Consider the following 115,343-nt stretch of genomic DNA (forward strand, 5'->3'; position numbering starts at 1 on the left):
AGCAACAAAGCTGCAGACGGATATCTATATCGTACTTCCTTTAATGAGAAATATTATCGGAACATCTACTGTGCTCGCGGCAACGAGTATGCTTCAAAAGCTGGATATTATTATGATGACCACAAGCGGCGGACCGGGAAATAAGACCATGAACATGCCTATGTATCTTTATAAGACAGTATTTACGAATAATAATTATGGTCTTGCCAATGCCCAAGGCGTGCTTCTGATTTTGTTAGGGGCAGTAGTCCTGGTATTCATTCGAAAGATGTACAAAATGGATAAGGAGGATTAGAGCATGAAGAAAATAGTAAGTAAGCTTTTGACTGCAATTTTTCTTATTGTGATAGCAGGTATTTCTTTGGTGCCGATCATCTGGGTAGTGTCTTCTTCTTTCAAAAGCAACAGCGAGATTTTATCTGCAGTATCAGGATTTCAAACCGGACTTCACCTGGACAACTATACGAATGCTTTCAAACTGGCACCAATCACGATTTTTTATAAAAACAGTATCTTTATAGCAATCGTTGCAACTATTTTGAATCTTATTATCTGTACTATGGCAGCATATGTAGTTGTAAGATGCCGCTTCAAAGCAAAACCGTTGATCACCATGTTATTTTCTTTGGGTCTGATCATTCCGGGAGCGGCACTTATTCAGCCTTTGTATACTACCTTTACGGCGACACATTTATATAACACATTGACAGGCTTGATTCTTGTATATACAGCGCTTGGTATGCCGACCACTTTTTATGTCATGGTCAGTTATATAAAGACAATCCCCTATTCGCTTGAAGAGGCAGCCTATATTGATGGGTGCGGATTCTTCAGAACATTTGTACAGATTGTTCTTCCAATCACAAGACCTGCTTTTGCAACGGCTGGTGTGATTCAGTTTCTGTTAGCATGGAATGAATTCCAGTTTGCACTTACACTGACCGGTCAGACAGAGAAACGTACCTTGCCGATCGCCCTGTATTACTTCAAGAGCGCGTTCGCAAGCGATTACGGTGCAATGTTTGCAGCAACCGTCGTAGTAATTGCGCCGACGATTATCATCTTTATAATTATGCAGAAACAGGTTGTCGCAGGACTGGCAGCAGGATCTGTAAAGGGCTAGAAAAGGAATGGGCATATTTATGAGAGAATTAGACGCAAAGTGGAACCTGATAGAGCAATCCTATGATTCAGACTTAAGTAAGCATTACGAGGGCTTGTTTACGCAGGGAAATGGATATATTCATGTACGAGGCTCCTATGAGGAAGGCTTAATTGATTCAAAACAGGATAGAGAATATGACAGAAAACCGGCGAATGTCACTCTGGAAAAGCATGAGAAAGAGAAGACAAAATGGGGTACCTATATTCCCGGCGTTGTTGGAAAACATCCGTTACTCATGACGGAAATGATCAATTTGCCCTATATTTTTGAACTGAAATTTGTGATAAATGGGCAGAGGCTTGACATGGATGAAAGCGACATTACAAGTTATACCAGATGGTTAAGCCTGAAGGACGGCGTGCTGTATCGGGAAATGGAATATGCCGGGAGTGATGCGGTGCGGCTGGCATTTTGCTATTCCCGTTTTGTGAGCAAGAGCAGCAAGCATATAGCGATTCAACGTGTCGAGATAAAATGTCTGGCCGGCGAAGCTTCAATCGAAGTAGAAGGAGGCATGAATTCGGGCGTCAGGACGAACGGGTTTGAACACTATTTGGGAAGAGGGCTGGAGGCTGATGCAAATAAGGCTTTTGCGGAGATCAAAACAAATGGTGGAAATACAGTGAGTATGCTGTCACGGCTCTCTATAGTTAAAGGAGCCGCAGAAGTAAGCAGCGCGCTTACAGGGGCTGCAAACTCAAGTCGTGCTTACCAGAAGGGAACCGTAAATCTTGCTTGTGGAGAAGGCGTTGTGGTAGAAAAGCGAATTGCTTTTGCGACGGACAGGGACTTAAATGAGACAGGCAATCCTGCGGCAAGAGGTGAGCAGTATTTAGAAGAAGCCTGCAAAAAGAGCTATGAGCAGTTATACGCGGAGCATGAAGCAGCATGGAGCCAGGAGTGGCAGGCTGCGGATATCAAGGTAGAAGGAGATGAAAAGGTTCAGCAGGCGTCTCGCATGTCTATCTATCATTTACTTCGCTGCAAGCCGGCAGACGATTATCGAATTGCAATTTGTGCCAAGGGATATGCCGGAGAAGCATATTTCGGAAGATATTTCTGGGATACGGAAATGAGCATGCTGCCATTCTTTTTGCACACGGATGCAAAAGCAGCGAAAAACCTGATTCGTTTCCGCTACGAGACCTTGGATGGAGCCAGAAGAAACGCCGTAAATTATGGTTATACAGGAGCCAGATATCCATGGGAATCCTCCGTGGATGGCGAGGAAGAATGTGCAAATTGGCAGTATGCAGACCATGAGATTCATGTGACGGCGGATGTGGTATATGCAATGATGCATTATGTGAAAGCGACCGGAGATCTGGACTTTTTAAAGGACTTTGGCGCTGAGATCATGGTAGAGACCGCCAGATACTGGTGTCAGAGAGTGGATTGGGATAAAGATGGCGTTTGCCATCTGCTGGGAGTTATGGGACCGGACGAATATCTGCCGATGACGCGGGATAATACGTACACTAACAATATGGTGATATACAGTTTAAAAGAAACATTGCATACTCTGGATTGGATGAAAAACAGCCATAAAGAAAGCTATGATGCATTGGTTCAAAAGGTTTCCCTGAAGGATTCAGAGATGGCTGAATTTGTAAGAGTGGCAGGAGCGCTGATTAAAGGCTATGATGAAAAATCAGAAGTGATTTTACAGTCACAGGATTTTATGTCTTATGCAGATATTGATCTTAATGAAATATGGACTGACCGGAGCAAATATTTTGGACAACTTATTTCTCAAGAGAAGAATTATCGTTCCAAAGCACTAAAACAGGCGGATTTACTGGAACTTATTCTGTTGTTCCGTGATTCCTTCAGTGATAGGCAGCTGGAGGCAAATTACGACTATTACGAACCGATTACGACCCACGATTCCTCTCTGTCTGCGGCGGTACACGGTATCTTGTGCTCATGGATGGGCAGAGATGCTGCCGCTATGGAATTTTTAGACCGCGTGATCTCTATTGATATGGCACCGGAGAAAAAGGGGGCAGAGGCAGGAATTCACATAGCAAACTGTGGGGGGATCTGGCAGATGCTCATATATGGATTTGCCGGTCTAAAAAGCGCTATGTCTTCGGAAGAGCTGGCATTAGAACCACATCTTCCAAAAGAAATCAAAAGTATGGAGTTCCCACTAACCTGGCGTGGGAACGCGTACCGCATATTCGTAGACCACAGCGGATATGACATCAAAAAAATGTAAAGGAGGAGTGCGAAAGAGTTTGTGGCAAGGTATTGCACGCAAATTTGTGCGTGCACACATGGTTTTTGAAAAACTAAGAAAGGAAAGGTAGCCTAGATATGAAGAAATGGATTATGTTGGCCTTTACTCTGGTTCTGACATTGGCGGCGCTGCCAGCGTATCATGCGAAAGCAGCGGTTACCGGGCAGTACACGAACCCGTTAATGAATGGGGCCGATCCGACTATCGTCCGCGGAGATGACGGTTATTTCTACTCCGGATTCGGTACAGATAATAATATTTACATTAAAAGAAGCGAGACGCTTCTTGGACTTTCCACGGCAGATAGTCACCTTGTCTGGAAGAACCCGAGGTCGGGAGATCCGGACAATAATAAGAATTATTATGTATGGGGACCATATATTTACCGTATTGATGGTGCATGGTATATTTATTTTTCATCCAGTACGGAAAATGATTTTGGATATGGACATCCATCTTGCTATGTATTAGAGAATACATCATCAGATCCTTTTGAGGGAACATGGGAATTAAAAGGCGAGAATAGTAATGTAGATGACTTTGACGGCAATGAAAGCAAAAAGGCAGGACTTATGAATACGGAAAGCTATGGTCTTGCCTGTGGTATTGTAACGATTGCAGGAGAGAAATACTTTACTTATACCAAATATGAGTATTACAAAAACGAGCCTGGAAATACCAAATTCAATGAGTGCCCGACCATTGTCAAAATGGAAAACCCCTGGACTCTGACAGGTGAAGAGTGTACCGTAGCCCGGCCAGGCTATGATTGGGAGCTTCATGGAGATAATGTCGATGAGGGAGCAGCGGTAGTGGAACATGACGGAAAAGTCTATTTCGCATACTCTGCCAGCTCATTTACGAACGATAACTACTGTGTTGGTCTGTCTGTATGTGATTTAAATGCATGCGATGAAAATACTAAATTATCTGACTATGTAATGAATGAAGATAATTGGAAGAAATCAACCACACCGATTTTATCCAGGTCTGATGAGAACAGTTCATTTGGACCAGGTTCTCCACTGTTTGTAAAGTCGCCGGATGGAACGGAAGACTGGCTCATTTATCACGCCGGACCGATCGGAGGTCAGACATCTACTGACCGTCGTGTGCGTGCGCAGAAAATCAACTGGACGGATGACGGACAGATTAACCTGGGAATTCCGTCGAACCCGAATACCGTACTTGACCTTCCCTCCGGAGAAGTAAAGACAGATGTGTACGAAGCGGAAAATGCGGACTATGAGAATGTAACAAAGAAGCTTTTCAATAACACGGCAAAGGCGTCTGGTTCCGGATACATGAAATATGATCAGGGCAACGGTTATGTAGAATTTAACGTTAACATGAGCGAGGACGGGACTTATGCGCTTGCCTTCCGTTATAATAACATGGGAGAGAACGTAAAAGGTAAGGTCAGTGTAAACGGAAAAGATGCAGGAACTTTAGCATTTGGGAAAAATGGTAAGTACGACGTAGATTTGGATAGCTGCAAGCTCTACAATGTGTCCCTGAAGAAGGGCGATAATACCATACGTCTTACAGTAGATGAGAAGACGGAATTAGCTCTGGACGCAATGGTCGTAACGAAAACAGTCCTGTATGATGCAAAGGAAGCAGAACTTTCCAATGGGGCAAAACAGGAAGGCGATTATGTCGGAGGCATGTATGGGGATGATGCAACCATAACCTTTACTGTAGATGTTCCCGACAACGGATACTATGCAGTTGATCTGTGCTATGCGGATAATCACGCGCCAGAGTTGAAAAAATATGCAACCATTTACGTCAATGGGGAGAAAGCAGCCACATCTGCATTATTCCCGACAGGAGGCTGGGATGTAAGTGGAAATCGTATTGATAACCTTTATCTGAAAAAAGGAAAAAATACGATCGCATATGTAAATCACAAAGAAAATGGTGAAAATACGGCAGATGTAAATTATTACTCCATCGCGATTAGCGAGGCAGTGACCAATACATACTGTCCGGAAAAGGATTCCACTTTCACTGTAAATGCAGAGTCTGAGGCTATTTACGATGTAACCTTTACTTATGATAGCGAAAAAGCAGGAAGTGCAAATGTAATTGTAAATGGAGGAGATGGTAAAAAAGTATCTATCGCTTCCGGAGACAATCAGACCGCGACTGTAGCAGTAAAACTGAATGCAGGAGAAAATACATTAAAATTTGATGGAGCAACAGCTACCTCCATTTATTTGTCAAGAAGAACGCCCTGGAGTTATCAGGCAGAGAATGCAGAATTAAAGGGTGTACAACAGGTAAATGATCATCTTTACTACGATGGAACAGGATTCGTAGGCGGTTTTGAGTCGGCCGGCAATTCTGTGAAATTTACTACAAATGTAGCCTACAGCGGCACGCACACCGTAAATTTAAGGTACTCCAGCGTGGCGGATGAAGACAGAACCATCAGCTTATATATCAATGGGCAGAAGGTAAAACAGATTACACTTGAACCAACTGAAAGCTGGGATGAGTGGAAGGAAAACAAAGAAGAAGTATATTTAAGAGCTGGGAAAAATACGGTAGAATATCGCGTTGACGAAGAAGATACCGGGCGCTTAAATATAGATGAGATTATTGTAGATAAGTATGCGACCGGAGCAACTACAGCAGAGGTGGCAAAATTAATCTCCGGAGAGGTTTATGTGATCAAGGATAAGAATTCTTCCCTTTCCGCAGATATCGATGCGTACTCTCCGGATGCAGGACGTGAAATTCACTTATGGTATTACCTTGGAAACAATAACCAGAAATGGAAATTGGTAGATCTTGGAAATGGTTACTGGGCGTTCCAGGGAACTTACGGAAGCAAACGTTTCTCTGTAAAAGCGGATCAAATTGACGGTGAGGACTGCTACACGGCCGTAACTGCTGAAGTGGACGAGAAAGATCATGCACAGCAGTGGAAATTGGAACGTGTCGGAAATTACTACAAGTTCATCAACCGTAAGGCTTCTGAGGAGGCAGATCAGGAGATCGTACTTTCCGTATATAAAGACTCTAAAACGGCAGGCGCAAAATTATATTTAGCACCGTATGATAGTAAGGACAGCCAGTTGTTCAGCGTAGATGGCGGAACAAGATTAGAGAACACAGAAGTACAGGAAATTGAAAATGAGCAGTCAGCAGATGACTATGCTTCAAATGGCAGTCAGTATGAATTAGGTGATCCTATCATTCCGGAAGAATATGACCCGTCCGAGCCAGTTAAAGATGGAAATGCTCTCCGCTACGAAGCAGAAAATGCAGCATTGGAAAATGGAGCTGCAAAGGCAACCAATCATACTGGTTACTCAGGTGACGCATTCGTTGAAGGCATGTGGAACGGTGATGCATCTGTTACTTTCAAGATTAACGTTGAAACAGCAGGAAACTATACGTTAGCCTTAGGTTATTCCAACGGATATGCGGAAAATGAGAGCAATCGCGCAGCAGCGACTTATCTGAATGGAAACCTGGTAACTCCTACGCCGCTTCCGTCTACCGGATTTAATAACTGGGATTCCTGGGGAGAAAGCGAGTTCCAGCTTGACCTTCAGGCAGGCGTGAACACCATCGTATTCCGCAACCGCAAAGAAGACGCAGACGGTCTGCAGGGCGATGTAAACTACGATTATCTTGATGTAAGCAAGTATCCCAACACTGTAGCGGCTGATGAAACAGAATATGTGCCGCTTGAGGACAAGGCCGGGAAACGATATGAGGCAGAAAATGCGGAATTATCAGGTTCCGGCGTTGAATCAGAGCATAAAGGGTTCTCGGGTGACGGATACGTTGGTAAGATGTACAACGGCAACGCTAAGATCAGTTTCCAGGTGGCAGTTGAGGAAGCAGGAGAGTACACTGTACAATTACGCTATGCAAATGGTCATGGAGACGATGTAGAAGACAAATATGCAGCGGTATTTGTAAATGGAAAATATGTGGAAGCCCTTGAATTACCTAAGACTGGAAGCTGGGGTGAATGGAAAACAACGGAACCTATGAAACTGAAGCTGAATGCAGGCGTAAGTACCATCGCATTTGTAAATAGTTCCTATAATACCGGACATGCTGCAGACGTCAACTATGATTATATGGATTTGATCCTCAAGCAGGAAGCAGAGCCAGTAGAATATAAGGTGACAATTCAGAATGGTACAGCAACGCCGGATACGGCGCCGGAAGGAACAGAAGTTACGATTCAGGCGAATGAAGCGGAAGAGGGAATGATGTTTGATAAGTGGATCGTTGAGAGCGGCGAAGTAACGCTTGAAGATCCGGCAAGTGCAGAAACAACATTCGTAATGGGAACAAGCGATGTGGTTGTAAGTGCAACGTACAAAGAAATTCCTTCCTACGAAATTATTGAGGGAGAAAATCTTTCAGTAGTTATAGGCGAACCGGTAGTTTTCGTCTCCAATGCAGACTTTGGTAACTTCAAAGAAGTACAGATAGACGGCGAAACGCTTGAGGCTGATCAGTATGATGTTGAGGCATATGCAGTAGAAGACCGGACAGATTTAACAAAAGTCACATTAAAAGAAAGTTATGTTGAAGGTTTAAGTCTGGGAAATCATACGATCACGATTGTTTCTGAGGATGGTTTTGCATCAACAGACTTTACGATTAAAGGAAATACTTCCTATGAGATTATCGACGGAGAAAACCTGTCAGTAGCTAAAGGTGAAGCAGCGGTCTTTGTCTCTAATGCAGACATTAGTATCTTCAAGGAAGTGCAGGTAGACGGCGAAACGGTTGAGGCTGATCAGTATGACGTCGAAGATCAGGAAGGTTCAACAAAAGTCACATTAAAAGAAAGTTATGTTGAAGGTTTAGGTCTTGGAAAACATACGATCACGATTGTTTCTGAGGACGGCTTTGCATCAGCAGAATTTGAAGTATTACGGGCAGAAGTCGAGGCAACCATTAAAGTCAGTCCGGAAGCTGCAGAAGTAGAAAAAGGCGGTACATTCCAGTTCAATGCCGAGGTGACGGAATTAGATGATGAAAGTGTAACTTGGAGTATTGAAGGTGCGAAATCTGAAAATACAGTGATTTCAAGTGAAGGCTTACTGACTATCGGTGAGGATGAAACAGCAACAGAACTTACCGTGACGGCAACTGCAAATGGAGATAACACATTATCTGCCGCAGCAAAAGTTACGATTAAAGAAGCAGCCGAACCGGAAGAGCCTTCTGAACCAAGCGAACCGGAAGAACCTTCTGAGCCGACAAAACCGGGAGATGAGACTAAGCCGGGAGAACCTTCTGAACCAACCAAACCAGGAGATAACACTAAGCCAGAAAAGCCTTCTGAACCAGGCAAACCAACAGATTATAACAAGCCGCAAACACCTTCTGGGTCAGGCAATACAACAAATAGTGTTCCTAAGACCGGAGATTCTAATGGTAATCTATGGGTGTATGTAATGATGATAGTAGCATCTGTCGGGGTTTTTGGTACAGTAGTGTACAAAAGAAGAAAAGAAAATGTACGGTTTTAAGTTCGTTAAATAGTCTCTTGTCTTAGAATAAGTTAGAAAGGGTGTCGCATTTGAGCGATGCCCTTTTTTCGTTGCCAAGCATACAAAAACCAATTCAGCCAAATTAATTGATTGTATACGTTGTATTAGTTATTCATGGTATGTGTCCGGAAAAAAATTTAGCAGGATTTTAAAAAAGGGTATTGCGAAATCTTCCTTATTATGTTATATTATCAAATAGTTTTAATATCAAAATATTTTAAAATAAAATAATAAGAAATTAAAATAAAATGCAGAACAAAGGCTGCACCAGGAGAAGAATATGGTAGGAAGAATATGCGGCACGGGTTCCTACGTGCCGGAACATTATTACGATAACAATGACATTGCGGCGATGGTGGAGACGAGTGACAAGTGGATCCGTGAGCGCACCGGGATCGCCCGCAGACATATTATTGAAGAAGATACGACGGTGAGCATGGCGGTGGAGGCGGCGAAGGCTGCCCTGGAAAATGGGAAGGTTTCCCCGAAGGAGCTGGATCTGATCCTGGTATCCACGATCACTTCTAACGTGATCATTCCCTGTACGGCATGTCAGGTGCAGAAGGAGCTTAGGGCATCAGGGGCTACCTGCTTTGACATCAGCGCGGCCTGTAGCGGGTTCGTATTTGCCTATCTGACGGCTCAGGCCTATATCGCAGCGGGGCTGTATCGGACGGTACTGGTCATCGGCAGTGAAAGTCTTTCCAATATCATCAACTGGAAGGATAGAGGAAGCTGCATTTTATTCGGAGACGGCGCCGGGGCGGCAGTGGTGCGCTCAGAGGAAGGAAGTTTTCCGGTAACTGTCACTTATTCAGACGGAGAAAAAGGGGAGGTCTTAGCCTGCGAAAGCCGCCATCAAAAGCATTGGCGGGAAAAAGAACTGTCGGGCGAGACCTACGTCTCTATGGACGGCAAGGGCGTTTTCAAATTTGCGGTCAAAAAAGTACCGGAAATGATCGACGAATTATTGGAAAAAAACGGCTGCCCAAAGGAAGAGGTGGACTGGTTCATTCTCCACCAGGCAAACCAGCGGATTCTGGAATCGGTGGCAAGGCGCATGAAGGTGGACATCAGTAAATTTCCAATGAATATAGAGGAGTTTGGAAATACCTCTTCGGCGAGTATCCCGATCCTGTTAGACGAGATGAACCGAAGTGGAAGATTAAGGCACGGCCAGAAGGTAGTCCTTGCCGGATTTGGGGCAGGTCTCTCCTGGGGAGCGGTTCTGCTGGAGTGGTAATTACCACTTTAAGCGTTAGAAAGCCTGGCAGAACATACAGAGAGTATGCCGTAAGGATACCGGCGCTAAAAAGTGGATTACATAAATAAAATTGAACGATGGAAGGAGATCACAATCATGGTAGAGAAGGTAAAAGCAATCGTAGCAGAGGGATTAGGAATCACAGTAGAGAATATGACAGAGGAAACGACGTTTGAGTCTTTGGGAGCAGATTCCCTGGATCTTATGGATATGGTCATGTCCTTTGAAGATGAATTCCAAGTGGAAATCGATACGGAAGCGATCGGGGATCTTAAGACGATCGGCGACGTAGTACGTTATATTGAAGGACTTCAGAAATAGACAGGAAGAAAGAGGTTGTGACATGAAGACAGAAGTGACCAGGTTACTGGGAATTGAATATCCAATTATCCAGGGAGGAATGGCATGGGTCGCGGAGTATCATCTTGCGGCCGGCGTAGCCAGCGCCGGAGGGCTGGGGCTCATCGGAGCCGCGAGTGCCCCGGCAGGCTGGGTCCGCGAGCAGATTCGGGAGGCAAAGAAACTGACGGATAAGCCGTTCGGTGTGAATATCATGCTGATGAGTCCCTATGCGGACGAGGTAGCCAGGGTAATTGTGGAGGAAGGCGTGAAGGTCGTCACGACCGGAGCCGGAAATCCGGAGAAATACATGCAGATGTGGAAAGAGGCCGGCGTCAAGGTGATTCCGGTGGTGGCGTCGGTGGCGCTGGCGCGGAGAATGGAGCGCTGCGGTGCAGACGCACTTGTGGCGGAGGGCTGCGAGTCCGGCGGCCATATTGGAGAGAATACGACGATGGTCCTGGTCCCGCAGATCGTGGACGCAGTGAAGATCCCGGTCATTGCGGCAGGTGGGATTGCAGACGGGCGCGGCGTGGCGGCGGCATTTATGCTGGGCGCAAAAGCGGTGCAGATGGGAACGCATTTCGTGGCAACGAAAGAATCCATGGTCCATGAAAATTATAAGCAGGCCATTTTAAAAGCACGCGATATTGATTCCCGTGTGACCGGAAGAAGCACAGGACACCCGGTGCGCGCACTTCGCAATCAGATGACCAGGGAGTATTTGAAGCTGGAGCAGGAAGGAGCCTCCTTTGAGGAACTGGAGCATCTGACCCTGGGCGGACTTAGAAAAGCAGTGGTAGACGGCGACGTGACGCATGGAAGTGTGATGGCTGGACAGTGCGCCGCTATGGTGAAGGAAGAATTAAGCTGTAAGGAATTGATGGAGAGATTAGTAACACAGGCAAGCGCACTTTTGAAAGGAACGAGTAGCTATGAACCATAAGATCGCATTTATTTACCCCGGTCAGGGAGCACAGAAAACCGGAATGGGAAAAGACTTCTATGAGCGAAGTGATAAAGCCCGGGAAGTATTTGATGGAGCTTCCCGCATTTTAGGGCTGGATATGAAAGCGTTGTGTTTTGAGGAAAATGACAAACTGGACCTGACCGAGTACACCCAGGCGGCTCTGGTGACTACCTGCATTGCCATGACAAGAGTGGCTAAGGAAAAAGGACTGCGGCCGGACGTGACCGCGGGGCTTAGTCTGGGAGAATACTGCGCCATCTGGGCAGCAGGCGGTATGACCGGGGAAGATGCGATCCGCACCGTTCGCCTTCGCGGCATTCTGATGCAGAATACCGTCCCGGTGGGAGAAGGCGCCATGGCGGCGGTGCTTGGCATGGAAGCGGACAAAATCGATCAGGTCATTGCCGATATGGAAGGTGTGACGGTGGCAAATTATAACTGCCCCGGCCAGATCGTGATCACGGGAAAGACGAAGGCGGTGGAGCAGGCCGCCGATGCGCTTAAGTCATCTGGTGCAAGAAGGATCGCTATGCTGAACGTCAGCGGTCCGTTCCACTCTCCGTTGCTAAAAAAAGCGGGGGAGAAGCTGGCAGAGGAATTGGAACATGTAGAGCTTCATACCCTGCGGATTCCTTATGTGACCAACGTGACCGCTGATTATGTGCGGGAAATCGGGCAGACGAAGGAGCTGCTGGCGCGTCAGGTATCGTCTCCGGTGCGCTGGCAGGAGAGCATGGAACGCCTGATCGCGGACGGGGTAGATGCCTTTGTGGAGATCGGCCCGGGCCGGACGTTGGCGGGATTCCTAAAAAAGATAAACCGTGACGTGAAGGTGTATAATATCGGGACCTGGGAAGAGGTAGATAAGGTGGTAGAAGAATTATGTTAAATGGGAAAATTGCTGTAGTGACGGGCGCCTCCCGGGGAATCGGGAAAGCAATCGCCGAAAAACTGGCGGCTCTTGGCGCTATGGTTATCATAAATTATAACGGCTCTGCCCAAAAAGCAGAGGAAGTGGTAAATGAAATTACTGCGGGAGGAGGTCAGGCGGCGGCAATGCAGTGTAATGTGGCGGATTACGCGGCCTGCGAAGCATTTTTTAAAACAATCACAGAGACCTATGGAAGAATTGATATCCTGGTAAACAATGCAGGAATCACCCGGGACGGGCTTCTCATGCGAATGTCAGAGGAGGAATTTGCACAGGTGATCGACGTGAATTTAAAGGGAACCTTCCATTGTATCCGTTTTGCGTCCCGCCAGATGATGAAGCAAAGAAGCGGACGGATCATCAATATGTCGTCTGTCGTAGGGGTGGCAGGAAATGCAGGGCAGATCAATTACGCCGCTTCCAAGGCAGGCGTGATTGGAATGACCAAATCCGCAGCGAAAGAGTTGGCATCAAGGGGAATTACCGTAAATGCCATCGCTCCCGGATTTATCGAGACAGATATGACAAGCGCCCTGCCCGATAAGGTGAAGGAGGAGAGCAGGAGACAGATCCCGCTTGGAAGAATGGGAAAAGCGGAGGAGATCGCAGAGGCCGCGGCATTTCTTGCGTCCGATGCGGCAGGGTACATCACCGGGCAGGTACTCCACGTGGACGGCGGCATGGTGATGTAGAGGTAAATAGTTGCGGAACAAGAAACTGGATTGGAGTGTATACAATATGAAACGAAGAGTAGTAATAACAGGGCTTGGCGCCGTGACGCCTGTCGGAAACACGGTAGATGAGTTCTGGGACAGTATCAAGGCCGGAAAGGTCGGAATTGGAGAGATCACCAAATTTGACACGACGGATTATAAAGTGAAAATCGCGGCGGAGGTCAAAGGATTCGCAGCGAAGGAACGAATGGATTTCAAAGCGGCGAAGCGAATGGAGCCGTTTTCCCAGTATGCGGTTGCGGCAGCAAAGGAGGCGTGCGAGGACGCCGGATTTGACATTTCTGCAGAAGACCCTTATCGCTGCGGCGTGATCATTGGTTCCGGTATCGGAAGCCTCCAGCAGATCGAGAAGCAATACACTACGATCCTGGAAAAAGGGCCGGGGAGAGTAAATCCCCTGATGGTGCCGCTGATGATCTCGAATATGGCTGCGGGAAATGTATCGATTCAGCTTGGGCTTAAGGGAAAATGCACCAATGTAGTCACGGCCTGTGCGACCGGAACGAACTGTATCGGGGACGCGTACCGTGCGATTCAGTACGGTGATGCGGAGGTGATGTTTGCAGGCGGAACGGAAAGCTGTATCTGTCCGACGGGAATCGCCGGATTTACGGCACTCACGGCACTGACCACAAGCAATGACCCAGGGCGGGCTTCGATTCCGTTTGATAAGGACCGCGGCGGCTTCGTGTTAGGAGAAGGAGCGGGCGTTGTGGTTCTGGAGGAGCTGGAACATGCGAGACGAAGAGGCGCAAGGATCTATGCGGAGCTTTCCGGGTACGGTTCTACCGGAGATGCCTTTCATATTACTTCGCCGGCGGAAGACGGAAGCGGTGCGGCAAAAGCGATGGAGTACGCCATGAACGAGGCGGGGATCAGTCCCCGGGAAGTGCAATATATCAATGCACACGGAACCGGCACGCATCATAACGATCTGTTTGAGACCTATGCCATTAAGAAGGCCTTCGGCGATGCGGCATACGATGTGGTCATTAATTCGACGAAATCAATGATTGGTCATCTGCTGGGCGCTGCCGGAGCCGTGGAGTGTGTGGCCTGCGTGAAGTCGATCCAGGACGGATTCATTCATCAGACGGTGGGAACGGAAGTGGCAGATGAAGAGTGCGATCTTAATTACGCGATCGGTGCGCCTGTCGAGAAGGAAATCCGGTATGCAATGAGTAATTCGTTGGGATTTGGTGGGCACAATGCGACACTATTACTTAGGAAATATGAAGAATAGAGGGATAGTAAATGGAACTGGAGAATTTAGTAACCTTGATCCAGAAGGTCTCCGAGTCCGAGCTGACCGGATTCCAGTATGAGACAGATGAATTTACACTGAAGATTCAGAAGGAAAAAGCGGCCGCTCCGCTGGTGGGCAGTGCAGTGGTGCAGGCGGAAGGTATTTCACAAAAGATGGAAAATGCTCCGGCGGCTACGGAAAATGCCGGGAACAATCAAAGCGGGAAGAACGGGAATCTCGTAAAATCTCCGCTGGTAGGAACCTTTTATGCGGCACCTTCCGAGGAGGCCGAGCCGTTTGTGGCAGTGGGAGACACTGTGAAGAAAGGGCAGGTCATCGCGATTGTGGAGGCGATGAAGCTGATGAACGACATCGAAAGTGATGTCGACGGTACCGTGACGGAGGTTCTGGTGAAAAATGGCGAAGCGGTGGAGTATGGGCAGCCATTGTTCCGGGTTGAGTAAGTGGGAGTAAGGAAAATATGAAACATTTAGGAATAACAGAGATTAAAGAAATAATCCCTCACCGCCACCCCTTCCTGTTGGTGGATTATATCGAAGATTATGAGCCGGGAGAATATGCGGTAGGGTATAAATGTGTGACATACCGGGAGGATTTTTTTGCGGGGCATTTCCCGCAGGAGCCGGTGATGCCGGGGGTGCTGATCGTGGAGGCGCTTGCGCAGACAGGCGCGGTCGCGGTACTTACGCAGGAAGAATATAAAGGGAAATTGGGATACTTTGGTGGAATCAAGAATTGTAAATTCCGCAGGAAGGTGGTCCCGGGAGATAAATTGCGTCTGGAGACGAAGATTACCCGTCAGAAGGGACCGCTTGTCATCGGAGAGGCAGTCGCGACGGTGGATGGCGAAGTGGCGGTCCGGGCAGAATTATCATTGATGATTGGATAGGTGGAGTGCATGATTAAGAAAGTATTAATTGCCAACCGGGGAGAGATCGCGGTGCGGATTATTCGGGCGTGCAGAGAGATGGGAATTGAGACGGTGGCCGTCTATTCGGAGGCGGACCGTGAGGCGCTTCATACCCAGCTTGCCGATGAAGCGATCTGTATTGGCCCACCGCCCGCGAAAGAAAGTTATCTGGACATGGAACGAATCATCAGCGCGACGATCGTTTCCGGGGCGGACGCCATTCACCCGGGTTTTGGATTTTTGTCGGAGAACAGCAAATTTGCCCGGCTATGCGCCCAGTGCAATATTATTTTTATCGGGCCGGGGGCCGATATCATTCAGGCTCTGGGAAATAAATCGGAGGCAAGGGCGACCATGGAGGCGGCAGGGGTTCCCGTGATTCCGGGAAGCAAAAAGCCGCTGGCAGATGCATTGGAGGGCAGGCGGATCGCGGAAATGGTCGGCTATCCGGTCATCGTAAAAGCGGCCCTCGGGGGCGGCGGAAAGGGAATGCGCGTGGCCGAAGGGCCGGAAGAATTCGAACACGCATTTCAGACGGCGAGTAAGGAGGCTCTGGCGGCATTCGGAGACGGAACCATGTATCTGGAACATTTCGTGCAGCACCCGAAGCATATAGAATTCCAGATTCTGGCGGATAAGTACGGAAATGTAATCCAGCTTGGAGAGAGGGACTGTTCCATTCAGAGGAACCATCAGAAAATGATAGAAGAATCCCCCTGCGCAGTCATTTCCCCGAAGCTGCGCGCCAAGATGGGCGAAGCGGCGGTGAGAGCGGCAAAGGCGGCACATTATGAAAATGCAGGGACGATAGAATTTCTGCTGGAGAAGACGGGGAAGTTCTATTTTATGGAGATGAATACCCGGATACAGGTGGAGCACCCGGTCACAGAGTGGGTGACAGGAATTGATTTGATCAAAGAGCAGATTCGGATCGCGGACGGCCACAGACTGTCATACGCGCAGGAGGACGTGCAGATCAAGGGGCACGCGATCGAGTGTCGGATCAATGCGGAAAATCCGGTGAGGGGATTTCGTCCCTGTCCGGGAACGATCACGGATATATATCTGCCGGGAGGCAAGGGAGTACGGATTGATTCCGCCATTTACAGCGGCTACACGGTACCGCCTTACTATGATAATATGCTGGCGAAGCTGATCGTGTTTGCGAAAAGCCGCGCGGAGGCAATCATGAAGATGCGAAGTGTATTAGGCGAAGTGATTATTGAAGGAATCGATACGAACGTAGATTATCAATATGAGATACTGAACCACCCGGATTATCAGACGGGTGATTTTGATATTGAATTTATCGCAGACAAGGAGCAGGAACTGCTCCACGCGGTAAATGTAGGAGTAGAAAGGTAGGACCTGGATCGGCAGACAGAAGCGGGAGTGAAGAAGAATGAAATTAGCGAATATGTTCAAAAAGACCAACCGTAAAAATTATATTTCTCTGACCGGAGAGCAGGAGACTTATGCGCAGAAGGAAGAGGAAGGAGCCGAGGGCGTGGGGGCGGGAAATGAAATGCTTCCGGAGGTGCCGGAAGGTCTTCTCAGGAAATGTAACGCCTGCAAGGCGGCAATCCTGACGGACGATGTGAAAAAGGGGTATTATATTTGCCCGAAATGCCACAATTATTTTCGGGTCCACGCTATGCGCCGGATCGAGATGGTGGCGGACGCGGGGACTTTTGAGGAGTGGGATACAGGGCTTGCTTCCGGTAATCCGCTGCATTATAAAGGATACGAGGAGAAGCTGCATTCGCTCCGGGAAAAGACCGGGCTTGATGAGGCGGTCGTCACCGGCCAGGCTGAGGTAAGTGGAAATAAGGTCGTGCTTGCCGTGTGCGACGGGCGTTTTATGATGGCGAGCATGGGGTGGGTGGTAGGAGAAAAAATTACCCGCGCCGTGGAAAAAGCTACGGAAAAAAGGCTCCCGGTACTTATTTTTGCCTGCTCCGGCGGCGCCAGAATGCAGGAGGGGATTCATTCCCTGATGCAGATGGCAAAAACGGCGGCGGCTTTAAAACGTCATCACGATGCCGGTTGTCTTTACATCAGTGTGCTGACAGACCCGACGACCGGCGGCGTGACGGCCAGCTTTGCCATGTTAGGAGATGTGATCCTGGCAGAACCGGGGGCGCTGATCGGATTTGCGGGGCCTCGGGTCATTGAGCAGACGATCGGGCAGAAGCTGCCACAGGGATTTCAGAGGGCGGAATTCCTGTTGGAGCACGGTTTTGTGGACCGGATTGTGGAAAGAGAAAAGCTTAAGACGGTATTGTCGGAGATTCTTTGTATGTCGGCTGGGACTAAGGGGCCCAAAAAGGGCGAAAGCCGGGGAGTGAAGTGTTCGCAAGAGAATGACAGGCAGAAGGCAGAAGAAACTCAGGATTATGCGAAACTGAAGGGAGAACAGCTTGTAGCCGGCGGGAAAATGGAGTCTCATGTGGCGGACAGACAAAAGGTAAAGCAGGGCCAAAAGAGCCTGGCGGCGAATATATCTGTGAAAAAAGGAAAGAAGATCAAAGCACAGACACTGACGCTTTCTGCCTGGGAGCGGGTACAGAAATCCCGTCTTAAGGACCGTCCGGTGGGGAAAGACTATATAGAGGCATTATTTTCGGATTTTATCGAATTTCACGGGGACAGATATTTTGGAGATGACAAAGCGATCATAGGCGGAATCGCACGGTTTCACGGGCAGCCGGTGACCGTGATCGCGCAGGCGAAGGGGAAGTGTACCAAAGAGAATATTGAGCGTAACTTTGGAATGCCATCACCGGAAGGCTATCGAAAAGCGCTCAGGCTTATGAAGCAGGCGGAGAAATTTTCCCGCCCGGTCCTTTGTTTTGTGGACACTCCGGGGGCATTTTGCGGAATGGAAGCGGAAGAAAGAGGACAGGGCGAGGCCATTGCAAGAAACCTGTTCGAGATGTCTGCCCTAAAGGTTCCGGTGCTTTCGGTGGTAATTGGAGAAGGGGGAAGCGGCGGAGCGCTCGCCATGGCGGTGGCCGATGAGGTGTGGCTGCTTGAGAATTCTATTTACTCGATTCTGTCGCCGGAAGGATTTGCGAGCATTCTCTGGAAAGACGGAAGCCGTGCCAAAGAGGCGGCGAAGGTGATGAAGCTGACAGCCTCACATTTGAAGGAGGCCGGGATCGTGGAGAGGGTTCTGCCGGAGCCGGAGCATTTTACGGTGGATACCCTCGGCGAGGTGACGGGGCCGATGGAAGAATATATAGAAGGCTTTCTGCAAAAATATCTTGCAATGGACGAAGGGGAGTTGGTGCAGAAACGTTACGAACGTTTTAGGAGCATGTAGCAGTGGAAGGTGAGACAGGGCAAAACGGTGAGGAAAAACCCGGGAAAGGAAGGAAATGCCAGCAAAATTAGGGTCATGGAATATAGGAGAGCTTAGAGTAGAAAAACCGATTATACAGGGAGGAATGGGGATTGGGATCAGCCTGTCTTCTCTGGCGGGGGCGGTCGCAAAAGAAGGCGGCGTGGGGATCATTTCCGCGGCGCAGATTGGATTTCGGGAACCGGATTTTATGGAAAATACGCTGAAGGCAAATCTTCGCGCCATAGGTAAGGAACTTAAAAAAGCGCGGGAAATAGCGCCGGACGGGATTCTTGGTTTTAATATGATGGTGGCGATGCGCCATTATGGAGAATATGTTAAAGAAGCAGTCAAGGCCGGAGCCGATCTGATTATCTCCGGGGCGGGGCTTCCGACAGAGCTTCCGGCGTTTGTGGAGGGGGCGAAAACCAAGATCGCGCCTATCGTATCCTCCGTAAAGTCGGCAAAAACGATTTTGAAATACTGGGACAGAAAATACGGACGCACTGCGGATCTGGTGGTGATCGAGGGACCTAAGGCCGGCGGACATCTGGGCTTTACCAGGGAGCAGCTCACCTTATGGGACCAGGAGGATTATGGGCAGGAAATCCGGGGTATCATGCAGGTCGTCCGGGAATATGCGGAAAAATACGGCAGACAGATACCGGTAGCCCTGGCCGGAGGAATTTACGATGCGAGAGGCGTGGAAGAAGCCACGGAGCTTGGAGCCACGGCGGTTCAGGTTGCAAGCCGGTTCGTCACTACAGAAGAATGTGATGCGGATATCCGCTATAAAGAAGCATATTTGCAGGCCGGCCCGGAGGATATTCTGATCGTAAAAAGTCCGGTGGGAATGCCGGGACGCGCGATTCGCAACCCCTTCATCGAGCGTGTCATGACGGGAGAGCGGAAGGCGCCGGAAAGGTGCGTCAGGTGCTTAAGATCCTGTAATCCCGCCGAAACGCCGTACTGTATTACCGAGGCGCTGATTAATGCAGCTCAGGGAAATGTCGATGAGGCACTTTTGTTCTGTGGAGTCGAGGCGTATCGGGCGAAAAAAATAGAGACAGTGAAAGAAGTGATTGATTCTTTGACGGCCTGCTGTGTATAATAGAAGAAAGGAATCGGAAACGGTTTGGGATTTCTGAAATGTTTCTGCGATTTCACAGGAGATACATCAAAGAGGGAGAACACGCGTGGACAAATACGAAAGCATCAATAATTTATTCGTTCATCTGTTTAATGACATTCTGGAACTGGAGGAGAGGGCAGTCATTACGGAGGAATTCAAGGATCTGACCAATAATGATATGCATATTATAGAAGCAATCGGACTCGGCGAGGGGAATCATATGTCGGCGATAGCCCGGAGGTTGGGGATCACGGTGGGTTCTCTTACCACCTCCATGAACAGTCTGGTAAATAAAAAATATGTGGTTCGTGAGCGCAGCGAGATTGACCGCCGGGTAGTGAATATCCGTTTGAGCAGCAAGGGTGTGAAGGCGTATCACCATCACGCGAATTTTCATAAAGAGATGGTGGAGGCCGTGGTGGCGAGTATGCCGGAGGAGGAGATACCGGTGCTGGAGAAGGCGCTGGACGGGATCTATCGGTTTTTCAAATCTTATAAGAAATAATGGATTGAGGAGCAGACCTGGGTGGCCTGCTCCGTTTTATTTCATAGGAAAGTGCGAGAGCGCATTCTATTTTATACATGAATCTGAGACAGCACTTGTCCGATCGGTTCATGGATCACAAGGTTTGCGCCGACCTCCCGGGCAGCCTCATCTTTATTGATAACGACCAGGTATTTCCCGCGGAAATAGTCGATAAATCCGGCGGCCGGATAAACCACAAGAGAGGTCCCGCCGATGATCAGCATGTCAGCTTCGGCAATCGCGCGGACGCTCTTCTGAATGATCGTGCTATCAAGGCCCTCTTCATATAGGACGACATCCGGGCGCACGGTTCCGCCGCAGCTGCATTTGGGGATACCGTCTGCATGTTTAACATAAGCGGCATCGTAGGTCTCGCCGCAGCGCATACAGTAGTTCCGGTGAATGCTGCCGTGCAGCTCCAGTACATTCTTGCTTCCGGCAGCCTGATGCAGCCCGTCAATATTCTGCGTAATGACGGCCGCAAGCTTGCCTGCTGCTTCCAGCTCGGCCAGCTTCAGGTGGGCCGGATTCGGCTTAGCATCTAAAAACATCATTTTTTCTTTATAGAAATCATAAAATTCATCGGTATGTTTCATGAAAAAAGAATGACTTACAATTTGTTCAGGAGAGAATTTGTAATTTTGGCGGTACAGTCCGTCCGCACTTCGGAAATCCGGGATATTGCTCTCGGTGGAAACGCCGGCCCCGCCAAAGAAAACGATACGGTTGCTTTCATCAATCATTTGCTGTAATTTATCGATTGCATTCATGGGATATCCTCCTTATTATTTGTTACTATTGTTTTAGCATATTGCGGGGGCAAAGGAAAGAGAAAATCGTGAAGTCTGTGAAAAAAATCCTTGTTCTTCCTGCCCTGCGCGAGTATACTAAAATAGGTGAAATTTCTACGGTATGAGAATCATTGAAGGGAGAACAAAGGAAATGAAGGAGTTCAATTTGAAGAACCTGTTTATGGTGCTTTTGGGAAATACTATTTACGCATTAGGGGTAGTCGTATTTATCCTTCCCAGTGGTATGATTACAGGAGGAACGACGGGAATCGCGCTGGCGGTAGAGCATTTTTTCGGCCTTCCGGTCCATACGTTTGTTTTGATATTTAATACCGTCATGTTCGTGCTTGGCGCAGCGGTGCTGGGAAAAAAATTTGCACTTACTACATTGGTCAGCACATTCTATTATCCGATTATTCTTGGCGTGTTCGAGCGTTTTCCGGTACTGGAGACGATTACCAGTGACAGAATGCTCTCCACGATCTGCAGCGGTTTGATGATCGGATTTGCCATCGGGATCGTGATTCGTGCGGGTGCCTCTACCGGTGGTATGGATATTCCGCCGCTGGTGTTGAATAAAAAATTCGGTCTTCCGGTATCGGTTATGCTATATGTGTTTGATTTTACCATTCTGATCGCACAGATGTTGTTTTCCAATACGGAGCAGATCATATATGGTATTCTGCTGGTCATGATCTATACGGTCGTGCTGGATAAGGTTATGCTTCTGGGACTTTCTAAAACGCAGGTGAGCATCGTTTCTGAGAAATATGAGGAATTGAATCATTTGATTCAGGAAAAACTGGATAGAGGTACGACTCTGATCTATACGCAGACGGGGTACTTAAGAGAAGAGCAGAAGATGCTTATGACAGTGGTGAGTAACCGTGAACTGGTAAAGCTGAATCAGTTGGTTCAGGAGGTAGACCCCAATGCATTCATGATTATCGGCCATGTAAATGAGGTGAAAGGACGTGGCTTTACTACACAGAAAGAATACAGAAAAGAAACAGGCAAAAATGAGTAAGAGAAGGCAGAAAGATCATACGGCTTTGGAAGCCGCCGAGCAAGGAGGAGACGGGAAAAAACAGGGGAAGGTTGCGGGAAAATTCCGGAAATGGCGCCGCAGGATCTGTTTCCTTTTGATTCTTGCGCTCATGGGAGGCGGGTATTGGTATTACGCGTTTCAGTACCGTGCTCAGATTGAGCCGGAGACAGAACTTACCAGGACGAATACTGATCCGCTTTATACGATGGAACAGCATTTAAAGACCATGAAACGGAATAAAACGGTGTATAAATATGCGTGTGAGGGACGTGAGAAGGAGAAGGATTACGGGACCTATGTGGTTCCGGGTCTGAAAGCGACCAGGACCCTCCGGGCGAAGGAATCCGGGGAGGCCCAGGTTTGCACTTCCATGACCCCACAGGGCCTTGCCATCACGGAGGATTACGTGCTGATCAGTGCATACTGTAAGACGAAAGCGCACAATTCCGTGATTTATATGCTTGATAAAGAGACGGGCAGGTTCCTGAAGGAGATCGTGCTGAATACCCGGGCCCATGTGGGTGGGCTGGCTTATGATACAATGAATCAAAACCTGTGGGTGACCGGACAGGGCTCTACCTGGGCTCAGGCAAATGCCATCACGCTTGCGCACCTTGAAACATATGATTTTGATGAAGCATGTGAACCCCTGAAATTTGATATGTCTTATAATCTGTACCGCATGAAGCGGGCTTCTTTTATGACATACCATGACGGTGCGCTGTTTGTAGGATTTTTTACCCAGGACGACGCCAGTATCATTGAAAAATATCTGATCAACGCGGACGGGACCCTGTATGAGAAAGCGGATATGAACCTGAAACGTACAGTCGGCGTGACCGACCCGGTGGCCTGTGCCGTCAGTATGCAGGTGATTTCCGGGAAAGTGCAGGGAATGGCATTTTATAATAATAAGATTCTTCTGACCCGGTCATACGGGATCATGCCTTCGGAAGTGCAGGTATTTAACTATTCGCGTTATGGAATCCTGTCCACGTCCGAGGCGTATAAGACTATACGCTTCCCGGAGAGGCTGGAGCAGATCTACCAGAATGGAAATGATATCTATGCTTTGTTTGAGTCGGCGGCGTATTCTTACCAGATGTCGTCGGTGAATCGGATTGACAGGGTGATTAAACTTAATGGGTCGCGGCTGGTGTATTAGGTGAAACCAAAATAAGGTCCACTGGACCTTATTTCAGGTATGCATGGCAACGAAAAGAGAGATGAACGTATGCGAATACGATAGCATCTCTCTTTATTTTGGATATACAACATTCTCATATAAAAAATGTGAACTACAGAGGTTAGCTGCACATTCCACAACCAAGTGAGCAGCCCGTCGGGGTTCCCGCGCAGCCACCCATGGCGGTCTCTCTTAGTTCAAACGGAATACTCTTTCCGACCCGCAGCATTGCGTCGGACATCTCATCAAATGGAATTGGGTGAGTTACCCCTGCGAGAGCCAGCTCCGCGCAGGTGATCGCATTTGCCGCGCCAATCGAGTTACGCGCCTGACAGGGAGCTTCCACAAGTCCGGCGATGGGGTCGCATACCATTCCAAGAAGATTGGAGATGGCGATACTTGCTGCCTGAAGACACATCTGCGGAGTTCCGCCCATCATCTCGACGACCGCACTGGCAGCCATGGCAGAAGCAGCGCCCACCTCGGCCTGGCAGCCGGCCTCCGCTCCGGATACCGAAGCATTGCGCATCAGAAGATAGCCGATAGCCGAAGCATTTAACAAGGCGTCATAGAGCAGCTCGTCCGAATATAATTTCTCTTCCTGGAGGGCCAGAAGCACTCCAGGAATCACACCGGAAGAACCGGCAGTCGGAGCTGCCACGATAAGACCCATGGAAGCATTGACTTCCAGAACTGCCATACTGTAAGAAATCGCTTTATTTAACAAAGAGCCGCAAATGCTTCTTGATGTATTTCCGAAATCAGATACCTTCTTGGCTTCGCCGCCGATCAGTCCGCCGTTGGACTTTTTGGGGTGAGTAAGCGGTTCATTTACGGCAGCCTTCATGATGGAAAGCACCGTTTTTAGTTTCTCCATGATCTCCTTATCGGTCAAAGTACCGCAGGTGATTTCACGCTCTTTCATGACCTGTGAGATCGTCATCTGCTTCTTCTCGCATAATTCCAATAATTCCTGTCCATTTCTAAAATCCACTGCCTTCACCTCCTATACCTGAACCAGCATGATCTCATGCACGTTTGGATTCCTCTTGATCTCGGCAAGAATACTTTCGGGAATCAATTCATCGGATTCCACTACGGTATACGCCGTCGCACCCTTGTCCTCACGGAACAGGCGCATGAATGCGATATTTACATTCTGGTTGCTGAGACACTGACTGATATGCGCAACGATTCCCGGGGTATCGTTCTGCTTGATGATAAGGGTACTGTATTCTCCGGTAAATTCCACGTCGATATTACCGATCCGCACGATCTTGATCTTGCCGCCCCCGATCGATTCTCCCCGCACCGTCAACTCATAGCCGTTCACGCCCGTCATGGCGATGTCCGCGGTATTTGGGTGATCCGTAATCGTTTTTTCGTCGATCACAAACTCGTATTCCACGCCAAATTCTTTTGCCAGTTCAAATGCGTCCCGAATGCGCGCGTCGTCCGTACCAAATCCAAGAATACCGCCCAAAAGAGCCCGGTCCGTACCATGGCCGTGATACGTTTTTGCAAAGGAGCCATAGAGGGTGAATACGACCTTGCAGATCGGCTCCTTACAAAGCCTGCGCGCCATCAGCGCCATGGAGCAGGCTCCGGCCGTGTGGGAACTTGACGGCCCGATCATATTCGGTCCGATGACATCAAAAATACTTAAAAAGTTCATATTTTCTTCCTCCCATTTTTCATACTATAAATATAACATATAAAATACAGGAAAAAAAGGTAGGATAATAAAGTATTTACTATATTTTGCAATCAATTTTATAGTTCATCGGGATTATTTATACCTTGTGAAACGGCCGAATGGCCATACGGGATGCCCTTGGGTATACCTTGTGAAACGGCCGAATGGCCATACGGGATGCCCTTGGGTATAAATTATGGACATCAATATTATTCGGATTCTATATGTTTAAAATAAATCTGTTTTATTTCAGGAGAATCCCCTGATTCTTTGATTAAAATGTAATTCCCGCGCCCATATTCGGATACACTGCCGAATAGAGCATATCCATAAGAAATATACTTGCCAAAAGCACGCCAAGTCCGTGCCTTGTCCACGTCGGCATCTCCCCTATTTTCCTGTCAAGCCAGGGTGCAGCCACATAGACGATAAAACAACCGCCCACGCCAAAAATCAGAAGCCCCGCCAGGCAGACCCGCCCCTGAATCTGGAACATCATATCACTATAATCCCACCAGCTCGCATGAAAAACGGTTTCCAGAAAAACAGCCGTACCATATTCCACCGTTCCACAGAGCAGCATAATCGCACCAAACAACTTGCCGGGCTGCAACTTTAAACGGTTCAGAACCAAAAGAATCAATACCCCGCCGCTCCCATAAATCGGAAGCCACGGCCCAAACATAGTTCCGCGGTTCACAAATGAATGATCCATTACCACATGCAGAAGCACCTCCCAGCTCCAGCCCACAAACGAAAATACAAAAAACTGAAGCAAAAGAGAACACCCCGAATATCCACACCTCAGCACGCCGTCTTCCCGCACCTCGTCACTTTCGTCCACATATCTATTCCAAACATTAATATTCGTCCCATTCTGAATACCCAAAGCCAAAAATCTCATAAGTCCAACCTCCTCGCACAGTATTCCAAACTACAAAGCCAAGACTCCTGATCATAACACCTAACCAAACGCAGCACCAAAAGCCCTTCGCTTTAACTACCCTCATTCTACCCATCAAAACCTAAGAACCCCACCAATACTCCATGAAGATTTTCTAAAGATTCCGGTCAGAATTCTTAAGATTTTTAAGAAACTAACTCCATATCCAGCAGAAAACTAAAAATTCAACCAATACTCAGCAGAAGAGAGGGAGGGGGCGGAGGGGTGGCTGGCAGGGAGGCTCAGACGCTCCGGGCTCTGCGACTAGTGCACGTATATGTAAGTGTCCGGGGTAGTCGGTCATTGGACCTCCTGCCCCGGGCACTAACATATACGGCACGGATTCTCCGAGCCCTCCGCTTAACCTTCGCCTTCCCTGCCAGCCACCCCTCCGCCCCCTCCCTCTCTTCTGCGTCCCCCCTTTTTTTCAAAAAAATCTCTTGCTAATCCCCCAAACATATGCTAAAATAATCATGTTATTCATCAGGAGGTGTAAAAATGGAGATCTTAAAAACAGTATTATTAATTTTATTTGCAATAGATTGTATCGCATTGACAATAATCGTATTACTTCAGGAAGGTAAGTCCGCAGGTCTTGGAACCATCGCTGGCGGAGCCGACAGCTATTGGGGACAGAATAAAGGACGCTCAATGGAAGGTGCGCTTGTAAAGTCCACCAAGTTTCTGGCCGTACTTTTCATCGTATTAGCAGCAGCATTGAATCTGAAAGTATTTGCATAACGCATGATTGTATGAAAATGAGGAACACTCTATATTATATATAGGGTGTTCTTTTTTGCCTTACGCAGTATGTCTGAACGGAGGCTCAGTGAATTTTCATCTTCATTATTAAGCGCACAACTCATTGCTTCCAAAGTATACGGAAGCAGTTAACGGGAGATTAAATATGGACGAACTATTTGAAAAACGTAAAAAAATCATATATGAATTTATCTGTGATTCCTGCTATGTTCCCATGAAGTTCAAAGAACTCGCGATCGTTCTGCAGGTTCCGAGAGAGGAAAAGAACGAACTTCGTAAGATCATGGACGATTTGGAGCGCGAAGGAAAGGTCCACGTCACTCAGAAAGGAAAGTATGTCAAAGGAGAAGCCAGGCAGCTTCGGGGCATTTTCCAGGCCAATGCAAGAGGCTTTGGGTTCGTTACCGTAGAGGGAGAAGCGGAGGATATCTTCATCTCAGAGGAGGACTTAGGCGGAGCCATGCAGGGCGATGAGGTGGAAGTGATCCTCACCGGCTCCCCATCAGGAAGACGACGGGAAGGGAAGATCGCAAGGATACTTACCCGCGGCACCAGGCAGTTGGTGGGATATTATCAGAGCCGGAAGAATTACGGGTTTGTCGTACCTGATAACGCCCGGTTTCTTCAGGATATCTTCGTCCCGGCGGAGCAGTCAAAGGGTGCGGTCACGGGGCATAAGGTCGTAGTGGAGCTGACCTCTTACGGGAATGAAAATAAGAAACCGGAAGGAAAGATTGTGGAGATTCTGGGTCATGTAAATGATCCGGGAGTCGACATTTTGTCGATTGTAAAAGGCTACGACCTTCCGACCGAATTCCCGGAGAAGGTGCTAAATCAGGCTGAGAGAGTGGCAAAGCCGGTAAGCATGGCGGACATGGCCGGCAGAAAGGATATCCGCGCCTGGCAGACGGTCACCATTGACGGGGAGGACGCCAAAGATCTGGACGATGCGATTACGTTGACCAGAGAACAGGACGATTATATCCTCGGTGTGCACATTGCGGACGTGACCAATTATGTGCAGGAGAACAGTGCGCTTGACCGGGAGGCCCTAAAGCGCGGGACCAGCGTTTACCTTGCGGACCGCGTGATTCCCATGCTTCCCCATATTCTGTCTAACGGAATGTGTTCGCTGAATGCAGGGGAAGACAGGCTGGCTCTCAGCTGTATCATGCGCATTGATGCAAATGGAAATGTAAAAGATCATCAGATTGCCGAGACGGTGGTCCGGGTGGACGAGCGCATGAGCTATACCAGCGTCAAAAGGATTCTCGCCGAGCATGATCCCGAGGAGATGCGGCGTTATGAAAAGCTGGTGCCGATGTTTGAACTCATGGAAGAATTATCGGCCATTCTGCGGGCAAAACGGCATAAAAGAGGAGCAATCGATTTTGATTTCCCGGAGGCGAAGCTGGTATTGGACGAAGAAGGAGGTCCGCTGGAGATTAAAGCCTACGATAGAAATGTGGCGACCCGTATTATTGAGGATTTTATGCTTCTGGCAAATGAAACGGTGGCAGAAGAATATTTCTGGCAGGAGATTCCGTTTGTATACCGGGTTCATGAAGCCCCCGACGAAGAGAAGATGAAGAAACTCGTCACATTTATACAGAATTTTGGCTACACGATTCATGTGCCGAAAGGGCAGGAGATTCGCCCGAAGGAAGTGCAGAAGCTTCTGGACAAGATAGAGGGAAGCCAGGAGGAGGCCATGATTTCCAGGCTGACCTTACGTTCTATGAAGCAGGCGAAATATACGCCGGATAACGACGGACATTTTGGGCTTGCAACCCGTTACTATACACATTTTACCTCGCCGATCAGGCGGTATCCCGATCTGCAGATTCACCGGATCATCAAGGATAATCTGCGGGGGCGTCTTGGTGAAAAGCGGCGGGAGCATTACGCCCGAATCCTGCCTGAAGTCACCAAACAGGCAAGCAGTCTTGAACGCAGGGCGGACGAGGCCGAACGCGAGACGGTCAAACTGAAAAAAGTGCAGTATATGAGGCAGTTTTACGGGGAAGAGTTCGAGGGAGTCATCTCGGGAATTACCAAGTGGGGAATCTATGTGGAGCTTTCCAATACGGTGGAAGGTCTGGTGCATGTGGCAAATATGATGGACGATCACTATGATTACGATGAGGTCCGGTATCAGATGATTGGCGCCCACACTCACAGAACGTATAAGCTGGGGCAGAAGGTCAGGGTGCGGGTGATTGGCTGCGATACATTAAGCCGCACGATAGATTTTGAATTGATATCATAGAAAATGGAGGCATTGATATGGCAAAGACGCAGGGCAAATTAATTGCGAACAACAAAAAAGCATACCATGATTTCTTTATACTAGACACATACGAAGCAGGCATTTCGCTGGCAGGCACAGAGGTAAAGTCTTTGCGTATGGGAAAATGCAGTATTAAAGAGTCTTTTATTCGTATCGAAAATGGAGAAGTGTATATCTATGGTATGCACATCAGCCCATATGAAAAGGGGAATATTTTTAATAAAGATCCGCTCAGGGTGCGTAAGCTCCTGCTTCATAAAGCTGAGATCAACAAACTTCTCGGTAAGACCAAGGAAAAAGGAATGGCGGTCGTGCCGCTTAAGGTGTATTTCAGCGGAAGCCTGGTCAAGGTAGAGATTGGGCTTGCAAAAGGGAAGAAGCTCTATGACAAACGTGATGACATCGCGAAGAAAGATCAGAAACGCGAGGCTGAGCGTGAGTTTAAGGTGCGGAATTTTGGATAAACGAAGGAGGAAAGAACAATGAAAAACTATCACTATCCAGAGACAAAAAAGACCGAATATACGGAGGAATATTTCGGGCATAAGCTGGAAGATCCCTATCGGTGGCTGCGGGAAGCGAAGAGCCCGGAGGTGCTTTCCTGGGTGCAGAGTCAGAATGAATTTACAGATGCATGGTTCGACGCCAGGGAGCTGGAAGATAAGATTGCGGAGTTGAAAAGCCAGAAGACCAAACCTGTCTATATGATGATCAACCCGTGGAAGGACAGGCTGGCAGCGACGGTGGTCGAGGACGGAGATTACAAGATCGTCTCCATGGATCAGCAGATGCAGGATGAAAAACTTGTGTTAAAGCGGAATGATATTCCGTTATTTTTACCCTTTGAGTTAAAGGCCTGCCCGGCAAATCAGGACCTGATTCTTGTGTCCGGTATTCGGGAAGGGGAAGCCAGAATGACTCTTATGGTGATCGACTGCGTATCCCGAAAAATCCTGAATCAGATCACAGACGTATTTTATGGTATCTGGTCCGGGCAGAAAGAAATCGTTTATTATGCAGCGACCGAGACCGATGTGGAGGCGCAGACTACCCTTACAAAAGTGTATGCCTATCACGCACCCTCCGATACGACCAGATGTATATACGAGGGCGATAAGAGAACCATCATTGGCAATCCGGCGATCAGTTCGGATAATAAATATTGTGTGATCGATATGATGCAGGATTACTCGCACTCCCGTTTTCTTGTGTACGCAGAAGATGATGACACCATTTCCTTTGTCAATGAGAGCGATGCACTGCAAATGACGTACATAGATACGATCAAAGATGTCCACTATTTTATTTCCAGGGAAGATGCGCCAAATGGACGGGTGCTTGCCGTAGAGCAGGGGCAGGACATCAGCAGTGCGAAGGTAGTGTGCCCGGAGCAAAATAAAGTTATTGAAAATGGTTTTGTGTTTGAGGAGACACTGCACCTTTTGTATATGAAAGATGTTTGTTCGGAGCTGGTCCGCATCAACGAGGGTAAAGAAGAGGTGGTCGTGCTCCCGGATACGATGGGAACTTTGGAGTACATAGGTAAGGCAAAGGAACAGGTCTATCTTAAATTTGAGACATTTCTGGATAAGCCGGTTGTTTTAGGGCTGAACCATGAGGGGATAGATGTGATCTGGCGCACGTCGGAGGAGACGCATACTGATCTTGTTGTGGAGCAGAGAAGGGCAGCTTCCGTGGAAGACGGAAAGATGATTCCCTACTTTATCGTATATAAAAAAGGAATTCCATTAGACGGGAACAATCCGCTTTGGATGTACGCCTATGGAGGATACAATTCGTCTGAGCGCCCGGCGTCAAAGGAACACGTGGCGAATCTGGATATTGCTGCATGGGCCCAAAGAGGAGGAGTGTTCGTGCTTGGCTCTATCCGTGGCGGCAGTGAATATGGCGTCGCATGGCATGAAGAAGGCATGATGGATAAGAAAAAGAACTGTTACTACGACTTTATCGGAATCGCAGAGCAGTTGATTCGGGACGGCTGGACAAAGCCGGAGAAATTTGTGATTTCAGGTCTGTCCAACGGCGGCCTTTTGATGTCTGCGCTTGTGACGATGCGGCCGGACCTGTTCGGGTGCGTCATCGATTCGGTTCCACATACGGATATGATTCATTTTGTGGAAGACGACCGGGGACCGATGTATATCACAGAATACGGCAATCCAAAGGAAAGTAAAGAAATGTTCGAGTATATGCTGAGCTATTCTCCGTATCACAATGTGAGGGAGGTTTCTTATCCCGCAATCTACATTCAGACGGGCGAGTGTGATAATAATGTACCGCCGTATCATGGGAAGAAATTCGCTGCGAGGATGCAGGAGCTTAATCAGAGTGATAACCCGGTGCTGCTCCGTGTGCTGGCAAAAGGCGCGCATGACAGAGGAGCGGGAGAGGTTTATTGGAAAACAATCTCCGAGATGCAGTTGTTTGCTGAAAAAGCGCTTAGTATAGATGGAGAGAAATAATTTGAAACACATTTTAATTGTCGATGATGATATGCATATTGGAAATATGCTGGAAGAGACGCTCGGGAAAGAAGGCTACTGCATTTCCCGAGCGTACTCCGGGACGGAGGCCATTCTGGTTCTCGATCGGATGCGGCCGGACCTTATTTTGCTGGATCTGATGCTGCCGGGGCTTGCGGGAGAAGAGGTGCTGGGACAGATTAGAGGGATTCCTGTCATCATCATCAGCGCCAAAGCTGAAGTGGATCATAAAGTAGAATTGCTGCTGGGCGGTGCGGTAGATTATGTCACGAAGCCTTTTGACATGAAGGAACTGCTGGCCCGCATCGCCGTGCAGCTTCGCACCTCGCCGGCTTCCAGGCAGAGCCGGACACTGACCTTTGCAGATATCGCACTGGATATGGACAGGTACCGGGTAACGCTTAAAGGTCGGGAAATCAGACTGACACGGACAGAATTTGCCATTTTAAAACTACTGATGCAAAATCCTTCACAGGTACTTACCAAATCCCAGCTATTGTATCAGATTAGTGCGGATACGCCGGACTGTACGGAGAGTTCCCTGAAAACGCACATCAGTCATTTGCGGGGAAAGCTACGTGAGGCAGGAGGGAAGGATTACATTGAGGCTGTGTGGGGAATCGGATTTAAGATGAGAGAAGAAGCGTCCTTGTGATGAGAAATCTCAACCATTTCTCAACGGTTTTCTTAACCATTTTGCTAGTAAAAATATTGTAGAATGTCAGCATCAAGAAAAAAGGAGGTTACATTCTATGGAGTATGTTCTCAAAACGAACGCTTTGGGCAAGACGTATGGACATTTTAAAGCGCTCGGCGGACTGTCTATGAATGTTCCCAAGGGATCAATCTATGGATTTGTTGGGAAGAATGGTGCTGGCAAGACAACTTTAATTCGCCTGATTTGCGGGCTTCAGGAGCCCACGTCAGGCGATTATATCTTGTACGGAAAGAAAAATACGGATAAGGATATCGCAAGATCCCGCCGCAGAATGGGAGCAGTTGTGGAGACTCCGTCTGTCTATCTGGATATGACGGCGGCGGATAATCTGAAACAACAATACCGTATTCTGGGGCTTCCCTCTTTTGATGGTCTGGAGAATATTTTGAAACTGGTGGGACTGGAAGATACCGGAAAGAAGAAGGCGAAGCATTTTTCTCTTGGTATGCGTCAGAGGTTGGGAATCGCCATAGCGCTGGTCGGAGACCCGGATTTTCTGGTGCTGGATGAGCCGGTGAACGGGCTGGACCCGCAGGGAATCATCGAGATGCGGGAACTGATCTTAAAACTTAATCGCGAGAGACAGATCACCGTTTTGATATCCAGTCACATTCTGGACGAATTATCCAGGCTTGCCACATATTACGGATTTATTGATAACGGGCATATCGTAAAAGAGATGAGTGCGTCTGAGCTGGAAAATGCCTGCCGCAAGTGCGTTCGTATGGAAGTGAGCGATACGAAGGTTCTGGCCCGCGTGTTGGACAGAAACCATACAGAGTATCAGATTTATTCTGATACGGTGGCGGACGTATTTGCCAAAGTTAAGGTTTCCCAAATGGCGGCAGAACTGGCAAAAGACAATTGTGAGATTCTCTCTATGCAGGAGCGGGACGAAAGTCTGGAGAGCTTCTATGTGAGTCTTGTGGGAGGTGGAAAGAATGAGTAAGCTGTTAAGAGCGGATTTCGCAAGACTTTGGAAGACAAAGGCATTCTGGGCCGGTATGGCATTTACCTTTGGGATGGGGGTTACCGCTACGATGACGAAGTATCGCGACATGATGACGATTAAGGATTATCACCCGCATATTGATAATGTACTTTTTTCGAATTGTATCTTTATGCCGATTGTCGCAGCGGTCTTTATTGGTCTGTTCGTTGGGACGGAGTATAGTGACGGTACGATTCGCAACAAGATTATTGTCGGGAGAACCAGGCTTTCCATCTATTTCTCCAATTTCGTCGTATGTATGGCGGCACTGCTCATGATGCATCTTGCCAATATCGGGGTAATAGTAGTGATTGGGTTCCCGCTTGTGGGGAATCTGGAAATGCCGGTATCAACGCTTTTATTTCTGGGGCTTTTGAGCATTATAACGCTGGCGGCTATTTGTGCGCTGTTCCTGCTTATGAGCATGTTGATCCACAGCAAGGCAAGCAACTGTGTCGCGGCCATTCTTATTTCGCTCCTCCTGCTCGTGAGTGCGATGATGATTTGGTCGAGCCTGGCTGAGCCGGAGTATACGGATGAATATACGGTCTCTTATACGGATGACGAGGGAGAAAACAGGGAAGAGCACGTTGAGAGCCGGAAGAATCCGCGTTATCTTACCGGGACGAAGAGAAAAGTCTATGAATTCTTGTGGGATTTTCTCCCGGGATGCCAGATGAGGCAGATATCGACTCAGAATCCGGAACATCCGGAGCGGTTACCGTGGTATTCGCTTTCTATTATCATTGTGACGACTGCCTGCGGAACAGTCTTTTTCCGCAGAAAGAATATAAAATAAATCCGGTATTTTTACGAGGAGGAGTCAGTTATGTTGAGGTGGTCATTGGCCGTGATCGTTATATTGGTCCTGGTGATTCTTATATTGCTCGGGAAAATATATCTGATGAGGAAATCGGCAGAGGAGATTGAAGAAGCTTTTGCAGACAGGCTGATGACCGATACCAACACTTTGATTGATATTTCCGGCAGCGATAAATATATGAGGAAGCTGGCGTCGGCAATCAATGTGGAACTCCGAAGGCTGCGAAGAGAGCGCCAGCGTTTTCAGCAGGGAGATGGGGAATTGAAAAATGCAGTCACGAATATTTCGCATGATCTGCGAACTCCCCTGACGGCAATCTGCGGGTATCTGGATATGCTTGAGCAGGAAGAAAAATCAGAGGAAGCGTCCCGGTACGTTTCGATTATCCGGAACCGGACGGAGGCGCTTACGCAGCTTACGGAGGAACTGTTCCGCTATTCGGTGGTCACCTCGACGCAGGAGGACACGATCAGGGAACCGGTCATCTTAAATGAGGTTCTGGAGGAGAGTGTGGCCGTGTTCTATGCGGCCTTAAAAGAGCGGGAAATCACGCCGAATATCTGTCTTCCCGATGCGAAGGTGGTGCGGGAGCTTGACCGGTCTGCCCTGGCGCGCGTGTTCGCCAATCTCATAAATAATGCAATGAAGTACAGTGATGGAGATTTGGATATCATTTTGTCGGAAAATGGAGAGATTACGTTTTCCAACATGGCTTTAGGGCTGAATGAGGTTCAGGTGGGCAGGCTGTTCGACCGGTTTTATACGGTGGAGGCGGCCAGAAAATCGACGGGACTGGGGCTTGCGATTGCACGGACTTTGGTGGAACAGATGGAGGGAACGATTGTTGCGGGATATGAGGAGGGGAGACTTCGCATCTGTGTACGGTTTCCGGAGAAGACTCAGGGAAAGCGGTAAATGACGAGCAGGTTACTTGATAAAAAGGAGAAAAGCTGTACTGCCGGAGGGAAATACTAATGGCAGTACAGCTTTTTTATATATTAAATATGATGAAGGGGGGTTGTATATCTAAAGATTATTTTAAGGAAGCAATAAACTCAACTTCGCATAACACATTCTTCGGAAGCTGTTTTACAGCTACGCAGGAACGTGCCGGGTTTCCTGTGAAATATTTGGCATAGATCTCGTTAAATTTCGCGAAATCTCCCATATCAGCGAGGAAACAGGTTGTTTTAATAACATCGGTAAATGCGATGCCCTGATCAGCAAGGACTGCAGAGATGTTCTTCATTACCTGCTCAGCCTGCTCTTCGATCGTTGTTCCGACAACTTCGCCACTTACTGCATCTAACGGAATCTGTCCGGAAGAGAAGAGGAAGTCGCCAACTACTATTGCCTGTGAGTAAGGTCCGATTGCTGCCGGAGCCTTGTCTGTGCTAACTACTTTTAACATAATGATTCTCCTTTTCGTATGTATTTATGGTTTATAATGAATCTTTGCCATCCCAAACGATGGATTTGTAACGTCCCGGGTCAGTGTCGCCCTCTGTAGAGAATAACAGTACCTGGGAATTTTCATCTAACTTCAGTGCTTCTCTTAATTCTTTGTAATCGTCATTGGTCATCAGGTTGTAGAGAAGTCCCATTGTTACAGCTCCGGATTCGCCTGCCGTAACCGGAGTGTCGCCTTTGATCGGTGCTGCAAGTACACGCATTCCTTTTGCTGTTACCCAGTCAGGACAGGATACGAAGGTATCTACGTGATTGCGTAAGATATCCCAGGAGATAGTACTCGGCTCGCCGCATGCAAGACCGTTCATCAGTGTGAGCATATCGCCGTCTACAGTACGGATCTCGCCGTCTCCGGCAGAAGCGCTCTTATAGAGACATGCAGCGACAGAGGACTCTACGATAACAACGGTCGGCTCATTTCCGGCGTAACGGTTTGCGAAATATCCCTGCACTGCTCCGGCAAGAGAACCTACGCCGGCCTGGATGAAGATGTGTGTCGGTCTTTCGCAGCCATACTCGCCTAACTGCTCGTCAGCTTCATAAGCCATGGTTCCGTAACCCTGCATAATCCAGGTCGGAATCTCCTCATAGCCATCCCATGCAGTATCCTGAACGATAACGCCATTTGGCGTCGCATCTGCTTCCGCAGCAGCCTTACGTACACAGTCATCGTAGTTCAGATCCTCGATAGTTGCTTTCGCATTCTCTCTTAAAACGTGATCCAGACGAGTCTGTGTCGTTCCGATCGGCATATAGATTACACAGTTCTGTTTTAATCTGTTTGCTGCCCATGCAACTCCGCGTCCATGGTTGCCGTCTGTTGCTGTAAAGAATGTTACCGGTCCTAATTCCTCTCTCAGTTTCTCTGAGGTCAGGACGGCATAAGGAAGTTCGCTTACGTCCTTGTCCAATTTGCTGGCAATGTACTTGGCAATGGCATAAGAGCCGCCCAGTACCTTGAAGGCGTTCAGCTCAAAACGATAAGATTCGTCCTTGATGAAGACGTTCTTAAGGCCAAGATGAGCCGCCATCTTATCCAGCTTCACAAGAGGTGTCCGGCAGTACTGCGGAAAACTCTCGTGGAAGGCGCGTACTTTTTTGGACTCTTCCGGGGAAAGATAACGAAGATTCTTGTCTTCTGTTTTCGGAAGCGTGTTTTTGACCCATTTGATCTGTTCCATGTCAATTTCTCCTCTCAAATATAAGTGTGTCGAAAAAAATAAGAGTTTATCGGCCTTTCGCAAAAGGTCGACAAACTCTTGTCTATCTATAGAGTACATGGAAAAATTGAATTTGTCAATACAAAATATGTTGACAAATGGAAAAAATTTTTGTACCATTAATCCAGAAGCTAGAAAACCGAAGTGAGAAGTTTGGCAACCTTTTAAGAAAGGCTGTCAGACTTTTTTGCTTTTATACGGAAAGAGAGTGGTATGAGATGCGCGTATTGATTAAAGGAGCAGGAGACCTGGCTACAGGAATTGCATGTAGGCTCGGGAGTTTGACAGTTAAATAATGGAAAAAGTACTTGCAGGCCCCATAAAGCCTGTATTTTTTTGTCAAATCTTATTCGTTTTGTTGTGGCTATTTGTAGCTATATGTGGTATAATAAGGATTAGGAGGTGTTTGCCATGAAACTTACAGTAAGCAAATCGAAAAATTCTGCATCCTTTTATGTACAGAAAACAATCCGAAAACCAGATGGCCGTGTGACCACTGTCACAGTTGAAAAACTTGGCAACCTGACAGAAGTCACCGCAAAAGCCGGTGGTAAGGATCCCTATGTATGGGCACAGGAGTATGTCAATGAATTAAATCGCAAAGAGTATGATGAGAACAAAGAAATCCTTATCAGCTATTCTCCTTCAAAGCTCCTGAAGAAAAATGAACAGAAGCTTTTTAACTGCGGTTATCTCTTCCTGCAGAACATTTATTATAGTTTGGGGCTGGACAAAATATGCAGGGATATTTCCTCCCGTCATTCTTTTGCTTATGATTTGAATGATGTCCTTTCGAAGCTTATTTATACAAGAATTCTTTATCCATCTTCAAAACTGTCCTCCAACAGACAGGCCACGAAATTTATTGAGCAGCCCACATTCGAACTGCATGACATCTACAGGACCCTTTCTGTCCTTTCGGAAGAAAATGATCTTATACAGGCACAGCTTTATAAAAACAGCCAGAAGGTCTGCGAACGCAGGAAAGATGTCCTTTATTATGACTGTACGAATTACTTCTTTGAGATTGAAGAGGCAGATGATCTGCGCCGCTATGGAAAATCCAAACAGCACCAGCCCCTCCCTATCGTTGGTATGGGACTGTTCATGGATCACGACGGCATTCCGCTGGCCTTCGATATTTATCCCGGAAACAAAAATGAACAGCCCACTTTGAAACCACTGGAGCAAAAAGTACTCCGCGATTACGGACTTGACCAGATCATCGTCTGTACAGATGCAGGGCTTTCTTCCAAGACAAACCGGAAGTTCAATGACAGAAAGATTAATGGTGTACAGCTCCGTAGTTTTATTACCATACAATCCATAAAACAGCTGCCTGACTATCTCAAGGATTTTGCACTTGATCCAGACGGATGGCACCTGCCAGGTTCTGATGAAACCTTTAATCTCAACGAGATCGATGAAGCAAAGAATTATAAAAACATTTTTTATAAGGATCGCTGGATCAAAGAGGACCTCTCCCAACGGAAGATCAAAAAAGGAGCCCAGCCATTAGAACAACATCTGGTCGTTTCTTTTTCTCCAAAATATAAAGCTTATCAGAGGAAGATCCGGAACGGGCAGGTCGAGCGTGCACAGCAGCTTATTAATGATGGGAAGTATAAACAGCGTCCCAAGAACCAGAATGACCCGCACAGATTTATCTCCAGAGAGAAAGCAACCAAAGATGGAGAAGTCTGCTCAGAAGAGATCGTGTATCTTAATACAGATGCAATCCGGGAAGAAGAACGTTATGATGGTTTCTATGCTGTATGCACGAACCTGGATGATATGAGTGTAGAAGAGATCGTAAGAATCAACAAGAAGCGCTGGGAGATTGAAGAATGTTTCCGGGTCATGAAAACGGAATTCAGGGCCCGCCCCGTATACCTTCAGACAGAAGACCATATCCGTGCCCATTTCATCACTTGTTTTATAGCACTTGTTATCTACAGGATTCTGGAAAAGGAACTCAAAGAAGCCTATACATGTGAGGAAATCATAGATACTTTAAAGAACATGATGATGGCCCGCCCCGGTGAGAAACTGGGGTACACACCCGTTTATACAAGGACGGATCTGACGGACAGACTACACGAAACAGCCGGATTCCGTACCGATTATCAAATCATAACTGATGTAAATATGAGGAAAATAATACGAGCCTCAAAGAAGAAAAAGTAATAATATATAGCTACATTTTGAACAACAAAAAAATCCGTAGAAAGCTTGATTTTACAGCAATCTACGGATTTTTACTGTCAAAGATGGGAATTTGTCAATACAAAATATGTTGACAAATGGAAAAAATTTTTGTACCATTAATCCAGAAGCTAGAAAACCGAAGTGAGAAGTTTGGCAACCTTTTAAGAAAGGCTGTCAGACTTTTTTGCTTTTATACGGAAAGAGAGTGGTATGAGATGCGCGTATTGATTAAAGGAGCAGGAGACCTGGCTACAGGAATTGCATGTAGGCTGCATACGTGCGGTTTTCAGATTATCATGACGGAGATCAAGGTTCCGCTCACTGTCCGCAGGACAGTGGCATTTTCCAGGGCAGTCTATGAAGAGACGGCGGTCGTGGAGGGAATTACAGGAAGACTTGCGCATGGACCGGAAGAGATTGAAGAGATACTTGGAAAGAGACAGATTGCGGTTATCGTTGATCCGGATGTGAAATATATGGGGGCGTATCGCCCGGACGTTGTGGTGGATGCAATTCTTGCAAAACGGAATCTGGGTACGTCCATTTCGGATGCGGAGCTTGTGATTGGAGTCGGCCCGGGATTTACGGCAGGAGAGGACTGCCATCTGGTCGTGGAGACGAAGCGGGGACATTATCTTGGAAGAGTGATTCACGAGGGAAGTGCAATACCGAACACAGGGATTCCCGGTGAGATCGGCGGCTATTCGATCGAGCGTCTGGTCAAGGCGACCGGAGACGGCATGTTCACTCCGCTGGTGTCGATCGGAGACCTTGTAGAAAAGGGGCAGATCATCGCATACAGTGGGAACAGTCCGGTATACGCCCTGATGCCCGGTATGGTAAGAGGAATGCTTCAGCCGGGCGTGCATGTGACTACAGGGTTAAAGTGCGGCGATATCGATGCACGGTGCGTGAAGGAGCATTGCTATACGGTTTCCGACAAGGCGCGGGCAATCGGCGGCGGCGTGCTGGAAGCGATTCTTTTTCATCAGGCACAGGCAGAAAGCAAAAATATGTATAAAATGGTACGCGGAGAGCTGAAACAGGAAGAGATTTTTTATAATATTATAAGCAGGTACGGGGGAATGAGCGCATGTGAATCGGCGCGGTAATCGCCGACGCAGGCAAAGTACAGGTAAATAAGCAAAAGAGGAAGCAGACAGGGCGGATACGAACGGAAGGGTAACAGAAGAGGTATTTGAGTAAGAAGAAGGGAGTAAGCTAGATGACCGATTTTTATCATATCGTAGAAGAGATGAATCCGAATCGTCTTAATATGGCGCTGACGGTACTGGAGGGCGAGGCACTTGGACAGAAGGCGCTGGCAAGTGACGGAAGTTTGGTATGGGAATCTGTGCAGGGAGGATTCTTTTCCGAACACAGAGAAGAAATTGCGGCACTGACAGACAACTGCCTGAAGGAGTTTGAAGGAACCCGCGTGTTCTGTGAACTTTTGGGAAGCGAGAAGAAGCTGGTAATCTGCGGGGGCGGACATGTGTCCATTCCGGTGATCCAGATGGGCCGGATGACAGGCTTCCATGTGACTGTACTGGAGGATCGGCCGAAATTTGCGGACAATGCAAGACGTGCGGGAGCTAATGAAGTGATTTGCGAGTCCTTTGAAGAAGGACTTAAGAGGATAGAGGGCGATCTGGAAACCTATTTTGTGATCGTGACAAGAGGACACCGCTATGATCAGGCATGCCTGGAAAGCATTGCGAAAAAGCAGCATGCCTATATTGGAATGATCGGAAGTAAGAAGAGGGTCGCTGTTGTGAAAGAGAGCGTACTGGAGCATGGCGCCAATCCGGATGTGATAGCAAAGGTCTATACGCCGATCGGACTTCGCATCGGGGCCGAGACTCCGGAAGAGATCGCGGTCGCAATCATGGCGGAAATCATTGAGGTCAAAAATAAATGCCGGCGCTCAGGCGGATACCCGAAGGAGATTCTAAAGGGGATCCTGAATGAAGAGACGGAAAAGGAACCGAAGATTCTTGCGACCATTGTCGCAAAGAAGGGTGCCGCGCCGCGCGGAACCGGGACCAAGATGCTGGTATTGCCGGACGGGACCTGCATCGGAACAATCGGAGGCGGCTGTGTGGAGGCGGAGATTTTAAGACAGGCGCTTGTGATGATTCGGGAGGGCGAGAGAAGACCCAGGTTATGCAATGTGGATCTTACCGGAAGATTTGCCGAAGAGGATGGGATGGTATGCGGCGGTATCATTGATGTTTTGCTGGAAATAGTGTAGGATTGTTGGATTCAAGAATAGAATTATAATTTTTATACAAATTATAGAAAAAATCTTGACATAATATAGAAAAATGTTATAATAATAACAACAGGAAACGAGAAATAAGGAATGAACTTCAAAGGAGTTTGTCGACCTTTCACAAAGGCCGATGGCTCCTTTTTTTACTCCACGGAAAGCCGAATATATAGCATCTTGAGGTATTAGCAGAGTTTGGCAACCTTCGAATAAAGGTTGTTGGGCTCTGCTTTTTTTAGGAAATATTTTATCACAGGAGGGAAAGAAAGATGGCAGCAACAATACTCAAAGGGTCATATCTTATGACTCCGGAAGGCCTGAAACGGGACTATGGTCTCCGAATGGAAGACGGCAGGATCACCCAGGTCGCTCCCAATGAAGAACTGAGGTCGGAAGACGGTGACCAGGTGGTGGACGCAGGAGGGCAGATTATTCTTCCGGGATTTGTCAATGGTCACAATCACATGTATGGATTTTTGTCCCATGGAATTACGGCAGATGCGATGGTGACAGAATTCGAGAGCTTTCTGGACGACTTCTGGTGGCCTTACGTGGAGGACAGATTGAATCATGAGCTTGTGGAGGCTACGACCAGGTGGGCGTGTGTGGAGATGATCGAAAGCGGGGTTACCTCATTTGTAGATATCCTGGAAGGGCCGAATTCCATACCGGGCGCGCTGGAGGTAGAACGGAAGGTCGTGGAAGAGGCAGGGCTTCGCGGGTTCCTTTCTTTTGAAGCATGTGAGAGAAAGAGTCCGGAGAATGCTAAGCTTGGTCTTGAGGAAAATATCAATTTTGTGAAGGAACACAATAAGGTCGGCGCTCTCGTACAGGGAATCAACAGCATCCATACCTTGTTCACCTGCTCCAAGGACTTCGTGAAGAAGGCAAAACAGATGTCAGACGAAAATCACTGTATGACGCATATGCATTTGAGCGAGAGCGTGTTCGAACCGAACTGGTGTCAGAAAGAATATGGGAAAACTCCAGTCGAGATTTACGAAGAGCTGGGATATTTAGATGAGAATGTACTTGCTTCCCAGGTGGTACAGGTATCTGACAGGGAACTTGATATTCTTGCCGCGCACGGCGTAAAAGCAGTATCCATGCCGATATCCAACTGTGAAGTCGGCGGCGGTTTTGCTCCGATCACGAAGATGATGGACAGGGGCATGACAGTAGGACTTGGAACGGACGGCTATGTGAATAACTTCTTCGAAGTCATGAGAGGCGCCTTCCTGATGCATAAGGCAAACCAGCAGGATCCGCAGGTTATGCCGGCAGAATTGGTGTATAAGATGGCGACGTCCATGGGAGCGAAGGCAGTAGGACTTGAAGAAGCGGGCGCGCTGAAAGAAGGCGGCCTTGCGGATGTGATCACAGTAAGCCTCGACCAGCCGACACCTGTCAATGAACGGAACGTATATGACCAGCTTGTGCTGTTCACGAACCCGGAGAATGTAAAACATGTATTTGTAAACGGGAAACAGCTGAAAAAAGATGGTCAGATCGTAACGATAGATAAGGAGGCGACAAAGAAACGCCTTCAGGAAGTAACGGAAAAGTTCTGGAATGTAAAAGAAAGGGGATAGTGATGGCAGAAGTAAGAAGAGAAGAATTTCGTGAGATTCACTGCTCTAAGCCGAGGATCGACGGCGTGGAGAAGGTGACAGGCAAGTCTCTTTATGCAGGCGATATGTATAAAGAGGGAATGCTTTACGCAGGGGTATTAAGAAGCCCATACTCCAGCGCTAAAGTGGTGAAGATTGACGCTGCAAAGGCAAGAGCCATTGAGGGTGTCGAAGCAGTTGTAACGTTTGAGGACATCAGGAAGAAGAGAAGCTGGGCAGGCTACATGTATCTGACGGATCACATTCGGTATGTCGGCGATTGCGTAGCTATGGTGGCAGCTAAGTCTAAATCACTGGTGGACGATGCACTTGCAGCAATCGAAGTGGAGTATGAAGAGCTTCCGGGTGTGTATACGATCGACGATGCATTAAAGGAAGGGGCTCCGCTGGTACATGAGGAATATAAGAATAATATCTTTACAGATTCCCATTATCCGATCAGAAAGGGAGATGTAGAGGCGGGATTTGCCAAGGCTGAGGTCATTCTCGAGAGAGAGTATCGCACACAGTACATAGAGCATTCCTATATTGAGCCAGAAGCTGCTCTGGCATTTCCGGATCCGAACAGTGGACTCATGACAGTCTATGCATCTGCGCAGAACCCGTTCTTCACAAGAAGGTATGTTGCAGATATCATCGGAATACCGCTCAATAAGGTCCGTATGGTTCAGGCGGTACTGGGAGGTTCCTTCGGCGGAAAAGAAGAGGGAGTCGGACTGGTTGCAGCACGTGCCGCATATTTGTCATACATCACCGGCAAGCCGGTTAAGCTGGTATTTACCAGAGAGGATTCTTTCCTGGAAAGCGCAAAGCGGCATCCGTTCCGGCTGCGCTATAAGATCGGAGCTATGAAGAATGGTAAGATCGTTGCATTTGAAGGGGAACAGGTTGACAACTGCGGTGCCTATAATAACCAGACGCAGTTCATGAACTCCAGAGCAAGTATTCATTCTTCCGGCCCTTATGATATTGAGAATATTAAGACGGATACATATGGCGTGTTTACAAATAACATCCACTCCGGAGCCATGAGAGGTTACAGCTCACCTTCTCTGATCTTCGGACAGGAGCAGCTGATTGAGGAGCTTGCCGAAGAGCTGGGAATGGATGAAGTAGAGCTTAGAAGAATCAACTGTTTAAAGGATGGCTCTCTTACCACAACGGGCGTGCCTGTAGAACATGTGATTTTGCAGAAGATCATGGACGAGACAGTAGAAGAGACCGATTATGTAAGAAAACATGCCGAATACAAGAAACAGACGGATCCACATAAGAGAAAAGGAATCGGAATGGCAATCTGCTACCGCGGATGCGGACTTGGCGCAGAGTCACCGGACGCGTCAGGCTGTCTGATCATTGCCAATGAAGATGGAAGTGTCAGCATCACATCAGGACTTGCTGAGAACGGACAGGGACTGAAAACAGCCTATGCACAGATCGCGGCGGAGACGCTCGGCGTGCATTATGAGGATGTGCAGTTCCCGCAGATCGACTCCTTTGCCATTGCGGACAGTGGAATGACGGTTGCATCAAGAGGAACCGTTATGGGTGCACAGTCCGTGAGAAAGGCAGCGGAGAAGTTAAAGAAGGTCATGATCAAAAATGCGATCATTCTGCATTCTCTTCCGTTGGAAGAAGCAGGATTTTCCTATGATGATATCACAGAAGAGGATATCGAACTTAAGGATGCGAAGTTCTACCTTAAGAAGCATCCGGAAGTGTCCGTAGATTATAAAGCCGTAACGGGAAGTGCAATCTGGGCGGGACTTCAGATGGCAGCTTATGAATGGTACAGACCGGAAGGACTTGATCAGGATCATCATACAGGACAGGGCAAAGCATTCCCAACCTTCTCCTATGGTTGTGTGATCGCAGAGATCGAAGTAGATATGAGAACGGGATATGTGGATGTACAGAAGGTAACAGCCAGCCATGACGTGGGAACGGCGATCAATCCGGCACTCATCAGGGGCCAGATCTACGGCGGTATTGTTATGGGTCAGGGCTACGGCATTATGGAAGACGTGGCGCCAAGCCGTGGACGGATGAAGACACGGAACTTCGATTCCTACATCCTTCCGACAGCAGTGGATGCACCTGAGATGAAGATCAATATCTATGAATCCGACGATCCGGCGGGAACCTACGGAGCGAAGAGCGTTGGAGAACCTGCGACGGAAGCAGTGGGAGCAGCGATTGCCAATGCGGTATACAATGCGACCGGAAGAAGAGTCAGGGAAAACCCGTGTGATCTTGAGACAGTATTACTTGGAAAGAAATTAAGATAGGAGGGAAGCACAGATGTTTAAATATAATTATTATAGGGCAAAGAGCTTGGAGGAAATCTGTGAGACCCTCGTAAAATACAAAGATAAAGTCGGTATTGTTGCGGGCGGTACAGATATTATGGTGCAGATCCGTGAGAAGGATAAGAGATGGCAGGACATGGAGTGCATGCTGGACATCTCGGCACTGGAAGAAGAAATGAGATACATCAGAGAAGAGGGAAATGAGATACATATCGGCGCGCTTAGCACGCATACAGACCTTGAACGCTCTGATGTTGTGAAAAAGTATATTCCGTTTTTGGGAAAAGCGGCGTCTACAGTAGGTTCTCCGCAGATCCGTAACAGAGGAACCATCGGCGGAAGCATCTGTAATGCCTCACCGGCAGCGGATCCGCTTACTCCGCTGATTGCCCTGGATGCAAGAGTGGTCATCCATGGACCCAAAGGAGAACGCGAGGAGCTTCTTCGTGATTTCTATGTGGGCAAAGGCAAGGTAGATTTAAAAGAAGGAGAATTCCTTAAGGAATTCGTCGTAGAGAAGCTTCCGCAAAATGTAGTGACTGAGTTCGTAAAACTTGGACGAAGAAAAGCGCTGGCGATTTCAAGACTTAACGTATCTATCGCACTCGGATTTGATGCGGAGGGCGTGATCGATTACGCCAGAGTTGCACCGGGCTGTATCTTTGTGACTCCTGATCGGGTGGTAAAAGCAGAACAGCTTCTTGTGGGGAAGAAGCCGTCTGATGAACTTTGGAAGGAAGCAGGAAAGGCAGTATCCGAAGAAATGATAGCACGCACCGGAGTTCGGTGGTCCACAGAATACAAAAAACCGGCAGTAGAGGGAATCGTGGAAGAGGCCCTTGAGCAGATCGCAGAAAAGGCGGTGAGATAGCATGGAAAAAATCAAGGTGAATTTTACGTTAAATAAAGTGAAATCAACGGTAGAAGTATACCCGAATGAGAGACTTCTGGATGTCTTAAGAGATACTTTGCATCTGACCGGGACAAAGGAAGGGTGTGCAGTAGGAGAATGTGGAGCCTGCACGGTCATTCTGGACGGAAAAGCGGTAACTTCCTGTCTGGTTCCGATCGGAACAGTGGAGGGCAGAGAAGTCACCACGATCGAGGGTGTTGGCTGTGATGGAAAGCTTGATCCGGTACAGGAAGCGATTCTTGAGAATCATGCACTGCAGTGTGGTTTCTGCACTCCGGGATTTGTCATGAGCGCGAAGGCGTTATTGGATGAGAATCCGGATGCAACAAAAGAAGAGATTCGAAGAGCTATTTCCGGAAACTTATGCAGATGCACCGGCTATGAGCAGCTCACGATAGCCATCTATGAAGCGGCTCAGAAGCTGAAGGAAGTAAAAAAGGTACAAATTTAATTTCATATAAGAAAAGGAGAGAGCGTATGTTTGAAAAAGAGAAACTGACAGGAGCTGACATTAGTATTGATTTCTGCGGTTACAAGCTGCAGAGCCCGTTTATCCTCTCATCAGGACCTCTGACCTATGGTGCGGAAGGAATGATCAAGGGATTTAAGGCAGGCTGCGGAGCTGTCGTGACCAAAACGATTCGTAAATCGGCAGCGATCAATCCGGTGCACCACATGGGTACCGTGAACAATGATTCCCTCATCAACTGCGAGAAATGGGCAGACTCTGACAGACAGCAGTGGTATGAGAAGGAGATTCCGGAGACCGTAAAGGCAGGAGCGATCGTGATCGCAAGTGTGGGACACACTCTGGGAGAGGCAATGGAAATCGTGGAGGAAGTGGAAAAAGCAGGAGCTCATATCATTGAGCTGGTATCCTACACAGAGGACACCCTGCTTCCGATGCTGGACTACACAAAGGCACATGTAAAGATTCCGGTAATCTGTAAGCTGAGCGGAAACTGGCCGGATACAGTAGGCACAGCAAGAAAATGTCTGGAGCACGGCGCTGACGGACTGTGTGCTATCGACTCCATTGGACCGACACTGAAGATCGATATCGAGAAGGCTCGTCCGGAGCTTATGAGCGCTGACGGTTACGGCTGGATGACCGGTGCGGCAATGCGTCCGATTTCCATGCGCATCAACTCAGAGATTGCCCGCAATCATCCGGATCTTAAGAACCTTTACGCTTCCGGCGGTGTCATGAGTGCTGATAATGCAATCGAATACATGATGGCAGGCGCTATGGGTGCCGGTATCTGTACAGTAGGTATCTTAAAAGGTGTTGAATATGTAGAGAAGATGTGCTACGACCTTTCTAAGAGACTGAAAGAACTCGGATACAATTCTATCGAGGAAGTTAACCGCGCGGCTCTTAAGAACTTCCCGAAGAAAGAGTATGTCAGCAAGCTGGATTTCCATTTTGAGCCTTTCAAGGAAGACGGCAAGAAGAAATGTGTATCCTGTGGCAAATGTGTGGCTGCATGCTGTTACGATGCAAGAACACTGGAGTTCCCGGAGATGAAGGTCGATATGGACAAATGCCGTTCCTGTGGTCTGTGTCTTGATGTCTGTCCGACAGGAGCGCTCACAGGTAAGAGAGCACCGCAGACAGAGGAAGATCTTGAGTTGGAAAGAAAATCTATTGAATTCTATGAAACTGTAAAATAAGGAGGAAAAAAAGATGTTAAGCAAAGAAAGAGAAGAACAATTAGTAGCATTTTGTCAGAAGATGATTCAGGCTCAGAGCTACAGCGGCCATGAGGACAAAGTTGCAGAAGAAATGAAGAAGTTCTGTGATGAGACCGGATTTACAGATGTGCACGTTGATAAGTATGGTAACTGCATCTGCCACATCAAGGGTAAAAAGGACGGCCCGAAGATATTATTTGACGGACATATGGATACCGTTCCGGTTCCGGACGCAACCGCATGGGAGCATGATCCGTTTGGCGCAGAGATCATTGATGGAAAAATGTATGGACGTGGAACCTCTGATATGAAGGGTGCTCTTTCCGCTATGCTGGCAGCAGCGATCTTCTACGCAAAAGACTGCGACTATGATTTCCCGGGCGACATTTATGTAGCAGGCGTTGTACATGAGGAATGCTTTGAGGGTGTTGCAGCAAGAGAAATCAGTGCATATGTGAAACCGGATTATGTAATTATCGGTGAAGCAACCCAGCTTAACATTAAGATCGGACAGCGTGGACGTGGCGAACTTCAGGTAGAGACCTTTGGAGTTCCGGCTCATTCCGCAAGCCCGGAGGAAGGCGTTAATGCAGTATACAAGATGTGCAAGGTAATCGAGGCGATTCAGGGACTTGAGCCGACACATCACCCGGTACTCGGCGATGGTATCCTTGAACTTGTAGATATCAAATCTTCTCCGTATCCGGGAGCTTCTGTTGTACCGGATTACTGCCGTGCAACCTATGACAGACGACTGCTTGTAGGCGAGACGAAAGAAAGCGTTCTTGCACCGATTCAGGAACTCCTTGATAAGATGATGGCTGAGGATCCGTCTCTGAAGGCAAAGGTATCCTTCGTAGAGATGGAAGAAAGCTGCTACACAGGCAACAAGATCGCAAGCGAGAGATTCTTCCCGGGCTGGCTGTATGATGAGAACGATCAGTTCGTACAGGATGTATACAAAGAAATGAAGGCTCTTGGCTTTAATCCGACGATCACGAACTACAACTTCTGTACAAACGGAAGCCACTATGCAGGCGAGGCTGGCATCAAGACTCTTGGTATTGGACCGTCACTTGAGACACTGGCTCACAAGATCAACGAGTACATCGAGCTTGATCAGCTTGTTAAGGTTACAGAGTGTTACTATGGAGCAATGAAAGCATTATTAAAATAATAAAAAGAGGTTCATACTATGCAGTTATTTGATTTACATTGTGATTCCATCGTTAATTTTCGAAATGAAGGTTCAGATTTTTTGTGTGACAAGACGCAGTTCTCTCTGAAGGATTTATCAAAGTTTAAGAGACTTTGCCAGACGATGGCAGTGTTCATCCCGGACGAGATCAGGGGAGACGATGCTTTTCAGTATTTCTGCGATCACAGAGACTATCTGGATATGCTGATCGAAAAACAGCCGGATATGGCAGGACGTGCTTATACTGCAGAAGACATTGAACGTATTACGGCAGAAGGAAAATGTGCGGTGCTGCTTTCTGTGGAAAGCGGCGCGGCACTTGCCGGCCGTGTGGAAAATGTGGATTATCTTGCAAATAGTGGCGTGAAGATGATGACACTTGTGTGGAACGGCGTCAATGAACTGGGTTCCGGACACGCAACTGACCAGGGACTCACAGAGTTTGGAAGAAACGTGATTAAACGAATGGAAGAAAAGAAGATCATCGTGGATGTCTCTCATATCAATGACAGGGGATTTGACGAGGTATGCGAGATTGCAACGAAGCCATTTATCGCGACACATTCCAACCTGCGCAGCATCTGCTCACACAGGAGAAATCTCACAGAGGATCAGTTCCGGGAGATTATAAGAAGAAAAGGTCTGGTAGGCGTAAATCTGTTCTTGAATTTCCTGTCTGATGATCAGAACGGGGATTTGGACAGCTTGTACCGTCATGTAAGCCGTATGCTGGAGCTTGGCGGGGAAGATGTGATTGCCTGCGGAAGTGATTTTGACGGGGCAGATATTGATGCGTCACTTGACACACCGGCCAAATTTGCAGCGTCTGCAGATTATCTCATTGGAAGAGGCATATCAGAACAGGTGATTGATAAGATGTTCTTTACGAATGCGTTGGAGTTCTTCAGAAAGAATATCTAGGATAAATATAAGAGGATGAAAATATGCTGATTAAAAATGGAGTCATTATTGGTGGCAAGGAGCGGGTACGGCGTGACATTCGTCTGAAAGATGGAAAGATTGCCACGATTGCCGAAGAGCTAAGTGCCGAAGAGCAGGAAGAAGTCATTGATGCTGCGGGAGGATATATTCTTCCGGGAGGCGTCGATGCACATACGCATCTGGATATGCCTGCAGGCGAGTGTATGACTGCCGATGATTATCTGACAGGAACGAAGGCTGCAGTTATAGGCGGAACGACTACGGTGATGGATTTTGCTGAGTATGAGGAGGGAGAGTCGCTGAAGGACGCCCTTGCCTGCTGGCATAAGAAGGCGGCTGGAAAGGCGTATTGCGATTATAGTTTTCATATGACAGTATCCGGCTGGGATGAGCATATGAAGGCGCAGATAAAAGAAACAAAAGAACAGGGAATTACGTCTTTTAAGGCGTATACCGCTTATCAGGACGGAATCGGAGTGAATGACTCGCAGATGTTTCGGATCTTGCAGTGCATGAGGGAATTGGGGACCCTTTTGTGTGTACACTGTGAAAATGGAGCAATCCTGGAGGCTCTGCAGGCGGACCTGCGGGCAAAGGATGCGTCTGATCCGGGAAATCATCCGAAGTCAAGACCGAATCTGGTAGAGAAAGAGGCAGTGTCCCGAGTCATCGATATGGCGGCGATTGTCGGCGTTCCGGTGTACATTGTCCACGTAAGCACCAGGGAAGCGATCGAGGTCATTGAGCAGGCGAAGAAGCGGGGACAGGAGGTCTATGCGGAGACCTGTCCGCAGTATCTTCTGCTGGACGAGAGCAAATATGATCTTCCGGGCTTTGAAAGCGCAAAGTACGTATTATCACCGCCGCTTCGGACTGTGAAAGACCAGGAGGCACTCTGGAAGGCGCTTAAGGAGCATAGAGTGGACACCGTGTCCACGGACCATTGTTCTTTCCGATTTGAAGATCAGAAAAGCCTTGGAAAAGAAGATTTTACAAGAATCCCGAATGGGATGCCGGGAATTGAGAATCGTATGGAGTTAATACTCACTTACGGCAGCAGGCATGGTATGAGCCTGGAGGAGATTGTAGAGGTTACAGCGGAGAATCCGGCGAAAATATTTGGTCTTTATCCGGAAAAAGGGGTGATTCAGGAAGGCAGCGATGCAGATCTTATCGTGGTAAAAGAAGATTGTCCACATAAGATCAGCGCGGCCAACCAGCATGAAAATGTGGATTATACACCGTATGAAGGAGTAGAATCTACTTATCAGATCCAGCATGTTTTTGTGAAAGGAAAGCATGCGGTAGAAGAGGGTAAATGGCTTCTCGAAAAACCGGAAGGAAAGTTCCTTACCTGCAAATAGAAGGAAGCTGTTTAGAAATACAAATGATAGAGCCTTAAAATAGGGAATGATCGCAAAATCAAAATTTGTGAAGAACAGAAAAATGGCTTATCAGCCATGAAATATCTGTCATGGATAAGTTGTGGGAACGATCCATGGAAAAGGCTGCCTTTCACCGGCTTTAGTCAGTCTTTTAAGCATGTATGCAGAAGGAACGTGATAGAGACCTATCACTACATGTACACTGAATTAAGATATACCGCGCGGGATTCTGTGTGTAACAACGAAGTCGGGGGATGGGGACGGGAAGAAGCTCCCGGTCCATTATCTTTCGGAGGATAAAATGAAAACTAATACTTCAGCAGGTACTAATGTCAGTACCGCAATTTATGAATTGGACGGCAGACCGCCTTTTGCACAGGCATTTCCTTTAGGATTACAGCAGTTATTGGCAATGTTCGTTGGTAATATCGTACCGATGTTGTTAGTGTCAAGCAGTGCAGGACTCTCCACTGCTGAATCGACTCTTTTACTTCAGTGTTCCCTTCTTGGGGCAGGTGTGGCAACATTGATTCAGGTCTTTCCTATTAAATTGGGATTGATCAAGATTGGTTCAGGACTTCCCGTTATGATGGGACTTACTTATACATTCCTTCCAATCTGTATCTCTGTTTCCATCCAGTATGGTCTGGCAGCACTTTTCGGAGCACAGTTGATTGGAGGGATTGCATCTATTTTTATTGGTTTGGCACTGCCGAAGGTACGGAGATTCTTCCCGCCGATCGTTACCGGAACGATCATTGTTTCGATTGGTATTTCGTGTTTCCCAACGGCAGCTTACAATCTTGCAGGAGGACAGGGCGCAGCAGATATGGGAGCCTTACATAACTGGGTGATTGGAGTTGTTGTTATAGCTGTGATCATGATCTGTTCAGGATTCGGCAAAGGACTTGTCAATGCCGCAGCAATCCTGATCGGTATGGTCGCAGGATACATCGTTGCAGTTATCTGGGGAATTGTAGATTTCTCAGCAGTCTCTGAGGCAGCATGGTTCGCACTTCCGAGACCGATGGCATTCGGAATAGAATTCCACTGGGATTTTGCAATCGTATTCGTATTATTGTTCTTCATTAATGCGGTAGAGATGACTGGAGATTTCACTGTGTCTGCAACGGGTGGTCTTGGAAGACAGCCTAAAGATTCAGAGCTCAGAGGAGGTATCATCGGAAATGCAATAGCATGTATCTTCTCTTCATTTTTCAACTGTTTTGCGACAGGAACTTATAGCCAGTGTTCAGGAATTGTAGCGCTTACAAAAGTATGTAGCAGATATGTTATGGGTTGTGGAGCGGCAACTCTGGTCGTTTCAGCATTCTGCCCGAAACTTTCAGCAATTTTGTCCACGATTCCGAATTGCGTAATCGGAGGAGCGACAGTAGTTGTGTTCTCTATGATCGCAATGTCTGGTATGAGCCTGGTAGCAAGAAGCCGGTTCACAAGCAGGAGCATGCTTCTGTGTGGAACATCATTGGCATTAGGACTTGGTATCTCGTTTGCAAAGGACACACTTGCGGGTACCGGAGAATATGTTCAGATGTTCTTTGGAGAATCAAGTATCATTCTTGTAGCCGGAACTGCGCTGATTTTAAATATTCTTCTGCCGAAGGATAAGGTAGATCAGGAGGTTGAGCAGGAAATCATGGAGGAGATCCGTCAGACAGCAGAGTAGAAAAATGAAAAATCTAGGTTGAAGCATTTGTTGAAAATGGATCATCGTTACAGTAAATAAAAACTCCATCTGCATTCGTAAATGGAGCGGAACGCACGAAATCCGGGCACTGGTAATCAGTGCCCGGATTTGCACAATTTAGTGGACCTGAGGGGAATCGAACCCCTGTCCGAAAGCTCATCCATCAAAGCATCTCCCATCACAGTCATTATTTTAACATTCCCTCCACCGGACGCCTAATGACAGGCTGCCGGTCTTAGTAGCTTCATAAATTCTTCCATCTCCTCAAAGCTTTGGAGATAAAGTTCCTCATCTGGTCGAAGCCGGTTACTTAAGCAATGAGTGACTCAAGGCCGACTGCTGCAACTAGGCAGCTAACGCTAATCTATCGTCTGCGTTTATTTTTAAATACGGATTGTTACGCGGTCCCGCCCCGCGGATGGCTTCTCTAACTTCCAAACCCCCGTCGAAACCAGTACAAGCCCTGGTTTTATTTGTTTTTTTATTATATGTGATATTATATGCAAATGCAAGCCTTTTGCGAAGAAATTTTTGGAGTAAATTTTTGGAGAAATTTCTGGCAGTTCCTATCGTTCATTTTTAGCGACATCTACTATTTATTGTGATTTGTTATTTATCATGCTTCCAATAGTTATTTAAGTATGAGTTTAATCCCGATTTTTGAAAAAACAAAATTTAAATTTTTTTGCAAATTAAAAATATTCTCTTTTATTCGATTGGCTAACGTGCTATAATAGCATTTGGACGGGGTATTAGCGCAGTTGGGAGCGCGCAACATTCGCATTGTTGAGGCCACGGGTTCGAATCCCGTATACTCCACTAAAGCTTGCAGATCCGAACACTGATTACCGGTGTTCGGATTTTGTGTGTTTTGTTCCGATTATTATATCAGGCACAGTTTGAGTGACGGCCAGGAGGGTAAAATGTTTGCAATGAAATTACCTTACGCTATTCACATAAATGTCACATTTCTTTGTTACAATATTTAAAATCACAAAAAGTAGATAAGAGGAGTGGAAATTATGGAAAAATTGAAGATTCTTCTTGTGGACGATGAGGCCAGAATGCGCAAGTTGGTAAGGGATTTCCTGGAACGGGAAGGATATGCGGTACTGGAAGCCGGAGACGGTATGGAGGCGATGGATATCTTCTATGCTCAGAAGGACATTGCACTTATTATATTAGACGTTATGATGCCGAAGATGGACGGCTGGCAGACCTGCCGGGAGATTCGGAGAGATTCCAAAGTGCCGATCATCATGCTGACTGCCAGAAGTGAGGAGAAAGACGAGCTGCAGGGATTTGAACTGGGCGTGGATGAGTATATTTCCAAGCCTTTCAGTCCGAAGATCCTGGTAGCGAGAGTTTCGGCAATTCTGCGCCGGACGAATGCGCTGTCGCCGGACAACGTTCTTGTGGCGGGAAGCATCGAGATCGATAAAGCGGCGCATATGGTGAAAATCGATGGGACGGCTGTAGAGTTAAGCTACAAGGAATTTGAACTGCTTACTTATTTTGTGGAGAATCAGGGAATTGCCCTTTCCCGGGAGAAGATTCTGAATAATGTGTGGAATTATGACTATTTCGGCGATGCCCGTACCATAGATACCCACGTAAAAAAACTCCGCAGCAAGCTGGGAGACAGGGGGGATTATATCAAGACCGTCTGGGGCATGGGATATAAATTCGAGGTAACGGCATGAAATACTCGATAAAAAAACAGATGATGCTGGTCTTCGCCGGACTGGTGGTGGTGATCATGCTGGTTCTGTCCATATTGAACGTAGGATTTCTGGAGCGGTTCTATGTAGGAAAGCGCCAGGCTGAATTTACGAAGGTCTATGCCCTTATGAAAGTAGGGGTAGAGAGTGGAACGATCCTCGAGGAGCGCGCCGATGGGGAAATGGGCGTGCTGGTGGAGAAAAATAACATATCCATTCTTGTCATGGACGAGGAGTATAAACCGTTGTATATGAATAACCGGGACTGGGAGATTCTGGCGAATCAGTTGATGGGGTATTTGTTCAATAAGAATCAGGCGCAAATTTTGGAAGTAGAGAACAATTACAGCATAAATATATCGGTCGACCCGCAGAGTAACACGGAATACATTGAGATGTGGGGCAAGTTCGACAACGGAGAGGTATTCATTATGCGAAGCCCTCTGGAGAGCATTCGCTCTGCGATCCGTCTGTTCCGTCAGTTCATCGGCTGGGCAGGAATAATCGCCATTGCAATCGGTACGGTGATGGCCTGGTATCTGTCCAGAAAGCTGACGACGCCGATCCTGGAGCTGGCAGCCTTGTCGCAGAAGATGGCGAACCTGGAGTTCGATGTCAAATATACCAGTGGCGGGAACAATGAGATTGGAGTCCTGGGCGAGAGCTTTAACCAGATGTCTGAACGGCTGGAGCAGACCATTTCCGATCTGAAGCGTGCTAATTATGAGCTGCAAAAGGATATTGAGCAGAAAGAAAAGATTGAGACGATGCGGACGGAGTTCCTGGGCAATGTGTCTCATGAACTGAAAACGCCGATTGCACTCATTCAGGGGTATGCGGAAGGACTGAAAGAAGGGATAAGTGACGATCCCCAGAGCCGGGAATTCTATTGTGATGTCATTATGGACGAGGCGGCGAAGATGAATCAGATGGTGAAGAATCTGTTGACTTTGAACCAGCTGGAGTTCGGGGAGGACGACGTGCAATTTACCCGGTTTGATATCACAGCTCTGATTCGGGGCGTGATCCAAAGCTGCGAGATCCTCATTTCCCAGAAAGAGGCGAAGGTAATATTTCATCAGGAAGGTCCGGTCTATGTCTGGGCAGACGAGTTCAAGGCAGAGCAGGTGGTGCGGAATTATTTCAGCAATGCCCTGAACCATGTGGAGCAGGAAAAGGTGATTGAGATCAAGGTCGTTCCCGCGAACGATGTGGCGAGAATCAGTGTTTTTAATACCGGGAAGCCGATTCCGGAGGAAGATGTGGAACGGATCTGGGACAAATTTTACAAAGTGGACAAGGCGCATACCCGCGAATATGGGGGAAATGGAATCGGACTTTCGATTGTGAAAGCAATCATGGAATCCTTCCATAAGGGGTATGGAGTCAGAAATTATGATAATGGTGTGGAATTCTGGTTCGAAGTGGATATGAAATAAGGCGAAAGAGGCTGCGGCATTGTAAGTTGCAGCCTCTTTTAAAAAATGTTGCCTGTTTTGCGATAAATGTTTATAATGGGTACATGACTAGTAATAGACAAGGTATTATGAGAAATATTAATGATACACTGCACCAGGAGAGATATGCAGGTAGAAAGATTGTTTCATATAATTCCAACAGAGTGAGGATAAGAAAGATGATAGCAATTATTGATTATGACGCAGGTAATATCAGAAGTGTGGAAAAGGCCCTCCTGCATTTGGGCGAGACTCCGGTGATCACAAGGGACCGGGAGACGATCCTGAATGCAGATAAGGTGATCTTGCCGGGTGTGGGAGCATTCGGAGATGCCATGTGCAATTTGAAAAAATATGGACTGGATACGGTGATACATGAAGTGGCGGCAAAAGAGACTCCTCTTTTGGGAATTTGTCTGGGGCTTCAGCTTTTGTTTGAGAGAAGCGATGAGACGCCGGGCGTGGAAGGGTTGGGCGTATTAAAAGGCGAAATCCTTCGTATTCCGGACAAGGAGGGACTTAAGATTCCGCATATGGGCTGGAATTCTCTGCATTTGCAGAACGAGGGGAGATTGTTTGCGGGATTTGCGGACGAGCCTTATGTATACTTTGTGCATTCTTATTATTTGAAAGCGGCCGATGAGAGCATCGTCAAGGCTACTACGGAATACAGCGCACACATTCATGCGTCTGTGGAACAGGACAACGTATTTGGCTGCCAGTTCCATCCGGAGAAAAGCAGTGAGACGGGGCTTAAGATACTGGAAAATTTTGTAGCACTATAGGAGGAGACAAAAAGTGTTTACCAAGAGAATTATTCCCTGCCTGGACGTGAATAACGGAAGGGTGGTAAAAGGCGTGAATTTTGTGGATTTGAGGGATGCGGGGGACCCCGTGGAGATCGCGGCAGCGTATGACAAGGCCGGCGCGGATGAATTGGTCTTTCTTGATATTACTGCCTCCTCTGATGCAAGAAATACGGTGGTAGATATGGTGCGGAAGGTTGCTGAGACCGTATTTATTCCGTTTACGGTAGGCGGAGGAATTCGCACGGTGGACGATTTTAAGGCGCTTCTGCGGGAAGGAGCGGATAAGATCTCTGTCAATTCTGCGGCGATCCTGCGGCCGGAGCTGATCAGCGAGGCTGCAGATAAGTTCGGGAGCCAGTGTGTCGTATTGGCGATTGATGCCAAGCGGCGTCCGGACGGCGGCTGGAACATCTATAAGAACGGCGGCCGGGTGGATATGGGAATCGACGCTGTGGAATGGGCGATGAAGGCAGAAAAGTTGGGGGCGGGAGAGATCCTTCTTACCAGCATGGACTGCGATGGCACAAAAGCAGGATATGATCTGGAGCTAACCCGGACGATCGCGGAAAATGTTTCGATTCCTGTGATTGCTTCCGGCGGCGCAGGAACGTTGGAACATTTTTATGAGGCACTTAGTGAGAAGGGAAAGGCTGACGCAGCTTTGGCGGCTTCCCTGTTTCATTATAAAGAACTGGAGATTCGTGAGGTCAAGGAATACCTGCGTGGTAAAGGGGTATCTGTGCGGCTGTAAAAGTGGAGGCTGTTCAAAAAGTAAAACAGAAAGAGCTATGGGATAAGAGTGAGATTTGGGAATTTATCTAAACTGGAAAGAAATACGTTAGACTAAACAGAGAAGATATGGCAGGGAGGACGAGAAAGATGGCAGCAATTAATAATGACTGGCTGGAGGCATTGCAGGAGGAGTTTAAAAAACCGTATTACAGGAAGTTATTTCAAACCGTGAATAATGAGTATCGCACGCACCGCATCTATCCCCCGGCAGATGATATTTTCAATGCCTTTCATCTGACTCCGCTTCACGAGGTGAAGGTGGTGATCCTGGGGCAGGACCCTTATCATGGCGATGGGCAGGCGCATGGCCTGTGCTTTTCCGTAAAGCCGGAGGTGGAGATTCCACCATCGCTTGTCAATATTTACCAGGAGCTTCACGATGATCTGGGGTGCACGATCCCTACTCACGGGTATCTGACCAAGTGGGCAAAACAGGGGGTACTGCTTCTGAATACGGTTCTGACCGTGCGGGCGCATCAGGCGAATTCCCACCGCGGAATCGGTTGGGAGGAGTTCACGGATGCAGCGATACGGGCGCTGAATACGCAGGATCGTCCAATCGTGTTCATCCTCTGGGGGCGTCCGGCGCAGCTGAAAAAGCGAATGTTGACCAATCCGAACCACCTGATTCTGGAAGCACCGCACCCAAGTCCGCTCTCGGCTTACCGCGGTTTTTTTGGCAGCAGACCGTTCAGCCAGACGAATCAATTTCTGGAAGCACACGGGATTGCGCCGATCGACTGGCAGATCGATGAACTAAAATAGAAAAGGGGTAATTATGAAAAGAGAAGAAGTAGAATGTTGCGATGTGTTTCACATTCATACAGACCTGGTTCAAAAAGCAGCCGGGCATATGCCTGGGGAAGAGCAGGTGAAAGATCTGGCGGATTTTTTTAAAGTGTTTGCGGACACTACCAGAATTCGAATCCTCTGTGTTCTGCTCCAATCGGAGATGTGTGTGTGTGACCTGGCGGAGGTGCTTGGGATGACGCAGTCCGCGATCTCTCACCAGCTCAGGCTGCTCAAACAGATGAAATTAGTGAAGAACCGCAGGGAAGGAAAGACGGTATTCTACTCCCTGGCAGACGGGCATATTCAGACTATTATCAATCAGGGCATGGAGCACATTACGGAATAGCAGTATAGAAGAGTTGAAGGTATAGAGTATGAAAATCAGTAAATATGTACAAAAATATATGGGGCAGATGATTCCCGCAGTTTTGGTGGCAGTCATGATGGTTCTTACCGGCTGTGCCAACGCCGTGGAGGACGGGACGAAGCTGCTGGAGCAGGGAGATTACGTCGCTGCACAGGAGGAATTCCAGAAATCCATTGACGAAGAGAAGGATGTAAGTGAGGCATACCGAGGGCTGGGAATCTGCTATTTTGAACAGGAGGACTATGCCGGGGCGGCAAACGCATTTGGCATGGCCCTGGACTTAGGCGCAGAGGAGACGGCGACGATCTATAATATGCTGGGAGTCTGTGCAATGAAGACAGAGAATCCGGAAAAAGCGGTGTACTATTTTGAGAATGGCCAGAATTTTCCGGATGCGGGACAGGAGATTTTAAAGGAAATGTCCTTTAATCTGGTGTGCGCCTACGAGCAGGTGGGGGACTATGTCTCTGCGAGGGAAAAACTGGAAATTTATGTAGGGCTTTATCCCGATGATGCGAATGCAGCAAAAGAACTGGAATTTCTGAATACCCAGGCGGGCGACCTACATGAGTAGGTATCTGCCATGAGGTTCATGGCTGAAAATAGGAGAAATATATGGCGTTTTATGAGATGAAAGAAGAAAAAGAACGGGTCATCTTGGTGGGTGTGAGTATGGGAGACCAGGAGGATACGGAACAGTCACTTAACGAGCTGAAGGACCTGGTGAAAACTGCGGGAGCCAAGGAGGTAGGCAGAGTCATACAACGGCGGGAGATGATTCATCCCGCCACTTATGTTGGAAAAGGAAAAATTGAGGAGATTAAGGATCTTTTGTGGGAGCTCGACGCGACCGGAATCGTCTGCGATGATGAGCTTTCTCCTTCGCAGATGGCGAATCTGACGGAGCTTCTTGACACGAAGGTGATGGACAGAACCCTTGTGATCCTGGATATTTTCGCAGGGCGTGCGACTACAAGCGAAGGAAAGATCCAGGTGGAGCTGGCGCAGCTTAAATACCGGCAGACCCAGCTTACCGGTGCGGGAAAAGCGCTCTCCCGTCTGGGCGGCGGAATCGGAACCCGCGGACCCGGTGAGAAGAAGCTGGAGATGGACAGACGGCTTATTAAGAACCGGATCGCCCAGCTTAACAGGGAACTAAAAGATGTCAGGCGTCATCGGGAGCTTACGAGAGAGCAGCGGAGCCGGAATCACCTTCCGGTAGCGGCAATCGTGGGTTACACGAATGCCGGAAAATCTACGCTTCTCAACCATTTGACAGGAGCGGATGTGCTGGAGGAGGATCAGCTCTTTGCGACGCTTGACCCGACGACCAGAGGCTTACGTCTTCCGAGCGGACAGCAGATCCTGCTTACGGACACGGTCGGATTTATCAATAAGCTGCCGCATCATCTGGTGGAAGCCTTCAAAAGCACGCTGGAGGAGGCGAAATATGCGGATTTGATTCTTCATGTGGTCGACGCGTCGAATCCGCAGATGGACGAGCAGATGTATGTGGTGTACGACACCTTAAGAAGGCTTAATATTACCGAGAAACCGGTGATCACGGCATTTAACAAGATGGACAGACTGGACGATATCCCCCAGATCCGGGATTTTCAGGCGGACAGGATCGTCCAGATCTCGGCCCGCACGGGGGAAGGCCTTGATAAATTGATGGCTGAACTTACGGAGCTTTTGCGGGAGCAGAAGATTTATGTTGAGAGAGTCTATTCTTATCAGGACTCGGCAAAGGTACAGATGATCAGGACAAAAGGGGAGCTGCTTAGTGAAAGATACGAGGAAGACGGCATCCATGTCACGGCCTATGTACCGAAGGAGATTTACGGACAGATTTAAGTTGCCAGGCATACCTGAAGTAAGGTCCGGTGGACCTTACTTTGGGAGGAACACCCGGCGAAATGTTTGAAGCCAGGTGAGAATCTATGCCCTTGGGGCACAATACAGGTGGAGGATTATCTATGTCTCTGCAATTTATTTTTGGGCCTTCCGGTTCTGGGAAGTCCCACTATTTATATGAACATATTATCAAAGAATCTATGGAGTATCCCGACCGGAATTATATCGTACTGGTACCGGAGCAGTTTACCATGCAGACGCAAAAGGAACTGGTGATGCGCCACCCGAGGCACGGGATCATGAACATCGACGTGCTCAGCTTTGCGCGTCTGGCGCTACGCGTTCTGGAGGAGACCGGAGAGGGAGGAAGAGCGGTTCTGGATGATGAAGGGAAGAACCTGATCCTGCGGAAAATTGCGGGGCAGGTGGAGCCTTCCCTGCGCGTACTGAAAAGCAATATCAAGAAACCGGGATACATAAGCGAAGTAAAATCCGTGATTTCCGAGCTGACCCAGTACAGCATTACGCCGGAGGGTATGGACCTGATGGCCTACGCGGCGGGAAGTCAGGCGTATCTTGCCCTAAAGCTTAAGGATATTCAGACGGTTTATCAGGCGTTTGAAGATTACCTTTCTGACCGGTATATTACGAAGGAAGAGATACTGGACGTGCTATGCCGGGTGATCCCAAGGTCTCGTATGCTGAAAGATGCTGTGATTGCGCTTGACGGGTTTACCGGATTTACCCCAGTCCAGAATAAGGTGTTGGGGGAAATGCTCCGCTATTGCCGCAAGGTATTCGTGACGGTCACGATGGACGAACGGGAGGATCCCTATCATTTGAAGGACCCCTATCAGCTCTTTGCACTCAGTAAGCAGATGGTGACGTCCCTGGTAAAAATCGCCGGGGAGGAGCGGGCGCAGATTGAGGAGGCAGTATGCCTTTATGAGAAGCCAATCTATCGGTTTCGCAATCAGGAGGCTCTTGCGTTTCTGGAGTCGGAATTGTTCCGGTTCAGTGGAGAATGCTATAAGAAGAAACAGAACAGTATCCGTATTTACTGTGCGCGAAGTCCGAAGGAAGAGGTGGACTATGCAGCGCAGCGTATCCGGTCCCTGGTGAGACAAAAAGGCTGGCGGTACCGGGAGATCGCGGTGATCACCAGCGATATGAACGTGTACGGAGATGAAATCGAAAAGACGTTTGCCAGGTATGATATCCCGGTGTTTTTGGATTACAAGAGAAGTGTGCTCCTTAATTCCTTTGTGGAATACGTGCGCAGCGTGATCGCGCTGGCTGAGCAGAATTTCTCTTACGAGAGCGTTTTTCGGTTCCTGCGCACCGATCTTGTGGGATTCGAAGCCGGGGAAATCGATATTTTGGAAAATTACGTGCGTGCGCTGGGAATCCGGGGCTATAAGAGGTGGCAGGAAAAATGGATCCGCCGCGGGAAGTATACGACGGCGGAGGAACTGGAGTTATTGAATCATCTCAGGGTGCGGCTCATCGAGAAGGTTGACGATCTGATCTTTGTGCTGAAGCAGCGAAGGAAAACGGTGCGGGACGTGACGGAAGCCCTCTATCGATTTCTGGAAAAGGAAGAGCTGCAAAAGCAGATCAGGGACATGGAGAAAAGGTTTGCGGAAAACGGAGAGCTGGCTCTGGCAAAGGAATACGCCCAGATTTACCGGGTAGTGATAGAACTGTTTGACAAATTCGTGGGACTTCTTGGAGAGGAAGCGATCTCTCTGAAGGAATACGCCCAGCTTCTTGATGCCGGCATGGAAGAGGCGCGGGTAGGTGTGATTCCGCCCAGCCTTGATGAAGTGGTGGCGGGCGACGTGGAGCGAACGAGACTTAAGGACATCAAGGCCCTCCTGTTCCTTGGGGCCAATGACACGCTTATTCCGGGAAATACGCTGTCCGGGGGACTTTTGTCCGAACGTGACAGGGAGCGGTTTTCGGAGGAAGGCATTGCGCTGGCACCGGGGGCGAAGGAGAAGACCTATATTCAGAAATTCTATTTATATCTTCATATGACCAAGCCGACGCAGGAACTGGACATCAGCTACAGCAAGGTGTCCTCGGAAGGAAAATCCCTGCGCCCGGCTTACCTGGTGGGAGATCTGCGCAGAATGTTCCCTGAGATCCTGGTATTTGACATGGATCGGTATCCAATGGAAGTGATGGAGCTGGTGCCGGAGACGGGAATTGACTATATGATTGCGGGACTTCGCGCGCCGCAGAAGATGAAGTCTGCCCCCTGGCAGGAGTTATACCGCTGGTATATGGAGCAGAGTAAGTGGCACGAGGCAGTAAAACGGCTGGTCGAAGCGAGCTGCTATCAGAAGCCTGAGGACAATCTGACCCGAAAAACGGCGGAGAAGCTATACGGCGCCCGGACGATGAGTGTGTCGCGCATGGAACGCTTCGTGGCCTGCGCCTGCGCACATTTTCTGACGTATGGCCTTAAACTTACCGAGAGGGAGGAGTATGAGTTTGCCGCCCTTGATTTCGGAAATGTGTTCCATGCGGCGCTGGAAAAATATTCCGGAAAGGTGGAAGATGGCGGGAAGGGCTGGATAGGGCTTTCGGAGGAACTGAAAACACAATACATTGAGGAAAGCGTGGAGGAAAGTATCGTGGATTACAGTAATACCGTGATCCGCAGCTCCGCGAGAAACGCATATATGATTCCGCGCATGAAGCGAATAATGACCCGGACGGTGTGGGCCATGACCCGCCAGCTTGGAAAGGGGGCGTTCCGGCCGGAGGGGTACGAGGTCAGCTTTGGAAGCGGTAAAATTGACCGGATCGACGTGTGCGAGACGGAGGATTCGGTCTATGTGAAGATTATAGATTATAAAACAGGGACCAAGGCGTTTGACATGGCGGCATTTTACCATGGACTACAGATGCAGCTTGTGGTCTACATGGACGAGGCCCTGCGCCTGACCGAAAAACGTCACCCGGGAAAGGAAGCGGTCCCCGCGGGAATCTTCTATTACAGAATCAAGGACCCGGTGGTGGCAAAGGAAGTGGATCGGGCGAAGCTGGAGGAGGCCATCTTAAGCGAGCTGAGGCTGGACGGGCTGGTAAATGCTTCCGATGCGGTGATCAAACGGCTGGACGCGGATTTTACGGGTAGTTCCAGTGTGATTCCGGTCGGGAAGACGAAGAATGGGTATTCCAAAGCGTCTAAGGTGTTAACGCCGGAAGAGTTCGACCGGGTGCTGGAATTTGCAAAGGAGAAGCAGAGCGAGCTGACCGACCAGATGAGAAGCGGGGACGCTGCGGCCAGCCCCTACAATATGGGAAAACAGACCGGGTGTGAGCATTGTGAGTACCGGAATATCTGCGGATTCGACGAGCAGATCCCGGGCTGTGAATATCGGAAACTAAAGAAATATTCCAGGGAGGAAGTCCTGGAAAAAATCGCAGAAAAAGAGAAGGCGGGCGAATAGGATATGGCAATGACATGGACGAAGGAACAGCAGCAGGTCATTGATCTGAGAAAAAAGAATATTCTGGTATCGGCTGCGGCAGGCTCTGGTAAGACGGCGGTCCTGGTAGAGCGGATCATTACCCGTTTGACGAAGGATCAGCCGCCTCTTGACGTGGACCGCCTGCTGATCGTGACCTACACGGACGCTGCGGCTGCCGAGATGCGCGACCGAATCGGTGCGGCCATTGAACAGGCGCTGGAGAAGGAACCGGAAAATGTACATCTGAAAAAACAGTCTGCGCTGATTCATACGGCGAAGATCACCACAATCCATAGCTTCTGCCTTTCTGTCATGAAAGAATATTTTCACACCATTGATCTGGATCCGGGCTTTCGGGTCGGGGAGGAAGGGGAACTAAAGCTCCTTCGCCAGGACGTGATGCGGGAAATGCTGGAGGCAAGATATGCGTCGGGCGATGAAAACTTTCTGCGTTTTGTGGAGACGTTTGCCACGGGCCGGGAGGATACGAAGCTGGAGGAGATGATCGGGCGGCTGTATGAATATGCGGGCAGCTACCCTGAACCGGAAAAATGGCTGGAGGAATGCGCTGCGGCATATGAGCAGGGATTATCCGGGGATTCTCCCTATGTGCAGTCGATTCTTGCTTATATTCAGAATTGTCTTGCCGATGTGGGCGATATGATGGAAGAGGCGAGGGCGATCTGTCTGGAGCCGGACGGGCCTTATATGTATGAGAAGACGATAGAGGAGGATAAGGAGATTCTTGCCCCGCTGTTGGAATTTTGCAGGGGACTTAAGGGGGAAGACGGTGCTGTGCGCAGAGATGTTGGAAATGACTGTACAGACCCGGCGACAGATGCAGGTGAAGTGCGTGATTTGGCGGGGGGTGCTGAGAAAAAGGCACATTTGCCGGAGGAGAATCCGTATATAAGGTTGTACGATATTTTTAAAATAATTTCTTCCTGGCCGCGCCTTGCTTCCAACCGGGATAAGTCCGTAGATGCAGGGAAAGCTGCGCAGGTGAAGGCCCTTCGGGAGTCCTGGAAGAAGCTGATTGATGGGATTGGTGACGCTTATTTCTTCCAGGAGCCCCCGGAGATGGAAGCGGACCTGGAGCTATGCCGTCCGGTCATGAGAATGCTGGTAGAGCTGGTCGAAGAGTTCCAACAGGCTTTTGCAGACAAAAAGGCGGAGAAAAACCTGATTGATTTCCGGGATATGGAGCAGTTTGCCCTGAAGATCCTGACCCGGGAGGAGGACGGCCGTCTGGTGCCTTCGGAGACGGCGAAGGAGTACCAGGAGCAGTTTGAGGAAGTGATGATCGACGAGTACCAGGACAGCAACCTGATACAGGAAGCAATTCTCACCAGCGTCTCCAGAGCAGAGCGGGGAGAGTATAATTTATTCATGGTAGGAGATGTGAAGCAGAGCATCTATCGTTTCCGCCTTTCCCGTCCGGAGCTTTTCATGGAGAAATTCGATCGTTACAGCACCACGGACGGGAACCTAAGAAGAATTGACCTCCACAAGAATTTCCGGAGCCGCAGGGAGGTGCTGGACGCTGCAAACGCTGTGTTTGAGCAGATCATGACGCGGAAACTGGGAAAAATCGAATATGACGAGAATGCGGCGCTCTATGTGGGAGCGGATTACCCGGAGACGCCGGGGTGTGAGACGGAGATCCTGGTGGTGGATACCCAGGTGGACGAAGAGGGCGTCGGGAAGGACGTAAAAGAGACGGTGCGTGAGCTGGAAGCCCGCGCGGCGGCGGAGCGGATTCATGAATTGATGAAAACCAAACAGGTGTGGGACGGGAACAAGGGAGAATTCCGGCCGGTGCGTTATAGCGATATCGTGATCCTGACCCGGAGTCTGGCGGGCTGGACTGATGTATTTACCAGGATTCTTGGCCGCGAGGGGATTCCGGCGTTTGCCGGCTCCAGGGAGGGCTATTTCGGGACGCTGGAAATTGGCTGGATTCTGGATTATTTGCGGGTGCTGGATAATTACAGGCAGGATATCCCCCTGGCCGCGGTGCTGAAATCCCCCTTCGGCGGGTGCACCAATGAAGAACTGGCGCAGATTCGGGATGCATATCCGGAGGGTCCGTTCTATGAGGCGGTGCTTCGAGCGGCGCAGGAAGAGTCTGCACCGGTTCCGGAGGCAGTCACGCAGAAAATACAAAGCATTTTCAGAAAGTTAACCGGTTTTCGTGAAAAGGTATCCTATACCTCCATTCATGATCTTTTATGGGAAATCATGGACGAGACCGGTTACCGCAGCTATATTTCGGCCATGCCGGGAGGAGAGCAGAGGCTTGCAAACCTGGATATGCTGCTTACCCGTGCCAAATCCTACGAAGCCACCAGCTATAAAGGGCTGTTTCACTTCGTGCGCTATATCGAGCAATTAAAGAAATACGATGTGGATTTTGGAGAGGCGGGCATTTATGACGAGCAGACCAATGCGGTGCGGCTCATGAGCATTCACAAAAGTAAGGGACTGGAATTCCCGGTCGTCATCGTGGCGGGAATGGGAAAACAGTTCAATACGCAGGATATTCGTGCCAGTGTGGTCATACACCCGGAGCTGGGACTTGGAATTGATGCGGTGGATATCGAGAGGAGAACGAAGAGCCCGACGCTGATCAAAAAAGCGATTCAGATGGAGACGGAACTGGAAGATCTGGGAGAGGAGCTGCGTATCCTCTATGTTGCTATGACGAGAGCAAAGGAGAAGCTGATTCTTTTAGGGACCTTAAAAGGGGCCGAAGAGAAGCTGGAAGGATATGAAAGAAATAAAAAGCTGACGTTTTCCAGGCTGGCGGGAGCGCATACCTATTTTGACTGGGTTCTTCCCGCCTGGCAGAATCTGCCGCCAAATGTTCCGATCAAGTTCCGGCTTATGAAGCTGGAAGACCTGGTCGTCAGCGAATCGGAGCGGGAAATGGAGGAACTATTGGAAAAGAAGACATTTCTCCGTGCCGTGGAAGAGGGGGAGGATCTCCTCTCCCTGAGAGATGACTGGTTTGCACAGCGCCTGCGGGAGCAGTTTTCGTATCGGTATCCCTACGAGGGGGAGGAGCAGTACAAATTAAAATATACGGTATCTGAGCTGAAAAAACGTGCGGCCCTTCCGGATGAGGAGAATCAGGCCGGGCAGATGCTGGTGGAGGAAGAGGAGGTGATTCCTCTGATTCCTAAGTTTTTGCAGGAGGAGGAGCCTCTTACGGGAGCTTCCCGGGGAAGTGCTTACCATAAGCTGCTGGAGCTTTTGGATTTTGCAAAGGAATATGATGCAGAAGGGTTAAAAGAAGAGATGGCCACTCTGCGCCGGGAGAGATTTCTGGGGGAGGACATGGCGGAATGTATCCGGGTCCAGGATATTCTGCATTTCCTTCAGACGAGTTCCGGGCAGAGAATGCACCGGGCAGCGTGCGGCAGGAAACTGTATAAAGAGCAGCCCTTTGTATTTGGCGTGGACGCAAAGGAATTCTATCTGGGGGCGGACACCCGGGAGCTGGTGCTGATCCAGGGAATCATCGACGTGTATTTTGAGGAAGACGACGCTTTGGTGGTGCTGGATTACAAGACCGACAGGGTGCAAAAAGCACAGGAACTGGTCGATAAATATCAGGAGCAGCTGCATTTATACGGGCGTGCACTGGAACAGATGACAGGGAAAAGGGTGAAGGAGAAGATCATTTATTCCTTTACGCTGGCCGAAGAAATCAGTTTGTGAAAGGAATTGACATGGAGTTAAAAGTCACAATTTGTGTTTTATATTTTGCTGTGGTAAATCTGGCCGCTTTTGTCGCTTTTGGCATGGACAAAAGGAGGGCTCTGAGGCAAAAGTGGAGGATACCGGAGAGAACCCTTCTGGGGATAGCCGCAGCCGGAGGCGCGGTCGGTGCGCTGCTGGGAATGCACATTTTTCACCATAAAACGAGGAAACTGAAATTTTCTCTTGGGGTTCCGGTGTTTTTGGCGATGCACGTGTTGGTGATTTATATAGTATTTCGATAGAATTGTTTTGAGAATGCTCCGCTGGCCTGAGTGTAGTGTATTATGATGAATGTCAATGATGCACTATACCAAGGTTAGTGGGGCATTTACTTTGGCGCGAAATATATTTGAGTGACCTGTTGGATATTCATCCTGGCTGCCAGGCATACTTAAGTAAAGACCTGGCGGATATGAATTCGGTTTCGCCTTTAGGAAATCTTTCATTTTTCTTATTGCAATCTTTTATAATATTATATTGACAATTAATATTATACAGAATATAATATCATCAAGAAAACAATATTGCACAGGTTTTCTGCTTTCTTATATCGCACATAGAAACCCAAGGAACAGAGGTTAAGTGCTTGTAGCAATAAAAAATAATGTAGAAAAGGAGTGAGAACATGGTATTTAACACCGGAGCAGCGCTTCTTGATGCAATCGTACTTGCGGTCGTATCCCGGGAGAAGGAAGGAACGTATGGATATAAGATCACCCAGGACGTAAGGAAAGCCCTGGATGTGTCGGAATCCACCTTATATCCGGTATTGCGGCGCTTGCAAAAAGATGAATGCCTTGAAGTCTACGATATGCAGTTCGACGGACGGAACCGCCGTTACTACAAAGTGACGGAAAAAGGCATGGCACAGCTCAATCTGTATCAGATAGAGTGGAAGAACTATTCGAGAAAGATTACGGCAATGTTTGAGGGAGGTGTAACTGTATGAGCCGCATAGAATTTATGAATGAACTACGGGCACTGCTCTTGGAGTTGTCTGCAGAAGAACGGGAAGAGGCGATGCAGTATTATAATGATTATTTTGATGATGCCGGCATAGAGAATGAAGCGGCGATCATAGCTGAACTGGGAAGCCCGAGAAAGGTAGCGGATACCATCAAAGCCGGACTTGCAGGTGCCGACGATGAGAGCAGTGAATACCGGGAGACCGGATACAGGGATGTCCGTTTTGAGTACACGGAAACGCCTGCGACGCATGAGGAAGTCAAAGAGGCCCAAAAGGCAGAGCGGGAAGAAAAACAGAATCAATATCAGAACCAGTATCAGTACCACACAGATGAGCAGATGTATGATCAGGGAAGCTACCGCAGCACCGGGAAAAGCGATTCCGAAAAAGGCGGACCCTGGACCAGCAATACGCTGAAGATTATTCTCATCGTTTTGATCGTACTGATAGGCGCGCCGATCGTGATTCCGGTCGTATTCGGGATACTGGCGGCTGTTTTCGGAATCCTCGTTGCCGTCGCTGCCATTGCTGCCGGACTTCTCTTTGCAGGAATCGGCATCGTGATCGCAGGCATTGCCTGCATTGGCGCCGGAATATCCCAGATCTTCTATTCCCTTCCGGTGGCGTTTGCCCTGATGGGAGCAGGACTTCTGGCAGTGGTTCTGGGAGTACTTCTTACCGTCCTGACCTGGTGGCTCGCACTTAAGATCATACCGCCGGTATTTCGCTGGTTTGTGGAGCTTTGCCGGAAGCCCTTTCAGAAAAGGAGGAATCAGATGTGAAAAAAGGATGGAAAATATTTTGGATCGTGATCGCGGTGATCTCGGTCATGGGAATCACCTTCTGTGGAATCGCTCTTTGTATGGGAGTGAGTTTCCAAGACTTGAATTATCGATATTCCGGCAGCAGGCTGGCAAGACTGCTGGAACGGTGGCACGATGATGACATAGATGACTTGGACGATATCCTGGAAAATGATTGGGATAACATTTATGACGAAGAGTGGTTTGATGACGACTGGACAGATTCCGGACATCATCACCACGGCTCAGGAAAAACGAGCACTCTGTCCGAGTGCGATTTTAAAGACATTACCGAGTTAAAGCTGAGTCTCGGAAGATGTAAAGTAAATGTGAGAACAACGGATCAGAATTGTATCCATATTGATACCTCGAAACTCTATTATCCGGAGTACAACATGGAATTAAGCGTGAAGCACGAAGGAAACACGCTCAGCATAGTGACCCTGAAAGAAGGAGAAGTCTGGGACGTCATTACCGCCATCAAAAACCACGAAACCAACGGGCTCGCAGGTACCCTGGATATCTATATCCCGCAAAATCTCCATCTGACCCGGGCCGAACTGGAACTAGGCGGATGCGACGCTAATTTTACAGGACTTACCGCTGACGAAGTTACCATTCAAAGCGGAGCGACAGACTGCGATCTGGAAAATGTGATCTTCGGCACCCTAAACGCAGAAGTAGGAGCCGGCGATCTGGACCTTAGCGGCACCATCTCAGGCGATATCACCGCCAGATGCGGAGCCGGTGACATGGACCTGAAACTGACCGGAAAAGAAACCGATTACAACTATTCCCTGAAATGCGGAGCCGGTGAAATCGAAATAAACGGCCACGAATACGGCGGCCTTGCCAGTGCCAAAAAAATAGACCACGGCAGCAGCAAAACCATCGACATCGCCTGCGGAGCCGGCGATGTAACCATCGAATTCACCCACCACTAGACCATTTATAAGTATAGAGACCTCAGTGAAATTTTTTCATCGCATAAAAACAAAGATACTATTAAATACTTATAACAAACAGTGAGCAAAACCAACCAAATAACGATACACAGTTTTTTATCAAAAAGGAGGAACCACTATGGAACAAAAACGATTATACAGATCAAGAGAAAGCCGCATGCTCTGCGGCGTCTGCGGAGGAATTGCCGAATACTTTAACCTAGACCCCACCCTGGTGCGCCTTGCAGCAGTCCTCCTCATCTTCGTCAGCTTCGGGAACGCCCTCCTGGCCTACTTCATAGCCGCCATAATCATTCCTGACGCCGTGTAGAATAGATGAGCGCTTTACAGTTTCTGCAATAGTAATAGATTATGATAAAACCAAGAATAAAATTTGAAAAACATGAGTTATTCCGAAACTGTAATAGTCTTTACAGAAATCTAAGAATGAAATTAAAAAAAGAAGATATTCCAAATTGCCGAGATACTGTAACGGAAGCCGCAACATGCTTTAGACAACCAAAAACATGAAACCCGCTAATTCGTCAGTGTCCTCCCGGCGAAAAAGCGTCAGCCCCGCGAGAGAATATCTCTATGCAAAGCCGTAAAAAACGCCGGCACTTAGATGGCAGAAGCCGCCATACGCGGCGCCCTGGCATCTTAGTTGCCGAGCATGCCTAAAATAAGGTCCAGTGGACCTTATTTCGGTATCGCTGCGTTTTTTTCCGAGCGAGAGCGTGCTTTGCATAGAGATATTCTCTCGCGGGGCGTCCCTCTTTCACCAACACAACCTTGAATAACTTATCCCCCACCTGGCAATACTCCCACTAAAGACCATAATAATAGGAGTTGATAGAACATGTCACCAAAAAAAGAAAAGAAACTAACCCGTCAGGATATCACCCAGATGGAGGGAGAAGAAAAATTAAAATACGAAATCGCCGAGGAACTCGGCCTTCTCGATAAAGTCCTCGACACAGGCTGGCGTTCCCTCTCCTCTAAGGAGACCGGAAGAATCGGCGGACTTATTTCAAAAAAACGAAAAGAATTTGAAAAAAAGTAACAAGAATATTAACAACTATGAAGATTTTGCGACTCTGGTTGAAAAAACACATCAGGATTGATATAATTGCATGGCTAAGATGTTGCTATATGGACAGGAAAGTACCATGATGATAGACAGGTGAAGCTATGGATAAAAAAATGAATGTGTTAGATGTACAGCTGGATGACTACACTGCAAAAGATGCCATGAAAGCCGTCACTGGTTTTATGCAGACAGAACCGGTCAGTACAGTCGAGATTCTTACCGTAGATGTTCTCATGCGTGCCTCTGAGACGGAAGGAATAAAATCCAGCTTAGAAGAACTGGATCTGGTTCTTGCAGGAGATGAAGCTATTCTCGAAGCTGCGGAAGTGACGGAGAAGAAAAAACTCCAGGATGTCCAGAACCAGAGTTTTCTTAAAATGTTGTTCCACTATTTCCACAAGAGCCGGACCAGAGTGTTTGTGCTGGTAGATGCCAAAGAGGAGATTGATGCGGCCAGGGCATTTCTGGAAGAGAATTATAGAGGAATTGAGATCGCGGGAATCGAGGTGGTGCCGGACGATGAGTCGGCTGATGATATGATCATCAACCGGATCAATGGGGCGGAGGCAGACTGTGTCCTTGCAGGTCTTTCTTCACCGAAGCAGGAGAATTTTATCTGCCGTGTCCATGGCGTTCTAAACGCCAGATTATGGCTCGGAGTCGGCAAAGGCGGAACGCTTTCTTCGAAGAAGACCGGAGTTAAAGAACGCTTCCGTGATTTCTGGGAGCGCAAGATCCTCAAAAGAGAGGTAGAAAAAAAGCGAAAAGAAATATAATGCTACCTACAAGATATGGTGCGTGATTAATTATTGTAAACTATGTCTAGTTGTAAAACAGTATATTTTCAAAAAAAATCTGAGGAAATGCATAAAAATGTGCGATTTCCTCTTTATTTTTTTGGTGATTTGTATTAAAGTATAGGTTAAGTAAATATGCGTTTCCAGAATTTCGGGGGAAAGGTATTGTGGAAAATGTATAGCGATGGAGGAAAAGCGTATGATATCAAATCAGATACTGCAAAACACGATTGAAGGGTTAAAAGCAATTACCAGGATTGACCTGGGAGTAATGGATACTGACAGCAAAGTGCTGGCTACTACCTTTTCTGAGCCCGGAGATTATGAGAGTGCGGTCCTTTCTTTCGTAGAGTCGCCGGCAGAGAGCCAGGTCATACAGGGGTGTCAGTTCTTTAAGATTTATGATGAACATCAGTTGGAATATATTCTGATTGCCAGTGGCGGAAGCGAAGATGTGTACATGGTAGGAAAGATTGCAGCCTTCCAGATTCAGAACCTTTTGGTTGCCTATAAAGAGCGGTTTGACAAGGATAATTTCATCAAGAACCTGCTTCTTGACAACCTTCTGCTGGTAGATATTTATAACCGTGCTAAAAAATTACATATTGACACTGAGGTGAAACGTGTTATCTTTATAGTTGAGACTTCACACGAGAGGGACATTAGTGCGCTTGATAGTATGCGTTCCGTTCTCGGAAACAGAAGCCGCGATTTTATCACTGCGGTTGACGAGAAGAATATTATCGTAGTCAAGGAATTGGCGGAAGGAGACGGCTATCCGGAGATGGAGAAGACGGCTCAGGAGATTCTCGAACTTCTGAAATCCGAGGGGGAGGAGAACGTGCGTATTGCGTACGGTACCATTGTGGGCGATATCAAAGAGGTTTCCAAGTCCTACAAGGAGGCGAAGCTTGCCCTTGACGTAGGCAAGATATTCTTTGATGAGAAAGAAGTCATCGCATACAATACTCTTGGGATTGGCCGTCTGATCTACCAGCTTCCGATTCCTTTGTGCAAGATGTTTATTCGTGAGATTTTTGAGGGGAAATCACCGGACGAGTTTGACGAGGAGACACTTACCACGATCAACAAGTTCTTTGAGAACAGTCTGAATGTCTCCGAGACTTCCAGACAGCTCTATATTCATAGAAATACGCTTGTTTACCGTCTGGATAAATTACAGAAAAGCACGGGACTGGATCTGCGGGTATTTGAAGATGCCATTACCTTCAAGATTGCGCTTATGGTAGTAAAATATATGAAATACATGGAGACGCTGGAGTATTGATAATTAATTAGGAGGAGCATATGATAGAACTTAGAGAAGTGACGAAAGAATACTCAAAAGGGATAGCTGCGCTTAACGGTGTGAGCCTTAAGATCGAGCAGGGTGAATTCGTTTTCGTCGTAGGGGACAGTGGTTCGGGTAAATCTACTCTGATCCGGCTTCTGATGAAGGAGATTGATCCTACGTCCGGAACGATTATCGTGAACGGGCAGAATCTGAACCGTATGAGGCATCGCCAGATTCCCAAATATCGTAGGGGAATCGGCGTAGTGTTTCAGGATTTCCGTCTTTTGAAGGACCGGAATATTTATGAGAACATTGCATTTGCCCAGAGGGTCACGGAGAAATCCACCCGTGTCATCAAACAGAAAGTGCCGGCAGCGCTTTCTCTTGTGGGACTGGCACAGAAATATAAAGCATTTCCAAAGGAACTGTCCGGAGGGGAACAGCAGAGGGTAGCGATTGCCCGTGCGGTCGTGAATGAACCGGCGATTCTGCTGGCGGATGAGCCTACGGGAAACCTTGACCCGACGAATTCGTGGGAGATTATGAAACTTCTGGAAGAGGCGAACGAAAGAGGAACTACGGTACTGGTAGTTACTCACAACCAGGAAATTGTAAACGAGATGAAGAAACGCGTTATTACAATGAAGAAGGGTGTCATTGTCAGCGACGAACAAGAAGGTGGGTATAGAAATGAGAATTAGTACATTAGGATATTCTATGAAACAAGGGGTTAAGAATATCGGAAGAAACAAGATGTTCTCGCTTGCATCAGTTGCCACGATGGCGGCGTGTATCTTCGTGTTTGGCCTGTTTTTTTCGATTATCATGAACTTTCAGTATATCGTACATAAAGCAGAGGAAGGGGTAGCGATCACGATCTTCTTCAACGAAGACGCCACCCAGGCCGAGATCGATAATATTGAGAAGAGACTGAAGGAGCGTGACGATGTAACAAAGATCAATTATGTTTCGGCGGATAAGGCGTGGGAGACCTTCAAGGATGAATACTTTGGAGAGGCTAGTGAACTGGCAGAAGGATTTAAGAATGATAACCCACTTGCCGGTTCCGATAACTTTGAAGTTTTTATGAGCGACGTTTCCGCGCAGAAGGACGTGGTTTCATTTGCAGAGTCGCTTCCGGGCGTGCGAAAGGTGAAGAAATCTGATGTAGTTGCAAATACACTGACCAGTGTAAATAAACTGGTGATGTATGTTTCGATTGTTATTATTGCAATCCTGCTGGCAGTTTCGGTGTTCCTGATCAGCAATACCGTTACCATGGGCATTACGGTCAGAAGAGAAGAGATTGCGATCATGAAATATATCGGAGCCAAGGACAGTTTTGTGCGTGCTCCATTTATCATAGAAGGTCTTTTGATTGGATTAATAGGAGCGGTGCTTCCGCTTGTGGCCTTATATTTTATGTACACCAAAGCAATCGCTTATATTTTACAGAAATTTAGTCTTTTGAATAATATCCTGGACTTCCTCCCGGTGACAGAAGTGTACAGAACACTCCTTCCGGTAGGGATTCTTCTGGGAATCGGAATCGGTTTCCTTGGAAGCTTCTTTACGATCAGAAAACATCTGAGAGTGTAGGAGTAATAGATAGAGGCGTGCCGGGAATTGGTGATTTTAAAGCCCGGGCAAGCGGGCGAAGGAACAGGACGGCGAAAGAGCGAAAAGTTAGGGTGATATAAATGAAAAAAGGAAAAAAACTGCTGAGTATATTGATGATTGGAGTCCTTTGTATGGGAATGACCCTGAATGCAAAAGCGGACGACATCTCAGATGCTAAAAAGGAGCAGGAAAGATTGGAAGCGGAGAAAAAAGCGGCTGAGGCTGAGAAGGCGGATCTGTCCAATAAGTTAGATTCGATTATTGAGGATTTGCAGGAGACAGAGGACAACCTACATAAAAAGGAGCAGGAGATTAATGAGGCGGAGACCCAGCTTGTTGTGGCGAAAGCGCAGGAAGATGATCAATATAATGCCATGAAGCTCCGCATAAAATATATGTATGAGAACGGGAATACGGAGTTTTTTGAGATTCTTCTGGATTCTAAAAGTATCTCAGATCTCCTGAATAAAGCAGAATATATCAATAAGATTTCCCAGAAGGATCGGGAACTGCTGACGGAGTTCCAGAATATCCGTAAGGAGATCGAGGAGCGTGAGGCAGCTCTTAAGAAAGAATATGCAGAGCTGGAAGTGCTGCAGAATGAGTTGTCTGAGAAGCAGGCGAATGTGGAATCGCTTTTGAAAGAGAAGAACCTGGAGATTGACAATCTTTCCTCCGAGATCAGCAAAAATGCAGATAAGCTGAAGGAACTGATCGCGGCAGCCAAAGCGGCGGAGGAGAGAAGAAAGCAGGCTGAGAGCCAAAGTGCTTATCAGCCGAACGGCGGTAATAATCAGACGGTGATAACGGGAAATGGAACGTTATCGCATCCAATTCCGGGAGCTTACATTACCAGTGGATTCGGATACCGTGTGGCGCCGACTGCAGGAGCTACCAGCAGGCACGATGGCATCGATTATGGTGCAGGGACGGGGACGCCAATCTACGCGGCAGATTCCGGTACAGTGATTACGGCGCAGTATAATAGTGCCAGAGGGTATTATATTGTGATCAATCACGGAAACGGTATGCAGACCTGGTATCAGCACTGTAGTGCTATGTATGTAAGCGCAGGGCAGACAGTAAGCAGAGGCCAGAATATTGCGGCGGTAGGCTCAACGGGAATCGTGACCGGACCACATCTGCATTTTGAAGTGCATGTTGGCGGAGTACCGGTGAATCCGCTGAACTATCTGTAACATATAGCTGAATTTTTGGAAGTGGAGTATATGGAAGAACATCATAGCAACAAACAGTTTTGGCAGGGGGCGCTTGCGGGCGCCCTCGTTATGTTTCTGGTCGGAGCAGCCGTCTTTTTTGGAATGCGCCTGGGAAGCGGTAGTGCAGGGGGCGGTGAGAAAGAAAAGACGGAAGTAACTGCAGCAAATGATCAGAAACTGGAAAATTTAAAGAGATTAGTAGATGCAAAGTTTCTCTATGCAGACGAGATTGAAGAGGGGGCTATGCAGGAAGGGCTTTATAAAGGGTATATTGAAGCTCTGAATGACCCTTATTCCGTGTATTATGATGAGGAGCAGACGCAGAAGCTGATGGAGAGTACCCAGGGTGAGTATTCGGGAATCGGTGTGGTAATGTCCCAGAATATAGAGACGAAGACGATTACTGCTGTGCAGGTGTATAGCAATAGCCCTGCAAAAGAAGCCGGAGTAGAAGAGAATGATATCCTGTATCTGGTAAATGGAGAGAAAGTGGCAGGAAGGGATTTGGCGGATGTTGTGCAGGATATCCGTGGAGAAGAAGGGACCACTGTGGAGATCACGGTACTTCGGGGAGAGGAACTGAAGGAAGTGACGCTTGAGGTGGAGCGTCGCAAGATCGAAGTGGACACTGTGGCGTATGAGATGAAGGATGACCAGATAGGGTATATCCGGATCACGGAGTTTGATTTGGTCACTTATGCACAGTTTACTGCGGCTTTTGAGGAACTGGAGAAGGAAGGCATGAAGGGCCTTGTTGTGGATCTTCGGGCCAATCCCGGTGGAAATGTGGATACGGTCTGCCAGATTCTTGATTTGATTCTTCCTGAGGGGACGATCGTTTCCACCAAAGACCGGTCCGGGAAGGAAACGGTGATGGAATCAGATGAGGAGCATCAGTTCACGAAGCCGATAGCGGTTCTGGTCGATGGAAACAGTGCCAGTGCTTCCGAGATTTTTGCCGGAGCCGTGCAGGATTATGGACTTGGCCCCGTAGTCGGTACGACCACATATGGCAAGGGTATCGTACAGACGGTGTATGACCTGAAGGACGGAACCAGTCTGAAAATTACGACATCTGAGTATTTTACGCCAAATGGGCGTAATATACACGGAAAAGGGATTGAGCCGGATGTGGAGGCAGAGTATCAGAGAGATGAGAACGACCCGCAGGCGGATAACCAACTGGAGGCCGCGCTTAAAGCAGTACGGGATCAGTTTTAACAAATGAAAAATTTCGCAAATTTTGAGGGAATGCTTTTTGGGCATTCCCTTTTAAGTTTGGGTATGGTATATTGAAATCATGATAAAAAAGAAAGGATTCAAGGATATGAGACTGTTAATTCAAAACGGGCATGTGGTTGATCCGGCAACAAAGCTGGATGCTGTGTGCGATGTACTGGTGGAGGACGGACGTATTGCGAAGGTGGCCAGGCAGATTGAAGAGACGGCAGAGCAGGTCGTAGATGCTTCGGGTCTGTATGTGATGCCCGGCTTTATTGATCTTCACGTACATCTGAGAGTTCCGGGTCTGACCTATAAAGAGGATCTGTCGACAGGAGGCGCGGCGGCGGCCAGAGGCGGTGTGACGACAATCTGCGCGATGCCCAACACGAAACCGGTGACGGATACCAAAGAGATGATAGAGGAATTATACCGAAGAGCAAAGGAGGAATGCCCGGTCCATGTGATTCAGATCGGAGCAGTCACAAAGGGACAAAAAGGCGAGGAGCTGGCTGATATTTCAGGTATGGCTGCGGCGGGCTGTCACGCGATCAGCGAGGACGGCAAATCCGTGATGAATGCTTCTTTGTACCGCAAGGGAATGCAGGAGGCAAAGAAGGCGGGAATCTCTGTGTTTGCGCACTGTGAGGATATCACGATGGTGGAAAAGGGCGTGATGAATGCAGATGAAAAGGCGAGGGAGCTGGGACTTCGGGGCATCACCAACGCGGTTGAGGACGTGATCGTGGCAAGGGATATCCTGCTGGCAAAGGAGACGGGCGTAAGGCTTCATCTTTGCCATTGCTCCACGAAGGACAGTGTGGAGATGATCCGTCTTGCCAAGGAAGAAGGACTTCCTGTGACCGGAGAAGTCTGCCCGCACCATTTTACACTATGTACCGATGATATTCTGTCAGATGACGGGAATTATAAGATGAATCCGCCGATTCGTGCGAGAGAGGATATGGAAGCGCTTCGGGCAGGGCTTGCAGCAGATATCATGGATGTGATCTCGACAGACCATGCGCCTCATGCCAGGGAGGAGAAGGAAGGATCCATGAAGGACGCGGCATTTGGAATCGTAGGGCTTGAGACGAGTGCGGCGCTGACGTACACGGAGCTTGTGGATACAGGGCTTCTCACAGTCATGCAGATGGCCGAGAAGATGAGCTATAATCCGGCAAAGATTCTGGGACTTGCAGATAGGGGAAGCGTATCCGAGGGGAAGACTGCGGATCTGGTCCTTTTTGATCCCGCAAAAGAATATGCGATAGATAAGACAAAATTTGTATCCAAAGGGAAAAACACACCGTTTGACGGTTATCCGGTCAAAGGCGAAGTGGCTGTGACGATCGTAGACGGGAAGATTGTATTCCGGAGGGAATAGTTAAATCAGGGAGGAAGAGACATGATTAATAAACTGATAGCAAACATTAAAAAAACGGGTGCACCAATCGTAGTAGGGCTCGACCCTATGCTTTCTTATGTGCCGGAGCATGTGCAGAAAAAGGCTTTTGCCGAGTTCGGCGAGACGCTGGAGGGCGCAGGTGAGGCGATTTGGCAGTTCAATAAGGAGATCGTAGATAAGACCTACGATCTGATTCCGGCGGTGAAACCGCAGATTGCAATGTATGAGCAGTTTGGAATCCCGGGACTGATGGCATTTAAGAAGACGGTAGACTATTGCAAAGCGAAAGGCCTGGTAGTGATCGGAGATGTAAAGCGCGGGGATATCGGTTCAACTTCGGCAGCGTATGCCGTAGGACATCTGGGAAGAGTCCAGGTAGGCGAAAAGAGTTACGTTCCGTTCGACGAGGATTTTGCGACGGTGAATCCGTACCTGGGTTCTGATGGTGTAAAACCGTTCGTGGAAGTCTGCAAGGAAGAAAAGAAGGGGCTATTTATTCTTGTAAAGACCTCCAATCCGTCCAGCGGTGAATTCCAGGACAGATTAATAGACGGACGTCCGCTTTATGAATTAGTGGGCGAGAAGGTAGCGCAGTGGGGCGAAGACTGCATGGGTGAGAAGTACAGTTATATTGGCGCTGTTGTGGGAGCGACTTATCCGGAGATGGGAAAAGCACTCAGAAAGATCATGCCGAAAGCTTATATTCTGGTACCGGGCTACGGCGCGCAGGGCGGCAAAGGAAAGGATCTGGTACATTTCTTCAATGAAGACGGCCTGGGCGCGATCGTCAATTCTTCCCGCGGTATCATTGCGGCTTATAAGCAGGAGGCTTACGCAAAATACGGTGCTGAGAATTTTGGCGAAGCGTCAAGAGCAGCAGTGGAAGCGATGGCTTTGGACATTCGTGAGAGCCTGGAGCAAAGATAAAGAGAATCAGGAGAGTTGGCATGGCAGAGAAAAAGAGAGAGTTGGCAGTGGTAGTATCGCAGGAGAGGCTGGCAGAAGGAATTTTCAGTATGTGGCTTCAGACGGAGGCGGCAAGGAGTGCGCTTCCGGGACAGTTCATCTCTATGTATACGAATGACAGCAGTAAATTACTCCCGAGGCCGATCAGTATCTGTGAGATCGACAGGGAGAATATGCGTCTGCGCGTGGTATACCGCGTGACGGGCGAGAATACGGGAACCGAGCAATTTTCCCGAATGAAAGCGGGCGATACGCTTCCGATGATCGGACCTTTGGGAAATGGCTTCCCGCTGGAGGCCGGAAAAGGCAAACGCGCCTTTCTTATGGGCGGAGGAATCGGAGTTCCGCCGATTCTGGAACTGGCAAAGGAACTGGAATGCGAGGCAAAGCAGATTGTTGTGGGCTATCGGGATGCACAGACCTTTTTAAGAGAAGAATTCGAGCAGAACGGCAGGCTTTATATTTCCACCGAGGACGGAAGTGTGGGAACCAGTGGAAACGTGATGGACGCGATCCGGGAGAATGCTCTGGAAGCGGATATTATCTATGCGTGCGGCCCGATGCCGATGCTGCGGGCAATCAAGCAGTATGCCATGGAGCATGGAATAGAAGCGTGCTATATTTCTCTGGAGGAGAGAATGGCATGTGGAATCGGAGCCTGCCTGGGGTGTGTCTGCAAGACGAAGAAGAAGGACCACCACAGCAATGTGAACAATGCAAGAATCTGTAAAGACGGACCGGTATTTTTAGCTTCGGAGGTGGAGATCTGATGGATATGTGCGTGAATATAGCCGGAGTAGAGTGGAAGAATCCGGTGACAGTGGCATCGGGGACCTTTGGCTCCGGTGCAGAATTTGAGGCATTTGTAGATTTGAATAGGCTTGGCGCTGTGACAACGAAGGGCGTGGCGAATGTGCCGTGGGAAGGCAATCCGACTCCGCGTGTGGCAGAGGTGGCAAGCGGTATGATGAATGCAGTGGGCCTTCAGAATCCGGGAATCGATCTCTTCTGCAAGAGGGATATTCCGTTTCTTCGGAAGTACGATACGAAGATCATTGTCAATGTCTGCGGAAGGTCTAAGGAGGACTACTGCGAAGTCGTAGAGCGGTTGTCAGAAGAGGACGTGGATATGCTGGAGATCAACATTTCATGCCCGAATGTAAAAGAAGGCGGTATCGCTTTTGGACAGAATCCTGCGGCGGCGCAAGAGATCACGAAAGCGGTGAAGCGGTATGCGAAGCAGCCGGTCATCATGAAGCTGAGTCCGAACGTGACGGATATCGCGGAGATGGCGCGGGCAGTAGAGGCTGGCGGAGCAGACGCCATTTCCCTCATTAATACACTGACGGGAATGAAAATAGATATTAACCGCAGGCAGTTCGTGCTGGCAAATAAGACCGGCGGTGTGTCCGGACCTGCAATCCACCCGATCGCAGTGCGTATGGTCTACCAGGCAGCACATGCGGTGAAGGTGCCGATCATCGGAATGGGCGGTATTGCAAATGCGGCGGATGCCATCGAGATGATCCTGGCGGGAGCAAGTGCAGTTTCTGTCGGAACTGCCAATTTCCATAATCCGGCAGTTACCATGGAGATCGTGGACGGTATTTGGGCATATATGCAGAAATATGGATTTGAGCATGTGTCGGATATGGTTGGAATTGTAAAATAGAGTTATATGGAAGGGGCGGATAGTTTTTTGGAATTACCGCCCCTTTTGGATAGGATTTTGAAGGCAATTCCGGTCAAATTCCTGAATTGAAATTATGTAGTAGATATGATAGAATTGAAAGGAATTTAATAATTCTTTTCCTGATTTCGTTAGGGAAGGAGGCAGTGATGCAAGAATCACTAGACGGAAAAGAATTAGGAACGAAAGAACGAATACAGGAAATAGAGACTAAAAAATACGTCAGTGTGGAGGTTTTAGGGAATATGGAACAGTATAAGCAGGAATTTATTGAATTTATGGTAGAGAGTAAGGTGTTGAAGTTCGGAGATTTTACTCTGAAAAGCGGCAGAAAGTCTCCGTTTTTTATGAATGCGGGCGGATATGTGACAGGAACACAGCTCAGAAAGCTGGGAGAATACTACGCAAAGGCAATTCACGACAACTATGGTCTGGATTTTGATGTCCTGTTTGGACCGGCTTACAAGGGGATCCCGCTTGCCGTTGCGACGACGATGGCGATCAGTGAGCTTTACGGAAAGGATATCCGTTACTGCTCAAATAGAAAAGAAGTGAAGGATCACGGCGATACCGGAATTCTTCTTGGAAGTAAATTAAAGGACGGCGACCGGGTCGTGATCATTGAGGACGTGACAACGTCCGGCAAATCCATCGAGGAGACCTTCCCGATCCTGAAGGCACAGGCAGATGTCGAGATCAAGGGACTTATCGTATCTCTGAACCGTATGGAAGTGGGAAAGGGCGGCGAAAAGAGTGCGCTGGAAGAGATCAGGGATCTGTACGGATTTGAGACTGCGGCGATCGTAAGCATGGCAGAGGTGACAGAATGCCTTTACAACAAGCCGGTAAACGGAGAGATCGTGATCGATGATACGATCAAAGCAGCGATAGATGCATACTATGAACAGTATGGCGCAAAATAGAAGGAGGAAATTCTATGACAGAGAAAGCGTTTAAGACAATGGGAAATGCAGGGGCGGCGAATCTTGCGATCGGAATTACCCTGATCGTGGTGGGAATTGCTTCCGGTGTGGTTCTGATCATTAGCGGAGCCAGATTATTTAAAGAAAAAAGAGGACTTACATTTTAGGAAGGAAGCGCTTGATTGAAAGCAAAGAATAGAAAAAGATTTCGAATGCTGGGAAAGATCCTGTTTGTGCTATATATTGCATTTCTTCTGTATTTTTTGATATTTTCCGACTGGTACGGGCGAGGCAGGGTGATGGACGATTACCGTTACAACCTGGTGCTGTTCGCGGAGATCAGGCGGTTCTGGACATACCGTGATATGCTTGGCTGGGTATCGTTTGCAAATCTGTTTGGTAATGTCCTGATTTTTATGCCGTTCGGCTTTTTCATGCCGATGGCGAGTAAATACCGCAGTTTTTTTCTGACTACAGTTTATAGCTTTGCCCTTAGCATGCTGGTCGAGGTCTTTCAGCTCGTGTCGAAGGTGGGCAGCTTTGATGTAGATGACCTTTTGCTGAATACCATCGGCGGAATTGTGGGATATGTTAGTTTTGTGATTTGTAATGCGATAAGGAGATGGCATGATGAGAATCGGGCGGGAAAAGGAAGCCGCACGCGAGCGGGAAAGAGATCGTGAGCGCAGAAAAAGAGGCAGCCGGAAATATGGCCAGGCGAAATTAAAGCATGCCCGCAAGGGGATTATGTCCTGCGTTCTGGCTGTGAGCGTATTTCTGATCTTTTTATTCCTGATTTTGACGGCATTTTTCAGTAAGGGACAGTCTGCGGCTATCATAGGCAGTTTAGGTTTGCTTACGACCGTTCTGGCGTTTTTTGGAGTGACACTGGGCCTTAAAGGAATGCGGGAGAGGGATAAGAACTACCTGACCTGCAAGATTGGTCTGGGAATCAATGGCTTTATTATTTTGTGCCTGGCGGCCGTATTTATAAGGGGGTTGATATAGATGGAAGAACGATATTATCTGACGTTAGAGAGGATTATGAAGATTCTGTGTGAAGAGACGATTAAAGAGCCTTACCGTGCGTACTTCCGGCATGTAGCAGATTTTCTTCTCAGAATTCATGATATTCGTGACAGTTATCACACAAAGGTGAGAAATGAAGCAGATGAAGAATGGCTGGCTAAAGAGCTGGAGATGCTCTATCACGATGTTCTGCCCGAACATTACGAAAACTCCTATGCCAATCCGGCCTATGCGGTCAAGGTGCTTGGCGAAGAGCTGGGGGCATTCCTTGGCGCGCTCTACGCAGAGCTTCGAGGCGGGATTGCCTATGTGTTTGAAGAGCGGGACGAATATGTGGTGATTGGAAATGAACTATTTATTGAGATTTATAACCGGTTCGAAGAGGAGGAAGAACCCTCTTTAAAGAGTCTGAAAGAGATTTTTTACTGGTATGCAAGTGATTATTGTGATGTGCTTGCGGCTGACAGGATTCGGGAACAGGTCGATCCGAAAGCGCAGCCGTTCCTGCTTCATATGATCATGGACAGTGATCTGACGGATTTTCGCTATCTGTACCGATACGGGGAGTATGTGGGGGAGAATGAGCGAAGAACGGCAGAATATCTGAATGCGCTTCCGCAGGAGGTCATTGATCAGATGGCGGATACCTATACGGAAGGATTCCGGGTAGGTTTTGTGAATACAGGAAAGGATCTGTCGAAAAAATCTTCCGTAAATATCCGTTATGTCCTGGGATTTGAGCGTGTGGTAAGAAAGGCCGTTCAGAATTTCAGAGAGCTGGGACTTGAACCGACGATTTACCGTGCGGCAGCGAGTGTGATCACAAGGCCGCGCGTGGGAAAGAATGGTTTCTTCGGGGCGCAGGTAAATAAACAGTACGATTATGACCATAAAGACGATATTGGTCTGGTGCTCGATAAGCAGTTCATGGAAAGAAAGCTGGAAGTGATGCGCACCGTTTTTGAGCAGAATAAGGAATTGGCAGGGAAGTTCGCTGGCCCGGCGGTGATGGAGGTGTTCGGCGAGAAGCCATTTGCGCCGGTGTCTAAGCCGGAGGCAATAAAACTTACGAAGGAGCAGGAGGAGCTTCTGCTCATGATGAATTCCCGGGCAGGGCAGCTCACGAACCAGTACATCAAGGGGGAAGAGAGAAGTTTCACCATTATTTCTTGGCCTCTGCCGGAAATCGGGGAACGATACGAAGAGATTTTCCATGAGATTATACGGATCAATACCTTAGATGCCAAGGTCTATGAGAAGGTGCAGCAGACGCTTATAGATGCGCTGGATCAGGGAGAGTATGTGCACATTCTTGGAACGAATGGAAATAAAACGGATCTGAGGGTGCAGCTTTATCCGCTTGCTGATCCGCAGAGGGAAACTTGTTTTGAAAATTGTGTGGCAGATGTGAATATTCCGGTGGGCGAAGTATTTACTTCTCCGGTATTGGAGGGGACGAATGGAACGCTGTTCGTGAGCAAGGTATATCTGAATGAATTGCAGTACCGGAATCTGGAGATCAAGTTCGAGGAGGGACGCACCACCACATATTCCTGTACGAACTTTGAATCGGAGGAAGAGAACCGGAAATATATTCAGGACAATATACTGAATAACCACCCGTCTCTGCCGCTTGGCGAGTTCGCCATCGGAACCAATACGACGGCTTATGTGGCGGCGAAGAAATATGAGATCGCGGATAAATTACCGATTCTGATCGCGGAGAAGATGGGACCGCATTTTGCAGTGGGCGATACCTGTTATAGCTGGGCGGAGGATAACCAGGTCTTCAATCCGAACGGGAAGGAGATCGTGGCGAAGGAAAACAGTGCCAGCGCCTTAAGGAAGGAAAATCCGGAGAAGGCCTATTTCCAGTGCCATACGGATATCACGATCCCCTATGAAGAATTGGGAGAGATCAGCGTGTATACGGGAAGCGGAGAAAAGATCGAACTGATCCGGGACGGCAGATTCGTACTGCCGGGAACGGAGATCCTGAACCAGCCATTAGATGAGGCAGAGTAACTGGCGGGCTTAGATAACTATAAAAAGAAAATTTGATGGAACAGAATGGGGAATAGAGCGTCCTGAATCCGAATCGTTTTAAAATGTTTTAAAACATATTGGGAAGAAACTCATCTTTCGGTTGACAGCCGGAAACAGGATTAGTAAAATATCTTATGTTAAAGTGGTAGTAATAAAATACACATAGAAGAAAGGGAGAAAGTTATGCCAAAAGTAGGAATTGTAATGGGCAGCGACTCTGATATGAAGATCATGAGCAAGGCTGCTGACATGCTGGAAAAGTTCGGTATTGACTACGAGATGACGATCATTTCCGCACATCGTGAGCCGGACGTGTTCTTCGAGTACGCGAAGACTGCGGAGGAGAAAGGGTTCAAGGTTATCATTGCAGGGGCAGGTATGGCAGCGCATCTGCCGGGAATGTGTGCAGCGATTTTCCCGATGCCAGTAATCGGTATCCCGCTTTCAAGTAAGAATCTGGAGGGTGTGGACGCACTGTATTCTATCGTACAGATGCCGCCAGGAATCCCGGTAGCGACCGTTGCGATCGACGGCGGAGCCAATGCGGCAATTCTTGCGGCAAGAATTCTGGCTATCTCTGATCCCGAGCTGCTTGAAAAATTGAAAGCATATACGGTCGAGATGAAGGAGACTGTTCAGAAGAAGGCAGAGAAACTCGATAAATTAGGGCACAAAGGCTATTTGGAGCAGATGTAGAGAGCTGTGATGGCTTGGCCTATAAGGAGGATATGAGATGGATTACAAGAATGCGGGTGTAGATATTGAAGCTGGTTACAGATCAGTAGAGCTGATGAAGAAGCATATTCAGCAGACCATGAGAGAAGAGGTTCTCGGAGGAATCGGCGGATTTTCCGGAGCATTTTCTATGGAGAAGTTTAAAAATATGGAAAAACCGACTCTGGTTTCCGGTACGGACGGAGTAGGAACCAAACTGAAACTGGCGTTTCTTCTGGATCGCCATGATACCATCGGTATCGACTGTGTCGCAATGTGTGTCAATGACATCGCATGTGCAGGCGGGGAGCCGCTGTTCTTCCTTGACTATATTGCCTGTGGAAAGAATGAGCCGGAGAAGATCGCGACCATCGTGAGCGGCGTGGCAGAAGGCTGTAAGCAGGCGGGCTGTGCATTGATCGGTGGAGAGACCGCGGAGATGCCGGGGTTCTATCCGACAGACGAGTATGATTTGGCCGGATTTGCAGTAGGTATCGTAGACGAGAAAGACCTGATCACAGGAAAAGATCTGAAACCGGGCGATGTCCTTATTGGTATGGCATCTTCCGGCGTACATAGCAACGGATTCTCTCTGGTGAGAAAAGTATTTAACATGAAGCCGGAAGTGCTGAATGAAGAATATGACTGTCTGGGAGCGAGACTCGGAGACGTTCTTCTGGCACCGACCAAGATTTATGTGAAAGCTCTGCGCAGCGTAAAAGAGGCCGGAGTGAAGATCAAAGCCTGCAGCCATATTACCGGCGGCGGGTTCTATGAGAATGTACCGCGTATGATGATTGAGGGAACTCATGCGGTGATTAAAAAGGACAGTTATCCGGTACCGCCGATCTTCCGTATGCTTGCCGATGACGGCGATGTGGAGGAGAGCGTAATGTACAACACCTTTAACATGGGTATCGGTATGATCGTTGCTGTTGATGAGAAAGAGGTAGACGCTGCAATGCAGGCAATGCGTGAGGCAGGAGAAGAGCCTTATGTGGTCGGCTATGTAGAGGCAGGAGAAAAAGGAGTAACCGTATGTTAAGGATTGCAGTTCTGGTATCCGGCGGAGGAACGAACCTGCAGGCGATCATCGATGCGGTGGAGAACGGCATGATTACGAATACCGAGATCGTCGGCGTGATCAGCAATAATAAAAATGCGTTTGCGCTTCAGAGGGCGGAAAATCATGGTATTTTTGCCCAGTGCATCTCGCCGAAGGATTTTGAGAGCAGAGAAGAGTTCAACCGGGTGTTCCTGGAGAAACTGAATGAATTGCATGCTGATCTGGTAGTTCTGGCAGGATTTTTGGTCGTGATTCCGGAAGCTATGATCAGAGAGTACAGGAACCGGATCATCAATATCCACCCGTCACTCATTCCGTCTTTCTGCGGGACAGGCTATTACGGGCTTAAGGTGCATGAGGCGGCCCTTGCGCGCGGCGTGAAGGTCGTAGGAGCAACGGTGCATTTTGTAGATGAAGGGACGGATACCGGACCGATCATTTTGCAGAAAGCGGTCGAGGTGGAGGACGGCGATACGCCCGAGGTACTCCAGCGACGCGTGATGGAGCAGGCGGAATGGAAGATTCTGCCCAGAGCCATTGATCTGATCGCCAACGGAAAAGTGGAAGTTCAGGGCAAAAAAGTGAGGATCAGCAAGTAAATTTATCATAAAGGAAAGCGGCAAAAGGTATTTTGACGCGCATGATACATAAACGTACAGAAGGAGGTCGCTATGAAGGTATTGATCGTAGGCGGTGGCGGAAGAGAGCACGCAATCGCATATTGTGTGGCAAAGAGCAGCAAGGTGGAAAAGATGTACTGTGCACCGGGAAACGCAGGAATCGCAGAATTTGCAGAGTGCGTTCCGATTGGCGCGATGGAATTTGAAAAGCTGGTTGCTTTTGCGAAAGAAAATGAGATTGACCTGGCAATCGTGGGAATGGACGACCCGCTGGTAGGCGGACTGGTAGATAAGTTTGAGGCGGCGGGAATCCGTGCGTTTGGACCGAGAAAGAATGCGGCGATTCTGGAGGGAAGTAAAGCATTTTCCAAGGATCTGATGAAAAAATACGATATCCCGACTGCGGCCTATGAGAACTTTGAAAATGCCGAAGAGGCCCTTGCTTATCTGGAAACAGCAAAATTCCCGATTGTGCTTAAGGCGGACGGCCTGGCTCTGGGAAAAGGCGTGCTGATCTGCAATACTCTGGAAGAGGCAAAAGAGGGCGTGCAGACGATCATGCTTGATAAAAAATTCGGCGATTCCGGAAATACCATGGTCGTAGAAGAGTTTATGACCGGACGTGAGGTTTCCGTACTTTCATTCGTTGATGGAAAGACGATAAAGACCATGACCAGCGCACAGGATCACAAACGTGCGAAAGATGGCGATCAGGGACTTAACACCGGCGGAATGGGAACATTTTCACCGAGCCCGTTCTATACCGACGAAGTAGATGCGTTTTGTAAGAAATATATTTACCAGAAGACCGTAGATGCGATGCGAGGAGAGGGCAGAGAGTTCAAGGGAATCATTTTCTTCGGACTGATGCTGACGCCGGACGGACCGAAGGTTCTGGAGTACAATGCCAGATTTGGCGATCCGGAAGCGCAGGTCGTTCTGCCGAGAATGAAGAATGATCTGATCGATGTGATTGAGGCATGTATCGACGGAACCCTGGATCAGGTGGACTTAGAGTTCGAGGACAATGCGGCTGTCTGCGTCGTGCTGGCGTCCGACGGATATCCGCTTTCTTATGAGAAGGGACTTCCAATCAGCGGACTTGACGAGTTCAAAAAGCATGACGGATACTATTGTTTCCATGCCGGAACCAAATTCGACGGCGATACGATCGTGACAAATGGCGGACGTGTGCTTGGAATTACGGCAAAGGGAAGTGATCTTAAGGAGGCGCGTGCGAATGCGTACAAGGCTACCGAATGGGTAGAGTTCGCAAATAAATATATGCGTCACGATATCGGAAAGGCGATCGACGAGGCGTAGGGTAGGCGACCATGGCCTAAAACAGAATAAAGTAATTACCCGCAGGAATGCATGTTAGATGGGAAAATATGCATCTTGCGGGTTTTTTGTTGTGGTGAAATAAGGGGAATGGTATGATGGACAAAAGAAATATGCTGAAAATAAAGAAAAGGCGAAAAAAGTGAGAGAGTAATAATTGGAATTTCCGGAAGGGAAATGGATTGGGATATGAAGGAAACTGTAGGAGGGAAGGAAATCTGGGAATGAAGTTGAGATTGATTCGCATTTCAGAAGGAGAAGAGGAAATCGTGATCCGCTATCGGGAAATGAACAGCCATCTCCAGTCGATTGTAGCATTGGCGCGGGGAGCAGAGCCGAAAATCAGGGCCGTATGGGAAGGTCGGGAGATTTTTCTTTTGCCGGAAGAGGTGTATTATTTTGAAAATGTGGACGGCGTTACCTATGCATATCTGGTCGACAAGGTGGTGCGGGTAGGAGAAAGCCTTAGAGAAATTACTCTGACCTATGAAGACAGGGGATTTTTCCGGTGCTCAAAATCTATGGTGCTGAATATCCACAGGATCAGCTACCTGAAAAGCGAGCCGGGCAATCGAATCCGTGCGACCATGGAAAACAAAGAACAGGTGATGATTTCAAGAAAATATGCCAAAGAGCTGAGAAAGGTTCTGAAAGGAGGAGCAGATGAGGAGGAAAGGTAGGCCCCGAAACAGGTTCTGGAAATATTTGTCTCTGGAGATTGCAATAGAATATAAGGCGTGTCTGTATACTTTTTGTATCCTGGTATTTTACTGCGCATATCGGCTGTTAAACGGCGTGTTCGAGGCGCAGATCCTGCACCTTTGTGAAATGTTCGTATCGGCATATGTGATAGGCTATTTTCAAGTATATGTGCTTGGAAATTTTGATGAATCGGATAAGCTGGGAGGAAAGGAGTGTGCATGTATTGCTGTCTGTACACTGCTGTATGCAGGGGTGTCCGTATTTTTCAAATGGTTTGACCGGAATTTGTATGTGACGGCAGGCTTTTGTGGATTTTTGGTCTTATGTTATTTGTGTGTGCTAGTTATTAACAGGTTGAAACGGGCTATTGATACCGAGAATTTGAACAGTATGCTTGTAAGGTTTAAGCAAGGGGAGAGGGAACGGCTGGCCGAGGAAAGGAGAGAAGATGAAGACGGAAAATACAGTGATTGAGATTCGAAATTTGACGAAATTTTACGGGAAACACCGGGGAGTACAGAATGTTTCCATGAAGGTCGAAAAGGGAGATATCTTCGGGTTTTTGGGACCTAATGGGGCGGGTAAATCGACGACGATCAGGAGTATGCTGGGACTGCTTCGTTTTCAGAAGGGGGAGATCCGCCTGCTGGGAAAAGATGCGGTAAAAGAGAATAAGGAAATCCTGCGTGAAGTCGGATATATGCCCTCTGAGGCGATGTTCTACCCGAATATGAAGGTGAAGGAGGTCATTCGGTTCGCGGCTCAGGCCAGGGGACTTCACTGTGAGAAGGAGGCGGACCGGATCTGTGAAATGCTGGAAGTCGACCGGGAGAAGAAGGTGCGGGAGCTGTCGCTTGGCAACCGGAAAAAAGTGAGTATCGTGTGTGCAATGCAGCACAAACCGAGGCTTCTTGTCTTAGATGAACCGACTTCGGGGCTTGATCCTTTGATGCAGGAAGTATTTTTTAAACTGATCCTGGAATATAACCGGCAAGGGACCACATGCTTTCTTTCGTCGCATGTGCTTTCGGAAGTGAAACGGTATTGCCGTAATGCGGCGATCATCAGGGAAGGGGTGGTGATTCGCCAGGATACGGTGGAGAATCTGACACGGACGAATGTGCGCAAGGTGAAAGTGCGGCATGATGGAAAGGAAGAGCGGTTCGTGTATACAGGAGAGATGGGAGAACTGCTTCAGCGTCTTGGAAAAATGAATGTGGAGGACCTGTTGATAGAGGAACCTTCTTTGGACGAGGTGTTTATGCATTATTATGACTCCAAAGAGGAAGAGGGCGGTGTGATGTCTGCGGAAAAAGGAGGAGAGCATGGTAATATTTAAGCATGAATTAAAAATGAATTTAAAATCGCTTTTGATATGGTCGGTTTGTGTGGGATTTACCTGTTTTGGCTGTCTGATTTTGTTTGGCAGTCTGGAAGAGTCCATAGAAGAAATGGCGGGGGCCTATTCGAATATGGGAGCCCTGTCGACGGCGATCGGATTGGATAAAATCAGTATTGCGACGATAGAAGGATTCTATGCGACGGAGATTGGGCTGATTTTTGCCATAGGAGGCGCGATGTTTGCTGCGATGACAGCGGTGGTGATGCTGGCAAAAGAGGAGGAGGGGCATACCGCGGAATTCTTGTATACGCTGCCGCTGGGAAGAGGGAGAGTGGCAGTGGAAAAGTATGCGGCAATGCTCGCGCTGGTTCTGCTTTTTAATGGGATTTGTATTTTGTGGTCGGTGGCGGGATTTGTGCTTGCAGGCGACCTGCCGCCCGGGAAGGAATTCGGACTATATCATGCGGCTCAGCTTCTGATGCAGCTGGAGGTGGGAAGTGTCTGTTTTTTGATTTCCGCAGTCAGCCGGAAGAAACAGGTGGGAGCGGCTCTGGGGTTTGCCGTCTTCCTGTACGTGATGGATTTGGTATGCAGGCTGATACCGGATATGGAAAATCTGAAATATGTGACACCATACTATTTTTCTAATGCGGCGGACATTTTTACGGAAAAGGCGGTGGACCAGGTGATGGCGGGGATTGGGGCCGTTGTCCTGGTCGTTTCGGCAGTAGCGGCGTTTGGAATATATACAAGAAGAGATCTTATGGCTTAGAAAATGTCCAAATATGGGCAAGATGATTTCCGAAAATGGACAAATATATTTCCAAAAATGGAAATATAGGTTGACAAAGTGAGACGGAAAGTATAAAATATATCCATAAAAGGAAAGAAGGGAAAATATGGATATTAATGATCTTAAAAAGCTGAAACTGGAAAAAGGGATTACCAATCAGGATATTGCAGAATTATCCGGAATTCCACTAAGCACTATAAATAAGATTTTTTCAGGTGCAACAAAGAACCCGCGTTACGCCACACTTCTGGCGATCGAGCAGGTTCTCACTATAAAAGAGAAGATTCCGTTCACTTATGATCTTATCAAGGAAGAGCCCATGCTGATAAGAGAGAGTCCGGTTCCCTATATGTATCATGCGAGGACGTACCAGAATGAAGATATTGAGAAACTGGAGGAGGTGCGGGCGGAGCTGATCAACGGATATCTCTATATGCTGGCCGCACCAAGCAGAAGACACCAAAGGATACTGACTAAATTACTTTTTCAAATTGAAGGACATATTCAAAAAAATAATGGCAAGTGCCAGGTCTATCCCGCACCGTTTGACGTGCGGATTTTTGGAGATAACAGCACGGTCGTTCAGCCGGATCTTTCGGTGATCTGTAAGACGGAGATGCTGACCGACAAGGGGTGTACGGGCGCGCCCGACTGGTTGATCGAGATCGCGTCGGAGAGCAATGCTTCCCACGATTATGTGACGAAGATGATGCAGTATCAGAAGGCAGGAGTGCGGGAATATTGGATCGTGGACCCTCGGGAAGATGTGGTCTATGTATACAATTTTGAAAATCCCGCGAAGACGGGAAAATATACGTTTGACGATGAGATACCGAGCGGCGTCCTGGAAGGATTGCGGATTAAGATAGAAGTGTAGGAGGAAAGAATATGGCGAAGATCAGACCATTTTGTGGAGTGCGTCCGGCAGGTGAGCTCGCAGAGCAGATTGCGGCACTTCCGTATGATGTATACAGCAGCAGTGAGGCAAGAGAAATCGTGGAAAAGAATCCCCTGTCGTTCCTGAAGATCGACAGAGCGGAGACACAGTTCCCGAAGGGAACAGACATGTATTCCGAGCAGGTATATGATCGTGCCAGAGATACGCTTTATGGTATGAAAGAGAGCGGGGAGTTTGTCCAAGATGAGGGACCCTGCTATTATATTTACGCGCTGACGATGGAGGGAAGAACACAGACGGGACTAGTGTGCTGTGTGTCGATTGATGATTATTTGAACGATGTTGTGAAAAAGCATGAGAATACCCGTGAGGAGAAAGAACTTGACCGTATTCGTCACGTAGACGCGTGCGGTGCGCATACCGGACCGATCTTCCTTACCTATCGCTCTAATTCTGCGACCCGGCAAATGATCGCGAAAGCCCTGGAAAGTCCGGCATTGTATGACTTTGTAAGTGAAGATGGAATCCGGCATCAGGTGTGGAAGGTGGAGGACTCCAGGTGGCAGGAGGAGATGACGGAGCTGTTTTGCAGCATGGATAGCCTCTATGTGGCAGACGGGCATCACCGTGCAGCATCTGCCGTTAAAGTGGGCTTAAAGAGAAGAGCGGAGAATCCGGGATATACAGGAGAAGAGGAATTCAATTATTTTCTGTCTGTTCTTTTCCCGGCAGAGGAGTTAAGGATTTTTGATTATAACCGAATTGTACATAAAGTCGACCAGGAGCTGCTGCAAAAACTGCCGGAGATTTTGCAGGAAAAATTTCAGGTAGCATCTACAGGTGAGGAGATCGCGAGACCGCATGCAAAAGGCGAGATGGGAATGTATGTGGACGGTACCTGGTATCTGGTTACCGCAAAAGATGAGATAAGGTCTGAGGATCCGGTGGAAGGACTGGACGTATCTATTTTACAGAATGAAGTACTCAGGCCTCTTTTCGGTATTGAGGATCTGAGGACGGACCCCAGAATGCAGTTCGTGGGTGGAATCCGGGGACTTAAGTCTCTTGAGAATGCAGTGGATCAGGACCATAGCGCCGTAGCGTTTGCGATGTATCCCACATCTATGGAGGAATTGTTAAGCGTTGCCGATTGCGGAAAACTGATGCCCCCGAAATCGACATGGTTCGAGCCAAAGCTGCGAAGCGGTCTTTTCATTCATGAATTTTAGAGGAATCCTAAGAACTTCTTCAGAAGTTATGAAGATTTCATGAATTTCTTGACAAACTGAAATTTGAATACTATTATAGTCAGTAGTTGAGGAAAAGGCAGTGAGAAAGAGGAGTATGTATCAAGGTCCGAAGAAGAGAGAGCCGCTCAGGGGCTGAGAGGCGGCTTACGGGAAACGGGTACAGAAGGTAGCTTTTGAGCCGGGTATCTGAACAGGGCGGGTGACGAAGCGTTGCCATAACATTAGGATACCACGGAGTGGTTTACGTTATAGAACTATAAGTGCCATGAGTTTGAAAAGGCCAGATGTTGACAGACTATAAGGCAGGCAGTGAGAGAGCAACCGTTAGGAAGGCTCTTGGATAGATCTCATGGAATAAAGGTGGTACCACGTAAATTTACGCCCTTTACGTATTGTAAGGGGCGTCTTTTTTATTTCATAGGAAAGTGTGCTGCATTTTTCATTTATATTTACGTGTCACAAATCAAAAGAGAGTATAATTTGAGGAGGAAACGATGAGCAAGAATCTGGAAAAAACGTATAATCCAAAAGAAATTGAACCGAAACTTTATGAAAGATGGTGTGAGAAGAAATATTTTCACGCAGAGGTAGACCGAGACAGGAAACCATTTACCACTGTGATGCCGCCTCCGAACATTACCGGAAAGCTGCATATGGGGCATGCGCTTGATAACACCTTGCAGGATATCCTGATCCGCTATAAGAGAATGCAGGGATATAATGCACTCTGGATTCCGGGAACCGACCATGCGGCGATTTCCACCGAGGTCAAGGTCACCAATCAGCTCAAGGCAGAAGGCATTGACAAAAAGGAGCTTGGACGTGAGGGATTCCTTGAGAGGACCTGGCAGTGGAAGGAAGAGTACGCAGGAACGATTGAGAAGCAGCTTGAGAAGCTGGGGGTATCCTGCGACTGGGACAGAGAACGTTTCACTATGGACGAGGGCTGCTCGAAAGCGGTGGAAGAAGTGTTTATCCGCTTATATGAAAAAGGATACATTTATAAAGGCTCCCGTATCATCAACTGGTGTCCGGTATGTAAGACCTCCCTTTCCGATGCAGAGGTCGAGCATGAGGAGCAGGCAGGCCATTTCTGGCACATTAAGTACCCGATTATCGGGACGGACAAGTTTCTGGAGATTGCGACCACACGTCCGGAGACGATGCTGGGAGACACGGCCATCGCTGTGCACCCGGACGATGAGCGTTATACGGACATCGTAGGAAAGAAGGCGCTGCTTCCTCTGGTGGGAAGAGAGATTCCGATCGTGGCAGATGCTTATGTAGATAAAGAGTTCGGAACCGGTGCAGTAAAGATTACCCCGGCCCATGACCCGAATGACTTTGAAGTTGGAAAGCGTCACAATCTGCCGGAAATCAACATTATGAATGACGATGCTACCATCGTGGAAGGCTATGGCAAATATTCAGGCATGGAGCGCTACGAGGCAAGAGGGGCCATCGTAGAAGACTTAAAGGAGCAGGGCTACCTGGTTCGCATTGAAGAACATAGCCACAACGTAGGAACACATGACCGTTGCCACACCACCGTGGAACCGCTGATCAAGCAGCAGTGGTTCGTGAAGATGGACGAACTGGCAAAGCCGGCAATCGAGGCACTAAGGAAGGGCGAACTAAGATTTGTGCCGGAGCGTTTTGATAAGATATATCTGCACTGGCTGGAGAATATCCGCGACTGGTGTATTTCCCGTCAGATCTGGTGGGGACACCGGATTCCGGCATACTACTGTGACGAGTGCGGAAAGTTTGTAGTGGCAAGAGAGATGCCGGAGGTTTGCCCGCACTGTGGCTGCAAACATTTTACGCAGGACGAGGACACTCTGGATACCTGGTTCAGTTCCGCATTGTGGCCGTTCTCTACGCTTGGCTGGCCGGATCAGACCGAAGATCTGGATTATTTCTATCCGACAGATGTGTTGGTGACCGGATACGATATCATTTTCTTCTGGGTAATCCGTATGGTATTTTCCGGATATGCCCACACCGGCAAATCTCCGTTCCATACCGTACTGATCCACGGACTGGTGAGAGATTCCCAGGGCCGTAAGATGAGCAAATCTCTGGGAAATGGAATCGATCCGCTGGAGATCATCGACGAGTACGGAGCAGATGCGTTGCGTCTGACCCTGGTGACCGGTAATGCACCCGGAAATGATATGCGTTTCTACAATGAACGTGTAGAGGCAAGCCGGAATTTTGCAAACAAAGTATGGAATGCTTCCCGGTTTATCCTGATGAATATGGAGGATAAGGTAATCTCCAGACCGGACGAAAAAGATCTGGAACTGGCAGATAAGTGGATTCTCTCCAAGGTAAATACGCTTGCCAAAGACGTAACTGACAATATGGAGAAATTCGAGCTGGGAATTGCCGTACAGAAGGTGTATGATTTTATATGGGACGAATTCTGTGACTGGTATATTGAGCTGGTAAAATACAGGATCTACCATGCAAATGACAATTATAAGAGCGCGAATGCCGCACTTTGGACGCTTAGGACAGTTCTGGGGAATGCGCTTAAGATGCTGCACCCGTTCATGCCGTTCGTGACAGAGGAAATCTACGGTGCACTGGTACCGGAGGAAGAGTCACTGATGATGTCCGACTGGCCGCAGTATACGGAAGATTGGAACTATCCTGAGGCCGAGACGATCACGGACCATATGAAGGAAGTGATCCGTGGAGTCAGAAATGCCTGTGCTGAGATGAATGTACCGCCGAGCCGGAAGGCAAAAGTGTATGTGGTTACCGAGCGCGAGGATTTGCAGAAGGGGCTTGGTGTGCTTGCGCAGTCTGCGTGTCCGCTGATGAGCGCTTCGGAACTGGAGGTACAGGCAGATAAGAGCGGAATTGCCGGGGACGCGGTATCAATCGTAGTGCCGGACGCTTCCGTTTACGTTCCGCTGGAGGAGCTGATCGACTTCGAGCAGGAGATTGAGCGTCTGACAAAAGAGGAAGAAAAGCTGAAAAAAGAACTTGCACGTTCCCGGGGAATGCTGAGCAACGAAAAATTCTTAAGCAAGGCGCCGCAGGCTAAGGTGGAAGAAGAAAAAGCAAAACTGGAAAAATATGAACAGATGATGGCGCAGGTGAAAGACCGCCTTGCAAATTTGAGAAAGTAGTTATAGTATTAGGATTACGGGAGCACGAAATGCGGAGCAATTAGATAGCATAATGCAGGGTTACAGAACGATTGAGTAGTGTGAAATACGAGCAAAATTGGCATGTACCGGGATATTATATCCCGGTACATGTGAAAGTGAAAGAAATATAGCAAGATTCAGGCATAATTGAGAAGCAGATACGCAGTATAGTAAGGTGAAAAGGTTTCAGATAGTAGAGGTTGGCTTCATGAAAAAAATTCCGAAAATCCATTTGAAAAAACCGGACTTTAAAGGCGGTTTTGAAAAATTAAAAAATATAAAATTTACCGATGTTAAAGCGTACTGGAAGATGCGTCATGAGAGACGTGAGAAGATCATAGAAAAGCGCAGGAACAGTGCGTTTGCTAAAAAGATGGCGCCATATTATCAGATTATGAACAAGGTCTCTTTGCCACTTACAGCGATTTGGGCAATTCTGATCAATTATATTATCGAGGCGTTATCCCGGCATTCGCCGGTGGCGGCGTGGCAGTATATGACGGAGAGGCCGCTGGTATTTTTCTATAATGTCTTTATGATCTTTATGACATTTTCTGTTGTATACCTGGTGCGCCGGAGGGTGTTTACCCGAATTATTATCAGTGTTGTGTGGCTGGCTCTGGGCGTATGTAATGGAGTCATGCTGCTCAAACGTGTGACGCCGTTTAATGCGCAGGACCTTAAGACATTTAAAGAGGGCTTGTCGCTGTTTACCAACTATTTCTCCGTGACGGAGCTTGTGATGATGGGAATCGGCGTACCGGCTGTCATCATCTGGGCGATTGCCATGTGGAGGCGCGGCGGACAGTTCCAGGGGAAGATGCACCGTCTGATCGCACTTGTAGGTGTGGCGCTTAGCTTTGGAGCCTATACGATACTGACGAACCTCGCAATAGAGAATCGTGTTGTGTCCACCTATTTTGGAAATATTGCGTTTGCCTATGAGGATTACGGGCTGCCCTATTGTTTTGCAGCCAGTCTTTTTAATACGGGAATTTCTCAGCCGAATGATTACAATGAGGCGACCATAGACAAGATCAGCAAGGACGGAGAGATCACTGAGAGCAAGGCAGATACGGACCAGATGCCGAACGTGGTATTCGTTCAGCTGGAGTCGTTTTTCGATACGACAGAGTTTGAGGCGCTAAAGACTTCCGAGGACCCGCTCCCGAATTTGAGGAAGATGTTCAAAGAATATTCTTCCGGGTACTTTAAAGTACCCTCTGTGGGCGCGGGAACGGCAAATACGGAGTTTGAGGTGCTTACGGGAATGAATCTGCGCTATTTTGGGCCGGGAGAATATCCTTATAAGACGGTTCTTAAGAACCAGACGGCAGAGAGTGCCGCGACGGCGTTTGCAGCGTTTGGTTACGGAACACATGCGCTGCACAATAATGGCGGTAATTTTTACAGCCGTGCCAAGGTATTTAACAATATTGGCTTTGACACCTTTACCAGTAAGGAATTCATGAATATTCTGCAAACGACGGAAAATGGGTGGGCGAAAGATGACATTTTGCTGACGCATATTAACGATGCACTGGATTCTACCGAGCAGCAGGATTTCATTTTCACGATCAGTGTGCAGGGACATGGAAATTATCCGGAGACGAAGCTGATTGAGAATCCGCGGATCACGGCGACAGGGCTCACGGACGATGCGAAAAATAATGCCTGGGAATACTATGTGAATCAGGTGTATGAGATGGACGAGTTCGCCGGCAACCTGGTGAAGCTCATGGAAGAAAGAGGAGAACCGGCGGTAGTCGTATTTTACGGCGACCATCTTCCCACGATGGGACTTGAGGCCAGAGATCTGAAGAGCCGTTATCTTTATAACACTAACTATGTGATCTGGGATAATATAGGGCTTAAGAAACAGGACAGAAATATTCCGGCTTATCAGATCATGGCAGATGTGATGGAACGGCTGGGACTTCATTCCGGCACGGTATTCAATTATCATCAGTCGCGGAGACAGACGAAGGATTATCTGCTGGATCTGGAATTACTACAGTATGATATCCTTTATGGAAAACAGTTTGTGTATGATGGGGAGCCGCCGATCACGGAGGGTCACATGGAAATGGGAATCCGTGATGTGACGCTCACGGACATTCATGCGAATCTTGACGAGACTTACAGCCTGTACGGAACGAATTTTACAAAATGGAGTAAGGTTTATATAAACGGGGAGAAGCAAAAGGGCACCTTCCTTAACAATACCCGTATTGAGCTTTCGGAGAGCAAGCTGGAAGACGGCGATGTGATCACGGTAAGCCAGGTGGGATCAAGCAATACCATTTTCCGCACATCGAAAGAGTACGTGTATCTGGACGGAGAGATTCAGGAGTATACTGATGAATTAAAGGAAGCGCTGGAGAATCCCAAGACGCCTGAGGAGGAGACAGAGGGCGAAGGTGAGGACTTAGGGGAAGACAGCCAGGAGACAGAAGGAACCACGGACGGACGTGACGATACGAAAGAGCAGTAGAATTGAGGGAGAACATTGCAGTATGAGGAAGCAGTCCGCTATATAGAGGACATACCGAAATTTACGGAAAAGCACACATTTGAACACACAAGAGAATTTATGAGAAGGTTGGGGAATCCCTGCCGCACGAAGAAGGTCCTTCATGTGGCGGGAACCAACGGAAAGGGAAGCGTCTGCGCATATATGCAGGCGATTCTTCTTTGTTGCTCTGCATGCCTAAGTGAACGTCCAGTGGACGTTCATCTCGGCAGCCAAGCATACCTAAGTGAAGGTCCGGTGGACCTTCATCTCGGCGGCCAGACAGATTCAAGTGGGGGAGTTGGTCTATTTACCTCTCCGCATTTGGTGAAGCTTAATGAGCGTATCCGAATCAACGGTACGGAGATTTCAGATGAAGATTTTTTGAAGGTATTTGAGAAAGTTCTAAGTGTAGTACATGAGATGGAAGCAGACGGAATCGCACACCCGTCCTATTTCGAGTTTCTCTATGGCATGGGAATGACCGCCTTTGAACGGGCCGGCGTGGAGTATGTGATTTTGGAGACAGGGCTTGGCGGAAGGCTTGATGCGACGAATTCCTTTGAGACACCGCTGGTTTCCGTGATCACGTCCATAGGACTTGACCACACGGCGATTCTCGGGGATACGATATCCCAGATTGCGGCAGAAAAAGCCGGGATTATCCGGCGCGGAGTTCCAGTCATTTATGACGGAAGTGTGCCCGAAGCTGCGGCTGTCATTCGACAAACGGCGGAGAAAGTGGGCGCACCTTGTAGAGAAGTCGCAAATTGCGCGTTCAAAATTCTGGAAATTACGGAGAAAGATATTGCTTTTTCTCTGGTGAATGAGTATGATAATAATACCGTGTGGAGGGTAAGAGGGACGGGCGTTTATCAAGCGATGAACGCCACGCTTGCCATCACGGCGATGAAAGAGATATTTGGACATGCCCGGGAAGGGGAAATTTCCGGCAGAATAGACGACGTAAGATGGAGCAAAGCACTCTCTGAGGTGACCTGGCCCGGAAGAATGGAGGAAGTGCTGCCCGGGGTGATCCTGGACGGAGCTCACAATCTTGCTGCCGTTCGCAAATTTGTAGAGAGTGTGAGAGCACAGGACGCGCTAAGCACAGCAGAAGGGCAGGAGAGGACTGGAAATGCCACGGACGCCAAAAAGAGAGTGATCTTGTTTTCCGCGGTTGCGGAGAAGGATTACCGCCACATGATAGAGGAGCTGCTTACGGGCGTGCCTGCCGATGCCTATGTGGTGACGGGAATCCAGGATAAAAGAGGAGCCGGAATCAGTGATCTGGCCGCAGTATTTGCACGGTATACCAAAAGTCCAATCTATCCGGTGGCAGATCTTTCGCAGGCGTTTGATAGAGCGATGGAAGAAAAGGGAGAGGACGGAAGACTGTATTGTCTCGGTTCTTTGTATCTGATTGGAGAGTTAAAAGCGTTAATAGGAGGCAGACATGCTTGATTTTGAAGAAGAACTTAAAAAGTTCAAGCCAAGTTTGGAAGTAGAAGATATTGAGAAGGCAGTGTATGAGGAAGATCTGACCGATATGACGGATATTTTCCGCGAGATGCTGGAGAAAACGAAATAGGGTGCGGCAGAAACAGCAGCCGTTTTAGATAGATAAGGGAGAGTTCAATGGAGTATACGGAAAAACTCGCGTACCAGTCGAATTACTGGTATAATGACGGGCTGAAGAAGGCGAATATCCGGGATTTATCCGGCGCGATCGTATCCCTTCGGAAGAGCCTGCAATTTAACAGGGAGAATGTTATGGCGAGGAACCTTCTGGGACTTGTGTACTACGGACGGGGAGAAGTCGTGGAAGCGCTGGTGGAATGGATCATCAGCAAGAATTTCAAGTCCTATGAGAATATTGCCAATTACTATATCAAAAAGGTGCAGGAGACGCCGAGTGAATTAGAGACGATCAACCAGGCAATACATAAGTATAATCAGTGTCTGGTATATTGTCGGCAGAACGGGGAGGATCTGGCGATTATCCAGCTTAAGAAGGTTATCACGGCGCACCCCGGTTTTTTGAAAGCGCATCAGCTTCTGGCGCTTTTGTATTTGCAGACGGAGCAGTACGCAAAGGCGAGACAGATCTTGAGGCGCGCCCATAAGATGGACATCACCAATGAGATCACGCTGAACTATATGCATGAGCTTAGTAAGCTCCGAAGCCAGAAAGTGGCGAAGCTAAAGGAAGAAAAAGGGCAGCATACGGTCAGCTATACCCTGGGAAATGAGACGATTATCCAGCCGGTATCCGCAAGTCTTAAGGACAATGCGGCGATGCTGACGATCGTCAATATCGCGATCGGTATCGCGGTAGGCGCCGCCGTTGTGTGGTTTCTGATCGCACCGGCCGTGAGTCAGAAGGAGTCGCAGGTGGCGAATAAGAGCGTGATTGCTCTAAGCGAGCAGCTTGCCGCCAGGGATACGCAGATTGATGCGCTGAAAAAAGAACTGGAAGGGTACCGTTCCACGAGTGACGAGGCGGAAAGCGCGATTCAGACAGCGGGTTCCATTCAGGAGAGCTATGAAGCCCTTCTTAAGGTTTCCCAACAGTTTGACGGGGGCAACACCAGCAATGCGGACATGCTGGAGGGACTCCTTACCGTGAATCCGGAAGCGCTGGGAGAGCAGGCGAAGGCGATTTATGACGAGATAGCCGGCGAGTTGTTCCCGGTGATGTGTAAACGTCTTTACGCCCAGGCGAAGGAAAGTATGTCAGAGAATGATTATGCGGCCGCCGTGACGGCTCTTGAGAAAGTCGTGCGAATGGACGAGGGCTATGAGGAAGGAGAAGCATTGAAGCTGTTGGCTGATGCTTACGCAGGGAAAAATGATGCGGAGAATGCCAAGGCGACGTATGAGAAGGTCGTGCAGAATTACGCCGGAACGCAGGCGGCGGCAGACGCCCAGAAAGCATTGAGCGGTGTGAACCCTGCCGGAGATCAGAAAAGTGGAGATGAGCAAGGCCAGGATAACGGCGACCGGGGAAACGATGAGGAAAACCAGGAATAGGCGGCTGTAAAAGGGCTTCCGGGAATACAAGAATATGAAAAAGGTGAATCATGATACGAATGAGAAGGATATGCAGAATATGCATGTCCTTTTTTATTTCATAGGAAAGTGCTTAGCATTTTCCTATAAAATAAAACGCACTTCGTGCGACAATGTACAGCTGCGGGAAGGAAATTGCTGCTACGCAGCCCGCTCGCGCACGAAGAATGTGCGTGCGCACATTCTATTTTGTTGCCAAGCATACCTGAGTGAACGTCCGGTGGACCTTCATCTCGGTTGCCAAGCATACCTAAGTGAAGGTCCGGTGGACCTTCATCTCGGTATTCAAAAAATATATACCCAGAATAAGGAGGAGTTACAGATGGATTATCAGGTGGAGGAGAATTGTTTGACCATATTTCTCCCAAAAGAGGTGGATCATCACAACGCGGAGGACATACGCAGGGAGGCAGATAAAGTGATTGAGCAGAAGCACATCAAGCATGTAATCTTCGATTTTCATAGTACGGATTTTATGGACAGTTCAGGAATCGGGGTGATTATGGGAAGGTACAGGCAGATTTATCTGCTGGGCGGCGATGTGTGGGCGGTCCACGCCAGCGAGCGAATGAAAAGAATCCTGAATATGTCAGGGGTAACCAAAATCATGCAGGTATATGAGGAGGAGTAAAACGATGGAACACGCAAACGAAATGGAACTGATTTTTGACAGTAATTCCGAAAATGAAAGTTTTGCCAGAGTGACGGTGGCGGCGTTCATGACGCAGCTCAACCCGCTTCTGGAAGAGGTTTCTGATGTGAAGACCGCCGTGTCGGAGGCGGTGACGAATGCGATTATCCACGGCTATGACGGGAAGGAAGGGAAAATCCGTATCCGGTGCCGTATGGAGAAAAGTGTGCTGTACATAGAGGTGGAGGATCAGGGCAAAGGCATTGAAGATGTGGCGAGGGCGATGGAGCCGCTTTATACCACAAGGCCGGAGCTGGACCGGTCCGGAATGGGATTTGCCTTCATGGAAGCCTTTATGGACGAGGTAGCGGTAGAATCTGCACCTGGGGAAGGAACCTGCGTGAAGATGAAGAAAAACATTGGAGAAAGGTAGGAATATGGACCATACAATCGCTTTAATCAGGAAATCTCACCAGGGGGACGAAGAAGCGAGGGCACAATTAGTAGAGGAGAACACCGGACTCATCTGGTGTATTGTAAAACGATTTTATGGAAGAGGAACGGAAGCAGAGGATTTATTTCAGATCGGCAGCATTGGCCTTCTGAAGGCAATCGATAAATTTGACCTTTCCTATGATGTTAAATTTTCTACCTATGCGGTTCCGATGATATCCGGGGAAATCAAGCGGTTTCTGCGCGACGACGGAATGATCAAAGTCAGTCGTTCGCTCAAAGAATTGTCCTATAAGGCCTATCTGGCAAGGGAATCCCTGCAGGAAAAGCTGGGGCGCGAGCCTGATGTGGAGGAATTGGCGGAGCATTTGGGCGTGGAAAAGGAGGAGCTTGCCATGGCGTTGGACGCAAGCGGCGAGGTGGAATCCCTGCATAAGCCGGTGTACCAAAAAGATGGCAATACGATTCCGCTTATGGAAAAACTGGCGGAGGAAGATAAACGGGAGGAGGAAGTGCTGAATCACTTGTTTTTGACGCAGCTTCTGGGAGAGCTGGAAAAAGAGGAGCGACAGCTTCTCTACCTGCGGTATTTCGCCAATAAGACGCAGACCGAGATTGGGAAGGAAATGGGACTTTCGCAGGTACAGGTGTCGCGCATGGAAAAAAGAATACTGAAATCATTGCGGGAAAAGGCAGATATAGGGTATAAATGAAAAAGTTTTTCACTCTGGAAGATTTATCCATAATTGACACCGGCTTTGGCTGGTGTTATACTGTTTTATGTTAGCTCAAACTAACTAAATATAAATTATTGGAGTCAGAATATGCATAGAAGTAGATTGTGGATCGTCGGTTTCGTACTGGTATTTTTGCTTAGCGGTTGTAAAACGAATGGCGCGGCTGAAAGCCCAAATAGCGATAGGTCCCAGAAGGAAGAGAACACGGGAAATCATGTATCCGAAGAGGACAGTGCTAAGGAGAAGGCGGAGCGAGAAATATTTGCGATGGACACCTATATGACGGTGACCGCTTTCGGGACAGATGCGCAGGCGGCAGTCGATGCGGCGGCAGCGGAGATCGAGCGGCTGGATTTGCTTTTATCCACCGGAAACGGAGAGAGCGAGGTAGCTACACTGAACCAGACAGGTGCCGGGACGCTGACAAAAGATACGGCGGTTCTGATGGAGCGGTCGATGGAGCTTTATGACGCTACGGGAGGTATGTTTGACATTGCCGTCTACCCGGTCATGGAAGAGTGGGGATTTACAACGGAAGAATACCGGGTCCCTGAAGCAGAGGAACTGGAAAACTTACTTCCGCTCATCGATGCCTCAAAGATTCAATATGATGAAGAAAAGGCCAGGGTCACGTTTATGCAACCGGGCATGAAGATCGATTTCGGCGGAATCGCTAAGGGCTATACCTCCGGAAGGGTGGCGGATATCCTGCGTGAGTATGGAATTCAAAGCGCAATGATCAATCTGGGAGGAAATGTGCAGGTGATGGGCACAAAAACAGATGGAAGTAAATGGAGGATTGCGATTCAAAGCCCGGACAACGAAGAGGAATATATCGGAGTGCTTGAAGGGGCAGATCTGGCGGTAATCACCTCAGGCGGCTACGAACGATATTTTGAGCAGGACGGAAAAACCTATCATCACATCATTGATCCAAGGACCGGGTATCCGGCGGAAAATGGTCTGAAATCGGTGACCATCGTAAGTCCGGACGGTACTTTGGCGGACGGACTATCGACCTCGCTTTTTATCATGGGACCGGAAAAAGCGGTAGCGTTTTGGCGGAAACATGCGGAAGAATTTGATGCGGTTCTGGTAGATGATGAAGGCCACATCTCCGTAACCGAAGGGATTGCGGATAGCTTTACATCAGATTTTGAGGTTCAGGTGATACGAAAGGAAGGCTAGTGTATGGAGTTTCTGAGAAAAATATCTGCCTTTGCCCCGACGCTTGCGGCCGTTCTGGTAACGGCGTGTATCGGAGCAAGTCTTTCGGGATATGAAACGCCGGTCTATTAGGTGCAGGCTTCGGAACCGGAGAGGGAGGAGCGAATAGAAGAACAAAACACAGAGCCGGAGGGCAGTTTTGATTTGGAAAACGGCATTTATAAAGGAACAGGAAATGGATTTGCCGGGAAAATCACAGTGGCGGTTGAAATCAAGGATAAAAAGATTGTATCGATCGAAGTGTTGTCTGTGGAAGGCGATGATGCAGCATTTTTTAATCGTGCGAAGAGCGTGATCGATAAGATGATCGCCGCGCAGAGCCTGGAGGTAGACGTGGTCTCCGGCGCGACTTATAGTTCTACAGCAATCATCGCGGCGTGTCAGGAAGCCCTGAAAAGTGCAGAGAAATAAAGGGGGCAATAGATAAAAATGAAAGAATTTTGGGTCAGGCTGATCAGTGTAGCAGCGATTGTGATTGCCCTGCTGGGATATAATAGTGTTCTGGAACTTAGGGCGAAGGAGGACGAAATCGCAAGGCTTGACGCCCGTCTTAAGACAGCGGAGCTTACTGGAAATCTGGCAAAGGAAGGGGAAGGAGAGGTTTCCTATCGCGACGGAACTTTTACCGGAGAGGCCCAGGGATTTGGAGGGCCGATCTCGGTCGAGGTACGCATCGAGAGTGGAAGGATCGAGGAGATACAGGTCGTATCCGCCAAGCAGGAAGACGGGGCTTATCTGGCAACAGCAAAAGATGTGATTCCTGTCATATTGGAAAAGCAATCGGCCGAGGTGGACGCCATAAGCGGAGCGACATTTAGTTCGACCGGAATCCGTGATGCCGTTGCAGAGGCGCTGGGAACGGCGATTCAGTAGGTGGAGGGCAAAATGAACATCAGAAATCTGACACGAAAAGAAAAAAAGAGTCTACATACTTGGGTCCGGAGGGTGGTACAGCTTTTGTTTTTTACATTTCTGCCATCAGTGTATACGGCGGCATTTTCCGGGGTAAAACAGATTTTTACCCAGATAGGGGCAGGACAAAAAAACGGGCTTACGGCATTTACTATAGTTTTGATTGTCATATGTATTTATACGATGATATTTGGCAGATTTTTCTGCGGATTTGCCTGCGCATTCGGAAGCCTGGGAGACTGGGCAAATACCGCGTTTACGACGTTGTGTAAGAAATGTGGGAAAAAGCCACCCAGGATCAGAAAAAAAATCCAGGAAAAGCTGTTGTATTTGAAATATGGGATTTTAACAATCATCGTATTGCTCTGTTTTGCCGGGGTTTATTCCCGGACAAAGATGCATTTACCTCTGCAACAAAAAATAAAACAAGAACCGGAACACTTGCGGGCGGTTCTTATCATACAAAGAGCGATGGAACCGAGGTCACCGGCATTACCTTCCCGGTCAAAGTGGGAGAAGGCGTAGACTTGTCGGCGTATAAAGAGGTCAAGGACTCTGACAGTGTGGATATTACGGTAACGAACCGCGGACAGACAAGCACGACCACTTATGTGGGAAAAGATGCATTGTTTGAAAACGAGAGCTATGCGTACTATGTTCTTGACGAGGTACCGGCATATTATAAAGAGGTGACGGCAAATGGCGGAAGCCTTTCCTTTGGACCTGTCGTTGGAGAAAAGAAGCAGGTATCTGCATCGGCGGAACTGGAGACACAGTCCAGTTATGGTGATTATCAGCTGGGGTTGGACGGAATTTCATGTAGTACAGAGAAGGTATATGGCGTAATCATCAGTACAAAGGAAGGAAACGATTATGGTCTTCGCCATCTGGAGAATATCTGGAGAGGTACAGAACTGGCATGGTGTACCGGATTTACAGACAAGGTGCATAATTGCCCGGTGTCCTCTGCACACTATGAAAAGATGATGGGACAGACTATTAATAAGATTACTTATTACACAGCCGATGGCATTTATGAAATTCCGGTGAATCTGTATGTTCCGAAGAAGTTTAATTATGCGCTGGAAGTGACGGATGCGCCGGTTACTGCCGGTTCTACAACGGTAGAGGTAAGTGGTCTTCCAAAAGACTATCAGGCAAAATACGAGGTAGAAGGCCTGGAGACGTCTGTGAAAGACGGCGTGCTTTCTTATGAAAATGCAAAAATGGGGAAATATACTTTGACTATAAAAGATGAATCCGGTATTTATGCACCGATCAGTACAACATTTGAATTGTTTACAGAAGCTATGCCGGCAAAATACAATATGGACGATAAGAACCCGGCCCTGGTCATAAATGATGGAGCAAGTGCAGAGGAATTTGCAGATTTCCTCAGCAAGATTGAGGTGGTCTCAGTAAACGGTCAGAGTTATTCGGCGTCCGGTAAACGTGCGACGGTACTCATTGATGAGGACGGCACATTGAAGACAGATGCAGAGCCTTTCAAGGAAGACGGCACTTATACGATCTGTGTCTCCGCAACCGGTTATAAAGATCTGGAATTTGTATATAGTAAGAGTGAGGTGGATACGACAGCTCTGGAGCAGGCGATTAAGAAGGCCGGCGAACTGAAAGAGACGGAGTTTACAAAAGAAACCTGGAAGGCTTTGGAGGGTGCACTTGAAAATGCAAATGTCGTTCTGGAGGAAGCAAAATCTCAGGAGGCAGTTGATGCGGCTACAGAGGAACTTCTGGCAGCAATTAAAGAACTTAAAAAAGCGGAACAGACGAATGCGGGAAATATAGGAAACAACGGTAATGCAGAGACTAACAACAATACCGGAAACAGTAGTAATCCTGCCGACAAGAAGCCGTCGGCAAATGCACAGAATTCCAAAAATCCACAGACCGGCGACCCGGCGAATCTGTTAGGTCTTATGGCAATGGCTCTGGCCTCAGCAGGTGTAGGCAGTTTTGCCTTTAAGAAAAAAAGAGAAAACAAGTAAAATCTGACTAAATATAATGATTTTCGCTGACTGGGAGTTGATTTGATACAGAAGGCCGCAGATGTACATAAAATGTGTATGTCTGCGGTCTTTTTGCGGTTGCTGGGCATATCTGAAATGAGATTCAGTGGACTGTGTTTTGGTTGCTTGGCATACCTGAAATAGGTCCGGTGGTTTTTTGTTTCGGCTGCGGGGCATACCTGAAATAAGATTCATCAGACCTACATCTTGGCTATAGTTTATCTTGACTATTGCGCATATTTTTTTAGAAACGCAGCCATACTACTAATGCAACGTTTTAGATTTTACGGAGCGTTATTACCAGTGCAGTATGCTCATTCATTTTCATACCATGCATGGCATGAAATGCAGACGGCACACTGCACATTCAGAAAGGAAGGTGCTACGGCATGAATAAAGCAAAAAGACGGATACGTGCCTGTCTGATCACGGCCATACTTGCAGCCGTATTTATCGGAATCGTGTATTATTATTATCATGTAAAAGATACAGGAAGTATGACAGAAGGAACCCTGGTCGCATTGGGCCATGGCATGTGGGAAAGGCTGATGGGCTATGTCGGCCGGTAATGAGATTCTGTACGTAAAAGGGGAGAAAAATACGGAGGTGCAGAAAACTGATGTCACTCTGGGCGATATCCTGTCCATGGAGTGCAGCAATCAGAATATCCTGAACAAAGTGAAGTCCCTGCGCATTTTAAAAATACAGGAAAACGGGCAGCACCGGTTCGTCATATCTGTCCTGAAAATCATCGAATGTATCCATAAAGAATATCCTCAGCTTGATATTCAAAATGAAGGAGAGTCCGATCTGATCGTCACATATGAGAAGCGGCAAAAACCAAACATGGTTCTGCACTGGGCGAAAGTAGCGCTCATTTTGCTGATTACCTTCTTTGGCGCGGCATTTTCCATCATGACGTTCAATAATGATGTGTCGGTCACGAAGATGTTCGGGCAGATTTATGAGCTGGTTATGGGAAACAAGTCAGATGGATTTACCATTTTGGAGCTTACCTATTCGATTGGACTTGTCATCGGGATCCTGACCTTCTTCAATCACTTTGGACGGAAGCGGTTCTCCGTAGATCCGACTCCGATGGAGGTGGAAATGCGGCTTTATGAAAATGATATTCAAACGACACTGATAGAGAGCTATTCCAGAAAGGAGCAGGAGATCGATGTGGGTCAGACAAATAGTTCTGGGAATTCTGGGACTTAGCTTCGGCGCAGGGGTGGCAGCGGGACTGTTTTCCTTCCTGATCGGCCTGGGCGTGGTATCGGATTTTGCCGACCGAACGCATACGGGGGAGCACATTCTGCTTTATGAGGACAGCATTGCGCTGGGAGGAATTCTGGGAAATCTGTTCTGGGTCTACCGGGTGCATATTCCGGGAGCAGGTTGGTGTCTTCCGGTGTTTGGAATCTTTGCGGGAATCTTTGTGGGCTGCTGGTCCATGGCACTGGCAGATGTTTTAAATGTATTTCCGATTTTTATCAGGCGGACAAAGTTCCTGAAAGGCATTCCGTATCTGATATTGGGAATGGCGCTGGGAAAAGGGTTTGGGTCCATTTTGTACTTTTACCACAGATGGTAAAGACGTGACAGGAATTTAGCAAGAACAAATACCCTTGTGGTGTAAAAAACAGATAAGGCGGGACAAAAATATGGCGAAGACAAATATTTCGCCGGGCGCGGAAAAGGAAACGTCCGGGGAGAAGAAACAGAGACAGCAGCAGGCGTATGAGGCCTATGTAAAAGAAAAAACACCGGTCCGCAAATTGGGGCCGGATATGATCAAAGCATTTATCACAGGCGGAATCATCTGTACAATCGGGCAGGGCATTCTGAATTATTGTGATAAATTAGGGCTTGATAAGGATACCAGCGGTGGCTGGTGCTCGATGATCCTGGTTCTTTTGAGCGTTTTGCTGACAGGAATCGGTATTTACCCAAAGATTGCCGACTGGGGCGGGGCCGGAGCGCTGGTGCCGATCACGGGATTTGCCAATTCGGTGGCGGCTCCGGCTATAGAGTATAAAAAAGAAGGACATGTATTTGGAATCGGGTGCAAAATATTTACCATAGCGGGGCCGGTCATTTTGTATGGAATTTTTACAAGCTGGCTTTTGGGACTGGTCTATTGGATCGGAAAGAGCATAGGAATCATTCCATAGCATAATAGAGCACCTGTGCAGGAGGAAAAAAATGAGTATAGATCATGAAAAAGAGGCAAAAGACGTACCTATTGGATTTGGACTTGGCCTGGCGATGAATGAGTCGGCGATGAAGCATTATGGCGAGATGACGGAAGAAGAGCGAAGCGGGTGGCTTACAAAGGCCGGGCAGGTCGACTCCAAGGAAGAAATGCAGCGCCTGGTAGAGCAGCTCGGACAGGCATTTCGGGAGGAGGATTAGCAAATGAAACCGGAGGTGGCAGTATGAATCTGACAAAAGGAACACAAAGTATTTCGTTTGGGGAGTGCCCGTATCTTATGAGCAGCGGCTCGGTGGTGGGAAAAAAAGAGAGCGAGGGACCACTGGGAAATAAATTCGATATCGCGTCGGACGACGATCTGTTCGGAGAAGATACCTGGGAGGCGGCAGAGGGTACGATGCAGAAGCTGGCCTGCATGCTGGCTCTCAAGAAAGCCGGAGAACACGCGGAAAATGTAAGGTATCTGTTCGGCGGAGACCTGCTTCGCCAGGGAATCGCGACTTCCATGGGTGTGGAAGAACTGCAGATCCCGATGTTCGGTCTGTTCGGAGCCTGTTCTACCTCAGGCGAGGCGCTTGCATTAGCGGCGATGACGGTGGCGGCAGGCTATGGGGACCGGATACTGGCGGTCACTTCCAGCCATTTTGCAAGTGCCGAAAAAGAATTCCGTTTTCCGCTGGGATACGCCAATCAAAGACCCGCGTCTTCGAGCTGGACGGTGACGGGAAGCGGTGCATTTCTGGTGGGAAATCAGAAAAGTGCCGTCCGCATCAGTGGGGTGACGATCGGGAAAATCGTAGACTATGGGCTTAAGGACTCGCAGAATATGGGGGCGTGCATGGCGCCGGCGGCGTGCGACACGATTCTTCAGAATCTGGAAGATTTCGGGCGGAAGGAAAGCGATTATGACCGGATCATCACGGGAGATCTGGGGTATGTGGGGCAGTCGATCCTATTCGACCTCGTGCGGAAGAGAGGGAAGGATATCAAAGAAAATCATATGGACTGCGGTATGATGATCTTCGACCAGAAAACGCAGAACACGAATGCCGGGGGAAGCGGCTGTGGGTGCGCGGCGTCCACCCTGTCGGCACATATTCTGCCAAAACTGATTTCCGGCGAGTGGAAACGGATCCTGTTCGTGCCCACCGGAGCTTTGATGTCGACCGTGAGTTACAACGAAGGCGAAAGCGTCCCCGGCATCGCGCATGCCATTGTACTGGAGCATTGTAATTGATAAGAGCAGGGCACGGATAAAAAGACAGAGGTGCAAATGACCAGTTGTAAGTCAAATAGCCATGCAGACATGGCTGCTTGGCCCACTGCTCACGGAAATAAAGGGGAACATCTTAAATGACAGATAGATGCGAGGAGGAGAAAGATGGATTATATCAATGCATTTTGGGTAGGAGGACTTGTGTGCGCGTTAGTGCAGATTCTTCTGGATCGGACAAAAATGATGCCGGGAAGGGTGATGGTGCTGCTGGTAGTGACCGGGTGTGTGCTGGGGTTTGTCAATATTTTCAAACCTATCCAGGAATTTGCCGGGGCCGGAATCAGTGTACCGCTTCTGGGATTCGGCAATACCCTTTGGAAAGGAGTCAAGGAAGCGGTAGATAAAGAAGGGTTCCTCGGAATCTTTATGGGCGGTTTTAAGGCAAGTGCGGTGGGAATCAGCGCGGCCCTGATATTCGGATATCTCGCTTCGCTGGTGTTCGAGCCGAAGATGAAGAAATAAAAAATCATTGTGCAAACAGATGAGGAATGCTATAATATGAGCACTTGGCTAGGTGTTTCCGAGCCTGGTGATCAGGGAACAGTAAAGCATGAATGGCAAGAAAGACAATGCTATCAGAGGGAACGGAAGGAATCCCCGGGTAGCGCCTGTATTTTTCATGAAGAGGAAAGCACAATGATTTTGACAACATTATGTTATATTGAAAATGAAGATTCCTACCTGATGCTCCATAGAGTCAAAAAGGAAAAAGATGTCAATAAGGACAAATGGATTGGGATAGGAGGAAAGTTCGAGCCGGACGAAAGCCCGGAGGAATGTCTTCTTCGCGAGGCGGCAGAAGAGACGGGGCTTCGTCTTACCTCCTTTCAGATGCGTGGTGTTCTGACCTTTTCCTGCTGCCCGGCGGCGCATGAGAAGAAGGAAGAAGCGTGGGATCTGGAGTATATTTTCCTGTACACTGCAGACGGTTATGAGGGCGAGATCAGGGAATGTTCGGAAGGTACGCTGGAATGGGTGAAAAAATCAGAGATTGAATCTCTCAATATCTGGGAAGGCGACAAGATCTTTTTCCGGCTGATTCGGGAGAATGCGCCGTTCTTCTCCCTGAAACTGAGTTATGAGGGGGACGAGCTCATCTACGCGGCGCTGGACGGCAGACAGATCGTGCCGGCAGAGCAGCCGGGCACATCTGAGTTGCCAGGCATACTTAAGTGAAGGTCTGGCGGAGCTTTATCTCGATTGCCAAGCATACCTGAGTTCTGGTAGACCTTTATCCCGGTAAATGTCCGATGGAGGTTCATATGAGCAGTCGGGCACACTTGAAATAAGGTCGGTAACACATATCGCAATGAGAGAATACATATGAGGAGAAGAAATTTATGGAATATTTGAATATTATAATTCCTTTTGTAGGCGGTCTGGGAATGTTTATTTATGGAATGCAGATCATGGCACAGGGGCTGGAGCATGCCGCCGGCAATAAGATGAAAACGCTGCTTGAGGCGCTGACAAAGAATAAATTTCTGGGCGTGCTTCTGGGAGCATTTATCACCGCGGTGATCCAAAGCTCATCGGCGACGACCGTCATGGTGGTCGGATTCGTAAATGCAGGCATCATGAATCTGCAGCAGGCGATGGGCGTGATCATGGGCGCTAACGTGGGTACGACTATCACCGGCTGGCTGGTCTCCAGTGTGGAATGGGCCAAATTTTTAAGCCCGGCGACCCTTGCGCCGATTGCGATCATGCTCGGTGTGATCATCATGCTGACCGGTAAACGACGTTCAACAAAGGACATTTCCAGTATTATCGTGGGATTCGGTCTTTTGTTCGTCGGAATCACGACCATGTCTTCTGCGGTGGCGCCGCTTAAGGACTCTGAAGCATTTTGCAGTATTTTTGTGAAACTGGGACATAATCCGATTCTGGGGATTCTTGCCGGAGCGGTGGTCACGGCGATCATTCAGAGTTCTTCCGCGTCGGTCGGAATCCTGCAGAGTCTTGCCGCTGCGGGACTGGTGCCTTTTGGGGCGGCGATTTATATCATCATGGGCCAGAATATCGGAACCTGTGTGACGGCCATTCTCTCCAGTATGGGTGCAAAGAAGAATGCAAAGACGGCGGCACTTATGCATCTTCTCTTTAATATTATCGGAACGGTGATCTTTAGTGTGATTGCCATTGCGTACCTTACCGTGTCGGATCCGGCATGGGAACATGCAAGCATCAATCAGACACAGATCAGTATGGTGCATACGGTATTCAACATCGTTACGACGCTGCTTCTTTTCCCGGCGT

At 48.1% G+C, this 115,343-nt stretch carries 105 protein-coding genes, 1 tRNA gene, 1 other RNA gene, 2 pseudogenes and 1 other annotated feature (2 of these 110 only partly in view); of the genes and pseudogenes, 102 read left to right on the forward strand and 7 right to left on the reverse strand.

Annotation, left to right across the window (positions count from 1 at the left end):
- The 16 genes from ABXS75_05390 to ABXS75_05465 all read left to right on the forward strand — a co-directional run.
- On the forward strand, nucleotides 1–295 hold the final stretch of the coding sequence (locus ABXS75_05390) for a sugar ABC transporter permease (protein XCP86238.1). Its footprint begins 575 nt before the window's first position; the window shows 295 of its 870 coding nt (coding positions 576–870); the start codon falls outside the window, past its left edge; the stop codon is at nucleotides 293–295.
- Nucleotides 296–298: 3 nt separating this feature from the next.
- Nucleotides 299–1,123, forward strand: coding sequence for a carbohydrate ABC transporter permease (locus ABXS75_05395; protein XCP86239.1), 825 nt, complete (start codon nucleotides 299–301; stop codon nucleotides 1,121–1,123).
- 19 nt (nucleotides 1,124–1,142) lie between these two features.
- On the forward strand, nucleotides 1,143–3,386 hold the full coding sequence (locus ABXS75_05400) for a glycosyl hydrolase family 65 protein (GenBank protein XCP86240.1): 2,244 nt from the start codon (nucleotides 1,143–1,145) through the stop codon (nucleotides 3,384–3,386).
- A gap of 98 nt (nucleotides 3,387–3,484) precedes the next feature.
- Nucleotides 3,485–8,923 carry a CBM35 domain-containing protein gene (locus ABXS75_05405; GenBank protein ID XCP86241.1) on the forward strand — a complete coding sequence of 1,813 codons (5,439 nt, stop codon included), beginning with the start codon at nucleotides 3,485–3,487 and terminating at the stop codon, nucleotides 8,921–8,923.
- A gap of 301 nt (nucleotides 8,924–9,224) precedes the next feature.
- Nucleotides 9,225–10,187 carry a beta-ketoacyl-ACP synthase III gene (locus ABXS75_05410; protein XCP86242.1) on the forward strand — a complete coding sequence of 321 codons (963 nt, stop codon included), beginning with the start codon at nucleotides 9,225–9,227 and terminating at the stop codon, nucleotides 10,185–10,187.
- Nucleotides 10,188–10,304: 117 nt separating this feature from the next.
- The gene (locus ABXS75_05415) at nucleotides 10,305–10,529 is read left to right on the forward strand and encodes an acyl carrier protein (protein XCP86243.1); all 225 of its coding nucleotides are present in this window, start codon (nucleotides 10,305–10,307) and stop codon (nucleotides 10,527–10,529) included.
- Complete coding sequence (fabK, locus tag ABXS75_05420) at nucleotides 10,510–11,493, forward strand: enoyl-[acyl-carrier-protein] reductase FabK (GenBank protein XCP86244.1); 984 nt, start codon at nucleotides 10,510–10,512, stop codon at nucleotides 11,491–11,493. The genes ABXS75_05415 and fabK overlap by 20 nt, the downstream gene beginning before the upstream one ends.
- Nucleotides 11,483–12,406 (forward strand): ACP S-malonyltransferase, encoded by a 924-nt coding sequence (gene fabD, locus ABXS75_05425; GenBank protein ID XCP86245.1) that lies wholly within the window; start codon nucleotides 11,483–11,485, stop codon nucleotides 12,404–12,406. Before fabK ends, fabD begins: the two co-directional genes overlap by 11 nt.
- Complete coding sequence (fabG, locus tag ABXS75_05430) at nucleotides 12,400–13,140, forward strand: 3-oxoacyl-[acyl-carrier-protein] reductase (protein ID XCP86246.1); 741 nt, start codon at nucleotides 12,400–12,402, stop codon at nucleotides 13,138–13,140. Before fabD ends, fabG begins: the two co-directional genes overlap by 7 nt.
- A 46-nt stretch (nucleotides 13,141–13,186) precedes the next feature.
- On the forward strand, nucleotides 13,187–14,425 hold the full coding sequence (gene fabF, locus ABXS75_05435) for a beta-ketoacyl-ACP synthase II (GenBank protein XCP86247.1): 1,239 nt from the start codon (nucleotides 13,187–13,189) through the stop codon (nucleotides 14,423–14,425).
- Nucleotides 14,426–14,436: 11 nt separating this feature from the next.
- Nucleotides 14,437–14,892, forward strand: a complete 456-nt coding sequence (gene accB / locus ABXS75_05440; GenBank protein XCP86248.1) for an acetyl-CoA carboxylase biotin carboxyl carrier protein — start codon at nucleotides 14,437–14,439, stop codon at nucleotides 14,890–14,892.
- A 17-nt stretch (nucleotides 14,893–14,909) separates the two neighbouring features.
- Nucleotides 14,910–15,338, forward strand: coding sequence for a 3-hydroxyacyl-ACP dehydratase FabZ (gene fabZ, locus ABXS75_05445; GenBank protein ID XCP86249.1), 429 nt, complete (start codon nucleotides 14,910–14,912; stop codon nucleotides 15,336–15,338).
- A 9-nt stretch (nucleotides 15,339–15,347) separates the two neighbouring features.
- Nucleotides 15,348–16,724 carry an acetyl-CoA carboxylase biotin carboxylase subunit gene (locus ABXS75_05450; GenBank protein XCP86250.1) on the forward strand — a complete coding sequence of 459 codons (1,377 nt, stop codon included), beginning with the start codon at nucleotides 15,348–15,350 and terminating at the stop codon, nucleotides 16,722–16,724.
- A gap of 37 nt (nucleotides 16,725–16,761) precedes the next feature.
- Nucleotides 16,762–18,684 carry an acetyl-CoA carboxylase carboxyltransferase subunit alpha gene (locus tag ABXS75_05455; protein ID XCP86251.1) on the forward strand — a complete coding sequence of 641 codons (1,923 nt, stop codon included), beginning with the start codon at nucleotides 16,762–16,764 and terminating at the stop codon, nucleotides 18,682–18,684.
- Nucleotides 18,685–18,739: 55 nt separating this feature from the next.
- A complete protein-coding gene (locus tag ABXS75_05460; GenBank protein ID XCP86252.1) occupies nucleotides 18,740–19,813 on the forward strand; it encodes a nitronate monooxygenase family protein in 1,074 nt (357 codons plus the stop codon).
- An 85-nt stretch (nucleotides 19,814–19,898) separates the two neighbouring features.
- On the forward strand, nucleotides 19,899–20,339 hold the full coding sequence (locus ABXS75_05465; protein ID XCP86253.1) for a MarR family winged helix-turn-helix transcriptional regulator: 441 nt from the start codon (nucleotides 19,899–19,901) through the stop codon (nucleotides 20,337–20,339).
- Between the two features lie 71 nt (nucleotides 20,340–20,410).
- Here ABXS75_05465 and ABXS75_05470 read toward each other — a convergent pair whose 3' ends face one another.
- The gene (locus ABXS75_05470; protein ID XCP86254.1) at nucleotides 20,411–21,130 is read right to left on the reverse strand and encodes an NAD-dependent protein deacylase; all 720 of its coding nucleotides are present in this window, start codon (nucleotides 21,128–21,130) and stop codon (nucleotides 20,411–20,413) included.
- Between the two features lie 172 nt (nucleotides 21,131–21,302).
- Between ABXS75_05470 and ABXS75_05475 the strand changes: the two genes are divergently transcribed.
- On the forward strand, nucleotides 21,303–22,178 hold the full coding sequence (locus ABXS75_05475) for a YitT family protein (protein XCP87090.1): 876 nt from the start codon (nucleotides 21,303–21,305) through the stop codon (nucleotides 22,176–22,178).
- Entirely contained in the window at nucleotides 22,171–23,364 is a 1,194-nt protein-coding gene (locus ABXS75_05480; protein ID XCP86255.1) for a hypothetical protein, read from the forward strand. Before ABXS75_05475 ends, ABXS75_05480 begins: the two co-directional genes overlap by 8 nt.
- Nucleotides 23,365–23,506: 142 nt before the next feature.
- Here the strand turns inward: ABXS75_05480 and sdaAA are convergent, their stop codons facing one another.
- The 3 genes from sdaAA to ABXS75_05495 form a co-directional block, all read right to left on the reverse strand.
- A complete protein-coding gene (gene sdaAA / locus ABXS75_05485; GenBank protein XCP86256.1) occupies nucleotides 23,507–24,379 on the reverse strand; it encodes an L-serine ammonia-lyase, iron-sulfur-dependent, subunit alpha in 873 nt (290 codons plus the stop codon).
- Nucleotides 24,380–24,391: 12 nt separating this feature from the next.
- A complete protein-coding gene (sdaAB, locus tag ABXS75_05490; protein XCP86257.1) occupies nucleotides 24,392–25,060 on the reverse strand; it encodes an L-serine ammonia-lyase, iron-sulfur-dependent subunit beta in 669 nt (222 codons plus the stop codon).
- 295 nt (nucleotides 25,061–25,355) lie between these two features.
- Nucleotides 25,356–25,985, reverse strand: coding sequence for a putative ABC transporter permease (locus ABXS75_05495; GenBank protein ID XCP86258.1), 630 nt, complete (start codon nucleotides 25,983–25,985; stop codon nucleotides 25,356–25,358).
- A 537-nt stretch (nucleotides 25,986–26,522) separates the two neighbouring features.
- On the opposite strand from ABXS75_05495, the gene secG reads away from it, so the two are divergent.
- The 8 genes from secG (at nucleotide 26,523) to ABXS75_05535 (ending at nucleotide 35,027) form a co-directional block, all read left to right on the forward strand.
- Nucleotides 26,523–26,765 carry a preprotein translocase subunit SecG gene (gene secG, locus ABXS75_05500; protein ID XCP86259.1) on the forward strand — a complete coding sequence of 81 codons (243 nt, stop codon included), beginning with the start codon at nucleotides 26,523–26,525 and terminating at the stop codon, nucleotides 26,763–26,765.
- Between the two features lie 166 nt (nucleotides 26,766–26,931).
- On the forward strand, nucleotides 26,932–29,055 hold the full coding sequence (gene rnr / locus ABXS75_05505; GenBank protein XCP86260.1) for a ribonuclease R: 2,124 nt from the start codon (nucleotides 26,932–26,934) through the stop codon (nucleotides 29,053–29,055).
- A 17-nt stretch (nucleotides 29,056–29,072) separates the two neighbouring features.
- Nucleotides 29,073–29,540: an SsrA-binding protein SmpB gene (smpB, locus tag ABXS75_05510; GenBank protein ID XCP86261.1), complete on the forward strand. Its 468-nt coding sequence runs from the start codon at nucleotides 29,073–29,075 to the stop codon at nucleotides 29,538–29,540.
- Between the two features lie 18 nt (nucleotides 29,541–29,558).
- Nucleotides 29,559–31,559 carry a prolyl oligopeptidase family serine peptidase gene (locus ABXS75_05515; protein ID XCP86262.1) on the forward strand — a complete coding sequence of 667 codons (2,001 nt, stop codon included), beginning with the start codon at nucleotides 29,559–29,561 and terminating at the stop codon, nucleotides 31,557–31,559.
- A 1-nt stretch (nucleotide 31,560) separates the two neighbouring features.
- A complete protein-coding gene (locus tag ABXS75_05520) occupies nucleotides 31,561–32,235 on the forward strand; it encodes a response regulator transcription factor (protein XCP86263.1) in 675 nt (224 codons plus the stop codon).
- A gap of 97 nt (nucleotides 32,236–32,332) precedes the next feature.
- Nucleotides 32,333–33,247: an ABC transporter ATP-binding protein gene (locus ABXS75_05525; GenBank protein ID XCP86264.1), complete on the forward strand. Its 915-nt coding sequence runs from the start codon at nucleotides 32,333–32,335 to the stop codon at nucleotides 33,245–33,247.
- Nucleotides 33,240–34,088, forward strand: a complete 849-nt coding sequence (locus ABXS75_05530) for an ABC transporter permease subunit (protein XCP86265.1) — start codon at nucleotides 33,240–33,242, stop codon at nucleotides 34,086–34,088. Before ABXS75_05525 ends, ABXS75_05530 begins: the two co-directional genes overlap by 8 nt.
- A gap of 30 nt (nucleotides 34,089–34,118) precedes the next feature.
- The gene (locus ABXS75_05535; protein XCP86266.1) at nucleotides 34,119–35,027 is read left to right on the forward strand and encodes a HAMP domain-containing sensor histidine kinase; all 909 of its coding nucleotides are present in this window, start codon (nucleotides 34,119–34,121) and stop codon (nucleotides 35,025–35,027) included.
- A gap of 118 nt (nucleotides 35,028–35,145) precedes the next feature.
- Here the strand turns inward: ABXS75_05535 and ABXS75_05540 are convergent, their stop codons facing one another.
- Both ABXS75_05540 and dpaL read right to left on the reverse strand, forming a co-directional pair.
- On the reverse strand, nucleotides 35,146–35,523 hold the full coding sequence (locus ABXS75_05540; GenBank protein ID XCP86267.1) for a RidA family protein: 378 nt from the start codon (nucleotides 35,521–35,523) through the stop codon (nucleotides 35,146–35,148).
- Between the two features lie 31 nt (nucleotides 35,524–35,554).
- Nucleotides 35,555–36,763 (reverse strand): diaminopropionate ammonia-lyase, encoded by a 1,209-nt coding sequence (dpaL, locus tag ABXS75_05545; GenBank protein ID XCP86268.1) that lies wholly within the window; start codon nucleotides 36,761–36,763, stop codon nucleotides 35,555–35,557.
- 450 nt (nucleotides 36,764–37,213) lie between these two features.
- Here dpaL and ABXS75_05550 point away from each other — a divergent pair, with 450 nt between their 5' ends.
- The 12 genes from ABXS75_05550 (at nucleotide 37,214) to ABXS75_05605 (ending at nucleotide 53,042) form a co-directional block, all read left to right on the forward strand.
- Nucleotides 37,214–38,989, forward strand: a complete 1,776-nt coding sequence (locus tag ABXS75_05550) for an IS1634 family transposase (GenBank protein ID XCP86269.1) — start codon at nucleotides 37,214–37,216, stop codon at nucleotides 38,987–38,989.
- A 236-nt stretch (nucleotides 38,990–39,225) separates the two neighbouring features.
- Nucleotides 39,226–40,122 carry a selenium-dependent molybdenum cofactor biosynthesis protein YqeB gene (yqeB, locus tag ABXS75_05555; protein ID XCP86270.1) on the forward strand — a complete coding sequence of 299 codons (897 nt, stop codon included), beginning with the start codon at nucleotides 39,226–39,228 and terminating at the stop codon, nucleotides 40,120–40,122.
- Between the two features lie 113 nt (nucleotides 40,123–40,235).
- Entirely contained in the window at nucleotides 40,236–41,264 is a 1,029-nt protein-coding gene (locus ABXS75_05560) for an XdhC/CoxI family protein (protein ID XCP86271.1), read from the forward strand.
- A gap of 287 nt (nucleotides 41,265–41,551) precedes the next feature.
- The gene (locus tag ABXS75_05565) at nucleotides 41,552–42,874 is read left to right on the forward strand and encodes an amidohydrolase (GenBank protein XCP86272.1); all 1,323 of its coding nucleotides are present in this window, start codon (nucleotides 41,552–41,554) and stop codon (nucleotides 42,872–42,874) included.
- 2 nt (nucleotides 42,875–42,876) lie between these two features.
- Nucleotides 42,877–45,201 carry a xanthine dehydrogenase family protein molybdopterin-binding subunit gene (locus tag ABXS75_05570; GenBank protein XCP86273.1) on the forward strand — a complete coding sequence of 775 codons (2,325 nt, stop codon included), beginning with the start codon at nucleotides 42,877–42,879 and terminating at the stop codon, nucleotides 45,199–45,201.
- Nucleotides 45,202–45,214: 13 nt separating this feature from the next.
- Nucleotides 45,215–46,093, forward strand: coding sequence for a xanthine dehydrogenase family protein subunit M (locus tag ABXS75_05575; GenBank protein XCP86274.1), 879 nt, complete (start codon nucleotides 45,215–45,217; stop codon nucleotides 46,091–46,093).
- Nucleotide 46,094: 1 nt separating this feature from the next.
- Nucleotides 46,095–46,586: a (2Fe-2S)-binding protein gene (locus ABXS75_05580; GenBank protein ID XCP86275.1), complete on the forward strand. Its 492-nt coding sequence runs from the start codon at nucleotides 46,095–46,097 to the stop codon at nucleotides 46,584–46,586.
- Between the two features lie 26 nt (nucleotides 46,587–46,612).
- Nucleotides 46,613–47,809 carry a 4Fe-4S binding protein gene (locus tag ABXS75_05585; protein XCP86276.1) on the forward strand — a complete coding sequence of 399 codons (1,197 nt, stop codon included), beginning with the start codon at nucleotides 46,613–46,615 and terminating at the stop codon, nucleotides 47,807–47,809.
- Between the two features lie 13 nt (nucleotides 47,810–47,822).
- The gene (locus ABXS75_05590) at nucleotides 47,823–49,007 is read left to right on the forward strand and encodes a YgeY family selenium metabolism-linked hydrolase (protein ID XCP86277.1); all 1,185 of its coding nucleotides are present in this window, start codon (nucleotides 47,823–47,825) and stop codon (nucleotides 49,005–49,007) included.
- 18 nt (nucleotides 49,008–49,025) lie between these two features.
- Nucleotides 49,026–49,949 carry a membrane dipeptidase gene (locus tag ABXS75_05595; GenBank protein XCP86278.1) on the forward strand — a complete coding sequence of 308 codons (924 nt, stop codon included), beginning with the start codon at nucleotides 49,026–49,028 and terminating at the stop codon, nucleotides 49,947–49,949.
- A 23-nt stretch (nucleotides 49,950–49,972) separates the two neighbouring features.
- Nucleotides 49,973–51,334, forward strand: a complete 1,362-nt coding sequence (gene hydA / locus ABXS75_05600; GenBank protein XCP86279.1) for a dihydropyrimidinase — start codon at nucleotides 49,973–49,975, stop codon at nucleotides 51,332–51,334.
- Nucleotides 51,335–51,656: 322 nt separating this feature from the next.
- Nucleotides 51,657–53,042: a solute carrier family 23 protein gene (locus ABXS75_05605; protein XCP86280.1), complete on the forward strand. Its 1,386-nt coding sequence runs from the start codon at nucleotides 51,657–51,659 to the stop codon at nucleotides 53,040–53,042.
- 139 nt (nucleotides 53,043–53,181) lie between these two features.
- On the opposite strand, the gene ssrA is transcribed toward ABXS75_05605, so the two are convergent.
- Nucleotides 53,182–53,527, reverse strand: a transfer-messenger RNA (tmRNA) gene (gene ssrA, locus ABXS75_05610).
- A 282-nt stretch (nucleotides 53,528–53,809) separates the two neighbouring features.
- Between ssrA and ABXS75_05615 the strand changes: the two genes are divergently transcribed.
- The 64 genes and pseudogenes from ABXS75_05615 to ABXS75_05930 all read left to right on the forward strand — a co-directional run.
- Nucleotides 53,810–53,882 (forward strand) — tRNA-Ala (locus ABXS75_05615).
- A 203-nt stretch (nucleotides 53,883–54,085) separates the two neighbouring features.
- Nucleotides 54,086–54,766 (forward strand): response regulator transcription factor, encoded by a 681-nt coding sequence (locus ABXS75_05620; protein ID XCP86281.1) that lies wholly within the window; start codon nucleotides 54,086–54,088, stop codon nucleotides 54,764–54,766.
- A complete protein-coding gene (locus ABXS75_05625) occupies nucleotides 54,763–56,223 on the forward strand; it encodes a HAMP domain-containing sensor histidine kinase (GenBank protein ID XCP86282.1) in 1,461 nt (486 codons plus the stop codon). Before ABXS75_05620 ends, ABXS75_05625 begins: the two co-directional genes overlap by 4 nt.
- Nucleotides 56,224–56,420: 197 nt before the next feature.
- Nucleotides 56,421–57,026 (forward strand): imidazole glycerol phosphate synthase subunit HisH, encoded by a 606-nt coding sequence (gene hisH / locus ABXS75_05630; protein XCP86283.1) that lies wholly within the window; start codon nucleotides 56,421–56,423, stop codon nucleotides 57,024–57,026.
- Nucleotides 57,027–57,039: 13 nt separating this feature from the next.
- Nucleotides 57,040–57,801 (forward strand): imidazole glycerol phosphate synthase subunit HisF, encoded by a 762-nt coding sequence (gene hisF, locus ABXS75_05635; protein XCP86284.1) that lies wholly within the window; start codon nucleotides 57,040–57,042, stop codon nucleotides 57,799–57,801.
- A 128-nt stretch (nucleotides 57,802–57,929) separates the two neighbouring features.
- Nucleotides 57,930–58,607 (forward strand): uracil-DNA glycosylase, encoded by a 678-nt coding sequence (locus tag ABXS75_05640; GenBank protein ID XCP86285.1) that lies wholly within the window; start codon nucleotides 57,930–57,932, stop codon nucleotides 58,605–58,607.
- 13 nt (nucleotides 58,608–58,620) lie between these two features.
- Complete coding sequence (locus ABXS75_05645) at nucleotides 58,621–58,980, forward strand: metalloregulator ArsR/SmtB family transcription factor (GenBank protein ID XCP86286.1); 360 nt, start codon at nucleotides 58,621–58,623, stop codon at nucleotides 58,978–58,980.
- Nucleotides 58,981–59,008: 28 nt separating this feature from the next.
- A complete protein-coding gene (locus tag ABXS75_05650) occupies nucleotides 59,009–59,575 on the forward strand; it encodes a tetratricopeptide repeat protein (protein ID XCP86287.1) in 567 nt (188 codons plus the stop codon).
- Nucleotides 59,576–59,616: 41 nt separating this feature from the next.
- Nucleotides 59,617–60,858 (forward strand): GTPase HflX, encoded by a 1,242-nt coding sequence (gene hflX, locus ABXS75_05655; protein ID XCP86288.1) that lies wholly within the window; start codon nucleotides 59,617–59,619, stop codon nucleotides 60,856–60,858.
- Between the two features lie 122 nt (nucleotides 60,859–60,980).
- Nucleotides 60,981–64,322 (forward strand): PD-(D/E)XK nuclease family protein, encoded by a 3,342-nt coding sequence (locus ABXS75_05660; protein ID XCP86289.1) that lies wholly within the window; start codon nucleotides 60,981–60,983, stop codon nucleotides 64,320–64,322.
- Nucleotides 64,323–64,325: 3 nt separating this feature from the next.
- Nucleotides 64,326–68,066, forward strand: a complete 3,741-nt coding sequence (addA, locus tag ABXS75_05665) for a helicase-exonuclease AddAB subunit AddA (GenBank protein ID XCP86290.1) — start codon at nucleotides 64,326–64,328, stop codon at nucleotides 68,064–68,066.
- Entirely contained in the window at nucleotides 68,063–68,350 is a 288-nt protein-coding gene (locus ABXS75_05670; GenBank protein ID XCP86291.1) for a DUF1294 domain-containing protein, read from the forward strand. The genes addA and ABXS75_05670 overlap by 4 nt, the downstream gene beginning before the upstream one ends.
- 383 nt (nucleotides 68,351–68,733) lie before the next feature.
- Nucleotides 68,734–69,057, forward strand: coding sequence for a PadR family transcriptional regulator (locus ABXS75_05675; GenBank protein ID XCP86292.1), 324 nt, complete (start codon nucleotides 68,734–68,736; stop codon nucleotides 69,055–69,057).
- Nucleotides 69,054–69,857, forward strand: coding sequence for a DUF1700 domain-containing protein (locus ABXS75_05680; GenBank protein XCP86293.1), 804 nt, complete (start codon nucleotides 69,054–69,056; stop codon nucleotides 69,855–69,857). The genes ABXS75_05675 and ABXS75_05680 overlap by 4 nt, the downstream gene beginning before the upstream one ends.
- A complete protein-coding gene (locus ABXS75_05685) occupies nucleotides 69,854–70,822 on the forward strand; it encodes a DUF4097 family beta strand repeat-containing protein (GenBank protein ID XCP86294.1) in 969 nt (322 codons plus the stop codon). Before ABXS75_05680 ends, ABXS75_05685 begins: the two co-directional genes overlap by 4 nt.
- A 139-nt stretch (nucleotides 70,823–70,961) precedes the next feature.
- On the forward strand, nucleotides 70,962–71,153 hold the full coding sequence (locus tag ABXS75_05690) for a PspC domain-containing protein (GenBank protein XCP86295.1): 192 nt from the start codon (nucleotides 70,962–70,964) through the stop codon (nucleotides 71,151–71,153).
- Nucleotides 71,154–71,681: 528 nt separating this feature from the next.
- Entirely contained in the window at nucleotides 71,682–71,885 is a 204-nt protein-coding gene (locus ABXS75_05695) for a small, acid-soluble spore protein, alpha/beta type (protein ID XCP86296.1), read from the forward strand.
- A 128-nt stretch (nucleotides 71,886–72,013) separates the two neighbouring features.
- Entirely contained in the window at nucleotides 72,014–72,688 is a 675-nt protein-coding gene (locus ABXS75_05700) for a WecB/TagA/CpsF family glycosyltransferase (GenBank protein ID XCP86297.1), read from the forward strand.
- Nucleotides 72,689–72,908: 220 nt separating this feature from the next.
- Nucleotides 72,909–73,997 (forward strand): helix-turn-helix domain-containing protein, encoded by a 1,089-nt coding sequence (locus ABXS75_05705; protein ID XCP86298.1) that lies wholly within the window; start codon nucleotides 72,909–72,911, stop codon nucleotides 73,995–73,997.
- A gap of 20 nt (nucleotides 73,998–74,017) precedes the next feature.
- On the forward strand, nucleotides 74,018–74,704 hold the full coding sequence (gene ftsE, locus ABXS75_05710; GenBank protein ID XCP86299.1) for a cell division ATP-binding protein FtsE: 687 nt from the start codon (nucleotides 74,018–74,020) through the stop codon (nucleotides 74,702–74,704).
- Complete coding sequence (ftsX, locus tag ABXS75_05715; protein XCP86300.1) at nucleotides 74,694–75,602, forward strand: permease-like cell division protein FtsX; 909 nt, start codon at nucleotides 74,694–74,696, stop codon at nucleotides 75,600–75,602. Before ftsE ends, ftsX begins: the two co-directional genes overlap by 11 nt.
- Nucleotides 75,603–75,703: 101 nt before the next feature.
- Nucleotides 75,704–76,822: a peptidoglycan DD-metalloendopeptidase family protein gene (locus ABXS75_05720; protein ID XCP86301.1), complete on the forward strand. Its 1,119-nt coding sequence runs from the start codon at nucleotides 75,704–75,706 to the stop codon at nucleotides 76,820–76,822.
- Between the two features lie 30 nt (nucleotides 76,823–76,852).
- Complete coding sequence (locus tag ABXS75_05725) at nucleotides 76,853–78,064, forward strand: S41 family peptidase (protein XCP86302.1); 1,212 nt, start codon at nucleotides 76,853–76,855, stop codon at nucleotides 78,062–78,064.
- A 106-nt stretch (nucleotides 78,065–78,170) separates the two neighbouring features.
- Nucleotides 78,171–79,451 (forward strand): dihydroorotase, encoded by a 1,281-nt coding sequence (locus tag ABXS75_05730; protein XCP86303.1) that lies wholly within the window; start codon nucleotides 78,171–78,173, stop codon nucleotides 79,449–79,451.
- A 21-nt stretch (nucleotides 79,452–79,472) separates the two neighbouring features.
- Nucleotides 79,473–80,399 (forward strand): orotidine-5'-phosphate decarboxylase, encoded by a 927-nt coding sequence (pyrF, locus tag ABXS75_05735; protein XCP86304.1) that lies wholly within the window; start codon nucleotides 79,473–79,475, stop codon nucleotides 80,397–80,399.
- 20 nt (nucleotides 80,400–80,419) lie between these two features.
- On the forward strand, nucleotides 80,420–81,208 hold the full coding sequence (locus tag ABXS75_05740; GenBank protein XCP86305.1) for a dihydroorotate dehydrogenase electron transfer subunit: 789 nt from the start codon (nucleotides 80,420–80,422) through the stop codon (nucleotides 81,206–81,208).
- The gene (locus ABXS75_05745; protein ID XCP86306.1) at nucleotides 81,208–82,110 is read left to right on the forward strand and encodes a dihydroorotate dehydrogenase; all 903 of its coding nucleotides are present in this window, start codon (nucleotides 81,208–81,210) and stop codon (nucleotides 82,108–82,110) included. Before ABXS75_05740 ends, ABXS75_05745 begins: the two co-directional genes overlap by 1 nt.
- 263 nt (nucleotides 82,111–82,373) lie before the next feature.
- A complete protein-coding gene (gene pyrE / locus ABXS75_05750; protein ID XCP87091.1) occupies nucleotides 82,374–83,051 on the forward strand; it encodes an orotate phosphoribosyltransferase in 678 nt (225 codons plus the stop codon).
- Nucleotides 83,052–83,065: 14 nt separating this feature from the next.
- Nucleotides 83,066–83,218: a hypothetical protein gene (locus ABXS75_05755; protein XCP86307.1), complete on the forward strand. Its 153-nt coding sequence runs from the start codon at nucleotides 83,066–83,068 to the stop codon at nucleotides 83,216–83,218.
- Between the two features lie 15 nt (nucleotides 83,219–83,233).
- Nucleotides 83,234–83,734, forward strand: a complete 501-nt coding sequence (locus tag ABXS75_05760; GenBank protein XCP86308.1) for a VanZ family protein — start codon at nucleotides 83,234–83,236, stop codon at nucleotides 83,732–83,734.
- Complete coding sequence (locus ABXS75_05765; protein ID XCP86309.1) at nucleotides 83,679–84,059, forward strand: DUF6142 family protein; 381 nt, start codon at nucleotides 83,679–83,681, stop codon at nucleotides 84,057–84,059. Before ABXS75_05760 ends, ABXS75_05765 begins: the two co-directional genes overlap by 56 nt.
- Nucleotides 84,060–86,105 carry an aminopeptidase gene (locus ABXS75_05770; protein ID XCP86310.1) on the forward strand — a complete coding sequence of 682 codons (2,046 nt, stop codon included), beginning with the start codon at nucleotides 84,060–84,062 and terminating at the stop codon, nucleotides 86,103–86,105. It begins immediately after the preceding gene.
- Nucleotides 86,106–86,309: 204 nt separating this feature from the next.
- Nucleotides 86,310–86,822: a 5-(carboxyamino)imidazole ribonucleotide mutase gene (purE, locus tag ABXS75_05775; protein XCP86311.1), complete on the forward strand. Its 513-nt coding sequence runs from the start codon at nucleotides 86,310–86,312 to the stop codon at nucleotides 86,820–86,822.
- 37 nt (nucleotides 86,823–86,859) lie between these two features.
- Complete coding sequence (purM, locus tag ABXS75_05780) at nucleotides 86,860–87,885, forward strand: phosphoribosylformylglycinamidine cyclo-ligase (protein ID XCP86312.1); 1,026 nt, start codon at nucleotides 86,860–86,862, stop codon at nucleotides 87,883–87,885.
- Nucleotides 87,879–88,505, forward strand: a complete 627-nt coding sequence (purN, locus tag ABXS75_05785) for a phosphoribosylglycinamide formyltransferase (GenBank protein ID XCP86313.1) — start codon at nucleotides 87,879–87,881, stop codon at nucleotides 88,503–88,505. The genes purM and purN overlap by 7 nt, the downstream gene beginning before the upstream one ends.
- Before the next feature lie 72 nt (nucleotides 88,506–88,577).
- The gene (gene purD, locus ABXS75_05790) at nucleotides 88,578–89,849 is read left to right on the forward strand and encodes a phosphoribosylamine--glycine ligase (protein XCP86314.1); all 1,272 of its coding nucleotides are present in this window, start codon (nucleotides 88,578–88,580) and stop codon (nucleotides 89,847–89,849) included.
- Nucleotides 89,850–90,091: 242 nt separating this feature from the next.
- Nucleotides 90,092–90,547, forward strand: a complete 456-nt coding sequence (locus tag ABXS75_05795; protein ID XCP86315.1) for a LytTR family DNA-binding domain-containing protein — start codon at nucleotides 90,092–90,094, stop codon at nucleotides 90,545–90,547.
- Nucleotides 90,531–91,043: a DUF3021 domain-containing protein gene (locus ABXS75_05800; protein ID XCP86316.1), complete on the forward strand. Its 513-nt coding sequence runs from the start codon at nucleotides 90,531–90,533 to the stop codon at nucleotides 91,041–91,043. The genes ABXS75_05795 and ABXS75_05800 overlap by 17 nt, the downstream gene beginning before the upstream one ends.
- Nucleotides 91,018–91,908 carry an ABC transporter ATP-binding protein gene (locus ABXS75_05805; GenBank protein ID XCP86317.1) on the forward strand — a complete coding sequence of 297 codons (891 nt, stop codon included), beginning with the start codon at nucleotides 91,018–91,020 and terminating at the stop codon, nucleotides 91,906–91,908. The genes ABXS75_05800 and ABXS75_05805 overlap by 26 nt, the downstream gene beginning before the upstream one ends.
- Nucleotides 91,895–92,683, forward strand: a complete 789-nt coding sequence (locus tag ABXS75_05810) for an ABC transporter permease subunit (protein XCP86318.1) — start codon at nucleotides 91,895–91,897, stop codon at nucleotides 92,681–92,683. Before ABXS75_05805 ends, ABXS75_05810 begins: the two co-directional genes overlap by 14 nt.
- A gap of 127 nt (nucleotides 92,684–92,810) precedes the next feature.
- Nucleotides 92,811–93,581, forward strand: coding sequence for a Uma2 family endonuclease (locus tag ABXS75_05815; GenBank protein XCP86319.1), 771 nt, complete (start codon nucleotides 92,811–92,813; stop codon nucleotides 93,579–93,581).
- Between the two features lie 11 nt (nucleotides 93,582–93,592).
- The gene (locus ABXS75_05820) at nucleotides 93,593–94,831 is read left to right on the forward strand and encodes a DUF1015 family protein (protein ID XCP86320.1); all 1,239 of its coding nucleotides are present in this window, start codon (nucleotides 93,593–93,595) and stop codon (nucleotides 94,829–94,831) included.
- 91 nt (nucleotides 94,832–94,922) lie between these two features.
- Nucleotides 94,923–95,241, forward strand: a binding site (T-box leader).
- A 105-nt stretch (nucleotides 95,242–95,346) separates the two neighbouring features.
- Nucleotides 95,347–97,995, forward strand: coding sequence for a valine--tRNA ligase (locus tag ABXS75_05825; protein ID XCP86321.1), 2,649 nt, complete (start codon nucleotides 95,347–95,349; stop codon nucleotides 97,993–97,995).
- Nucleotides 97,996–98,233: 238 nt separating this feature from the next.
- A complete protein-coding gene (locus ABXS75_05830; GenBank protein ID XCP87092.1) occupies nucleotides 98,234–100,510 on the forward strand; it encodes an LTA synthase family protein in 2,277 nt (758 codons plus the stop codon).
- A 15-nt stretch (nucleotides 100,511–100,525) separates the two neighbouring features.
- Entirely contained in the window at nucleotides 100,526–101,992 is a 1,467-nt protein-coding gene (locus ABXS75_05835; GenBank protein ID XCP86322.1) for a folylpolyglutamate synthase/dihydrofolate synthase family protein, read from the forward strand.
- Entirely contained in the window at nucleotides 101,985–102,119 is a 135-nt protein-coding gene (locus ABXS75_05840; GenBank protein XCP86323.1) for a hypothetical protein, read from the forward strand. Before ABXS75_05835 ends, ABXS75_05840 begins: the two co-directional genes overlap by 8 nt.
- A 47-nt stretch (nucleotides 102,120–102,166) precedes the next feature.
- Nucleotides 102,167–103,561, forward strand: a complete 1,395-nt coding sequence (locus ABXS75_05845) for a tetratricopeptide repeat protein (protein XCP86324.1) — start codon at nucleotides 102,167–102,169, stop codon at nucleotides 103,559–103,561.
- 361 nt (nucleotides 103,562–103,922) lie between these two features.
- Nucleotides 103,923–104,231 carry an anti-sigma factor antagonist gene (locus ABXS75_05850; GenBank protein ID XCP86325.1) on the forward strand — a complete coding sequence of 103 codons (309 nt, stop codon included), beginning with the start codon at nucleotides 103,923–103,925 and terminating at the stop codon, nucleotides 104,229–104,231.
- Nucleotides 104,232–104,235: 4 nt separating this feature from the next.
- Nucleotides 104,236–104,690 (forward strand): annotated as a pseudogene (gene spoIIAB / locus ABXS75_05855) (anti-sigma F factor).
- Nucleotides 104,669–105,397 (forward strand): SigF/SigG family RNA polymerase sporulation sigma factor, encoded by a 729-nt coding sequence (locus ABXS75_05860; protein XCP86326.1) that lies wholly within the window; start codon nucleotides 104,669–104,671, stop codon nucleotides 105,395–105,397. The pseudogene spoIIAB and the gene ABXS75_05860 overlap by 22 nt, the downstream one beginning before the upstream one ends.
- A 111-nt stretch (nucleotides 105,398–105,508) precedes the next feature.
- The gene (locus ABXS75_05865) at nucleotides 105,509–106,609 is read left to right on the forward strand and encodes an FAD:protein FMN transferase (GenBank protein XCP86327.1); all 1,101 of its coding nucleotides are present in this window, start codon (nucleotides 105,509–105,511) and stop codon (nucleotides 106,607–106,609) included.
- A gap of 111 nt (nucleotides 106,610–106,720) precedes the next feature.
- Nucleotides 106,721–107,059 carry an FMN-binding protein gene (locus ABXS75_05870; GenBank protein ID XCP86328.1) on the forward strand — a complete coding sequence of 113 codons (339 nt, stop codon included), beginning with the start codon at nucleotides 106,721–106,723 and terminating at the stop codon, nucleotides 107,057–107,059.
- Nucleotides 107,060–107,077: 18 nt separating this feature from the next.
- On the forward strand, nucleotides 107,078–107,521 hold the full coding sequence (locus tag ABXS75_05875) for an FMN-binding protein (protein XCP86329.1): 444 nt from the start codon (nucleotides 107,078–107,080) through the stop codon (nucleotides 107,519–107,521).
- 12 nt (nucleotides 107,522–107,533) lie between these two features.
- Nucleotides 107,534–107,797, forward strand: a pseudogene (locus ABXS75_05880) (4Fe-4S binding protein).
- A gap of 38 nt (nucleotides 107,798–107,835) precedes the next feature.
- Entirely contained in the window at nucleotides 107,836–109,569 is a 1,734-nt protein-coding gene (locus ABXS75_05885) for a DUF1533 domain-containing protein (protein ID XCP86330.1), read from the forward strand.
- Between the two features lie 410 nt (nucleotides 109,570–109,979).
- The gene (locus ABXS75_05890; GenBank protein ID XCP86331.1) at nucleotides 109,980–110,159 is read left to right on the forward strand and encodes a hypothetical protein; all 180 of its coding nucleotides are present in this window, start codon (nucleotides 109,980–109,982) and stop codon (nucleotides 110,157–110,159) included.
- Entirely contained in the window at nucleotides 110,146–110,811 is a 666-nt protein-coding gene (locus tag ABXS75_05895; GenBank protein ID XCP86332.1) for a stage V sporulation protein AA, read from the forward strand. Before ABXS75_05890 ends, ABXS75_05895 begins: the two co-directional genes overlap by 14 nt.
- The gene (locus ABXS75_05900) at nucleotides 110,771–111,187 is read left to right on the forward strand and encodes a stage V sporulation protein AB (protein ID XCP86333.1); all 417 of its coding nucleotides are present in this window, start codon (nucleotides 110,771–110,773) and stop codon (nucleotides 111,185–111,187) included. The genes ABXS75_05895 and ABXS75_05900 overlap by 41 nt, the downstream gene beginning before the upstream one ends.
- A gap of 70 nt (nucleotides 111,188–111,257) precedes the next feature.
- A complete protein-coding gene (locus ABXS75_05905) occupies nucleotides 111,258–111,767 on the forward strand; it encodes a SpoVA/SpoVAEb family sporulation membrane protein (protein ID XCP86334.1) in 510 nt (169 codons plus the stop codon).
- A gap of 31 nt (nucleotides 111,768–111,798) precedes the next feature.
- On the forward strand, nucleotides 111,799–112,008 hold the full coding sequence (locus ABXS75_05910; protein XCP86335.1) for a hypothetical protein: 210 nt from the start codon (nucleotides 111,799–111,801) through the stop codon (nucleotides 112,006–112,008).
- Nucleotides 112,009–112,031: 23 nt separating this feature from the next.
- Nucleotides 112,032–113,045, forward strand: coding sequence for a stage V sporulation protein AD (locus ABXS75_05915; protein XCP86336.1), 1,014 nt, complete (start codon nucleotides 112,032–112,034; stop codon nucleotides 113,043–113,045).
- A gap of 144 nt (nucleotides 113,046–113,189) precedes the next feature.
- Nucleotides 113,190–113,546, forward strand: coding sequence for a SpoVA/SpoVAEb family sporulation membrane protein (locus tag ABXS75_05920; GenBank protein XCP86337.1), 357 nt, complete (start codon nucleotides 113,190–113,192; stop codon nucleotides 113,544–113,546).
- A 174-nt stretch (nucleotides 113,547–113,720) separates the two neighbouring features.
- Nucleotides 113,721–114,260: an 8-oxo-dGTP diphosphatase gene (locus ABXS75_05925; protein XCP86338.1), complete on the forward strand. Its 540-nt coding sequence runs from the start codon at nucleotides 113,721–113,723 to the stop codon at nucleotides 114,258–114,260.
- Nucleotides 114,261–114,424: 164 nt separating this feature from the next.
- Nucleotides 114,425–115,343: the 5' portion of a Na/Pi cotransporter family protein gene (locus ABXS75_05930; protein ID XCP86339.1), read on the forward strand. Its footprint extends 722 nt past the window's final position; only the first 919 of its 1,641 coding nucleotides appear in the window; it begins with the start codon at nucleotides 114,425–114,427; its stop codon lies beyond the right edge, outside the window.

The sequence above is a fragment of the Roseburia hominis genome, from assembly GCA_040702975.1.
Taxonomy (GTDB): domain Bacteria; phylum Bacillota; class Clostridia; order Lachnospirales; family Lachnospiraceae; genus Allocoprococcus; species Allocoprococcus hominis_A.

Bases quoted from the DNA above. Each gene is read 5' to 3' on its own strand.
- ABXS75_05515 (XCP86262.1), top strand. From the start codon at position 29,559: ATGAAAAACTATCACTATCCAGAGACAAAAAAGACCGAATATACGGAG.
- ABXS75_05585 (XCP86276.1), top strand. From the start codon at position 46,613: ATGTTTGAAAAAGAGAAACTGACAGGAGCTGACATTAGTATTGATTTC.
- ABXS75_05815 (XCP86319.1), top strand. From the start codon at position 92,811: ATGGATATTAATGATCTTAAAAAGCTGAAACTGGAAAAAGGGATTACC.
- ABXS75_05645 (XCP86286.1), top strand. From the start codon at position 58,621: ATGAAAAGAGAAGAAGTAGAATGTTGCGATGTGTTTCACATTCATACA.
- ABXS75_05405 (XCP86241.1), top strand. From the start codon at position 3,485: ATGAAGAAATGGATTATGTTGGCCTTTACTCTGGTTCTGACATTGGCG.
- ABXS75_05895 (XCP86332.1), top strand. From the start codon at position 110,146: ATGTCGGCCGGTAATGAGATTCTGTACGTAAAAGGGGAGAAAAATACG.
- yqeB (XCP86270.1), top strand. From the start codon at position 39,226: ATGCGCGTATTGATTAAAGGAGCAGGAGACCTGGCTACAGGAATTGCA.
- ABXS75_05640 (XCP86285.1), top strand. From the start codon at position 57,930: ATGGCAGCAATTAATAATGACTGGCTGGAGGCATTGCAGGAGGAGTTT.
- ABXS75_05580 (XCP86275.1), top strand. From the start codon at position 46,095: ATGGAAAAAATCAAGGTGAATTTTACGTTAAATAAAGTGAAATCAACG.
- pyrE (XCP87091.1), top strand. From the start codon at position 82,374: ATGGAACAGTATAAGCAGGAATTTATTGAATTTATGGTAGAGAGTAAG.
- ABXS75_05475 (XCP87090.1), top strand. From the start codon at position 21,303: ATGAAGGAGTTCAATTTGAAGAACCTGTTTATGGTGCTTTTGGGAAAT.
- ABXS75_05745 (XCP86306.1), top strand. From the start codon at position 81,208: ATGGATATGTGCGTGAATATAGCCGGAGTAGAGTGGAAGAATCCGGTG.
- purM (XCP86312.1), top strand. From the start codon at position 86,860: ATGGATTACAAGAATGCGGGTGTAGATATTGAAGCTGGTTACAGATCA.
- ABXS75_05575 (XCP86274.1), top strand. From the start codon at position 45,215: ATGTTTAAATATAATTATTATAGGGCAAAGAGCTTGGAGGAAATCTGT.
- rnr (XCP86260.1), top strand. From the start codon at position 26,932: ATGGACGAACTATTTGAAAAACGTAAAAAAATCATATATGAATTTATC.
- ABXS75_05625 (XCP86282.1), top strand. From the start codon at position 54,763: ATGAAATACTCGATAAAAAAACAGATGATGCTGGTCTTCGCCGGACTG.
- ABXS75_05810 (XCP86318.1), top strand. From the start codon at position 91,895: ATGGTAATATTTAAGCATGAATTAAAAATGAATTTAAAATCGCTTTTG.
- ABXS75_05470 (XCP86254.1), bottom strand. From the start codon at position 21,130: ATGAATGCAATCGATAAATTACAGCAAATGATTGATGAAAGCAACCGT.
- ABXS75_05620 (XCP86281.1), top strand. From the start codon at position 54,086: ATGGAAAAATTGAAGATTCTTCTTGTGGACGATGAGGCCAGAATGCGC.
- ABXS75_05400 (XCP86240.1), top strand. From the start codon at position 1,143: ATGAGAGAATTAGACGCAAAGTGGAACCTGATAGAGCAATCCTATGAT.
- ABXS75_05875 (XCP86329.1), top strand. From the start codon at position 107,078: ATGAAAGAATTTTGGGTCAGGCTGATCAGTGTAGCAGCGATTGTGATT.
- ABXS75_05480 (XCP86255.1), top strand. From the start codon at position 22,171: ATGAGTAAGAGAAGGCAGAAAGATCATACGGCTTTGGAAGCCGCCGAG.
- ABXS75_05925 (XCP86338.1), top strand. From the start codon at position 113,721: ATGATTTTGACAACATTATGTTATATTGAAAATGAAGATTCCTACCTG.
- ABXS75_05495 (XCP86258.1), bottom strand. From the start codon at position 25,985: ATGAGATTTTTGGCTTTGGGTATTCAGAATGGGACGAATATTAATGTT.
- ftsX (XCP86300.1), top strand. From the start codon at position 74,694: ATGAGAATTAGTACATTAGGATATTCTATGAAACAAGGGGTTAAGAAT.
- ABXS75_05455 (XCP86251.1), top strand. From the start codon at position 16,762: ATGAAATTAGCGAATATGTTCAAAAAGACCAACCGTAAAAATTATATT.
- secG (XCP86259.1), top strand. From the start codon at position 26,523: ATGGAGATCTTAAAAACAGTATTATTAATTTTATTTGCAATAGATTGT.
- ABXS75_05530 (XCP86265.1), top strand. From the start codon at position 33,240: ATGAGTAAGCTGTTAAGAGCGGATTTCGCAAGACTTTGGAAGACAAAG.
- ABXS75_05805 (XCP86317.1), top strand. From the start codon at position 91,018: ATGAAGACGGAAAATACAGTGATTGAGATTCGAAATTTGACGAAATTT.
- ABXS75_05720 (XCP86301.1), top strand. From the start codon at position 75,704: ATGAAAAAAGGAAAAAAACTGCTGAGTATATTGATGATTGGAGTCCTT.
- purE (XCP86311.1), top strand. From the start codon at position 86,310: ATGCCAAAAGTAGGAATTGTAATGGGCAGCGACTCTGATATGAAGATC.
- ABXS75_05660 (XCP86289.1), top strand. From the start codon at position 60,981: ATGTCTCTGCAATTTATTTTTGGGCCTTCCGGTTCTGGGAAGTCCCAC.
- ABXS75_05690 (XCP86295.1), top strand. From the start codon at position 70,962: ATGGAACAAAAACGATTATACAGATCAAGAGAAAGCCGCATGCTCTGC.
- pyrF (XCP86304.1), top strand. From the start codon at position 79,473: ATGATTAATAAACTGATAGCAAACATTAAAAAAACGGGTGCACCAATC.
- hisH (XCP86283.1), top strand. From the start codon at position 56,421: ATGATAGCAATTATTGATTATGACGCAGGTAATATCAGAAGTGTGGAA.
- dpaL (XCP86268.1), bottom strand. From the start codon at position 36,763: ATGGAACAGATCAAATGGGTCAAAAACACGCTTCCGAAAACAGAAGAC.
- sdaAB (XCP86257.1), bottom strand. From the start codon at position 25,060: ATGAACTTTTTAAGTATTTTTGATGTCATCGGACCGAATATGATCGGG.
- ABXS75_05860 (XCP86326.1), top strand. From the start codon at position 104,669: ATGGACCATACAATCGCTTTAATCAGGAAATCTCACCAGGGGGACGAA.
- ABXS75_05395 (XCP86239.1), top strand. From the start codon at position 299: ATGAAGAAAATAGTAAGTAAGCTTTTGACTGCAATTTTTCTTATTGTG.
- ABXS75_05535 (XCP86266.1), top strand. From the start codon at position 34,119: ATGTTGAGGTGGTCATTGGCCGTGATCGTTATATTGGTCCTGGTGATT.
- ABXS75_05840 (XCP86323.1), top strand. From the start codon at position 101,985: ATGCTTGATTTTGAAGAAGAACTTAAAAAGTTCAAGCCAAGTTTGGAA.
- fabF (XCP86247.1), top strand. From the start codon at position 13,187: ATGAAACGAAGAGTAGTAATAACAGGGCTTGGCGCCGTGACGCCTGTC.
- ABXS75_05825 (XCP86321.1), top strand. From the start codon at position 95,347: ATGAGCAAGAATCTGGAAAAAACGTATAATCCAAAAGAAATTGAACCG.
- fabG (XCP86246.1), top strand. From the start codon at position 12,400: ATGTTAAATGGGAAAATTGCTGTAGTGACGGGCGCCTCCCGGGGAATC.
- ABXS75_05460 (XCP86252.1), top strand. From the start codon at position 18,740: ATGCCAGCAAAATTAGGGTCATGGAATATAGGAGAGCTTAGAGTAGAA.
- ABXS75_05850 (XCP86325.1), top strand. From the start codon at position 103,923: ATGGATTATCAGGTGGAGGAGAATTGTTTGACCATATTTCTCCCAAAA.
- ABXS75_05885 (XCP86330.1), top strand. From the start codon at position 107,836: ATGTGGGAAAAAGCCACCCAGGATCAGAAAAAAAATCCAGGAAAAGCT.
- ABXS75_05705 (XCP86298.1), top strand. From the start codon at position 72,909: ATGATATCAAATCAGATACTGCAAAACACGATTGAAGGGTTAAAAGCA.
- ABXS75_05540 (XCP86267.1), bottom strand. From the start codon at position 35,523: ATGTTAAAAGTAGTTAGCACAGACAAGGCTCCGGCAGCAATCGGACCT.
- ABXS75_05700 (XCP86297.1), top strand. From the start codon at position 72,014: ATGGATAAAAAAATGAATGTGTTAGATGTACAGCTGGATGACTACACT.
- accB (XCP86248.1), top strand. From the start codon at position 14,437: ATGGAACTGGAGAATTTAGTAACCTTGATCCAGAAGGTCTCCGAGTCC.
- ABXS75_05770 (XCP86310.1), top strand. From the start codon at position 84,060: ATGGAAGAACGATATTATCTGACGTTAGAGAGGATTATGAAGATTCTG.
- ABXS75_05525 (XCP86264.1), top strand. From the start codon at position 32,333: ATGGAGTATGTTCTCAAAACGAACGCTTTGGGCAAGACGTATGGACAT.
- fabD (XCP86245.1), top strand. From the start codon at position 11,483: ATGAACCATAAGATCGCATTTATTTACCCCGGTCAGGGAGCACAGAAA.
- ABXS75_05740 (XCP86305.1), top strand. From the start codon at position 80,420: ATGGCAGAGAAAAAGAGAGAGTTGGCAGTGGTAGTATCGCAGGAGAGG.
- ABXS75_05795 (XCP86315.1), top strand. From the start codon at position 90,092: ATGAAGTTGAGATTGATTCGCATTTCAGAAGGAGAAGAGGAAATCGTG.
- ABXS75_05550 (XCP86269.1), top strand. From the start codon at position 37,214: ATGAAACTTACAGTAAGCAAATCGAAAAATTCTGCATCCTTTTATGTA.
- smpB (XCP86261.1), top strand. From the start codon at position 29,073: ATGGCAAAGACGCAGGGCAAATTAATTGCGAACAACAAAAAAGCATAC.
- ABXS75_05730 (XCP86303.1), top strand. From the start codon at position 78,171: ATGAGACTGTTAATTCAAAACGGGCATGTGGTTGATCCGGCAACAAAG.
- hydA (XCP86279.1), top strand. From the start codon at position 49,973: ATGCTGATTAAAAATGGAGTCATTATTGGTGGCAAGGAGCGGGTACGG.
- addA (XCP86290.1), top strand. From the start codon at position 64,326: ATGGCAATGACATGGACGAAGGAACAGCAGCAGGTCATTGATCTGAGA.
- ABXS75_05910 (XCP86335.1), top strand. From the start codon at position 111,799: ATGAGTATAGATCATGAAAAAGAGGCAAAAGACGTACCTATTGGATTT.
- ABXS75_05595 (XCP86278.1), top strand. From the start codon at position 49,026: ATGCAGTTATTTGATTTACATTGTGATTCCATCGTTAATTTTCGAAAT.
- ABXS75_05415 (XCP86243.1), top strand. From the start codon at position 10,305: ATGGTAGAGAAGGTAAAAGCAATCGTAGCAGAGGGATTAGGAATCACA.
- hflX (XCP86288.1), top strand. From the start codon at position 59,617: ATGGCGTTTTATGAGATGAAAGAAGAAAAAGAACGGGTCATCTTGGTG.
- ABXS75_05725 (XCP86302.1), top strand. From the start codon at position 76,853: ATGGAAGAACATCATAGCAACAAACAGTTTTGGCAGGGGGCGCTTGCG.
- ABXS75_05865 (XCP86327.1), top strand. From the start codon at position 105,509: ATGCATAGAAGTAGATTGTGGATCGTCGGTTTCGTACTGGTATTTTTG.
- ABXS75_05590 (XCP86277.1), top strand. From the start codon at position 47,823: ATGTTAAGCAAAGAAAGAGAAGAACAATTAGTAGCATTTTGTCAGAAG.
- ABXS75_05560 (XCP86271.1), top strand. From the start codon at position 40,236: ATGACCGATTTTTATCATATCGTAGAAGAGATGAATCCGAATCGTCTT.
- ABXS75_05565 (XCP86272.1), top strand. From the start codon at position 41,552: ATGGCAGCAACAATACTCAAAGGGTCATATCTTATGACTCCGGAAGGC.
- ABXS75_05765 (XCP86309.1), top strand. From the start codon at position 83,679: ATGATGAGAATCGGGCGGGAAAAGGAAGCCGCACGCGAGCGGGAAAGA.
- ABXS75_05450 (XCP86250.1), top strand. From the start codon at position 15,348: ATGATTAAGAAAGTATTAATTGCCAACCGGGGAGAGATCGCGGTGCGG.
- fabZ (XCP86249.1), top strand. From the start codon at position 14,910: ATGAAACATTTAGGAATAACAGAGATTAAAGAAATAATCCCTCACCGC.
- ABXS75_05900 (XCP86333.1), top strand. From the start codon at position 110,771: ATGTGGGTCAGACAAATAGTTCTGGGAATTCTGGGACTTAGCTTCGGC.
- ABXS75_05650 (XCP86287.1), top strand. From the start codon at position 59,009: ATGAAAATCAGTAAATATGTACAAAAATATATGGGGCAGATGATTCCC.
- ABXS75_05695 (XCP86296.1), top strand. From the start codon at position 71,682: ATGTCACCAAAAAAAGAAAAGAAACTAACCCGTCAGGATATCACCCAG.
- ABXS75_05800 (XCP86316.1), top strand. From the start codon at position 90,531: ATGAGGAGGAAAGGTAGGCCCCGAAACAGGTTCTGGAAATATTTGTCT.
- ABXS75_05920 (XCP86337.1), top strand. From the start codon at position 113,190: ATGGATTATATCAATGCATTTTGGGTAGGAGGACTTGTGTGCGCGTTA.
- ABXS75_05680 (XCP86293.1), top strand. From the start codon at position 69,054: ATGAGCCGCATAGAATTTATGAATGAACTACGGGCACTGCTCTTGGAG.
- ABXS75_05605 (XCP86280.1), top strand. From the start codon at position 51,657: ATGAAAACTAATACTTCAGCAGGTACTAATGTCAGTACCGCAATTTAT.
- purN (XCP86313.1), top strand. From the start codon at position 87,879: ATGTTAAGGATTGCAGTTCTGGTATCCGGCGGAGGAACGAACCTGCAG.
- ABXS75_05410 (XCP86242.1), top strand. From the start codon at position 9,225: ATGGTAGGAAGAATATGCGGCACGGGTTCCTACGTGCCGGAACATTAT.
- purD (XCP86314.1), top strand. From the start codon at position 88,578: ATGAAGGTATTGATCGTAGGCGGTGGCGGAAGAGAGCACGCAATCGCA.
- ABXS75_05845 (XCP86324.1), top strand. From the start codon at position 102,167: ATGGAGTATACGGAAAAACTCGCGTACCAGTCGAATTACTGGTATAAT.
- ABXS75_05915 (XCP86336.1), top strand. From the start codon at position 112,032: ATGAATCTGACAAAAGGAACACAAAGTATTTCGTTTGGGGAGTGCCCG.
- ABXS75_05890 (XCP86331.1), top strand. From the start codon at position 109,980: ATGAATAAAGCAAAAAGACGGATACGTGCCTGTCTGATCACGGCCATA.
- ABXS75_05675 (XCP86292.1), top strand. From the start codon at position 68,734: ATGGTATTTAACACCGGAGCAGCGCTTCTTGATGCAATCGTACTTGCG.
- ABXS75_05755 (XCP86307.1), top strand. From the start codon at position 83,066: ATGACAGAGAAAGCGTTTAAGACAATGGGAAATGCAGGGGCGGCGAAT.
- ftsE (XCP86299.1), top strand. From the start codon at position 74,018: ATGATAGAACTTAGAGAAGTGACGAAAGAATACTCAAAAGGGATAGCT.
- ABXS75_05570 (XCP86273.1), top strand. From the start codon at position 42,877: ATGGCAGAAGTAAGAAGAGAAGAATTTCGTGAGATTCACTGCTCTAAG.
- ABXS75_05820 (XCP86320.1), top strand. From the start codon at position 93,593: ATGGCGAAGATCAGACCATTTTGTGGAGTGCGTCCGGCAGGTGAGCTC.
- ABXS75_05905 (XCP86334.1), top strand. From the start codon at position 111,258: ATGGCGAAGACAAATATTTCGCCGGGCGCGGAAAAGGAAACGTCCGGG.